Annotated in this window: 107 protein-coding genes, 3 tRNA genes, 3 rRNA genes and 1 riboswitch (2 of these 114 running past the window's edge); of the genes, 48 read left to right on the forward strand and 65 right to left on the reverse strand. The window is 69.7% G+C overall.

Going from position 1 to position 112,596, the window contains the following annotated elements:
- The 3 genes in view from AB3M82_RS13150 to AB3M82_RS13160 are tightly spaced (each overlapping or abutting the next) and all read right to left on the reverse strand, a layout consistent with a single transcriptional unit that may run on beyond the window.
- Positions 1–82, reverse strand: the beginning of a protein-coding gene (locus AB3M82_RS13150; protein WP_412958388.1) for a DUF4166 domain-containing protein. The gene continues 548 nt to the left of window position 1, outside the view; the window shows 82 of its 630 coding nt (coding positions 1–82); it begins with the start codon at positions 80–82; its stop codon lies off the left edge, out of view.
- The gene (locus AB3M82_RS13155; RefSeq protein ID WP_412958390.1) at positions 79–759 is read right to left on the reverse strand and encodes a DUF4166 domain-containing protein; all 681 of its coding nucleotides are present in this window, start codon (positions 757–759) and stop codon (positions 79–81) included. The genes AB3M82_RS13150 and AB3M82_RS13155 overlap by 4 nt, the downstream gene beginning before the upstream one ends.
- Positions 756–1,415, reverse strand: coding sequence for an SRPBCC family protein (locus AB3M82_RS13160; RefSeq protein WP_412958392.1), 660 nt, complete (start codon positions 1,413–1,415; stop codon positions 756–758). The genes AB3M82_RS13155 and AB3M82_RS13160 overlap by 4 nt, the downstream gene beginning before the upstream one ends.
- Before the next feature lie 62 nt (positions 1,416–1,477).
- Here AB3M82_RS13160 and trpS point away from each other — a divergent pair, with 62 nt between their 5' ends.
- Together trpS and AB3M82_RS13170 are read left to right on the forward strand one after the other, a co-directional pair.
- On the forward strand, positions 1,478–2,482 hold the full coding sequence (gene trpS / locus AB3M82_RS13165) for a tryptophan--tRNA ligase (protein ID WP_412958393.1): 1,005 nt from the start codon (positions 1,478–1,480) through the stop codon (positions 2,480–2,482).
- Between the two features lie 24 nt (positions 2,483–2,506).
- Complete coding sequence (locus AB3M82_RS13170) at positions 2,507–3,124, forward strand: hypothetical protein (protein ID WP_412958394.1); 618 nt, start codon at positions 2,507–2,509, stop codon at positions 3,122–3,124.
- Positions 3,125–3,142: 18 nt separating this feature from the next.
- Here the strand turns inward: AB3M82_RS13170 and pth are convergent, their stop codons facing one another.
- Positions 3,143–3,724 carry an aminoacyl-tRNA hydrolase gene (pth, locus tag AB3M82_RS13175; protein WP_412958395.1) on the reverse strand — a complete coding sequence of 194 codons (582 nt, stop codon included), beginning with the start codon at positions 3,722–3,724 and terminating at the stop codon, positions 3,143–3,145.
- Between the two features lie 89 nt (positions 3,725–3,813).
- Complete coding sequence (locus tag AB3M82_RS13180; protein WP_412958396.1) at positions 3,814–4,419, reverse strand: 50S ribosomal protein L25/general stress protein Ctc; 606 nt, start codon at positions 4,417–4,419, stop codon at positions 3,814–3,816.
- 226 nt (positions 4,420–4,645) lie between these two features.
- Here AB3M82_RS13180 and AB3M82_RS13185 point away from each other — a divergent pair, with 226 nt between their 5' ends.
- A complete protein-coding gene (locus tag AB3M82_RS13185; RefSeq protein WP_412958397.1) occupies positions 4,646–4,771 on the forward strand; it encodes a hypothetical protein in 126 nt (41 codons plus the stop codon).
- On the opposite strand, the gene AB3M82_RS13190 is transcribed toward AB3M82_RS13185, so the two are convergent.
- A complete protein-coding gene (locus tag AB3M82_RS13190; RefSeq protein WP_412958398.1) occupies positions 4,756–5,268 on the reverse strand; it encodes a gluconokinase in 513 nt (170 codons plus the stop codon). The genes AB3M82_RS13185 and AB3M82_RS13190 overlap by 16 nt on opposite strands.
- An 11-nt stretch (positions 5,269–5,279) precedes the next feature.
- Positions 5,280–6,338 (reverse strand): D-2-hydroxyacid dehydrogenase, encoded by a 1,059-nt coding sequence (locus AB3M82_RS13195; protein ID WP_412958399.1) that lies wholly within the window; start codon positions 6,336–6,338, stop codon positions 5,280–5,282.
- Positions 6,339–6,501: 163 nt separating this feature from the next.
- Between AB3M82_RS13195 and gndA the strand changes: the two genes are divergently transcribed.
- The 3 genes from gndA (at position 6,502) to AB3M82_RS13210 (ending at position 10,499) form a co-directional block, all read left to right on the forward strand.
- Positions 6,502–7,956, forward strand: coding sequence for an NADP-dependent phosphogluconate dehydrogenase (gene gndA, locus AB3M82_RS13200; RefSeq protein WP_412958400.1), 1,455 nt, complete (start codon positions 6,502–6,504; stop codon positions 7,954–7,956).
- A gap of 294 nt (positions 7,957–8,250) precedes the next feature.
- A complete protein-coding gene (locus AB3M82_RS13205) occupies positions 8,251–8,979 on the forward strand; it encodes a response regulator transcription factor (protein ID WP_412958401.1) in 729 nt (242 codons plus the stop codon).
- Positions 8,980–9,005: 26 nt separating this feature from the next.
- Entirely contained in the window at positions 9,006–10,499 is a 1,494-nt protein-coding gene (locus AB3M82_RS13210) for a sensor histidine kinase (protein ID WP_412958600.1), read from the forward strand.
- A gap of 4 nt (positions 10,500–10,503) precedes the next feature.
- Here AB3M82_RS13210 and AB3M82_RS13215 read toward each other — a convergent pair whose 3' ends face one another.
- From AB3M82_RS13215 to AB3M82_RS13240, 6 genes are all read right to left on the reverse strand, one after another.
- Positions 10,504–12,078, reverse strand: a complete 1,575-nt coding sequence (locus AB3M82_RS13215) for an FAD-dependent oxidoreductase (RefSeq protein WP_412958402.1) — start codon at positions 12,076–12,078, stop codon at positions 10,504–10,506.
- 15 nt (positions 12,079–12,093) lie between these two features.
- On the reverse strand, positions 12,094–12,960 hold the full coding sequence (locus AB3M82_RS13220; protein ID WP_412958403.1) for an FAD:protein FMN transferase: 867 nt from the start codon (positions 12,958–12,960) through the stop codon (positions 12,094–12,096).
- Between the two features lie 9 nt (positions 12,961–12,969).
- Positions 12,970–13,434, reverse strand: a complete 465-nt coding sequence (locus tag AB3M82_RS13225) for an FMN-binding protein (RefSeq protein ID WP_412958404.1) — start codon at positions 13,432–13,434, stop codon at positions 12,970–12,972.
- A 94-nt stretch (positions 13,435–13,528) separates the two neighbouring features.
- The gene (locus AB3M82_RS13230) at positions 13,529–14,563 is read right to left on the reverse strand and encodes a ribose-phosphate diphosphokinase (RefSeq protein ID WP_412958405.1); all 1,035 of its coding nucleotides are present in this window, start codon (positions 14,561–14,563) and stop codon (positions 13,529–13,531) included.
- 6 nt (positions 14,564–14,569) lie between these two features.
- Positions 14,570–16,000, reverse strand: coding sequence for a bifunctional UDP-N-acetylglucosamine diphosphorylase/glucosamine-1-phosphate N-acetyltransferase GlmU (gene glmU, locus AB3M82_RS13235; protein WP_412958406.1), 1,431 nt, complete (start codon positions 15,998–16,000; stop codon positions 14,570–14,572).
- Position 16,001: 1 nt separating this feature from the next.
- Positions 16,002–16,073 (reverse strand) — tRNA-Gln (locus AB3M82_RS13240).
- Positions 16,074–16,154: 81 nt separating this feature from the next.
- Here AB3M82_RS13240 and AB3M82_RS13245 point away from each other — a divergent pair.
- From AB3M82_RS13245 to AB3M82_RS13255, 3 genes are read left to right on the forward strand one after another with little or no spacing between them, the layout of a single operon-like run.
- Positions 16,155–16,625, forward strand: coding sequence for a GNAT family N-acetyltransferase (locus AB3M82_RS13245; RefSeq protein ID WP_412958408.1), 471 nt, complete (start codon positions 16,155–16,157; stop codon positions 16,623–16,625).
- Positions 16,626–16,649: 24 nt separating this feature from the next.
- Positions 16,650–17,144, forward strand: coding sequence for a MarR family winged helix-turn-helix transcriptional regulator (locus AB3M82_RS13250; RefSeq protein WP_412958409.1), 495 nt, complete (start codon positions 16,650–16,652; stop codon positions 17,142–17,144).
- Positions 17,145–17,160: 16 nt separating this feature from the next.
- Complete coding sequence (locus tag AB3M82_RS13255; protein WP_412958601.1) at positions 17,161–18,102, forward strand: pseudouridine synthase; 942 nt, start codon at positions 17,161–17,163, stop codon at positions 18,100–18,102.
- Between the two features lie 3 nt (positions 18,103–18,105).
- Here AB3M82_RS13255 and AB3M82_RS13260 read toward each other — a convergent pair whose 3' ends face one another.
- The 15 genes from AB3M82_RS13260 to rsmI form a co-directional block, all read right to left on the reverse strand.
- Positions 18,106–18,765: a methionine ABC transporter permease gene (locus AB3M82_RS13260; RefSeq protein ID WP_412958410.1), complete on the reverse strand. Its 660-nt coding sequence runs from the start codon at positions 18,763–18,765 to the stop codon at positions 18,106–18,108.
- Positions 18,765–19,808, reverse strand: coding sequence for a methionine ABC transporter ATP-binding protein (locus AB3M82_RS13265; RefSeq protein WP_412958411.1), 1,044 nt, complete (start codon positions 19,806–19,808; stop codon positions 18,765–18,767). Before AB3M82_RS13265 ends, AB3M82_RS13260 begins: the two co-directional genes overlap by 1 nt.
- 103 nt (positions 19,809–19,911) lie before the next feature.
- Positions 19,912–20,814 carry a MetQ/NlpA family ABC transporter substrate-binding protein gene (locus AB3M82_RS13270; protein WP_412958412.1) on the reverse strand — a complete coding sequence of 301 codons (903 nt, stop codon included), beginning with the start codon at positions 20,812–20,814 and terminating at the stop codon, positions 19,912–19,914.
- 113 nt (positions 20,815–20,927) lie between these two features.
- Positions 20,928–22,688, reverse strand: coding sequence for a Na+/H+ antiporter (locus tag AB3M82_RS13275; RefSeq protein WP_412958413.1), 1,761 nt, complete (start codon positions 22,686–22,688; stop codon positions 20,928–20,930).
- A gap of 144 nt (positions 22,689–22,832) precedes the next feature.
- A complete protein-coding gene (locus AB3M82_RS13280; protein WP_412958415.1) occupies positions 22,833–24,662 on the reverse strand; it encodes an ABC-F family ATP-binding cassette domain-containing protein in 1,830 nt (609 codons plus the stop codon).
- Positions 24,663–24,979: 317 nt separating this feature from the next.
- Positions 24,980–26,098: a substrate-binding domain-containing protein gene (locus AB3M82_RS13285; RefSeq protein WP_412958417.1), complete on the reverse strand. Its 1,119-nt coding sequence runs from the start codon at positions 26,096–26,098 to the stop codon at positions 24,980–24,982.
- Between the two features lie 59 nt (positions 26,099–26,157).
- A complete protein-coding gene (gene mmsB / locus AB3M82_RS13290) occupies positions 26,158–27,513 on the reverse strand; it encodes a multiple monosaccharide ABC transporter permease (RefSeq protein ID WP_412958419.1) in 1,356 nt (451 codons plus the stop codon).
- Positions 27,510–29,252 (reverse strand): multiple monosaccharide ABC transporter ATP-binding protein, encoded by a 1,743-nt coding sequence (mmsA, locus tag AB3M82_RS13295; protein ID WP_412958420.1) that lies wholly within the window; start codon positions 29,250–29,252, stop codon positions 27,510–27,512. The genes mmsB and mmsA overlap by 4 nt, the downstream gene beginning before the upstream one ends.
- Positions 29,185–30,216, reverse strand: coding sequence for a LacI family DNA-binding transcriptional regulator (locus AB3M82_RS13300; protein WP_412958421.1), 1,032 nt, complete (start codon positions 30,214–30,216; stop codon positions 29,185–29,187). Before AB3M82_RS13300 ends, mmsA begins: the two co-directional genes overlap by 68 nt.
- A 143-nt stretch (positions 30,217–30,359) precedes the next feature.
- Positions 30,360–31,292 carry a 4-(cytidine 5'-diphospho)-2-C-methyl-D-erythritol kinase gene (locus AB3M82_RS13305; protein WP_412958422.1) on the reverse strand — a complete coding sequence of 311 codons (933 nt, stop codon included), beginning with the start codon at positions 31,290–31,292 and terminating at the stop codon, positions 30,360–30,362.
- A gap of 13 nt (positions 31,293–31,305) precedes the next feature.
- The gene (locus AB3M82_RS13310) at positions 31,306–32,373 is read right to left on the reverse strand and encodes an aldo/keto reductase (RefSeq protein ID WP_412958423.1); all 1,068 of its coding nucleotides are present in this window, start codon (positions 32,371–32,373) and stop codon (positions 31,306–31,308) included.
- Between the two features lie 9 nt (positions 32,374–32,382).
- On the reverse strand, positions 32,383–33,252 hold the full coding sequence (gene rsmA, locus AB3M82_RS13315) for a 16S rRNA (adenine(1518)-N(6)/adenine(1519)-N(6))-dimethyltransferase RsmA (RefSeq protein WP_412958425.1): 870 nt from the start codon (positions 33,250–33,252) through the stop codon (positions 32,383–32,385).
- Positions 33,249–34,145 carry a TatD family hydrolase gene (locus AB3M82_RS13320; RefSeq protein ID WP_412958427.1) on the reverse strand — a complete coding sequence of 299 codons (897 nt, stop codon included), beginning with the start codon at positions 34,143–34,145 and terminating at the stop codon, positions 33,249–33,251. Before AB3M82_RS13320 ends, rsmA begins: the two co-directional genes overlap by 4 nt.
- A gap of 16 nt (positions 34,146–34,161) precedes the next feature.
- Positions 34,162–35,739: a methionine--tRNA ligase gene (gene metG, locus AB3M82_RS13325; RefSeq protein ID WP_412958428.1), complete on the reverse strand. Its 1,578-nt coding sequence runs from the start codon at positions 35,737–35,739 to the stop codon at positions 34,162–34,164.
- A 31-nt stretch (positions 35,740–35,770) separates the two neighbouring features.
- A complete protein-coding gene (gene rsmI / locus AB3M82_RS13330; protein ID WP_412958429.1) occupies positions 35,771–36,592 on the reverse strand; it encodes a 16S rRNA (cytidine(1402)-2'-O)-methyltransferase in 822 nt (273 codons plus the stop codon).
- A gap of 22 nt (positions 36,593–36,614) precedes the next feature.
- On the opposite strand from rsmI, the gene AB3M82_RS13335 reads away from it, so the two are divergent.
- On the forward strand, positions 36,615–38,168 hold the full coding sequence (locus AB3M82_RS13335) for a dolichyl-phosphate-mannose--protein mannosyltransferase (RefSeq protein ID WP_412958430.1): 1,554 nt from the start codon (positions 36,615–36,617) through the stop codon (positions 38,166–38,168).
- Positions 38,169–38,192: 24 nt separating this feature from the next.
- On the opposite strand, the gene AB3M82_RS13340 is transcribed toward AB3M82_RS13335, so the two are convergent.
- The 4 genes from AB3M82_RS13340 to AB3M82_RS13355 all read right to left on the reverse strand — a co-directional run bounded on the left by AB3M82_RS13340 (position 38,193) and on the right by AB3M82_RS13355 (position 42,707).
- Positions 38,193–39,998 (reverse strand): thioredoxin domain-containing protein, encoded by a 1,806-nt coding sequence (locus AB3M82_RS13340; RefSeq protein WP_412958432.1) that lies wholly within the window; start codon positions 39,996–39,998, stop codon positions 38,193–38,195.
- Positions 39,999–40,051: 53 nt separating this feature from the next.
- Positions 40,052–40,621, reverse strand: a complete 570-nt coding sequence (gene msuE / locus AB3M82_RS13345) for an FMN reductase (protein ID WP_412958433.1) — start codon at positions 40,619–40,621, stop codon at positions 40,052–40,054.
- A gap of 77 nt (positions 40,622–40,698) precedes the next feature.
- A complete protein-coding gene (locus AB3M82_RS13350) occupies positions 40,699–41,535 on the reverse strand; it encodes an aldo/keto reductase (protein ID WP_412958434.1) in 837 nt (278 codons plus the stop codon).
- Complete coding sequence (locus AB3M82_RS13355) at positions 41,532–42,707, reverse strand: heparan-alpha-glucosaminide N-acetyltransferase domain-containing protein (protein ID WP_412958435.1); 1,176 nt, start codon at positions 42,705–42,707, stop codon at positions 41,532–41,534. Before AB3M82_RS13355 ends, AB3M82_RS13350 begins: the two co-directional genes overlap by 4 nt.
- Before the next feature lie 44 nt (positions 42,708–42,751).
- Here AB3M82_RS13355 and hrpA point away from each other — a divergent pair, with 44 nt between their 5' ends.
- Entirely contained in the window at positions 42,752–46,687 is a 3,936-nt protein-coding gene (gene hrpA / locus AB3M82_RS13360) for an ATP-dependent RNA helicase HrpA (RefSeq protein ID WP_412958436.1), read from the forward strand.
- Between the two features lie 31 nt (positions 46,688–46,718).
- On the opposite strand, the gene AB3M82_RS13365 is transcribed toward hrpA, so the two are convergent.
- The 4 genes from AB3M82_RS13365 to AB3M82_RS13380 form a co-directional block, all read right to left on the reverse strand.
- Positions 46,719–47,081, reverse strand: a complete 363-nt coding sequence (locus AB3M82_RS13365; RefSeq protein WP_412958438.1) for a hypothetical protein — start codon at positions 47,079–47,081, stop codon at positions 46,719–46,721.
- A 407-nt stretch (positions 47,082–47,488) separates the two neighbouring features.
- Entirely contained in the window at positions 47,489–47,851 is a 363-nt protein-coding gene (locus tag AB3M82_RS13370) for a hypothetical protein (protein ID WP_412958439.1), read from the reverse strand.
- An 89-nt stretch (positions 47,852–47,940) separates the two neighbouring features.
- Positions 47,941–49,899 carry an alpha/beta hydrolase gene (locus AB3M82_RS13375; RefSeq protein WP_412958602.1) on the reverse strand — a complete coding sequence of 653 codons (1,959 nt, stop codon included), beginning with the start codon at positions 49,897–49,899 and terminating at the stop codon, positions 47,941–47,943.
- Positions 49,899–50,267 (reverse strand): DUF6507 family protein, encoded by a 369-nt coding sequence (locus tag AB3M82_RS13380; RefSeq protein ID WP_412958440.1) that lies wholly within the window; start codon positions 50,265–50,267, stop codon positions 49,899–49,901. Before AB3M82_RS13380 ends, AB3M82_RS13375 begins: the two co-directional genes overlap by 1 nt.
- A 240-nt stretch (positions 50,268–50,507) precedes the next feature.
- Between AB3M82_RS13380 and AB3M82_RS13385 the strand changes: the two genes are divergently transcribed.
- The 3 genes from AB3M82_RS13385 to AB3M82_RS13395 are packed head-to-tail and all read left to right on the forward strand — an operon-like array spanning position 50,508 to position 53,449.
- Entirely contained in the window at positions 50,508–51,452 is a 945-nt protein-coding gene (locus AB3M82_RS13385) for a quinone oxidoreductase family protein (protein WP_412958441.1), read from the forward strand.
- A 48-nt stretch (positions 51,453–51,500) separates the two neighbouring features.
- Positions 51,501–52,499, forward strand: a complete 999-nt coding sequence (locus AB3M82_RS13390) for a Gfo/Idh/MocA family protein (RefSeq protein WP_412958442.1) — start codon at positions 51,501–51,503, stop codon at positions 52,497–52,499.
- 2 nt (positions 52,500–52,501) lie between these two features.
- Positions 52,502–53,449, forward strand: coding sequence for an NYN domain-containing protein (locus tag AB3M82_RS13395; RefSeq protein ID WP_412958443.1), 948 nt, complete (start codon positions 52,502–52,504; stop codon positions 53,447–53,449).
- 12 nt (positions 53,450–53,461) lie between these two features.
- On the opposite strand, the gene AB3M82_RS13400 is transcribed toward AB3M82_RS13395, so the two are convergent.
- The 4 genes from AB3M82_RS13400 to AB3M82_RS13415 all read right to left on the reverse strand — a co-directional run bounded on the left by AB3M82_RS13400 (position 53,462) and on the right by AB3M82_RS13415 (position 56,121).
- Entirely contained in the window at positions 53,462–54,436 is a 975-nt protein-coding gene (locus AB3M82_RS13400; protein ID WP_412958444.1) for an epimerase, read from the reverse strand.
- A gap of 2 nt (positions 54,437–54,438) precedes the next feature.
- Positions 54,439–54,837: a PLD nuclease N-terminal domain-containing protein gene (locus AB3M82_RS13405; protein WP_412958445.1), complete on the reverse strand. Its 399-nt coding sequence runs from the start codon at positions 54,835–54,837 to the stop codon at positions 54,439–54,441.
- Positions 54,838–54,871: 34 nt separating this feature from the next.
- Positions 54,872–55,801, reverse strand: a complete 930-nt coding sequence (locus AB3M82_RS13410) for an aldo/keto reductase (protein ID WP_412958446.1) — start codon at positions 55,799–55,801, stop codon at positions 54,872–54,874.
- 71 nt (positions 55,802–55,872) lie between these two features.
- Entirely contained in the window at positions 55,873–56,121 is a 249-nt protein-coding gene (locus AB3M82_RS13415; protein ID WP_412958447.1) for a helix-turn-helix domain-containing protein, read from the reverse strand.
- Between the two features lie 94 nt (positions 56,122–56,215).
- On the opposite strand from AB3M82_RS13415, the gene AB3M82_RS13420 reads away from it, so the two are divergent.
- Genes AB3M82_RS13420 through AB3M82_RS13430 form a run of 3 tightly spaced genes read left to right on the forward strand, consistent with a single transcriptional unit; the run spans position 56,216 to position 57,583 of the window.
- Positions 56,216–56,590 carry a helix-turn-helix domain-containing protein gene (locus tag AB3M82_RS13420; RefSeq protein ID WP_412958448.1) on the forward strand — a complete coding sequence of 125 codons (375 nt, stop codon included), beginning with the start codon at positions 56,216–56,218 and terminating at the stop codon, positions 56,588–56,590.
- Between the two features lie 7 nt (positions 56,591–56,597).
- On the forward strand, positions 56,598–56,975 hold the full coding sequence (locus AB3M82_RS13425) for an ImmA/IrrE family metallo-endopeptidase (RefSeq protein ID WP_489672255.1): 378 nt from the start codon (positions 56,598–56,600) through the stop codon (positions 56,973–56,975).
- An 8-nt stretch (positions 56,976–56,983) separates the two neighbouring features.
- Positions 56,984–57,583 carry a GNAT family N-acetyltransferase gene (locus AB3M82_RS13430; RefSeq protein ID WP_412958449.1) on the forward strand — a complete coding sequence of 200 codons (600 nt, stop codon included), beginning with the start codon at positions 56,984–56,986 and terminating at the stop codon, positions 57,581–57,583.
- Positions 57,584–57,599: 16 nt separating this feature from the next.
- On the opposite strand, the gene AB3M82_RS13435 is transcribed toward AB3M82_RS13430, so the two are convergent.
- On the reverse strand, positions 57,600–57,803 hold the full coding sequence (locus AB3M82_RS13435; protein WP_412958450.1) for a hypothetical protein: 204 nt from the start codon (positions 57,801–57,803) through the stop codon (positions 57,600–57,602).
- 120 nt (positions 57,804–57,923) lie between these two features.
- On the opposite strand from AB3M82_RS13435, the gene AB3M82_RS13440 reads away from it, so the two are divergent.
- Positions 57,924–58,535 carry a flavodoxin family protein gene (locus tag AB3M82_RS13440; protein WP_412958451.1) on the forward strand — a complete coding sequence of 204 codons (612 nt, stop codon included), beginning with the start codon at positions 57,924–57,926 and terminating at the stop codon, positions 58,533–58,535.
- A 43-nt stretch (positions 58,536–58,578) separates the two neighbouring features.
- Positions 58,579–59,121 (forward strand): pyridoxamine 5'-phosphate oxidase family protein, encoded by a 543-nt coding sequence (locus AB3M82_RS13445; RefSeq protein WP_412958452.1) that lies wholly within the window; start codon positions 58,579–58,581, stop codon positions 59,119–59,121.
- A gap of 68 nt (positions 59,122–59,189) precedes the next feature.
- Here AB3M82_RS13445 and nrdF read toward each other — a convergent pair whose 3' ends face one another.
- From nrdF to nrdH, 4 genes are all read right to left on the reverse strand, one after another.
- Positions 59,190–60,167, reverse strand: a complete 978-nt coding sequence (gene nrdF, locus AB3M82_RS13450) for a class 1b ribonucleoside-diphosphate reductase subunit beta (protein ID WP_412958453.1) — start codon at positions 60,165–60,167, stop codon at positions 59,190–59,192.
- A 30-nt stretch (positions 60,168–60,197) separates the two neighbouring features.
- Entirely contained in the window at positions 60,198–62,318 is a 2,121-nt protein-coding gene (gene nrdE / locus AB3M82_RS13455; protein WP_412958604.1) for a class 1b ribonucleoside-diphosphate reductase subunit alpha, read from the reverse strand.
- Positions 62,319–62,338: 20 nt separating this feature from the next.
- On the reverse strand, positions 62,339–62,776 hold the full coding sequence (gene nrdI / locus AB3M82_RS13460) for a class Ib ribonucleoside-diphosphate reductase assembly flavoprotein NrdI (RefSeq protein ID WP_412958605.1): 438 nt from the start codon (positions 62,774–62,776) through the stop codon (positions 62,339–62,341).
- 75 nt (positions 62,777–62,851) lie between these two features.
- Positions 62,852–63,085, reverse strand: a complete 234-nt coding sequence (gene nrdH, locus AB3M82_RS13465) for a glutaredoxin-like protein NrdH (protein ID WP_017202656.1) — start codon at positions 63,083–63,085, stop codon at positions 62,852–62,854.
- A gap of 378 nt (positions 63,086–63,463) precedes the next feature.
- Between nrdH and AB3M82_RS13470 the strand changes: the two genes are divergently transcribed.
- The 8 genes from AB3M82_RS13470 (at position 63,464) to AB3M82_RS13505 (ending at position 72,455) form a co-directional block, all read left to right on the forward strand.
- Positions 63,464–64,672, forward strand: coding sequence for an MFS transporter (locus tag AB3M82_RS13470; protein ID WP_412958454.1), 1,209 nt, complete (start codon positions 63,464–63,466; stop codon positions 64,670–64,672).
- On the forward strand, positions 64,669–65,583 hold the full coding sequence (locus AB3M82_RS13475; protein WP_412958456.1) for a sugar kinase: 915 nt from the start codon (positions 64,669–64,671) through the stop codon (positions 65,581–65,583). The genes AB3M82_RS13470 and AB3M82_RS13475 overlap by 4 nt, the downstream gene beginning before the upstream one ends.
- Positions 65,584–65,617: 34 nt before the next feature.
- Positions 65,618–66,376, forward strand: coding sequence for an alpha/beta fold hydrolase (locus tag AB3M82_RS13480; RefSeq protein WP_412958458.1), 759 nt, complete (start codon positions 65,618–65,620; stop codon positions 66,374–66,376).
- The gene (locus AB3M82_RS13485; protein ID WP_412958459.1) at positions 66,373–67,539 is read left to right on the forward strand and encodes an acyl-CoA dehydrogenase family protein; all 1,167 of its coding nucleotides are present in this window, start codon (positions 66,373–66,375) and stop codon (positions 67,537–67,539) included. Before AB3M82_RS13480 ends, AB3M82_RS13485 begins: the two co-directional genes overlap by 4 nt.
- An 84-nt stretch (positions 67,540–67,623) precedes the next feature.
- Positions 67,624–68,091 carry an Lrp/AsnC family transcriptional regulator gene (locus AB3M82_RS13490; protein ID WP_412958460.1) on the forward strand — a complete coding sequence of 156 codons (468 nt, stop codon included), beginning with the start codon at positions 67,624–67,626 and terminating at the stop codon, positions 68,089–68,091.
- Positions 68,088–69,491, forward strand: a complete 1,404-nt coding sequence (locus tag AB3M82_RS13495) for an aspartate aminotransferase family protein (RefSeq protein WP_412958461.1) — start codon at positions 68,088–68,090, stop codon at positions 69,489–69,491. Before AB3M82_RS13490 ends, AB3M82_RS13495 begins: the two co-directional genes overlap by 4 nt.
- A 46-nt stretch (positions 69,492–69,537) precedes the next feature.
- Positions 69,538–71,022, forward strand: coding sequence for a CoA-acylating methylmalonate-semialdehyde dehydrogenase (locus AB3M82_RS13500; RefSeq protein ID WP_412958462.1), 1,485 nt, complete (start codon positions 69,538–69,540; stop codon positions 71,020–71,022).
- A gap of 44 nt (positions 71,023–71,066) precedes the next feature.
- Positions 71,067–72,455, forward strand: coding sequence for an aspartate aminotransferase family protein (locus AB3M82_RS13505; RefSeq protein WP_412958463.1), 1,389 nt, complete (start codon positions 71,067–71,069; stop codon positions 72,453–72,455).
- Positions 72,456–72,461: 6 nt separating this feature from the next.
- Here AB3M82_RS13505 and AB3M82_RS13510 read toward each other — a convergent pair whose 3' ends face one another.
- Complete coding sequence (locus AB3M82_RS13510; protein ID WP_412958464.1) at positions 72,462–72,734, reverse strand: metal-sensitive transcriptional regulator; 273 nt, start codon at positions 72,732–72,734, stop codon at positions 72,462–72,464.
- Positions 72,735–72,817: 83 nt separating this feature from the next.
- Here AB3M82_RS13510 and AB3M82_RS13515 point away from each other — a divergent pair, with 83 nt between their 5' ends.
- Both AB3M82_RS13515 and AB3M82_RS13520 read left to right on the forward strand, forming a co-directional pair.
- A complete protein-coding gene (locus AB3M82_RS13515; RefSeq protein WP_412958465.1) occupies positions 72,818–74,095 on the forward strand; it encodes a DUF445 domain-containing protein in 1,278 nt (425 codons plus the stop codon).
- Position 74,096: 1 nt separating this feature from the next.
- Positions 74,097–75,005: an agmatinase family protein gene (locus tag AB3M82_RS13520; RefSeq protein WP_412958467.1), complete on the forward strand. Its 909-nt coding sequence runs from the start codon at positions 74,097–74,099 to the stop codon at positions 75,003–75,005.
- 28 nt (positions 75,006–75,033) lie between these two features.
- Here AB3M82_RS13520 and hutI read toward each other — a convergent pair whose 3' ends face one another.
- The 3 genes from hutI to hutH are packed head-to-tail and all read right to left on the reverse strand — an operon-like array spanning position 75,034 to position 79,423.
- On the reverse strand, positions 75,034–76,197 hold the full coding sequence (gene hutI / locus AB3M82_RS13525) for an imidazolonepropionase (RefSeq protein WP_412958469.1): 1,164 nt from the start codon (positions 76,195–76,197) through the stop codon (positions 75,034–75,036).
- 9 nt (positions 76,198–76,206) lie between these two features.
- The gene (gene hutU, locus AB3M82_RS13530; RefSeq protein ID WP_412958470.1) at positions 76,207–77,874 is read right to left on the reverse strand and encodes a urocanate hydratase; all 1,668 of its coding nucleotides are present in this window, start codon (positions 77,872–77,874) and stop codon (positions 76,207–76,209) included.
- The gene (gene hutH, locus AB3M82_RS13535) at positions 77,867–79,423 is read right to left on the reverse strand and encodes a histidine ammonia-lyase (RefSeq protein WP_412958471.1); all 1,557 of its coding nucleotides are present in this window, start codon (positions 79,421–79,423) and stop codon (positions 77,867–77,869) included. Before hutH ends, hutU begins: the two co-directional genes overlap by 8 nt.
- Positions 79,424–79,550: 127 nt before the next feature.
- Between hutH and AB3M82_RS13540 the strand changes: the two genes are divergently transcribed.
- Entirely contained in the window at positions 79,551–80,288 is a 738-nt protein-coding gene (locus AB3M82_RS13540; protein WP_412958606.1) for an IclR family transcriptional regulator, read from the forward strand.
- Between the two features lie 78 nt (positions 80,289–80,366).
- On the opposite strand, the gene rrf is transcribed toward AB3M82_RS13540, so the two are convergent.
- The 7 genes from rrf to galU all read right to left on the reverse strand — a co-directional run bounded on the left by rrf (position 80,367) and on the right by galU (position 88,902).
- Positions 80,367–80,483, reverse strand: a 5S ribosomal RNA gene (gene rrf / locus AB3M82_RS13545).
- 107 nt (positions 80,484–80,590) lie between these two features.
- Positions 80,591–83,692, reverse strand: a 23S ribosomal RNA gene (locus AB3M82_RS13550).
- Positions 83,693–84,110: 418 nt separating this feature from the next.
- Positions 84,111–85,633, reverse strand: a 16S ribosomal RNA gene (locus tag AB3M82_RS13555).
- The 16S, 23S and 5S rRNA genes sit together here, the layout of an rRNA operon.
- Before the next feature lie 681 nt (positions 85,634–86,314).
- Positions 86,315–86,387 (reverse strand) — tRNA-Ala (locus AB3M82_RS13560).
- A 53-nt stretch (positions 86,388–86,440) separates the two neighbouring features.
- Positions 86,441–87,292 carry a hypothetical protein gene (locus tag AB3M82_RS13565; RefSeq protein WP_412958472.1) on the reverse strand — a complete coding sequence of 284 codons (852 nt, stop codon included), beginning with the start codon at positions 87,290–87,292 and terminating at the stop codon, positions 86,441–86,443.
- Positions 87,293–87,358: 66 nt separating this feature from the next.
- Positions 87,359–87,970: a GNAT family N-acetyltransferase gene (locus AB3M82_RS13570; RefSeq protein ID WP_412958473.1), complete on the reverse strand. Its 612-nt coding sequence runs from the start codon at positions 87,968–87,970 to the stop codon at positions 87,359–87,361.
- 44 nt (positions 87,971–88,014) lie between these two features.
- On the reverse strand, positions 88,015–88,902 hold the full coding sequence (galU, locus tag AB3M82_RS13575) for a UTP--glucose-1-phosphate uridylyltransferase GalU (protein WP_412958474.1): 888 nt from the start codon (positions 88,900–88,902) through the stop codon (positions 88,015–88,017).
- 41 nt (positions 88,903–88,943) lie between these two features.
- Here galU and AB3M82_RS13580 point away from each other — a divergent pair, with 41 nt between their 5' ends.
- Genes AB3M82_RS13580 through mscL form a run of 3 tightly spaced genes read left to right on the forward strand, consistent with a single transcriptional unit; the run spans position 88,944 to position 90,277 of the window.
- Positions 88,944–89,540 carry a 5-formyltetrahydrofolate cyclo-ligase gene (locus AB3M82_RS13580; protein ID WP_412958476.1) on the forward strand — a complete coding sequence of 199 codons (597 nt, stop codon included), beginning with the start codon at positions 88,944–88,946 and terminating at the stop codon, positions 89,538–89,540.
- Positions 89,541–89,556: 16 nt separating this feature from the next.
- Complete coding sequence (locus tag AB3M82_RS13585) at positions 89,557–89,829, forward strand: FmdB family zinc ribbon protein (RefSeq protein WP_412958477.1); 273 nt, start codon at positions 89,557–89,559, stop codon at positions 89,827–89,829.
- A 25-nt stretch (positions 89,830–89,854) separates the two neighbouring features.
- Positions 89,855–90,277 (forward strand): large conductance mechanosensitive channel protein MscL, encoded by a 423-nt coding sequence (mscL, locus tag AB3M82_RS13590; protein ID WP_412958608.1) that lies wholly within the window; start codon positions 89,855–89,857, stop codon positions 90,275–90,277.
- A 79-nt stretch (positions 90,278–90,356) separates the two neighbouring features.
- On the opposite strand, the gene AB3M82_RS13595 is transcribed toward mscL, so the two are convergent.
- Together AB3M82_RS13595 and AB3M82_RS13600 are read right to left on the reverse strand one after the other, a co-directional pair.
- Complete coding sequence (locus AB3M82_RS13595; RefSeq protein WP_412958478.1) at positions 90,357–90,569, reverse strand: hypothetical protein; 213 nt, start codon at positions 90,567–90,569, stop codon at positions 90,357–90,359.
- An 8-nt stretch (positions 90,570–90,577) separates the two neighbouring features.
- The gene (locus AB3M82_RS13600; protein ID WP_412958480.1) at positions 90,578–94,246 is read right to left on the reverse strand and encodes an AAA family ATPase; all 3,669 of its coding nucleotides are present in this window, start codon (positions 94,244–94,246) and stop codon (positions 90,578–90,580) included.
- A 239-nt stretch (positions 94,247–94,485) separates the two neighbouring features.
- Between AB3M82_RS13600 and AB3M82_RS13605 the strand changes: the two genes are divergently transcribed.
- From AB3M82_RS13605 to AB3M82_RS13620, 4 genes are all read left to right on the forward strand, one after another.
- Positions 94,486–95,001, forward strand: coding sequence for a methylated-DNA--[protein]-cysteine S-methyltransferase (locus AB3M82_RS13605; protein ID WP_412958482.1), 516 nt, complete (start codon positions 94,486–94,488; stop codon positions 94,999–95,001).
- A 191-nt stretch (positions 95,002–95,192) separates the two neighbouring features.
- Positions 95,193–96,050 (forward strand): LuxR C-terminal-related transcriptional regulator, encoded by an 858-nt coding sequence (locus AB3M82_RS13610; protein WP_412958484.1) that lies wholly within the window; start codon positions 95,193–95,195, stop codon positions 96,048–96,050.
- A gap of 49 nt (positions 96,051–96,099) precedes the next feature.
- Positions 96,100–96,167, forward strand: a riboswitch (guanidine-III (ykkC-III) riboswitch).
- Positions 96,168–96,177: 10 nt separating this feature from the next.
- Positions 96,178–96,504 (forward strand): DMT family transporter, encoded by a 327-nt coding sequence (locus AB3M82_RS13615; RefSeq protein WP_412958485.1) that lies wholly within the window; start codon positions 96,178–96,180, stop codon positions 96,502–96,504.
- A gap of 62 nt (positions 96,505–96,566) precedes the next feature.
- Positions 96,567–96,947, forward strand: a complete 381-nt coding sequence (locus AB3M82_RS13620; RefSeq protein WP_412958486.1) for a histone-like nucleoid-structuring protein Lsr2 — start codon at positions 96,567–96,569, stop codon at positions 96,945–96,947.
- A gap of 51 nt (positions 96,948–96,998) precedes the next feature.
- Here AB3M82_RS13620 and AB3M82_RS13625 read toward each other — a convergent pair whose 3' ends face one another.
- The gene (locus tag AB3M82_RS13625; protein WP_412958487.1) at positions 96,999–97,637 is read right to left on the reverse strand and encodes a MarR family winged helix-turn-helix transcriptional regulator; all 639 of its coding nucleotides are present in this window, start codon (positions 97,635–97,637) and stop codon (positions 96,999–97,001) included.
- A gap of 60 nt (positions 97,638–97,697) precedes the next feature.
- On the opposite strand from AB3M82_RS13625, the gene idi reads away from it, so the two are divergent.
- The 8 genes from idi to AB3M82_RS13665 are packed head-to-tail and all read left to right on the forward strand — an operon-like array spanning position 97,698 to position 105,589.
- Complete coding sequence (idi, locus tag AB3M82_RS13630; protein WP_412958488.1) at positions 97,698–98,237, forward strand: isopentenyl-diphosphate Delta-isomerase; 540 nt, start codon at positions 97,698–97,700, stop codon at positions 98,235–98,237.
- Positions 98,238–98,248: 11 nt separating this feature from the next.
- Entirely contained in the window at positions 98,249–99,325 is a 1,077-nt protein-coding gene (locus AB3M82_RS13635; protein ID WP_412958489.1) for a polyprenyl synthetase family protein, read from the forward strand.
- Entirely contained in the window at positions 99,322–100,221 is a 900-nt protein-coding gene (locus tag AB3M82_RS13640; protein WP_412958490.1) for a phytoene/squalene synthase family protein, read from the forward strand. The genes AB3M82_RS13635 and AB3M82_RS13640 overlap by 4 nt, the downstream gene beginning before the upstream one ends.
- The gene (gene crtI / locus AB3M82_RS13645; RefSeq protein WP_412958491.1) at positions 100,218–101,816 is read left to right on the forward strand and encodes a phytoene desaturase family protein; all 1,599 of its coding nucleotides are present in this window, start codon (positions 100,218–100,220) and stop codon (positions 101,814–101,816) included. Before AB3M82_RS13640 ends, crtI begins: the two co-directional genes overlap by 4 nt.
- Entirely contained in the window at positions 101,816–102,157 is a 342-nt protein-coding gene (locus tag AB3M82_RS13650; protein ID WP_412958492.1) for a lycopene cyclase domain-containing protein, read from the forward strand. The genes crtI and AB3M82_RS13650 overlap by 1 nt, the downstream gene beginning before the upstream one ends.
- Positions 102,154–102,483: a lycopene cyclase domain-containing protein gene (locus AB3M82_RS13655; RefSeq protein WP_412958493.1), complete on the forward strand. Its 330-nt coding sequence runs from the start codon at positions 102,154–102,156 to the stop codon at positions 102,481–102,483. Before AB3M82_RS13650 ends, AB3M82_RS13655 begins: the two co-directional genes overlap by 4 nt.
- On the forward strand, positions 102,480–103,373 hold the full coding sequence (locus AB3M82_RS13660; RefSeq protein ID WP_412958494.1) for a prenyltransferase: 894 nt from the start codon (positions 102,480–102,482) through the stop codon (positions 103,371–103,373). The genes AB3M82_RS13655 and AB3M82_RS13660 overlap by 4 nt, the downstream gene beginning before the upstream one ends.
- Before the next feature lie 32 nt (positions 103,374–103,405).
- Complete coding sequence (locus AB3M82_RS13665; protein WP_412958495.1) at positions 103,406–105,589, forward strand: MMPL family transporter; 2,184 nt, start codon at positions 103,406–103,408, stop codon at positions 105,587–105,589.
- A 16-nt stretch (positions 105,590–105,605) separates the two neighbouring features.
- Here the strand turns inward: AB3M82_RS13665 and AB3M82_RS13670 are convergent.
- From AB3M82_RS13670 to AB3M82_RS13685, 4 genes are all read right to left on the reverse strand, one after another.
- A tRNA-Arg gene (locus AB3M82_RS13670) sits at positions 105,606–105,682 on the reverse strand.
- A gap of 51 nt (positions 105,683–105,733) precedes the next feature.
- A complete protein-coding gene (locus AB3M82_RS13675; RefSeq protein WP_412958496.1) occupies positions 105,734–106,231 on the reverse strand; it encodes an HNH endonuclease in 498 nt (165 codons plus the stop codon).
- 310 nt (positions 106,232–106,541) lie between these two features.
- Positions 106,542–107,270 (reverse strand): M23 family metallopeptidase, encoded by a 729-nt coding sequence (locus AB3M82_RS13680; protein WP_412958497.1) that lies wholly within the window; start codon positions 107,268–107,270, stop codon positions 106,542–106,544.
- A 330-nt stretch (positions 107,271–107,600) separates the two neighbouring features.
- Positions 107,601–108,302: an iron-dependent transcriptional repressor DtxR gene (locus tag AB3M82_RS13685; protein ID WP_412958498.1), complete on the reverse strand. Its 702-nt coding sequence runs from the start codon at positions 108,300–108,302 to the stop codon at positions 107,601–107,603.
- A gap of 101 nt (positions 108,303–108,403) precedes the next feature.
- Between AB3M82_RS13685 and serC the strand changes: the two genes are divergently transcribed.
- Complete coding sequence (serC, locus tag AB3M82_RS13690; protein ID WP_412958499.1) at positions 108,404–109,516, forward strand: phosphoserine transaminase; 1,113 nt, start codon at positions 108,404–108,406, stop codon at positions 109,514–109,516.
- A 51-nt stretch (positions 109,517–109,567) separates the two neighbouring features.
- Here serC and AB3M82_RS13695 read toward each other — a convergent pair whose 3' ends face one another.
- A complete protein-coding gene (locus AB3M82_RS13695) occupies positions 109,568–110,266 on the reverse strand; it encodes a DUF3027 domain-containing protein (protein WP_412958500.1) in 699 nt (232 codons plus the stop codon).
- Entirely contained in the window at positions 110,250–110,630 is a 381-nt protein-coding gene (locus AB3M82_RS13700) for a cold-shock protein (protein ID WP_412958501.1), read from the reverse strand. The genes AB3M82_RS13695 and AB3M82_RS13700 overlap by 17 nt, the downstream gene beginning before the upstream one ends.
- 119 nt (positions 110,631–110,749) lie before the next feature.
- Here AB3M82_RS13700 and AB3M82_RS13705 point away from each other — a divergent pair, with 119 nt between their 5' ends.
- A complete protein-coding gene (locus AB3M82_RS13705; protein ID WP_412958502.1) occupies positions 110,750–111,022 on the forward strand; it encodes a multidrug ABC transporter ATPase in 273 nt (90 codons plus the stop codon).
- 10 nt (positions 111,023–111,032) lie between these two features.
- A protein-coding gene (locus AB3M82_RS13710) for a helicase-associated domain-containing protein (RefSeq protein WP_412958503.1) crosses the window boundary here: on the forward strand, positions 111,033–112,596 show its 5' portion. The gene runs 143 nt beyond the window's last position; only the first 1,564 of its 1,707 coding nucleotides appear in the window; it begins with the start codon at positions 111,033–111,035; its stop codon lies off the right edge, out of view.

A 112,596-nucleotide genomic window follows, 5' to 3' on the forward strand; every position in this document is an offset into this window, starting at 1 on the left:
TCATCTGCGCCAGGATCTCCGGATGCAGCCGCTGCGCGTCGTCGCCGAGCGCCTGCAGGAAGGCTTCGCCGCGCCGCGTCACTCGCGCACCTCCTCGCGATACGGCTTCACCGTTTCGGGCACGGATCCCTGCTCGGGGTACTCGCACGAGAACGTCCCGCGATAGCCGAACAGGAAGCCCAGGAGGTCGTTGCGCACCTCGAGTTCGATCACGAAGCAGCCCTCCGCATCGTCGAAGCGCTCGACCAGATGCGCTCGCCCGCTGAACAGCAGGGGGAAGCGGAAGGCGATGGGGCCTTCGTAGAAGCGCTGCGCCCCCGACGTGAGCCGCAGTGCGCCGTCGTCGGTGACGGCGAGGTCGAGATCGACGGCCAGGTGCTGATGCGTTCCGAGGTAGTCCACGACGCGTCCCCGCGCCGGGCTGTAGATCATCGTCGCGTCGAAGCGTCGTCGCCGGCCCGGCCCGACGGTCATCGTCCGCACGAACGTGACCGTCTCCCGCCCGAGGCTGTCGATGTAGGCGTAGTTGTCGATCTGGAAGGGGATGTCGCGGCCTTTCTCGGGGAAGAGGATGTTCCGCAACGCGCCCAGGGCGAGGAACGGACGCGTCCACCACGGACCCCGCCGCACCTCGGTCATGACGCCCCGGCCGACGCAGTCGTATCCGGCCTCGACGCCCACGCCGAAGCGGCGGCGCATCTGCGGATGCAGCCGCTCGAAGTCGGCGCCCAGAGCCCGCTCGAACACGCCCTCGGTCATGCGGCGAGTCCCGACAGGGCGTCCGGCGCGTTCTGCATGATCGCCCGGCCGCTGCGATGCGGCGGACGGGAGAGGCATCGGCTCGCGCGCGCCCGCGGTCGCCGCCCGGGCAGGAGCGCCCGCCACCAGACGGTCCGCTCGGGAGGGACGCCCTCCTCAGCCCAGAGCCGCAGTCGGTCGAAGCTCCGGGCGGTGAGCCACCACACGAACCGACGGGTCACCAGCGGATCGAGGAGGCTCCCGAGCCGTCCCCACCCCGGGGCGTAGTCGTACCCCGTGAGGAAGCGCACTCCGTGCGCGGTCGGGATGTAGCGCCAGTACCCGCGCCCTGCGCCCAGGGGCGACCACCGATCGGCGGTGTCGAACGCGAGGGCCGAGGTCCGCTCCCCCGACCGGGACGAGCGCTCCCCCAGCGACACCCCGGTGCCGCGGATGGTGTGGAAACCCAGGTCGAGCTCGTAGCGGAACTCCTGCGACCCGTCCGCACGAACCCGCGTCGGCCGGATCGCGCTGAACCGGGCATCCCAGCGCACGTGGTGCTCCGGTGTCTGGGTCAGGCTCCAGATCGTCTCCAGCGGCGCGTCGATCACGATCTCGACGTACAGCGCGCGATCCCGCGCGACGCGGCGATCCGCGCCCGCTCTCGTCTCCCCCATGCCGACAGCGTAGAGGATGCCGTCGGGCCGACCGGCCACCGCCGTCCGCATAGGATTGACGGGTGAACAAGCCTCGTCTCTACTCCGGAATGCAGCCTTCCGCCGACTCCCTCCAGATCGGCAACTACATCGGGGCTCTTCTGCAGTGGCGCGACCTCCAGGGCTCGTACGACGCGTTCTTCTCCGTGGTCGACCTGCACGCCCTCACCGTGGCGCAGGATCCGGCCGAGCTGCGCGAGAAGACCCGCCGCACCGCTGCGCAGTACGTCGCCGCGGGCATCGAGCCCTCCAGGTCCACGCTGTACGTGCAGTCGCACGTGCGCGCCCACGCCGAGCTGGCCTGGATCCTCAGCACCATCACCGGCTTCGGCGAGGCGGGTCGCATGACCCAGTTCAAGGACAAGTCGTCCCGCTACGGTCAGGACGCGACGAGCGTCGGACTCTTCACCTATCCGGTGCTGATGGCGGCCGACATCCTCCTGTACCAGACCGATGTCGTCCCCGTGGGCGACGACCAGAAGCAGCACGTCGAGCTGACGCGCGACCTCGCCGAGCGCTTCAACTCGCGGTTCGGCACGACGTTCACCGTCCCGATGCCGGTGATCCAGAAGGACACCGCCCGCATCTACGACCTCCAGAATCCCACGGCCAAGATGTCGAAGTCCGCCGAGAGCGACGCCGGCGTGCTGTGGATGCTCGACGACCCTGCGAAGTCCGCGAAGAAGATCATGCGAGCCGTCACCGACAACGAGGGCTCCGTGCGGTTCGACCGCGAGAACAAACCCGGCGTCTCGAACCTGCTCACCATCTACGCGGCCCTCACCGGCCGGCAGGTGGCGTCGATCGAGGACGAGTACGCCGGTCGCGGCTACGGGGACTTCAAGAAGGGTCTCGCCGAGGTCGTCGTGGCGGAGTTCGAGCCGGTCCGCGCCCGCGCGCTGGAGCTGCTCGACGATCCGGCCGAGCTGGATCGCATCCTCGCCGAGAACGCAGGACGAGCGGATGCCGTCGCCGACGCCACACTGTCGGACGTGTACGACCGGGTCGGCCTGCTCCGTCGGGTCTGATCGGCGCAGCCCTAGGATGGGCTGGTGACCGATCCGCAGCTGCCGCCGCCCGTTCCGCCCGCCCCGGGGTTCGCGCCTCCGCCCGCACCGCCGACGGCACCCGCGTATCCGGCGACCTCGACCGCGCCCGCGTTCCCGAGCCCGGCACAGCCGGTTCCGCCGGTGACCCCGAGCTATCCTGCTCCTCCCGGCGCTTACGCGGTCCCCGTCGGCGGATACTCGTCCCCGAACGGTACGTATGCGGCGCCCGAACCCGCCCCTCGCCGCTCGAAGGTCCTGGGCACTCTCGCGCTCGTGCTCTCGCTCGTCGCCGCGGTCGTCACCCCGACGGTCCTCGCGGTGGTGGGCTACGAGATCGGCCGACGCATCCCCGAGGCCGTGGCGCGACTCGGACGGATCGACTCGCTCGCCTTCCTCTCGCCCGCACGCGACCAGGTGCTGTGGGCGGAGATCTCGTTCTGGAGCGGCACCGTCCTCGGCATCGTGGCGATCGTGCTCGGCATCCTGGCGATCACCCGCAAGCAGGGACGCGGACAGGGCATCGGCGCGCTCATCGTCGCGGTGATCGCACCGGCCGTCGTCCTCGTGGTGCTGCTCGTCGCGCTGACGCTCGGCGATGCCGCCGGCGCCGTCGGCCTGTAGCCTTCGCCCGGCCCCGCGTCAGCGCGGGGCGTGGTGCTTCTGCTGCGCGGCCAGCAGGCCCTCGGCGACCAGCAGCTCCACGGCATCCGCTCCATCGCCGACGAGCAGGGGCAGGTTGACCTTCTCATTCTTGCCGAACGGCGCCAGCACCCAGTCCGCGGGATCCTGGCGTCCGACCGGACGGCCGATCCCGACACGGACGCGCGGGAAGTCGGCGGTCCCGATCGCCCGCGCGACGTCGCGCACCCCGTTGTGACCGCCGTGGCCTCCCCCGGTCTTGAGCTTGACGGTGTCGAACGGGATGTCGAGCTCGTCGTGCACGACCACGATCCGCTCGGCGGGCACGGAGTAGAAGCGGGCGAGGGCGGCGACGGGCGTGCCCGACACGTTCATGAAGGTGTTGGGCTTCGCGAGGACGATCTTGTCGCCGCCGGGCCGCAGCCACGTCTCGACGACGCGGGCCCCGCCCTTGTGCTCGCGGAACGTCTCCCCGCGTCGGGCGGCGAGCTCGTCGACGACCATCTGGCCGACGTTATGCCGGGTCGCTTCGTAGCGAGGGCCGGGATTGCCGAGCCCGACCACGAGCCAGGTGGATGTCATGCCTCGTCCTCTCGCCGGGCGCCCCGGTCAGGATACGACGGAGGGGACGCGATCGGATCGCGTCCCCTCCGTCATGAAACGGGCGGAGATCACTCCGCGGCGGGCTCCTCCGCGGTGGCCTCGCCCTCGGCGGGAGCCTCGTCCTCGGTGGCCTCGACGGCCGGGACCGAGATCGCGACGACGAGGACCTCGGCGTCGGTCAGGAGCGTCGCGCCCTGGGGCAGCTTCACGTCGGCCGCGGTGATGTGCGTGCCGTCCTCGAGTCCCTCGACCGAGACCTCGACGTTCTCGGGGATGTGCGTGGCCTCGGCCTCGACGGAGATCGTGGTGGCGTCGAGGTTCGCGATCGTGCCGGGGGCGGACTCGCCGACGACGACGACGGGGACGTCGATCGCGACCTTCTCGCCCTTCTTCACGACGAGCAGGTCGATGTGCTCGATGATCTGGTGCACCGGGTCCTTCTGCACGTCCTTGACCAGCGCGAGCTGCTCGGTGCCCTCGATGTCGAGCTCGAGGAGGGCGTTGGCGCGACGGATGATCAGCGAGACCTGGTGGCCCGGGAGGGCGACGTGGACGGGCTCGGTGCCGTGACCGTAGATGACGGCGGGGATCTTGCCGGCGGCGCGCAGGCGACGGGCGAAGCCCTTGCCGAAGCTGCTGCGCAGCTCGGCCTGGACCTTGGTGTCTTCAGACATGAGGTTCTCCTTCGGGACACGCAGCGAAGGCGCCGCGCGGTGGTCTGGGTTGTCGTGTTCTCGAACCGGACACGTGAAAGAAGCCACCGGGGCTTGCTCCGCCGCGTCGATAACGGATGCCCGCGCACGCGCGTCAGCGTCCCTCGCCGAGGTACTCGAACCATCGTACCGGATGACCCGTTAGGCTGGGGACACCGTTCCCTCACACCAGATCACGGAGACTCCCATGCTCGATGGCGCCTTCCTCTCGCACGTCATTCTCTGGCTCATCGGAGCGATGACCGTGGGCGCCGCGATCGCGACCGCCGGCGCCCTGTTCTCCATGGGCCGCTCCTCTTACCGCAAGGACTGATCCGCCGCCGCGTCGCCCGTGACGGCCTCGCGGATGACCTCCACGCACCGGTCGACCGCCGCCGGGTCGACGCGGATGCCGCGCTCCCCCGGCTCGAGGGGTTCGAGCGTCTGCAGCTGCGAGTCCAGCAGCGCGATCGGCATGAAATGGTCCGTGCGACCGCCCAGGCGGTGCGCCAGCTCCGCCCGTCCGACCCGGAGCTCGGCGAAGAACGCATCCGGCGCGCTCTCGCGGATCGCGTCACGGTAGACGCGCCGGAGCGCGGAGCACGCGATCACCACGCGGTCGTCGGCAGCGAGGGCGTCGCCGACCTCGCGCAGCCACGGCATCCGATCCACGTCGTCCAGAGGGATTCCGGCGGCCATCTTGTCGACGTTGGTGAGCGGATGCAGGTCGTCGCCGTCGATGAAGCGGGCCCCGAGGGCTTCGGCGAGCGCGGCGCCGACGGTGGACTTGCCCGACCCGCTCGGTCCCATGACGACGACCCGCACCGGCATCCCGCGGCCTCTCAGTAGAACTCGACCGTGTCGACGACCGCGCGCAGCGGCTCGCCGTCGAGCAGGCGGGTCGCGTTCTCGGCGAAGCGTCGGGCGATGCGCTCCTCCTCCTTCGCATTCAGCGCGGCCGTGTGCGGGCTGACGAGCACGCGCGGGTGGCCCCACAGCGGCGAGTCGTCGGGCAGGGGCTCCTGCTCGAACACGTCCAGTCCGGCGAACGAGACGCGCTCGTCGTCGAGGGCCTCCCGCAGAGCCTCCTCGTCGATGACGGTGCCGCGGCCGACGTTCGTGACGATCACGCCCGGCTTCACGGCGGCGAAGACGTCGGCGCCGATCAGGTGATGCGTCTGCTCGGTGCCGGGCAGGGTCACCACGATGGCATCCACCTCGCGCACGGCGTCGGTCAGCTCGTCCAGGGGCACGAGCCGGTCCACGCCGTCCACGGGATCGCCGGAGCGCGTGGTGCCCCACACCGTCGCCCCGAGCGCGTGGAACCGTCGTGCGCACGCCGCCCCGATCCCGCCGAGGCCGACGACCAGCACCGTCATCTCGTCGATCTGGCGCATCTCCCAGCGGTCCGGCCAGGTGCGGGTGCGCTGATCCGCGAGCAGCCGGGGCAGTCCTTTGGCCCCGGCCATCACGGCGAAGACCGCGAACTCGGCCAGCGTGCCGCCGTGCACGCCGGCGCTGGTGGTGAACACCACGCGATCCAGGGCCGCGCGATCGAGGCCCGCCGCCTTGATCTGGCTGCCCCCGCCGGCGGCGGTGGTCATGACCCAGCGCAGCCGGGGGTTCGCCTCGACGGTGCGGGCGAGAGCCGCGGCATCCACGTCGGGGATCCCGAAGAGCACGTCGGCGGAATCGACCATCCGGTCGAAGGCCTCCTGCTCCTCCGCCGTGCGGACGTGGTCGGGGTCCCCCGGCCAGTCCGCGGGCCAGCGGGCGGGATGCTCGAGCGAGTGATCCCGGACGACCTCGAGCCGCGGCTCGAGCTCCTCGATCAGCCGGCACAGCTCCTCGGGCAGCGGCACCGCCACGACCGCTCGCAGCGTGTCAGGGTTCTCGGTCACGGGCTCCTCCTCGAAGACGTCGTCCTGCGACCAGCGTAGAGGGCTGTCGCCGCCCCTCGGCTCCCCGGGGCGGACGCCGAGGCAATCGCGGTCACACGCGCGCACCCCGTCGACGACAGCGATACGCTGAGGGCATTCCTTCTTCACGATCGAGGAGCGTTCTGTGCCCGAAGCATCAGCGAACATCGGAGTCGTCGGACTCGCCGTCATGGGGTCGAATCTGGCCCGCAACCTCGCCAGTCGTGAGGGGAACACGGTGGCGATCTTCAACCGGAGCTACGAGAAGACCCGGACGCTGCTGGACGACCACCCGGAGGCGGGTTTCGTGCCGGCGCAGTCCTACCAGGAGTTCGCCGACAGCCTGCAGAAGCCGCGCACCGCGATCATCATGGTCAAGGCCGGCGGACCGACGGATGCCGTGATCGACGCGCTCGTGGAGGTGTTCGAGCCGGGCGACATCATCGTCGACGGCGGCAACGCGTACTTCCCCGACACGATCCGCCGCGAGAAGGCCGTCCGCGAGACGGGCATCAACTTCGTCGGCGCGGGAATCTCCGGCGGCGAGGAGGGCGCTCTCACCGGTCCCTCCATCATGCCCGGAGGCTCGGACGAGTCATGGGTCACGCTCGGCCCGATCCTGAAGTCCATCGCCGCGGTCGCGGAGGGCGAGCCGTGCGTCACGCACGTCGGACACGACGGCGCCGGTCACTTCGTGAAGATGGTGCACAACGGCATCGAGTACGCCGACATGCAGCTGATCGCCGAGGCGTACGACCTGATCCGCCGCGGCACCGGCAAGGCCCCGGCCGAGATCGCCGAGATCTTCGCCGAGTGGAACCGCGGCGAGCTCGAGTCGTACCTGATCGAGATCACCGCCGAGGTGCTGCGCCAGGTCGACGCCGAGACCGGCAAGCCGCTCGTGGACGTCATCCTCGACCAGGCCGGAGCCAAGGGCACCGGCGCATGGACCGTGCAGACCGCGCTCTCGCTTGGCGTGCCCGTCTCCGGCATCGCCGAAGCGACCTTCGCCCGCTCCCTGTCCTCCCACCCCGAGCAGCGCGCCGTCGCCGGCTCCCTGCCCGGCCCGGACGAGGAGTTCACCGTCCCCGACGGCGATGTCGACGCGTTCATCGAGGACGTGCGCCTGGCGCTGTACGCCTCGAAGATCGTCGCCTACTCGCAGGGCTTCGACGAGATCCGCGCCGGTGCGGCCGAGTACGGCTGGAACATCGACCTCGGCGCGATCAGCAAGATCTGGCGCGGCGGATGCATCATCCGCGCCCAGTTCCTCAACCGCATCGCCGAGGCGTACGCCGAGACCCCGGATCTGCCCGTGCTCATGACGGCGCCGTACTTCGCCGAGGCCCTCACGCGCGGTCAGGCCGCGTGGCGCCGCGTCGTCGTCACCGCCGCGCAGGCCGGCATCCCGGCCCCGGCGTTCAGCTCGTCGCTGTCGTACTACGACGGCATCCGCGCCGATCGCCTCCCCGCCGCCCTCGTGCAGGGCCAGCGCGACTTCTTCGGCGCGCACACGTACAAGCGCATCGACAAGGAAGGCACCTTCCACACCCTCTGGTCGGGCGACCGCACCGAGATCGAGGCGGAGGACACCCACTGACCTCGCGCTGATGCAGAAGGGCCCCGGTATCCGCCGGGGCCCTTCTGGCTTCTCCCAGATCGTGATCTCCTGCACGGAGCCCTTCGAGAACCGCAGCCGACGGGTGGCGCGGCGGGCGACGGCGGAGTCGTGCGTCACGACGACCATCGTGTGAGGAACGGGCTCCATGCGGATCCCCGGTCGCGTCGATGAAGAACCTATGACGTCGGGTGCCGGCGCCGTCGGACCGCACCTCACAGAGCACGCATAGTGTTCTCCATAGAAACCCCATAGGTGATTCCGCAGAATGGGGTCATGACCAGTGATCTCCCCGACCTCCGCCGCCCGGACGGTTCCCCGCTGCGCATCCTCGCCGTCGATGACGAGCAGATGCTCACCGACCTCCTCGCGATGGCGCTCCGCATGGAGGGCTGGGAGGTGCGCACGGCGTCCTCCGGCACGGAGGCGCTCCAGGTCGCCCGCGAGTTCGAGCCCGACGCGCTGGTGCTCGACATCATGATGCCCGACCTCGACGGCATGGCCGTGCTGCGGCGGCTGCGGGAGTCCGGCAGCCTCGTCCCCGTGCTCTTCCTCACCGCCAAGGATGCCGTCGACGACCGCGTCGCGGGCCTGACCGCCGGCGGTGACGACTACGTCACCAAGCCCTTCAGCCTCGAAGAGGTGATCGCCCGGCTGCGCGCCATCATCCGGCGCACCGGGCACGCCACGGCGGACGACGGCCAGTCCATCCTCCGCGTCGCCGACCTCACGCTCAACGAGGACAGCCATGAGGTCGTGCGCGACGGGGTCGAGATCGAGCTGACCGCGACCGAGTTCGAGCTGCTGCGCTACCTCATGCGCAACGAGCGCCGGGTGCTCTCGAAGGCGCAGATCCTCGACCGGGTCTGGAGCTACGACTTCGGCGGCAAGTCATCGGTCGTCGAGCTCTACATCTCGTATCTCCGCAAGAAGATCGACGCGGGGCGCACCCCGCTGCTGCACACCGTCCGCGGGGTGGGATACATGATCAAGGCGCCCCAGTGAGCCTGACCGGGTGGCGGCACCACCCGATGAGCCTGCAGACCCGGCTCATGACCGCCGTCATCGGGTTCGTGTCGCTGATCCTGGTGATCGTCGCGGTCATCACGAGCGCCACGCTCGGGCGCACGCTCGAGCAGCAGCTCGACGACCGGGTCTACGGCTACGCCGTGTCGCTCACGAACATCGTGAAGCAGGTGTCGCCCAACCTGGCCACGGCCGAGAAGATCATGGCCGGGCGCAACCCCGGCGAGCCGGGGCTGATCGTCGCGGTGTCGAATCCCGTGACGGGCATCAGCGGCGTCGTCGCGTCGAAGGCCGCGGGCGAACTCAGCGGCGAGACCGAGAGTCTGACCACCTCCCAGCTCACCCAGATCGCCGAGGCGCTGAGCGAGGGGCACGTCGCGAACGTGTCGATCGACGATCTGGGCTCGTACCGCGTGACCGCATCCACCACCAACTCCGGCGTCGTCGTGGTGGCCGGCCTGCCGAGGGATGCCATCCAGCGCCAGCTCGCGACGCTGTTGACGGTCATCGCCCTCGCGACGATCGGCGGGCTCATCCTCCTCGCCCTGACCACGGCGATCACGATCCGAGTCGGCCTGCGGCCGCTCCGCGCCGTCGCGGCGACCGCGACCCGGGTCGCGAATCAGCCCCTCGACCGCGGCGAGGTCGAGATCACCGAACGGGTCCCGGCATCCGAGGCCGATCCGCGCACCGAGACCGGGCTCGTCGGCGCCTCCCTGAACAAGCTGCTCGACCATGTGAACACCTCGCTCGCGTCCCGACAGAAGAACGAGGAGCGCATGCGCCGCTTCGTCGCCGACGCGAGCCACGAACTGCGCACCCCGCTCGCCTCGATCCGGGGCTATTCGGAGCTCTCGCTCCGCGCGCTCGGCCAGACGCCCGGCGCCGAGGCGATCGAGGGCACCACCACCTCCCTGGAGCGGATCCAGGCGCAGTCCCTGCGCATGACGCGGCTCGTCGAGGACCTGCTGCTGCTCGCCCGTCTCGACGAGGGACGCGAGCTCGTGCACGGCAGCGTGGACCTCACCCAGCTCGCCCTCGAGAGCCTGGCCGACGCCCGACCGACCGCGGTCGATCATCACTGGAACATCGAGGTGCCCGACGAGCCGGTGGTGATCGTCGGCGACGCGGGACGCCTGCACCAGGTGGTCGGCAACCTCCTCGCCAACGCCCGCACGCACACGCCCGCCGGCACGACCATCACGCTCCGCGTCGACCGCGAGGGCGAGGAGGCGGTGCTGCGCGTGCACGACGACGGACCGGGCATCGACCCTGCGGTGCGCGACGAGCTCTTCGCCCGCTTCGTCCGCGGAGACAGCTCCCGTGCGCGGCAGACCGGCGGCACGGGACTCGGGCTGGCGATCGCCACGGCGATCGTCGAGGGCCACGGCGGCGTGCTCTCGGTGACCAGCGAGCCCGGCGACACGACCTTCACCGTCCGGCTCCCGATCGGGCCGCGACAGGCATCCGCCGACGCCGCCGAGGAGTCGGCGGACTGATCCCTCAGTAGCCGGCGAAGGCGTCGGTGGTGAGCGTGCGCGCCTTCTGGAGCGCGGGCGCGAGATCGGCGATCAGACGCGGCGGCCCCGAGATGAAGGCATGCCGGCTGCCGATGTCGGGCACGGCCGCCTGCAGTCCGTCGGCGTCGAGGCGGATGCCGCGAGCCCAGGTCCAGTGCGCCGGGAGGTCGGCCGGCTCGTCGCGGGTGAACACCACGACCCGTGCGCCGGTCGCGGCGAGCTCCTCGCGGAACGCCAGCTCGGACGAGTCGGCGGCCACGTACACCAGCACGATGTCGCGCTGCGCACCGGTCGCCTGAAGCTGGCGCAGCTGCGAGACGAACGGCGTGACGCCGATCCCGGCGGCCACCATGAGCACCGGCGTCTCGCCGCGCGGCAGGAGGAAGTCGCCCCAGGTGCCCGTGACCGCGAGGGTCGCCCCCGGCTCGGCCGCCGCGAGCGCGCGCTTGAAGCTGGACGGATGCTGCGGGTCGCCGTTCTTGTAGGCGATGCGGAGCTCGGGCAGGTCGGCCGGCGCGGAGACGATGCTGAACTCGCGGCGCGTTCCACGGGCGTCGGCGCGGCGGTGCGGGACGTCGAGTTCGAGGTACTGACCGGGCAGGAAGGAGAGCTTGCCCTGCGCGCGGAAGATCAGCTCCTGCGCCGTCGGGGTCACGGCGGTACGACGCTCGAGCACGAGCCGCACCGCCCCGCGCAGCGCGAAGGCGAAGGCCAGCAGGTTACCGATCAGCAGCGCGCGCTCCTGTCCGAGCGTGAACAGTCCGCCCACCGACAGCGGCCAGCCCGCGAGGATGCCGACCACGGCGGCGACGGCGAACTGCTGCCAGCGGCGCGGCGGCAGGGTCAAGGGCTCCGACAGCATGAACGCCCCGAGGAAGAGGAACGGCGACTGCAGGAGCGCGAACGACAGCGCCGTCCCGAGGTCCGCGGCGATGCCGAACTCCTGGGCCTGGACGAACTGCCGCAGCACCGAGGTCGCGACGGCGAGCACGAGGAAGAGCAGCACGACGCGCACCTTCTCGGTACGCCAGAGCACGGCGAGCCCGAGCAGTGCCACGGGGATCGCGAGCGAGGGAGCGCCCACCCACCACGACGCCGAGGTCCCCAGCCACGAGAACGCCCCGAACGAGCCCACGATCGAGACGACCGCCGCGCCGAACGCCGCCGGGTTGAGGATGTGCCGTCCACGCCACGCGAGGAGGTACTTCGACAGGCTGGCCAGCGCCGCCGCGATCGCCAGACCGCCCAGGGCTGCCGGCTCGACGCCGGGCCGCAGCACGAACAGCAGGATCAGCGCGGTGACCAGCGACGACTCGACGCGCCACGGCAGCCCCAGGAGGCGCTGCGCCACGGCATCCACCCCTGCGACCACGACCGTGAGCACGACCGCCGACACCGCGATCTCGAGCGGGGTCGGCGAGACGATGATGCCGGCGGCAGAGAGCACGAGCGCGACGAGCAGCAGCCCGACGAGCGCGAACAGGACGAGGCGGTACATCGAGAGCGCGCCGAGCCGGGCGAGCACGCGCTGGCGGGCGGCGGTGAAGGAGCGGTTCACGGGGTCAACTCTTCCCTATGCGTCGGGGCGGGTGGGGGTGAAGATCTCGATCGGGCATCCGGGCGACCGCTGGGCGCGTCCGTCGCTGCTCAGACGCACCCAGTGCACGCCCCAGCGGGCGGCGAGCTCGGGTCCGCCGTCGAAGAAGAGCGCCGTCGCGACGGCATCCGCGGTCATCGCCTCGTCGGCGAGCGCCCAGGCGGCCGTCCAGGCGACGACGGGAGTGCCGGTGCGGGCGTCCAGCACGTGATGGAACCCCGCGCCCCAGGCCCGGCGATTGGTGGCCGAGGCGCAGAGGGCCTGATCGCCGACCGTCGCGACGCCGATCGCGCGGGAGGCGTCGAACGGATGCTCGAGGCCGACCCGGATCGCCCCGTCGCGCACCGAGAGGTCACCCCCGGCGTCGACCACGACGGTTCCCGGAACGTCGGCGAGAGCGCGCTGCACGAGATCGACGAGTCGCCCCTTCCCGAGCGCCCCCACGTCGATCGTCGCCGGCCCCCGCATGGTGAGGGCGTCGGCGGACCACTCGAGGCGCGTCGTCCAGTCGTCCGGCGCGGGGCGGGGTTCTCCCGCCACGAGCGAATACGCCGCGTCGTAGCCGAGCGCCTCCAGGCTCTCGCCCACGAGAGGGTTCACGGCGCCGCCCGTCGCCGCCGAGAGCTCGCGATACGCGTCGAGCATCGGCGCGGCGTCATCCGACGCGAAGCCCCCGCCCGCAGCGCGCAGCCGCGACACGTCGGAGTCGGGGCGGAAGCGCGACCATCGACGGTCGAAGTGCTCCGTCACGGCCTGGACCGCCGCGCGCCCGTCCGGCGGGAGCGGATCGGCGGTCTCGATCTCCCAGCGCGTGCCGATCGCCTCGAAACGCCAGACGACCATGACCGGCGATCAGGCCGCGGCCTGCTCCTTGATGGACTCGACGGCCGCGTTGAAGCCGCCGCTGGTGAGCGACGAACCGGCGACGCGGCTGACGTTCAGCTCGTCGATCGGCTTGCCCTCGACCTCGTCGGCGATGCCCTCGATGAACGCTCCCTGGTACTGCTCGGTCTCCCGGGCCTGCGGGTCGCCGGTCACCTCGACGCTCTCCACGACGCCGTCGGCGAGGGTGAGGGTGACCGAGATCGTCTCGACCGTCTCGGGCGTCTGGTACGAGCCGTCGGCCGTGTACGTGCCGTCCTCGTACGTCCCCGACGCGTCGGATCCGCCGGTCGAACCGGTGTCGGAGCCGGAGTCGGCACCCGTGGACCCGGCGCCGTCGGTGCCGCCCGCGCAGCCGGCCAGGACGAGGAGTCCTGCCATGCCCACGAGGGCGGACCCCTTGCGGACAGAGGTCGGTACGGTGGTGCGGATCATGATGTCCTCCCGGCTCGGTGTCGCTCGACGGGCGTCGATCCTCCGAGAGTAGGAAGCACGGCTATGGACGGGCTGTGCCTCGGCGAGGAGGTGCCTACGCGTCGCCGCCGAACATGCTCGTCACGGAGCCGTCCTCGAACACCTCGTGGATCGCCCGCGCCAGCAGCGGGGCGATCGGCAGGATGGTGAGGCCGTCCCAGCGGCGCGACTCGGTCAGCGGGATCGTGTCGGTGATGACGACCTCGTCGATCGACGCGTCCTGCAGGCGCTCGGATGCCGGGTCGCTGAAGATCGCGTGCGTCGCCGCCACGATCACGCGGTGCGCGCCGTTCGCCTTGAGCGCCTGCGCCGCCTTCACGATCGTGCCGCCGGTGTCGATCATGTCGTCGACCAGGAGGCAGGTGCGCCCCTCGACCGCGCCCACGATCTCGTGCACGGAGACCTGGTTGGCGACCTTCGGGTCGCGGCGCTTGTGGATGATCGCGAGCGGGGCGCCCAGGCTGTCGGACCAGGTGTCGGCGACGCGGACGCGGCCCATGTCGGGCGACACGACGGTGAGGATCTCACGGTCCTCGGGCGACAGCGTCCGTTCGAAGTGATCCAGCAGCACCGGCTTCGCGAACAGGTGGTCGACCGGGCCGTCGAAGAAGCCCTGGATCTGCGCGGCGTGCAGGTCGACGCTCATCACGCGGTCGGCGCCGGCCGTCTTGAGCAGATCTGCGACGAGACGGGCGCTGATCGGCTCGCGGCCGCGGCCCTTCTTGTCCTGACGCGAATACGGATAGTAGGGGGCGACGACGGTGATCCGCTTGGCCGAGGCGCGCTTGGCGGCGTCGATCATGATCAGCGTCTCCATGAGCCACTCGTTGACCGGCTCGCCGAACGTCTGCACGAGGAAGAGGTCGACACCGCGGATCGACACCTCGAAGCGGGCGTAGATCTCACCCGAGGCGAAGGTACGGTGCTCGACCGGCGCGATCTCCGTGCCGAGGGCCTCGGCGACGGCGGCGGTCAGCTCGGGGTGCGAACGCCCGCCGGCCACGACCAGCCGCTTCTTGGTCTTCGCGATGATCCCGGGGGCCACCCCGTTGTCGCGATCCAGATCGACCGTCTTCTTCTTGCGCGCCATCCGTGGTTACTCCGCCGCTCGTTCCCGGGACGCGGCGTCCGCCGCTCCCGTTCCTGCTCTGTTCTTCTCGACCCAACCCTCGATGTTGCGCTGGGGCGCGACGGTCATGGCCAGGGCTCCGGCCGGGACGTCCTTGCGGACGACCGCGCCGGCGCCGGTCTTCGCGCCAGCACCCAGCCTAACCGGCGCGACGAGCACGGTGTGCGAGCCCGTGTGCACCTCGTCGCCGATCTCGGTGCGGTGCTTGTTGACGTCGTCGTAGTTCGCCGTGATCGTGCTGGCGCCGAGGTTCACCCCGCGCCCGATCGTCGCGTCGCCGACGTACGACAGATGAGGGACCTTGCTGCCCTCGCCGATCTCGGCGTTCTTGGTCTCGACGTAGGCGCCGATCTTGCCCTTCGCGCCGAGGACGGTGCCGGGGCGCAGGTAGGAGAACGGACCGACCGTGGCGCCGGCCCCGATGACGGCGAGCGTGGCGTCGGTGCGGCGGACGACCGCGTCTTCCCCGACCTCGCAGTCCACGAGCGAGGTGTCGGGGCCGACGGTCGCTCCGGCGGCGATCGTGGTCGCCCGGAGGATGTGGGTGTTCGGGAGCACCGTCACGTCGGGCGCGAGCGTCGCGTCGTCGTCGATCCACGTCGTCGAGGGGTCGACGATCGTGACGCCCTCGAGCTGCCAGCGCCGCACGATGCGCGCGTTCAGGAGGCGGCCGACCTCGGCCAGCTGTGCACGGTCGTTGACGCCGAAGGTCACGGTCACGTCGGACACGACGGAGGCCGCGACCCGGTCGCCGTCGCGGCGGACGAGGCCCGGCACGTCGGTGAGGTACATCTCGCCCTGCGCGTTCTCGACGCCGATCTCGGGCAGATAGGTGCGCAGGGTGGTCGCGCGGAACGCGTACATGCCGGCGTTGATCTCGTGCACCGCGGCTTCCTCGTCGCTCGCGTCCTTCTGCTCCACGATGCGATCGACGCCGCCCTCCGCGTCGCGGATGACGCGGCCGTACCCGGTCGGGTCGTCGACGACCGCGGTCATGAGGGTGGCCGGGGCACCGGACGAGCGGTGCTCGGCCAGGAACGCCGAGAGGGTGTCGGCGTCGGCCAGCGGGCAGTCGCCCGAGAGCACGAGCACGTCGCCGTCGAAGTCCTCCGGCAGGGCGTCGACCGCGACCTGCACCGCGCGGCCGGTGCCGGGCACGTCGTCCTGGTCGACGAACACGGCGTCGGGGTGGTCTGCGGCGAGCGCTGCGACGACCTGGTCGCGCTCGTGGCGGACCACCACCTCGATGTGGGCGGCGCCGAGCGCGGCGGCGGTCGTCAGGACGTGCCCGACGAGGGGCCTGCCGGCGATCGGATGCAGCACCTTGGGGAGGCGGGACTTCATCCGCGTGCCCTGTCCTGCGGCGAGGATCACGATCGCGAGGTTGTTCTCTGTCATGCTCCGCCGCCAGGACTCGAACCTAGACCTCACAGCTCCAAAGGCTGTCGTGCTGCCATTACACCACGGCGGACCGCGACCTCCGGAAGGGTGCCGCCCGACAATTCTGCCACGCCGTCATCCGGCCGAAACACGGGCGTGGGATGCTCCCCCGATGAGCATCGTGATCGACCGCGTCGCGGGCCCGACGCCGGGCCTCGCCGCCTTCCTCCTCGCGCACCACGCCGACATGGAGGGCACGGCGCCGCCCGAGAGCCGGCACGCCCTGCCCCTGGATGCGCTCCTCGCCCCCGGCATCCGCCTGTTCGCGGCCCGCGACGGCGACCTGCTGGTCGCGACCGGCGCCCTGGCCCCGATCGAGGAGCAGCACGAGGAGCTCAAGTCGATGCGCACCGACCCGGCCCGTCGCGGGGAGGGACTGGGACGCAGGGTCCTGCACGTCCTCCTCGACGACGCCCGGCGCCGCGGCATCCGTCGGGTCTCGCTCGAGACGGGCAGCGCGGAGTTCTTCCACCCCGCCCGCAGCCTCTACAGCCGAGCCGGTTTCCGCGCGTGCCCGCCGTTCGCCGACTACGCGCCCGACCCGCACAGCGTCTTCCTGACGATCGACCTCTCCGCGCCCTGACGCTCGGCACGGGATAATGGAGGGATGAGCGCAACGGACGAGGTCGATCGGATCGTCGGCGCGTGGAACGCGCAGCGACCCGACCTGGACTTCTCGCCCCTCGAGGTGCTCTCCCGCATGGATCGTCTCTCGCGTCATCTCGATCGCGCCCGTCGCGACGTGTTCCGGCGCAGCGACCTGGAGCCGTGGGAGTGGGACGTGCTCTCGGCGCTGCGGCGGGCCGGCACGCCGTTCCAGCTCTCCCCCAAGCAGCTGCTGCAGCAGACCCTGGTCTCCAGCGGCACCATGACGAACCGGATCGATCGGCTGGTCGGCCGCCGCTTCGTGCGGCGCGAGTCCGATCCCGACGACGGCCGCAGCATCCTCGTCACCCTCACGGACGACGGCCGGATGCGGGTGGATGCCGCGATCACCCGCCTCGTGGACGTCGAGGCCGATCTGCTCCAGGCGCTGTCGCGCGCCGACCGCGACCGGCTCGCCGGGCTGCTCCGCAAGCTCAGCCTCAGCTTCGACGCGTGAGGGCGCGCTGATGGGCATGCCCTCCCCTCTCCCCGTGCGCGACGGCGTGGGCGCGACGCGCCTGCACGTGCCGCTGCGGGGCCCCTGGCCGACCATCGCGGACTACATGGCGGAGCGCTTCTTCCACCTGGACCCGGAGCGGCTGCGGGTGCGCTTCGACCGCGGTGAGATCGTCGCGCGCGACGGACGACCGCTCCCCCGCGACACGCCGCTCGGCGCGGAGGAGTTCGTCTGGTACTACCGCGAGCCGCCGGTGGAGAAGGACATCCCGTTCGAGATCGAGATCCTGCACCAGGACGCCGACCTGGTCGTGGTCGACAAGCCGCACTTCCTGCCGACGACCCCGGGCGGCAAGTACCTGCAGAACTCGGCGCTCGTGCGGCTGCGCAACCTGCTCGGTGTTCCCGAGCTGACCCCCATCCACCGCCTCGACCGGGCGACCGCCGGGCTGCTGATGTTCTCGGTGCGGCCGCAGACGCGCGGCGCGTACCAGCTGCTGTTCGAGAACCGCGAGGTGCAGAAGGTCTACGAGGCCGTGTCGACGCGCCCCGCGGACTGGGACGATGCACGACCGGCGCTGGCGGGGCATCCGCTCCCCCTCGTCTACCGCAACCACATCGTGAAGCACCGCTCGCAGGTCTGCGTCCAGGTCGACGAGACCCGCGAGCCGAACGCCGAGACGCTCATCGAGCTGCTCGGCAGCGATGAGCGCGTGATCCACACCCTGCTGCGCCCGCACAGCGGCCGGATGCATCAGCTGCGCGTCCACCTGGCCGCCCTCGGCGCCGGCATCCTCCACGACGGGTTCTACCCCGTGCTGCTGCCGGAGGCGCCCGACGACTTCGCCCGTCCGCTCCAGCTGCTGGCGAGGGAGCTCCGCTTCACCGACCCGCTCTCGGGCGCGGAGCGCGTGTTCACCACACGGCGTCGCCTGCAGGAGGCTCCCGCCGCGGACTGACGCTCAGCGACGCATGATGCGCCGTGCGAGGCGCGTGCCGAGCATCTGCACGAGATGCACGAACACCACGATCAGGGCGATCGCCGCCCACATCACGATCGGCTCGAACTGGCGGAAGCCGTAGACCTGCGCGAAGGCGCCGAGACCGCCGCCGCCGATGAGTCCCGCCATGGCCGTCATGTCGATGAGGGCGACGACGATGAAGGTGTATCCGAGGATCAGCGGGCCGAGCGACTCGGGGATCGCGACGGTGAAGAGGATGCGCAGGGGCCCGGCACCCATCGCGCGCGCCGCCTCGATGACGCCCGGCGACACCGAGACCAGGTGCTGCTCGACGATGCGGCCGATCGCGAAGGCCGCAGCGATGCCGATGAGGAACGCTCCGGCGGTGGTGCCGATGCCCGTCCCCACCACGGCGCGCGCGAACGGCTGGGCGACGGCGACGAAGAGCACGAACGGGATCGGACGGAAGAAGTTCACGGCGAGGTTGGCCACGGCAGACACCGCGGCGTTCTGCATGAGGCCGCCGGGGCGCGAGACGTAGAGCACGACGCCGATGACGAGACCGAGGACGCCGCCCAGCACGAGGGCGAACGTGGTCATGTACAGCGTCTCGAGCGCCGCCGACCAGAATTCCGGTCCGAGTTCGATCAGACGGTCCATCAGAGGGCTTCCTCTCGGGCGATCTCGGTGACCTCGACGCGGTCCGCGATGGCGGCCAGGGCCCGATCGATCGCGGCGCTCTCGCCGCGGATCGCGAGCGTGAGATGGCCGAACGCCCGGCCGCGGATGTCGTTGATGCCGCCGTACACGAGCTCGAAGTCGAGCCCGGCGGCCGCGAGATCGAGGAACACCTGCGCCTGGGACGAGTCGCCGTCGCGGAACGAGAACGTCACGAGACGGCCGCGGTGGCGCTCGCGCAGCACCGACAGCTCCGACGGCGAGGGGATGCCCTTGACCACGGTGCCGACGAAGCGCTGGGACGCGGGGTTCTGCGGCGCGGAGAAGACGTCGAACACGTCGCCCTGCTCGATGACGCGCCCGTTCTCCATCACGGCGACCTTCGTCGCGAGCGTCTGGATCACATCCATCTCGTGCGTGATGACGACGATCGTGACGCCCTGCTCCTCGTTGACGCGCTTGAGCAGGTCGAGGACCTCGTGCGTCGTCTGCGGGTCGAGGGCGCTGGTCGCCTCGTCGGCGAGCAGGATCGCCGGCTTCGTGGCGAGCGCACGGGCGATGCCCACCCGCTGCTTCTGCCCGCCCGACAGCTGCTCGGGATAGGCCCGCGCTTTGTCGGCGAGGCCGACGAAGGAGAGCAGCTCGGCGACCCGCGCCTCGATGTCGGCCTTCGACCAGCCGGCGAGCTTCAGGGGGTAGGCGACGTTCGCCCGCACGGTGCGCGAGGAGAACAGGTTGAACTGCTGGAAGATCATGCCGATCCCGCCGCGCACGGTGCGCAGCGCGCTCTCCGGCAGCGAGGTGATGTCGACGCCGTCGACGTGGATCGACCCCGACGTGGCCGGCTCCAGGGCATTGATGAGGCGGACGAGCGTCGACTTGCCGGCCCCGGAGTATCCGATGATGCCGAAGACGTCGCCCTTCTCGATCGACAGGGTGACGTTGTCGACGGCGATGATCTCGCCGTCCCCCGCGGTGCGGGACGGATAGGCCTTGGACACGTCGGTCAGGCTCACGATCGGCATGGGGTCTCCGGTGGGGGTAATCGGCAGACGACGAATCGGGTGACGCACGAGGCGCCACCCGATTCTCTCGCATCAGGCGGGGCGGACAGCACCCCGCCTCGGCTCACTTGTTCGCTGCGGTGTCCTCCTGCACCTTCTTCAGCGACGCGACGAGGTCCTCGACCGGGGTCTGCAGAGCCACGGCGGTGTCGCCGGACGACTCGAGGAGTCCGGCCTGCACGTCTTCGTTCGTCTGGAAGATCTCGACGAGCTTGAGGTACGTCTCGTTGTCGGCATCCTCCGCGCGGGCCGCGAAGATGTTGACGTACGGCAGCGCGTTCGGGTCCTCGGGGTCGTCCTGGGCGATGGCGTCGTCGAACGTCAGGCCCGCGTCCTCGACGAAGTCGTTGTTGATGATCGCCGCCGCCACGTCCGGCAGCGAGGTGGGGATGAGCGCGGCCTCGAGCGCGGTGACCTCGACCTTGGACTTCTCGGTGTCGACGTCGGCGAGGTCGGAGAAGATCGTGCCGCCGCTCTTGAGCTCGACGAGGCCGGCCGACTGCAGCACGAGCAGGGCGCGCGCCTGGTTCGACGCGTCGTCCGGGACGGCCACGGTCTCGCCCTCGGGGATGTCGTCGACATCGTCGTACTTCTTCGAGTAGAGGCCGAGCGGGTAGATCGCGGTCGAGCCGACGGGCGTGAGGTCGGAGCCCGAGTCCTCGTTGTAGCCCGCGAGGTACACGATGTGCTGGAACTGGTTGAGGTCGATCTCGCCCTCGCTCAGCGCCGGGTTCGGCTGCTCGTAGGAGCCGAAGTCGACGAGCTCGACCGTGATGCCCTCCTCGGCGGCGGCGTCGACGAACGCCGGCCACTGCGGGTCGCCCTTGCCGATGACGCCGATCTTGACGACCTCGTTCCCGGAGTCGCCGGAGCCGGCGTCGGAGGATGCCGAGGCGCAGCCTGCGAGCGCGACGAAGAGCGGGACCGCGGCGAGCGCGGCGATGACGGAAGTAGTGCGACGAGACATGATTGTTCGGGTTCCTCTCTCAGGGACTCGAATACGTTAGGCAGGTGCGGAGCCGCACGCGGAATCGGCCCGTCACACAGCGTCACGCGCCGCGCCGGCCGCGCGTGTCGGACTCAGTCGAACTCCTCGATGCCCTGCAGGCGCACCTGCTCGAGATCGAGACGGGCGGCGATGCGTCGCACGACGATGTCGTCCACGGTCCCCGAGCGGCGCAGCCCGAGGAGCACCTCCCGCTTGCGCTCGAGGAGGGCGAGCTTCAGCCGCGTGTGCTCCTCGTGGCGCACCAGGGGCGAGCGCTGAAGCATGTCGACGTCGGTCGAGGTGGCGATCATCTGCAGGGTCGTGCCGGTCGCGGCATCCGGTGCTTCCCCGACGCCTCCGGTCGCGTCCCCGTCGTCCTCGCTCGTCCCGCCCGCGGTGCCCGCGGCCAGCGGATCGGGCTCGCCCAGGAGGTCGTCGAGCTCCCTGGCCTGCTCGTCGACGAGCGCCTGCTCGCGGGCCAGCGCCTTCGCGTTCGCGAGCTCCAGCATCTGGTAGCCCTCGGCCCGCACCCGGTCGCGGATCTCCTGACCCACGCCGTGCTCGACCGCGAGATCGTCGAGGGCCGCGAGCGCGGCGCCCGAGATCGCGCGCTCCGCGAGCTCGTACTCCTCCTGCTCGGCGTGGTCGACGGGCAGGCGCGCCCAGCGGGCGACCAGCGGCAGCAGCGGCCCCTGCACGAGCAGGCTGAGCAGGATGACGCCCGCGGTGACGAACACGATCTCATCACGTCCGGCCGGGCCCTCGGCCAACGAGGTGGGCACCGACAGGGCGATCGCCAGCGACACGGCCCCGCGCATGCCGGCCACGGTCGACACGACGCGTCCGCGGGCTCGGGTCCCGCGCGGTGGCCGCGGCCCGGGCTGCCGCTGGAACGGCACGGTCAGCAGCTGGAAGAGATACCGCACCACCACCAGCGTCGCCCACACCGCGACGGCGGTCAGGGCGAGCCAGCCGAACATCGCCGCCGAGATCTCGTGGGCGACGTACTGCACCTCCAGCCCGATGAGGATGAACAGCGCCCCGTTGAGCAGGAAGACGCCGAACGGCCACACGGCATCCGTCTGCCGGCGCGAGGATGCCGTGGTCAGACGAGGCGAGACGAACGAGATCACCAGACCGGCGACGACCACCGCCAGCACCCCGGAGGCGTGGATGATCTCGGCCAGCAGGAACGCGGTGAACGGGATCAGGAGCAGCGTGACGTTGAGGACGGAGGTGCGGTTCGACCCGCGCAGCAGCAGGGCGCCGAGGATCGCGACCACGGCCCCGGCGGCGATCCCGCCGAGGTAGGAGACGAGCACGGTCCAGGTCACCGACAGCGGCGTGATCTGGCCGCCCACGGCCAGCGACACCGCGATCGCGTACAGCACCAGCGCGGTGCCGTCGTTGGTCAGGCTCTCCGCCTTGAGCTTCATGAACATGCGCCGCGGCAGGAGGCGGCCGAGGGCGGCGACCGCGGTCGCGTCCGGCGGTGCCACGGCCGCACCGAGGATGAGCGCGATCTCCCACGGCATCCCGAAGAGCACCCCGATCCCGGCCACCGCGAACGCCGAGGCCACCACGAGCAGGGTGCTCATGGGCAGGATGTACCGGAAGTCCCGACGGATCGAGCGCAGCGACGTCGTCAGGCTCTCCCAGAACAGCATCACGGGCAGGAAGAGCAGCAGCACGGTCTCCGGCGGCAGCTGCACCTCGCGGAGCGCGGGGACGAAGCCCAGCAGCAGGCCGAACAGCACCAGCACCAGCGGCAGCGCCAGCCGCAGGCGCGGCGCGATCAGCGTTCCGACGAGGATCGTGAGTCCGAGCAGGACGGTGACCTCGAGTCCTTCCATATGCACCTCCGGATGCCGCGCGATCAGGGCGTGCGCGAGCGGCGGGCGTCAGGCCCCGCTCCGTTCACAGCGCGTCGCAAGGCCACGGTATTCCCGCGACGCGCGCTTCACCAGAGGACCGTCGGTCCCCCGCTTCCGCCGGGGTCAGCCGATCTCCTCGGTGAGCTCGAACCACCGGGTCTCGAGCTCCTCGACCTCGGCCTCCTGCGCGCTGATCCTCGTCATCTTCTCCCCGAGTCCGGCGTAGTCCGACTGGTCGTGCTCGGCGAGGGCCTGCTTGGCGGCATCCACCTGCTGCGTGAGCTTCTGGATGCGTCGCTCCAGCGCCGAGACCTCCTTCTGCGCGGCACGCAGAGCGGCGCCGTCCAGGTTCGACGGGGTCGCGGAGGAGGACGCGGATGCCGTCGGCGCGGCGCTGCCCGCGGACTGATCGCGCGCGGCATCCTGCTTCTCCCGCAGACGCAGGTACTCGTCGACCCCGCCCGGCAGGTGGCGCAGGCGACCGTCGAGGATCGCGAACTGCTGATCGGTCACGCGCTCGAGGAAGTACCGGTCGTGACTGACCACCAGGAGCGTCCCCGACCAGGAGTCCAGCAGGTCCTCGATCGCCGCGAGCATGTCGGTGTCCATGTCGTTGGTCGGCTCGTCGAGGATCAGCACGTTCGGCTGGTCCAGCAGCACGAGCAGCAGCTGCAGGCGCCGCTGCTGGCCGCCCGAGAGGTCCTTGACCGGGGTGGAGAGCTGCGCCGACGCGAACCCCAGGCGCTCGAGCAGCTGCCCGGGCGTGAGGTCCTGCGCCTTGGAGCCGCTGCCGAGCGTGTACGAGGTGCGCAGGCCCGAGACGACGACGCGCACGGGATCGTTCCAGTGCTGCTCGAGCTCGTCGAGGCGCTGCGTGAGCGTCTTCACCCGCACCGTCTTGCCGCGCTTCACGCGGCCGGCCGTGGGCTCGACGGTGCCGGAGATGAGCCCGAGGAGCGTCGACTTTCCCGCGCCGTTCACGCCGAGGATGCCGGTGCGCTCGCCCGGAGCGATCCGCCACTCGACGTCACGGAGCACCGTCTTCTCCCCGCCGTCCTCGGTCGGGTACGTGACGCCGACGTCGAGCAGGTCGACCACGTCCTTGCCGAGGCGCGAGACGGCGAGCGACTGGAGCGACACCTTGTCGCGGATCTCGGGGACGTCGGCGATGAGCTCGTTGGCCGCGTCGATGCGGAACTTCGGCTTCGCCGTGCGTGCGGGGGCGCCGCGGCGCAGCCACGCCAGCTCCTTGCGGGCGAGGTTCTGCCGCTTCGCCTCGGTCGCCGCCGCCATCCGGTCGCGCTCGACGCGCTGCAGGATGTACGCCGCGTACCCGCCCTCGAAGGGCTCGACGATGCGGTCGTGCACCTCCCACGTCTCGGTGCAGATCTCGTCGAGGAACCAGCGGTCGTGGGTCACGACCAGGAGGGCTCCGGCGTTCGCCGTCCACCGCTTCTTGAGGTGGCCGGCCAACCACGTGACCGCTTCGACGTCGAGATGGTTGGTGGGCTCGTCGAGCGCGATCACGTCCCACTCCCCCGCGAGGAGGCGGGCGAGCGAGACCCGGCGGCGCTGCCCGCCGCTGAGCGATCCGATGCGCGCCTCCCACGGCAGGTCGCGCAGCAGCCCCTCGATCACGTCGCGCGTGCGGGGGTCACCGGCCCACTCGTACTCGGGGGTGTCGCCGACCACGGCCTCGGCGATCGTGACGTCGTCGCCGAGTGTGTCGGCCTGCGAGAGCACGCCGATCGTCGTGCCGCCGCGCACCGTGACGCGGCCGGAGTTCGGCTCCTTGATGCCCGCCAGCATCCCGAGCAGGCTCGACTTGCCGTCGCCGTTGCGGCCGACGATGCCGATCCGATCGCCCTCCTCGATGCCGAGGGTCACGGAGTCGAAGACGACCCTGGTCGGATATTCGAGGTGCAGGGCCTCGGCCCCCAGAAGATGTGCCATGTCCCTTCCAGGGTAGTCGCGCTCGCTCCCCCGTCGCGTCGACCCCGCTGCGCGGCTTCCCGTCGCACGAGGGGCCGCTCTCCGCGCCGGTGACGACCGTTCGCGTGACCGGAACGCCGGACCCCGGAGCGCACAGCCCCGCCCTGGTTCCGGTCGCACGAGGGGTCGGTCTGCGGGCTGAGAGCGACCGTTCGCGCGACGGGAACAGTCGGATGCCGGGACGGATGCCGGGGCGGAGGCGCGCGGACGCGGAAGAGCCGCCCGGGTCGGGTGACCTGGGCGGCTCTCGTCAGCGTGCGGTGCGGACCGCAGATGACTTACTGGTAGGACTGGACGATCTCGAGCAGGCTCGGGACGTTCTTGTACGCCTCGGCGGCGTTCTCCTTGGTGACGATCAGCGGCTCGAGCAGGTACGAGTCGACGACCTTGGCGCCGTTGTCGTAGGACTCGGTGTCGTTGACGTCGACCTCCTCGCCCTTCTGGAGCTGGTCGACCATCTTGATGGCCTGCTCCACGAGGAGCGTGGTGTCCTTGTTGATCGTGGAGTACTGGATGCCCTCCATGATCGACTTGACGGACTCGACCTCGGAGTCCTGACCCGTGACGACCGGGACCGGCTTGCCGGCCTGCTGCACCGAGGTGATGATGGCGCGGGCGAGGGTGTCGTTCGGGGAGAGGACGCCGTCGAGGACGGTGTCGCCGCTGTACGAACCGGTCAGGAGGGTGTCCATGCGGTTCTGCGCGTTCTCGGCCAGCCAGCCCTCGGTCGCGGTCTGGGCGATCTCGGTCTGACCCGACACGACGTTCAGCGTGCCGTCGTCGATCGCCGGCTGGAGCACGTCCATGGCGCCGTCGAAGAAGACGGCGGAGTTCGCGTCGTCCGGGGAGCCGGAGAACAGCTCGATGTTGTACGGAGCCTCGTGTCCCGCACGCTCGGCGAGGCCGTCGAGCAGGGCCTGGCCCTGCAGCTGGCCGACCTTGAAGTTGTCGAACGCGACGTAGTAGTCGACGGCCTCGGTGTTCTCGATGAGACGGTCGTAGGCGATCACGTAGGCGCCGGCATCCTTCGCGGCCTGCACCTGCGTGGCCAGCTGCTTGCCGTCCTTCGCACCGATGATGATGACCTTGGCACCGTTGGTGACCATGGCCTGGATCTGGTTCTGCTGCTCGGCGACCGTGTTGCTGGCCGGCGCGTACTGCACGTCGGCCTTGTAGCCGGCCGACTCGAGGCCGTCGGTGAACAGCTTGCCGGCGAGGACCCAGTTCTCCGACGTCTTGTCGGGAAGGGCGACACCGATCGTGGAACCGGCCTCGAAACCGGACGAAGCCTCTTCGCCGGATCCGGTGCTCTCACCGCCGCGCTCCGATGAGCAGCCGGTGAGGGCGAAGGCGCCTGCGACGACAAGCGCTGTCGCCGAAACAAGGATCTTCTTCATGTGATCTCTTTCTCTGGTGTGTGAAGGTCTCATCGCGCGTGGGCCACGCGGTCAGACCCCTACTTTCCGCTCGTCTTGTCGACGGGTGGGGCTTGGTAGGTCTTGTTGGGCTCGAAGGTCTCGGTGCCGGGCTCGACCTGACGGCCGAAGCGGCGGGTCATGAACCCGATGATCGAGGGACGACCCTGCTGCTTGTTCCAGACGTCGATGCCGACCGCGAGCAGGAGCACGAGGCCCTTGATCATCGAGACGACGTCGGCGCCCTGGCCGAGCAGCGCGAGGCCGTTGTTGAGGAACGCCATCACGAGACCACCGATGATCGATCCGATCACGGTGCCGATGCCGCCGGCGACGGCCGCGCCGCCGATGAAGACGGAGGCGATCGCGTCGAGCTCCCAGCCGGTGCCGTCGTTCGGGCCGGAGGCCTGCGACCGGGCGACGAAGATCATGCCGGCGAGGGCGGCGAGCACGGACATGTTCATCATGACGAAGAAGTCGACCCAGCGGTCCTTGACTCCCGAGAGGCGCGCGGCCTGACGGTTGCCGCCGACGGCGTAGATGTGACGACCGAACACCGTCTTGCTCGTGACGAACGTGTAGATGATGACGAGGGCGAGCAGGATGAGGCCCGGGACCGGGAAGCTCGTGCCGGGGCGACCGGTCGCGAACATCCAGGCGGCGGCGAGCACGACGATCGACAGGAGCACCACCTTGGTGACGCTGACCCAGAGGGGGGCGCTGTCGGAGCCCATCTTGTGCTGGACGCGGCGGGTGCGGATCTCCCAGAAGACCAGCCACGCGACGGCGATGAGCGCGAGGATCATCGTGGGCACGTTGAACGGCAGCGGCAGACCGACTTCGGGGAGGTAGCCGGTGCCGATGATCTGAAAGCCCTTCGGGACCGGGATGGTCTGGGCGTCGCCGATGAACTGCTGGGCGCCGCGGAAGAACAGCATGCCCGCGAGGGTCACGATGAATGCCGGAACACCCACGTACGCCACCCAGAAGCCCTGCCACGCACCGACCGCGGCGCCGACGCCGAGGCCGAGCAGGATCGCGAGCGGCCAGGGGAGGTTCCACTCCGTCATCGACTTGGCGACGATGATGCCCGTGAACGCCGCCACCGAACCCACCGACAGGTCGATGTGACCCATGATGATGACCATCACCATGCCGATCGCGAGGATCAGGATGAAGGAGTACTGGTTGATGACGTTGATCAGGTTGCCGGAGGTCAGCGTCGCGCCGTTCGGGCCGTTGCGCAGCAGCGTCAGGATCTCGAAGAGGACGATGATGACGATGAGGCTGCCGAGGATTCCGAACTGACGCAGCGACGAGGTGCCGCCGCCGCCGAACATCTTGGTGATGTCCCGGAAGTGGAACCCGCTCTTCGCGGGTGTGGTGTCGGTGGTCATGCGGATGCTTTCTGGTTCGCGGAGGTCATGCTGCGCATGAGGGCTTCGGGGGTCGCCTGGTCGGTCGGGATGCAGTCGGTGACCCGACCTTCGAAGACGGTGTAGATGCGGTCGGAGATGCCCAGCAGCTCGGGGAGCTCGCTGGAGATGACGATGACGCCCTTGCCCTGCGCGGCGAGCTCGTTGATGATCGCGTAGATCTCGTACTTGGCGCCGACGTCGATGCCGCGGGTGGGCTCGTCGAGGATCAGCAGGTCGGGGTCGGTGAACATCCACTTGGCGAGGACGACCTTCTGCTGGTTGCCGCCCGAGAGCTTGCCGACGCCCTCCTCGACCGAGGGGGTCTTGATGCGCAGGGCCTTGCGGTACTGCTCGGCGACGGCGTACTCGGAGCGGTCGTCGACGACCCCGCGCTTCGCGATCTTCGACAGCTTCGCGGCGACGATGGAGCGCTTGATGGTGTCGAGCAGGTTGAGTCCGAGCACCTTGCGGTCCTCGCTGACGTACGCGAGCCCGTGCTTGATGGCGGCGGCGACGTCGGGGAGGGCGATCTCCTGGCCGTCCTTGACCATCGTGCCCGACAGGAACGTGCCGTAGGAGCGGCCGAACATGCTCATCGCGAACTCGGTGCGCCCGGCGCCCATGAGGCCCGCGATGCCGACGACCTCGCCGCGGCGGACGTTGAGGCTGGATCCCTTGACGACCATGCGCTCGGAGACGGTCGGATGCTGCACCCACCAGTCCTTGACCTCGAAGAAGACCTCTCCGATCTCGGGCGTGCGGTCGGGGTAGCGGCTCTCGAGCGAGCGGCCGACCATGCCGCGGATGATGCGGTCCTCGTTGATCTCGCCGCGCGAGATGTCGAGCGTCTCGACCGTGCGGCCGTCGCGGATGATCGTGATCTCGTCGGCGATCTGCTCGATCTCGTTGAGCTTGTGGCTGATCATGATCGACGCGATGCCCTTGGCCTTCAGGCCCAGGATCAGGTCGAGCAGGTGCTGTGAGTCGTTCTCGTTGAGGGCGGCGGTCGGCTCGTCCAGGATGAGGAGCTTGACCTCCTTGTTGAGCGCCTTGGCGATCTCGACGAGCTGCTGCTTGCCGACGCCGAGCGTCTTGACGGCCACGTCCGGGTCCTCGTTGAGGCCGACGCGCGCGAGCAGCTCGGTCGCACGGGCGGTCTGGGCCTGCCAGTCGATCGCGCCGAAGCGGCTGATCTCGTTGCCGAGGAAGATGTTCTCGGTGATCGACAGCTCGGGGATGAGCGCCAGCTCCTGGTGGATGATCGCGATGCCGGCCGCCTCGCTCGCGGCGATGTCGCGGTAGCGCTGCTCCTCGCCGTAGAGGAGGATCTCCCCCTCGTAGGTCCCGTGGGGGTACACCCCCGAGAGGACCTTCATGAGCGTCGACTTCCCGGCACCGTTCTCGCCGCAGATCGCGTGGATCTCTCCGGCCCGGACGGTGATCGAGACGTCGGCGAGAGCCTTGACACCCGGGAACTCCTTGGTGATGTTGCGCATCTCCAGGATGGGGCCAGACACGGTCGGCAACGTTGCTGTAGTGCTCACGGATCTTCCTCGCGACGTGCGGTCACCTTCGATGTGACCGTTCACATTGGTACATGTAACTCCCGAATGCCGAGGACTGTCAAGTCCGCCCCGGGTTTTCGTGTCGTTACCGTGATCTGTCCGCGACGTGGGCCCGGCTCGACTCGCGTTCGCGCACCGCGGTCTGCAGCGCACCGAAGTCGGGCGCCACCTCCCCGCGGATCTGCGCGAGCAGGATGCGCACCGCCCGTCGGCCGAGCTCCGGGAAGTCCTGGTGCACGGTCGTGAGCGTCGGCGCGACGTGCGCCGCCACCGGGACGTCGTCGAACCCGACCACGCTGATGTCGTCGGGCACGCGCACCCCGGCGTCGCGGAAGCCGTGCATGAGGCCGATCGCCATGAGGTCGTTCGCCGCGAAGACCGCCGTGAAGTCGCGTCGACGCGACAGCTCCTGCCCGGCGAAGTAGCCGAAGTCGGCCGTCCAGTCGCCGCGGATCGGCGGGAAGGTAGGCAGGTCCGCCTCGCGCAGCGCGTCCAGGTAGCCGCGCATGCGCGATTCCGCCTCGATCCAGTCCTGCGGCCCCGCCAGGTGCAGGATGTCGCTGTGCCCGAGCCGGATGAGGTGCTCGGTGGCCGCCCGCGCCCCGGCGACCTGGTCGGCCGACAGGCTCACGCCGTCCGAGCCGGAGGCGGTCTGCAGGGTCACGAACGGCAGATCGACCGACATGCCGCGCAGGACATGGAAGACCCGCACCTGCGGCGCCAGCACCACGATGCCGTCCACCTGCTCGCGCGCGAGCTGCCGAACGGCCGTGCCGATCGCCTCCGGAGTGGTGTCCGCGAGGTTCAGCGTCGTGACGGAGTAGCCCTCCTCGCGGGCGGCCTCCTCGATGCTCGCGATGGACGACGTCGGGCCGAACTCGCCGATGGTCGCCGACAGCACGCCGAGCACGTTCGACCGGCTCGTGACGAGGGCGCGCGCCGCGAGGTTCGGCCGGTAGTCCAGCACCGAGATCGCGTCGAGGACCTTCGCCTTCGTCTCGGGGCGGATGCTGGGGTGATCGTTGAGCACGCGTGACACCGTCTGGTGCGACACCCCGGCGAGGCGGGCGACGTCGCGGATGCTGGGCATACGGGCACGGTCGGAGGCGCTGGACATCACAGCCTCCTCGCATGTGCACGGTCACATCGTCACTTCATTATGACGCGCGGACACCCCGAGCGCACACTTCCTGCGCCGCCACGGCGACGGCGGGACGGCTCGGCGGACCTCGCCCTCGGGGGCGGGGAGCCGGCGTCGGCTCAGCCGACGATGCGCGCGCCGGGCACCGGCCCGTGCACGTGGAGCGCCTCGCGGCCCGCCTCGGAGAGCGTGCTCCGCACCGCCTCGGCGACGTCGGGATCGGCGCAGAGGAGCGCGACCGTCGGGCCGGACCCCGACACGACCCCGGCCAGAGCGCCGGCGCGGATGCCGTGACGCAGCGTCTCCTGCAGATCCGGCCGCCGGGACAGGGCGGCCGACTCCAGGTCGTTGTGGAGGCTCGCGGCGAGCTGGGTGGCGTCGCCGGAGCGGAGCGCCTGCAGCACCGGGATGGGCACGTCCAGCGAGAGGGCGGGATCGTCGGCGAGCGCTCCCTCCTCGTCGCGCAGACGGTCGAGTTCGGCGTACACGACGGGCGTCGAGAGGCCCTCGTCGCTCGTCACGAGCACCCAGTCGAACCGGCCGCGCGCCAGCGCCGGGTTCAGCTGGTCGCCGCGTCCCGTGCCGACCGCGGTGCCGCCGTGCAGGGCGAACGGCACATCGGCGCCGAGTCGCGCGGCGAGGTCGTGCAGTCGTGCCGGTGAGAACCCGGTGCCCCAGAGGGCGTCGCACGCGACGAGCGCCGCCGCGGCGTCGGCCGAGCCGCCTCCCATGCCGCCCGCCACGGGCACGCTCTTGCGGATCTCGAGCGCCACTCCCCCGTCGTATTCGGCCGCCGTGGCGAGGAGTTTCGCCGCCCGCATTGCGAGGTTGCGGTCGTCGAGCGGCACGGCATCCGCCTCCGCCGCCCCGCGGACGGTGACCGAGAAGTCGTCGGCCTGCCGGGCGACGACGTCCTCGTAGAGCGACACCGCCTGGAACACGGTCGCGAGGGCGTGGTAGCCGTCGTCGTGCCGCCCGCCGACCCCGAGGTAGACGTTGATCTTGCCCGGGGCGCGGACGTGCACCGACTCGTTCGATGCGGCGAAGCTCATCGGCGGTGGTCCGTCACAGGTCCGACGACTTCGCCCACAGGTTGACGTCGATCGAGCCGGCGAGGGCGTCGATCCGCGAGAGCTCGTCCGACGTGAACTCCGGCCCGTTGACGGCGGCGATGTTCTCGTCGAGCTGCGCGGTGCGCGAGGCGCCGATGAGCGCCGAGGCGACGACGGGGTTACGCAGGGTCCACTGGATCGCCAGCTGTGCCAGCGACTGGCCGCGATCCCGGGCGATCGCGTCGAGGTCGCGCAGGGTCTGCACGGCCGGGTCGGGCAGGCGCCCCTCGGGGAGCGAGCCGCGTTGCTGTGCGCGCTCGGCCGTGCCGTCGCCCAGGTACTTGTCCGTGAGGAGCCCCTGGGCCAGCGGGGTGAAGGCGATCGCTCCGAGCCCGTTCGCCTGGAGGGTGTCGGTCAAGCCGTCCTCGATCCAGCGATTGAGGATCGAGTAGGCCGGCTGGTGGATCACGAGGGGCGTGCCGAGGTCCTTCGCGACGGCGAGGGCCTCCTCGGTGCGCTCCGCGCTGTACGAGGAGATGCCGACGTAGAGGGCCTTGCCCTGACGCACGAGGGTGTCGAGCGCGCTGACGGTCTCGGCGATCGGGGTCACGGGGTCGACGCGGTGCGAGTAGAAGATGTCGACGTAGTCGAGGCCCATGCGCGTGAGCGACTGCTCGGCGCTCGCGAGGATGTACTTGCGGCTCGCGAAGTCGCCGTAGGGCCCCGGCCACATGTCCCAGCCTGCCTTCGACGAGATGATCAGCTCGTCGCGGTACGGGCGGAAGTCCTCGGCGAAGATGCGGCCGAAGTTCTTCTCGGCCGAGCCGTAAGGCGGGCCGTAGTTGTTCGCGAGGTCGAAGTGCGTGATGCCGCGGTCGAACGCGTGGCGCAGGAGGGCGCGCTGGTTGTCGAGCGGGATGTTGTCGCCGAAGTTCCACCACAGTCCGAGCGAGATCGGCGGCAGGTAGAGGCCGGACGAGCCGACCTGACGGTAGGCGAACTCCCCGTAGCGGCCCTCGGCGGCGGCGTACGGTCGGTGCAGTTCGGGAACGTTGGGGCTGAAGCGCGGGGAGTCGGTCACGGTGCCAGGTTACTGGGTGGACGCGTCGGCCGCGGCGACGGGCACCTGCTGCCCGATGCGCTGGTAATCGTCGACCGTGAGGTCCTCCCCGCGCGCGGTCGGGGCGACGCCCGCCGCGACCAGGGCCTCTGAGGCGGCCGAGGAGCTGCCGAACACGCCGGACAGCGCCTGCCGCAGCATCTTGCGACGCTGGTTGAACGCGGCGTCCACGACCTGGAACGTGCGCCGGCGCTCCTCCTCGGTGCCGCGCTCCCCCTCGGACCGGTCGAACCCGACCAGCAGGCTGTCGACGTTGGGAACCGGCCAGAACACCTGTCGCGACACGTTCCCGGCGAGCTTCCACTCGCCGTACCAGGCCGCCTTGACGCTCGGCGAGCCGTAGATCTTCGACCCGGGCTTGGCGGCGAGCCGCTCGGCCACCTCGGCCTGCACCATCACCACCCCGCGGGAGAGGTAGGGGAACGTCTCGAGGAAGTGCAGCAGCACGGGAACGGAGACGTTGTACGGCAGGTTCGCGACCAGCACCGTGGGCTCTCCGGGCAGCTCGGTCACGCGCAGCGCATCGGCGTCGACCACGGTCAGCATGCCGTCCGGCACCCCGCGCTCGGCGGCGGTCTGCGGCAGGCGGGCCGCGAGGCGGTGGTCGATCTCGACGGCCGTCACGGCGGCGCCGGCCTCGAGGATCGCGAGCGTCAGCGAGCCGAGGCCCGGTCCGACCTCGACCACGCGCTCCCCCGGCTGCACGCGGGCCGCCTGGACGATCTTGCGCACGGTGTTGGCGTCGACGACGAAGTTCTGACCGAGCTTCTTGGTCGGCGTGACGTCGAGCTCGGCGGCGAGGCGGCGGATCTCGGTAGCGCCGAGCAGGGAGACGGTCATCGCTCTATTGTGTCGTGATCTGCGAAGGCGCCGTACACGCGAAGGGTGTTCGCGGCGAGGCGCGTGCACAGATCATCGACCTCGATGCCCAGCTCTGCGGCCATGAACCGCACCGTGATCGGCACGAGGTACGGCGCGTTGGGCCGCCCGCGCAGTGGCACGGGGGTGAGGAACGGCGCGTCTGTCTCGACGAGGATGCGGTCCAGCGGCGTCACGTGGAGGGCGTCGCGCAGGTTCTGCGCGTTCTTGAAGGTGACGTTGCCGGCGAACGACAGGTAGTACCCGGCATCCGCGCACCGGCGGGCCATCGCGTCGTCACCGGAGAAGCAGTGGAACACGGTCGTCTCGGGGGCGCCTACCCGAGTGAGCGTCTCGAGGACGGCGTCGTGGGCGTCGCGATCGTGGATCTGCATCGCGAGGGCGTGCTTCTTCGCGATCGCGATGTGCGCCTCGAAGGAGGCGTGCTGGGGGGCCTGGCGCTCGGGCTCAGTGCGGAAGAAGTCGAGCCCCGTCTCGCCGATCGCCCGGGTGCGCGGGTGCGCGGCCAGCTCGTCGATGACGGCGATCGCCTCGTCGAGCCGTCCCGCCTCGGCATAGGCCGGGGCGTCGTTGGGATGGATGGCGACCGCGGCGAGCACCCGGGGGTCGGATGTCGCGGCCTCCACCGCCCAGCGCGACGAGGCGATGTCGCCTGAGGACTGCACCACCCCGGCGATGCCGACGGCCTGCGCCCGATCGAGCTGCTCGCCCAGCGTCAGCGGCTCATCGCCGTCGACGATGTCGAGGTGCGCGTGGTTGTCGTAGACGGGGATCGCGAGCGGCTCGGGAGCCGCCGGATAGCGCAGGTCCTTGCGCCCGTCACCCGAGCGCGCCTGGACGTAGGTCTCGACCATGTCGGCGACGCCCGGCTCAGGCCGTGGATTCCACGCGGGGGAACAGCGGGGCCAGGCCGTTGACGCTCGTCCCGGGGGCCAGCAGGCCCCAGGCGCCGGCCTCCCGGATCGGCTGGTCCTGCAGGCGCCCCAGCGTCTCGCCGGCGCCGAGCGCCTCCCACAGCTTCCGGGTGGCCTGCGGCATCACCGGCGAGAGCAGCACGGAGAGCGCACGCAGGCCCTCCGCGCACGTATACAGCACGGTGCCCAGGCGACCGCGCTGCTCCTCGTCGCGGGCCAGCGCCCACGGCTCGTTCTCGGTGATGTACCCGTTGAGCGCGTCGACGATCGTCCAGATCGCCGAGATGGCCTCGTCGATACGGAACTGCTCGATCGCGGCATCCGCGTGCGTCGCGGCATCCGCCACGGTCTTCTGGATCGCGAGATCCTTCTCGGTGTACTCGCCCGCCGGCGGCACGACGCCCTCGAAGTACTTCTCGATCATGGCGGTCGTGCGCGAGGCGAGGTTGCCGAAGCCGTTCGCGAGCTCGGCCTGGTACCGCGCCGAGAGATCCTCCCAGGAGAAGGAGCCGTCCTGACCGAAGGCGATCGCCGAGAGGAAGTAGAAGCGGTACGCGTCGGAGCCGAAGACATCGGTGATCTCGGTCGGCGCGATGCCGGTGAGCTTGGACTTCGACATCTTCTCGCCGCCGACCAGCAGCCAGCCGTGCGCGAACACGCCGCGCGGCACGTCGACGCCCGCGGCCATCAGCATGGCGGGCCAGATCACCGCGTGGAAGCGGAGGATGTCCTTGCCGACCACGTGGTACGCCGGCCACCGCCGCGCGAAGGTCTCCTCGTCGTCGCCGTAGCCGACCGCCGTGGCGTAGTTGAGCAGCGCGTCGACCCACACGTAGATCACGTGCGACGGGTCCCAGGGCACCTCGATGCCCCAGTCGAACGCCGAGCGCGAGATCGAGAGATCCTTGAGGCCCTGGCGCACGAACGAGACGACCTCGTTGCGCGCCGACTCGGGGCGGATGAAGTCGGGCTGCGTCTTGTACAGCTCGAGCAGGCGGTCCTGGAACTCGCTGAGCTTGAAGAAGTAGTTCTTCTCCTGCAGCAGCTCGAGCGGCTTCGAGTGGATCGCGCAGACCTTCAGCCCCTCGAAGGGTCCCGTGCCGTCGAGGATCTCGGACTCGGGCTTGAACTCCTCGCAGCCCACGCAGTACAGCGCTTCGTACTCGCCGGCGTAGATGTAGCCGCGGTCGTAGATCGCCTGCACGAACTTCTTCACCCGCTCCTCGTGACGCTCCTGCGTCGTGCGGATGAAGTCGTCGTTCGCGACGTCGAGCGTCTTCAGCAGCGGGAACCACGCCTCGGTGACGAGCTTGTCGACCCACTCCTGCGGGGTGACGTTGTTCGCCGCCGCCGCGCGCAGCATCTTCTGCCCGTGCTCGTCGGTGCCGGTGAGCATCCAGGTGTCGTCGCCCGCCTGACGGTGCCAGCGCGCGAGCGTGTCGACCGCCACCGAGGTGTACCCGTGACCGATGTGGGGCACGTCGGAGGGGTAATAGATGGGCGTGGTGATGTAGAACGATTCGCCAGCGGGCATGGAGCAATTCTAGGCGGGACGCCGGGGCTGGTTACGCCCCGCGCGCGGCGAGCGCCGCCTGGTACAGATCGCGCGACGACAGCCCGGTGAGACCGGCGACCTCGGAGGCGGCGTCCTTCAGGCGGATGCCGTCGGCGACGAGCTTCTGCACCTGGGCGAGCGCGTCCTCCGGCGAGGCCTCGCGGCGCGGGGCGCCCTCGACCACCACGACGATCTCGCCCTTGACCCCGCGCTCCGCCCAGGCATGCAGCTCGGCGGCCGTGCCCCGGCGGACCTCTTCGTAGAGCTTCGTCAGCTCGCGGCACACGGCGATCCGCCGATCGGGCCCGAAGGCTCCGCCCAGATCCTCGAGCGCCGACGCGAGGCGCGCGGGCGATTCGAAGAAGACCATGGTGCGGGGTTCGGCGGCGAGCGCCCGCAGCGCGGAGCGGCGGTCCCCCGGCTTGCGCGGCAGGAACCCCTCGAACGTGAAGCGGTCGGTGGGAAGCCCGGAGATCGCCAGCGCCATGAGCACCGCGCTGGGGCCGGGGAGCGCGGTCACCGTGACGCCCTGCGCCACCGCCTCCGCGACGAGGCCGTAGCCGGGATCGCTCACCGTCGGCATCCCCGCATCGCTCAGGACGACGACGTCGGTGTCGGCGGCGAGCTCGGCGAGCTCCGCGGCCTTCTGCTTCTCGTTGTGGTCGTGCAGCGCGATGAGCCGCGGCCGGTTCGCGATCTGCAGGGCCTGGAGGAGCCGCTGCGTGGTGCGGGTGTCCTCGGCGACGACGATCTCGGCGTTCTCGAGCACCTCGATCAGGCGGCGCGAGGCGTCGCCCAGGTTCCCGATCGGGGTCGCAGCGAGGATGATCACCCGCCCAGCCTAGGCTGTACCCGTGACCGCGCCCGTGCCCCTGCTCCCCGCACCCGAGGAGCGGGCGACGCGCTGGGGACGCCTGCGCGACGGCATCCTGCTCGACCCGCGGCGGAGCCGCATCGCCCGCTGGGCCGCTCCCCTGTCGGTGACGCTGCTGGCGGCCGCGCTGCGGCTGGTCGGCGTCGGGCACCCGCACGAGCTCGCGTTCGACGAGACGTACTACGTCAAGGACGCCTGGTCGCTCTGGACGCTCGGCTACGAGGGCACCTGGGGCGACGGTGCAGACGACGCCTTCGTCACCCTGCCCGAGCTGCCGCTGTCGGAGAAGGGCTCCTTCGTCGTCCACCCGCCGCTGGGCAAGTGGCTGATCGCGCTCGGGATGGCGCTCGGCGGCCCCGACGACAGCTCCGGCTGGCGACTCGCGACGGCGGTCCTCGGCACGGCGTCCGTGCTGCTGGTCTACGCGATCGCCCGCGTCCTCACCGGGTCGACCGTGGCGGCGACCGTCGCGGGGCTGCTGCTCGCGATCGACGGGCTGAGCATCGTGATGAGCAGGATCGCCCTCCTCGACGGCATCCTGACGTTCTTCGTGCTGCTCGGCGTGCTCTGCGTGCTCCTCGATCGACGGCGGACGATCCCCTTGCTGGAACGGCGCGACCCCGAACGGCCCGACCCGTTCTGGGGTCCGATCCTCTGGCGGCGCCCGTGGCTGATCGCCGCGGGCCTCGCGCTCGGCGCGGCCTGCGCCGTGAAGTGGTCGGGCGCCTACGTGCTCGCGGGCTTCGGGCTCTACATCGTGGTGACGGATGCGCTGGCTCGCCGCCGCGCGGGCGTCGTGCTGTGGCCCTCGGATGCCGTGCTACGCCAGGGCCCGGTGTCGTTCGTGCTCCTCGTGGTGCCCGCGGCAGCCGCGTACCTCACCAGCTGGACGGGCTGGTTCGTGACGTCCGGTGGCTACGACCGGCAGAGCGACGCCAACCCGTTCGTGGCGCTCTGGAACTATCACCAGTCGATGCTCGGGTTCCACGTCGGCCTCAACCGGGGTCACCCCTACGCGAGCGCCGCGTGGGAGTGGCCGCTGCTGCTGCGTCCGACCGCCGTCTGGGTGGGGTCCGACCCCGGCCCGTGCGGCACGGACCACTGCATCGCCCTGATCTCCGCCGTGCCGAATCCGCTGATCTGGTACGGCGGGGTCGCGGCGTCCGTCTTCCTGCTGTTCCTGCTCGTGCGCGGGTGGGCGGGGCGCCGCGCGGTGAGCCCGGCCGTGAGCGTGCCGCTGGTCGGTCTCGCGGTCACGTACCTGCCCTGGCTGATGTTCCCGGAGCGGACGATCTTCCAGTTCTACACGGTCGTGATGATGCCGTTCCTCGTGCTCGCCCTGGTGCAGGCGCTGGCCGTGCTCGCCGGGCGACGTGACGATCCGCTCTACCGGCGGCAGTCCGGCGAGCGCACCGTGATGGTGTTCCTCGGCGTCGTCGTGCTGGTCTCGGCGTTCTTCCTGCCGGTGTGGACGGGCATGAGCGTGCCGTACCAGTTCTGGCTGATCCACAACTGGCTGCCCGGCTGGGTCTGAGCGACGCCCGGCGCGGCCGGCGGATCAGCGCGCAGCGGCGAATCCCGCGGGGTCGGAGACCGGCAGGCGGCAGACGAACGAGCGGCAGTCGTAGATGCGCTTGCCGGCCGGGTCTCCCTTGCCCTCGAACAGCTCGAACCCGGCATCCGCGAACGCCAGCGCCTGAGCGGGGGTGACGACCGCGACGACCTCGGCGTCCGCGCGCCGCGCCGCGTCGGCGAGGGGGCCGTCGCGCTCTTCGCCCACGACGACCACCTGGCGCGGCGGCGTGACGAGCCCGGCCGCGACGCGGAGGAGGCTGCCGTGCGCGAACGGCTGGGAGAGGGCGGATGCCGCGTGGCGGCGCACGATGTCGGCAGCCGCCTCGCGGTACCGGTCACCGGCCCCCAGGTACCACGCCGTGAGGGCGGCCGCGGCCTGCGCCGCCGCGTCCGAGGGCAGGTCGCCGTCGGTCTGGTCGGGCGAACCGGCGATCCCCTGCGCGCTCAGCAGCGGGTCGCCCTCGGTGCCGGCGAGGGAGCGATCGAGGATGCCGCGCGCCCGCGTCGCCCAGGAGACGTCGCCCGTCGCGAGCGCCAGGGCGAACAGGCCGTCGGCGAGCAGGGCGAGATCGGCCGGGGTCGCGGCGGCGCGGGACGCCACGCCGTCGAGCGAGGCGCGCACCGGATGGCCGGACGCATCGACGTTGACGCGCAGGACCGCCTCGGCCGCCTCCGCCGCCGCCTCCCGCCATGCGGGCTCGTCGAGGGCGGACCCGGCGCGCGACAGCGCTCCGATAGCGAGGCCGTTCCAGCCCGTGATCACCTTGCCGTCGACCGCGGGCGGCTCGAGCCCCTGACGCTCCTCCGCGGACCGGAGGTAATAGCCGCCCTCGCTGCGCTCCCCGTCGATCCACGATTCGGAGTCCTGGGCGGCGCCGAAGCCGCCGCCGTCCCGACGCAGCACCGAGAGGAGGAACCGGGCGACGCCCCGAGCGGTCTCGTCGTCACCGGCGTCGACCGCGACGTCGAGCAGCTGGGCGTTGTCCGTCAGCATCCGCTCGTAGTGCGGCACGCTCCAGTCGCGACGTGTCGCGTAGCGGAAGAATCCTCCCTCGACGTCGTCGCGCAGGTCGGAGGCCGCCATCGCGGCGAGCGCGCGGGTGGCCGACGCCGCCTCCGTGGGCCCGAGCCGCCGCACGAGCGGGCTCTGCAGGAAGCGCAGGGTCGTCGCCACCGGGAACTTCGGCGCGGTGCCGAAGCCGCCGTGCTGGCGGTCCTCGCGGGCGGCGATCGACGCCGCGGCGGCCGCGATCGCCGGAGCGTCCGGCACGTCGGACGGAGCACTCTCGGCGGCGCGGGCGAGCGCCTCCGTCACGGCATCCGCCGATTCCTCGGCCTGCGCGCGGCGCTCCGTCCAGGCCTCCGTCACCGCGGCGAGCACGTCGCGGAACGACGGCATCGCGGCCCGCGGCTCGGGCGGCCAGTAGGTGCCCGCGTAGAACGCGCGCCCGCGCGGCGTCGTGAAGACCGTGAGCGGCCATCCCAGGTTCTGGGTGAACGCGGATGCCGCAGCCATGTACGCGCCGTCCACCTCCGGGTGCTCCTCCCGGTCGACCTTCACCGCCACGAAGCCCCGGTCGATGATCGCCGCCGTCACGGGATCGGCGAACGACTCGCGCGCCATCACGTGGCACCAGTGGCAGGTCGAGTATCCGATCGAGATCAGCATCGGCACATCGCGGCGCTGCGCCTCGGCGAACGCCTCGTCACCCCACGGGTACCAGTCGACGGGGTTGTCGGCGTGCGCCCGCAGGTAGGGGCTGAGCGTGTCGGCGAGCCGGTTCGTCATGCCCTCACGCTACGCGCCTCCGCGGGCTCCGGGGCCGCCGACGCGGGGCGGGGTCAGATGGCCAGCGCCTCCAGCGGCTGGGAGGCCGCGTACGTCATGAGGGGCAGCGCCCTGTCGGCCGCGAGCTCTATGCGCGAGGTCAGCACCTCGGACGAGATCGTGTAGCCGTCGAAGTCGGTGTCGCTCGCGTACACGCCGAGGGGCAGCGTCAGCGCCTGGAAGAACGCGAACAGCGGGCGCAGCTGGTGCTCGATGATCAGGGCGTGGCGCTCGCCGCCGCCGGTCGCCGCCAGGAGCACCGGCTTGCCGACGAGCTCGTACTGGCCCACGAAGTCGAAGAGGTGCTTGAACAGTCCGGTGAACGAGGCACGGTACACCGGGCTGCCCACGATGAGGAGGTCGGCGTGCTCGATCGCCGCGAGCTTCTCCTCGACCCGCGGCGGCAGCTGGTCGCGGCGCAACGCTCCGGCGAGGTCGGGGCCGATGTCGGTGAGCTCGATGACCTCCACCTCGATCGCGGCGCGAGCCGCGACCGCCTCCGCGATGGCCCGCACGAGCGCGGTGGTCTTGCTCGGCTCGTGCAGGGAACCCGATACGGCCACGACGCGGAAGGGAGCAGTCATGCCTCGACGCTACCCACGACGACGCCCCGTGTCGCGAGAAGCGACACGGGGCGTCATGTGCGATCCGGGCGGTCCGCTCAGTTGAACTCGTTGGGGTGCGTCCCCACACGGCCCGAGCCGTCGAGCGGGTCGAGGGCGTCGATGGCCGCGATCTCGGCATCCGTCAGCTCGAAGCCGAACACGTCGATGTTCTCGCGCAGCCGCTCGGCGCGCACCGACTTCGGGAAGACGATGATGCCCTTCTGCAGGTGCCAGCGCAGCACGGCCTGCGCGGGCGTCACGCCGTGCGCGGCGGCGGCGTCGGCGACGGCGGGCGTGCCGAACAGGTCGTACTTGCCCTGGCCGAGCGGACCCCAGGCCTCGGTGCGGATGCCGTGCTCGGCCGCCCAGGCGACGACCTCGCGCTGCTGGTACGCGGGGTGGAGCTCGATCTGGTTCACGGCGGGCGTGACGCCGGTCTCGGTCACGACGCGGTCGAGGTGCTCGACGAGGAAGTTCGAGACGCCGATGCTGCGGGTGAGACCGGCCTCGCGCAGCTCGACGAGCTTCGCGAACGCGTGGACGTAGTTGTCCTTGGCGGGAGTGGGCCAGTGCACGAGGTACAGATCGACCTGCTCGAGGCCCAGCTTCTCGAGGCTCTCGCCGATCGCGGCCCGCGGCTCCTCGCCGTCGTGGCGGTCGTTCCAGAGCTTGGTCGTGATGAAGAGCTCGTCGCGCGCGATGCCGGAGGCCGCGATCGCCGCGCCGACGCCCTCTTCGTTGCCGTAGATGGCGGCCGTGTCGATGTGGCGGTAGCCGATCTCGAGCGCCTCGCTCACGGCGCGCTCGGTCTCGGCCGGCGGCACCTGGAAGACGCCGTAGCCGAGCTGCGGGATCGTGGTGCCGTCGTTCAGTTCGAGTGCAGGAATGGTCATGGATTCAGCCTAGGACCTGTGATGACAGGTGGCGCGGACACGCCCGACATCTTCCGAGCGACGGCGCTGACGACCTGCTCCAGCGGTCCCTGCCCGACGACGATCGACCACGCGGTCGAGATGACGAGCAGTCCCGCCGACAGCGCGGCCCAGAAGGCGTTGCTGCTGTAGAAGCCACCCGGGCCGACCAGCAGGGCGATGAAGAGGATGTGCCCGCTGTACGCTGACAGCGGCATGGAGCCGAGGGCGCCGAACGGCAGCATCGGCCACCGCAGGGGCGTGCTCAGCAGCAGGCACAGGGCGATCAGCGCCAGCGCGAAGCCTCCCGATCCCAGGATCTCGGCGACACCCCCGCTGTGGGGCTCCACGGCGAAGACGGCGGAGATCACCGCGCGGAGCGGATCCGCCTCGGCGAGCGCCTGAGGGTAGTCGTCCCAGCCGCCGCGCATCCCTCCGACGCCGCGATCGTCCGGCGAGGGAACGTTCTGCGCCGCGCCCACCGCGCCGAGTCCGTAGCCGACGACCGCCAGGGCGACGCCGGTCCCGAGCGCAACCCAGGCGGTGCGGATGCCGTCGACATGCAGTCGCCCCAGGGCCATGCCGCCCAGCACGAGCGCGAGCCACACCGTGATCGGGTACGACCCGTAGAGCACGAAGCCGATGCCCGCGCCGGAGGGGTGCAGCGTCAGCGCGCTGATCAGCGCCAGGAGCGGCGGCCCGGCGAGGGCCAGCACCGCCGCCCCCGTGAGCAGCTGCCAGGGCCGCCAGCGGAGCACCGGGATCACGGCCGCGTACAGCAGTCCGTACAGGATGAGGATCACCGCGATCGGGGTGTGCAGGAACTCGAGCGCGAGTCCGATGACGAAGATGACGCCCCCGCGCCCGACCAGCGCGAGCCGCAGCGCCGGGAGCCGCTCGGGCGCGGGAAGCGTGCTGCGTCCGGTCATGAGGGCGATCGAGACGCCCGCGAGCACCGCGAACAGGATCGAGGAGCGCCCGTGCACGAGGTCGGTCCAGGTCGCGGGATCGCTCCAGTCGAAGACGGGCGTGTCGCCGATGTGCGCGCCGGCCATGCCCAGGATCGCCAGACCGCGGGCGACGTCGAGACCCAGGATGCGGGGCGGCCGGCCGAACTCGTGGAACCACCGCGCGGGCGCAGAAGCGTTGCTCACGCGATGAATCGTACGCACTCCATCCCGGCATACGATGGAGGGCTATGTCCTCCCCCGTGATCTCCTATCCCCCGGAGCTGCCCGTCAGCGCCGCGCGGCACGAGATCGCCGACGCCATCCGCGACCATCAGGTGGTCATCGTCGCCGGGGCGACCGGTTCCGGGAAGACCACGCAGCTGCCCAAGATCGCGCTCGAGCTGGGGCGGGAGCGCATCGCGCACACGCAGCCTCGACGTCTCGCCGCCCGCACGATCGCCGAGCGCGTGGCGGAAGAGCTGCAGGTCGAGCTCGGCTCGCTCGTGGGCTACAAGGTGCGGTTCACCGACAAGGTCTCCGACGACACCCGCATCGCGCTCATGACCGACGGCATCCTGCTGAACGAGATCCACCGCGACCGGCTCCTCACCCGCTACGACACCATCATCATCGACGAGGCGCACGAGCGCTCCCTCAACGTCGACTTCCTGCTGGGCTACCTGGCGCGGATCCTGCCCCGCCGCCCGGACCTCAAGGTCATCATCACCTCGGCGACGATCGACCCGGAGAGCTTCGCGAAGCACTTCGCCGCCGCCGATGGCGCCGAGCGCGGCACCCCCGCGCCGATCATCGAGGTGTCCGGGCGCACGTACCCGGTGGAGATCCGCTACCGCCCCCTGGTGTCCGACGCCGGCAGCGACGAGGCCGCGGAGCCCGAGGACGAGGTCTCCGCGATCGTCGCCGCGCTCCGCGAGCTCGATCGCGAGGCGCCGGGCGACGTCCTCGTCTTCCTGCCGGGCGAGGCCGAGATCCGCGACGCGGCGGATGCCGTGCGCGGCGCCTACGCGAAGGACCGCTTCCCCACCGAGGTGCTGCCGCTCTTCGGCCGCCTCTCCGCCGCCGACCAGCATCGGGTGTTCGAGCGGAGCCGCGTGCCGGGCGTGCGGCGCCGCGTGATCCTCGCCACGAACGTCGCCGAGACGAGCCTCACCGTCCCCGGCATCCGCTACGTGATCGACACCGGCACGGCGCGCATCTCCCGCTACAGCAACCGCTCCAAGGTGCAGCGCCTGCCGATCGAGGCGATCTCCCAGGCGTCGGCCAACCAGCGTTCCGGTCGCGCCGGGCGCACCAGCGACGGCATCGCGATCCGCCTCTACTCCGAAGAGGACTACTCCCGCCGGCCTGAGTTCACCGAACCCGAGATCCTGCGCACCTCGCTCGCCGCCGTCATCCTGCAGATGCTGTCCCTGGGTTTCGGCGACATCTCCGGGTTCCCGTTCCTCACCCCGCCCGACTCGCGCGGCGTGAAGGCGGCCTTCGACCTGCTCACCGAGCTCGGCGCCGTCGAGCCCGGTCGCGGCGACGACGCGCCACGACTCACCCGCATCGGCCGCGACATCTCCCGCATGCCGATCGACCCGCGGTTCGCCCGCATGCTCATCGAGGCCGGACGCACCGCGGCCGGTTCGGCCCGGGTCACGCGCGACGTCCTGGCGATCGTGTCGGGCATGACGATCCAGGACGTCCGGGAGCGTCCCGAGGAGCGCCGCGAGGAGGCCGACCGGCTGCACGCGCGCTTCGTCGACCCGACGAGCGACTTCCTGACGCTGCTCAACCTCTGGAACCATCTGCGCGAGAAGCAGCGCGAGCTGGGCTCCAGCGCGTTCCGACGACTCTGCCGGTCCGAGCACCTCAACTACGTGCGCGTGCGCGAGTGGTTCGACGTGCACCGGCAGCTGCGCACACTGGTGCGGACGCCGGAGCGCGGATCGGACGACGGTGCGAGCGATCCCGACGCGATCCACCGAGCCCTGCTCGCGGGACTCCTCTCGCAGATCGGCATCCTCGACGAGCGCACTGCCCCGGCGGGACGCGGCTCGACCGCATCGGCGAACGCGCCGAAGGGCCGGCGCACGGCCGAGTACCGGGGAGCCCGCGGCATCCGCTTCTCGATCTTCCCCGGTTCCGGCCTGCGCAAGCGGAGCCCCCGGGCCGTGATCGCCGCCGAGATCGTCGAGACCTCGCGCACGTTCGCCCGCACGGTCGCCGAGATCGATCCCGCCTGGGCGGAATCGCTCGCCGGCGACCTCGCCAAGCGGCAGGTCACCGAGCCGCACTGGTCGAAGGATGCCGGCGCCGCGGTCGCCTACGAGAAGGTCACACTGTTCGGACTCGAGATCATCCCCCGGCGCCGCGTGCAGTTCGCCCGCATCGACCGCGCCGCCTCGCGCGAGCTGTTCCTGAGGCATGCGCTGGTCGAGGGCGAGTGGGATCCGTCGCGGCTCGACAAGCGCGTCAGCGCATTCTGGCGGAGCAACGGTGACCTGCGCCGACGGCTGGAGAAGCTCGAGGAGCGCGAGCGGCGCCGCGACATCCTGGCCGGCGACGAGGCGGTCTACCGCTTCTACGACGAGCGCATCCCCGCCGAGGTGTTCGACGTGCGCTCGTTCGAGAAGTGGTGGCGCGACGCGCTCGCCGCCACCCCGAAGCTCCTCGTGATGCGCGAGGCCGATCTGCTCGACGACGACGGGAGGGCCGCGCAGAGCGAGTTCCCGACCCGCTGGACGCAGGGAGACCAGGTTCTCGGCCTCGCGTACCGGTTCGAGCCCGGTGCGGATGACGACGGGGTGAGCGTGGTCATCCCGCTGGCGCTGCTCGCGCAGATCGACGACACCGGCTTCGACTGGCAGGTGCCGGGGCTGCGGGCCGAGCTCGTCACCGGCCTGCTGCGCGCGCTGCCGAAGGCGATCCGCCGCCATGTGGTGCCCGCCGCCGACTGGGCCGACAGATTCGGTGAAGCGCTCGCGGGGCAAGGCCCCGAGGACCACGACGGCCGCCCCGCGCGGACGCTCAAGGAGGCGCTCGCCCGCCTGATTCAACCCCTCGCGAACCAGCTGGTCTCGGCCGGGGACTTCGATGACGAGCGCGTGCCGGCCCACCTGCGCATGAACTTCCGCGCCGTCGACGAACGCGGGCGGATCGTCGGCTCGAGCCGCGACCTCGCCGCGCTGCAGAGCGGGCTCGCCGACCGCGCGCGCAGCAGCGTCGTGCGGTCGATCGCGCGACCGCCGCGGCCCGCCGGTCCCGCCGACGCCTCCGCATCCGTCGCCGCCGCCTCCGTGCGCGGCCCCATCGAGCAGAGCGGGCTGACGGCCTGGACATTCGGCGACCTGCCCGAGGTGCTCGACACCCGAGTCGCCGGCGGAGTGGTCCGGGGCTACCCCGCGATCGTCGACGAGGGCAAGAGCGTCGCGGTGCGTGTCGAGGCGTCGGCCGATGCCGCGGCGGCAGCCACCCGCGACGGCGTGCTCCGGCTCGTGCTCCTGACCGTGCCGTCGCCCTCGTCGTACGTGCAGCAGCACCTCACGAGCGCCGAGAAGCTGGCGCTCGCAACCTCCCCGTACTCCTCGGCCGCCGCCCTCATCGAAGACGCGCGCGCGGCCGTGGCGCGCAAGGTCATCGAGAGCCTGGTCCCCGGCGGCGTCGTGCGGACCGAGGGCGAGTTCACGCGCATCCGCGATGCGGTCTCCGCCACTCTCGTCGACGACCTGTTCGCCTGCGTCTCCCTGGTGGCGCGCATCCTCACCCGGTCCCGCGAGGTCGAGCGGGGCATCAAGGGCCAGAACTCGCTCGCGCTGCTCGGTCCGCTGAACGACATCCGCACGCAGCTCTCCGGCCTCCTGCACCCCGGCTTCATCTCGGCCGCCGGCGTCGACCGCCTCGCGCACTTCCCCCGCTACCTGGAGGGGATGCTGGACCGGCTCAAGACCCTCTCATCCGAGCCGGGCAAGGACCGCACGCGCATGAGCGAGTTCGAGCGCATGGCGAAGGCGTTCGAGGATGCCGGGGGCACGATCCCGCTCCCCCGCACGGCCCCGCCCGCCCTGATCGAGACGCGCTGGCTGCTCGAGGAGTACCGGGTGAGCGTCTTCGCCCAGCGGCTCGGCACGGCGCAGCCCGTATCTCCTCAGCGGATCATGAAGGCCCTCTCGGGCAAGTAGCACGCCCCGAGAATGGGAAGATCGCCAGTCCCTATTCTTCGTCTTCGGGAAAGCAGTCGCTGCTGACATTGAAACCGATCGGCCCACCCTCGACCGGGATGGAGAAGACCAAACCGCCCCCGCCCTCGGTCTGCGAGCCCACGGACGGAGTCGTCGATCGCGGGCCGAGAATGTAGGTGGTGAACCCGGCGTCCTCCAGAGCGTCCCGCACAGCCGCGTAAGAGGATTCGCGGTCGGCCGTCGGCGACCCCTTCCAGGACGTGTGCCACTGACTATGCGTCCTGGAACAGCCAAGAAGCCCCGGCTCGGCGTCCACTTCCCAATTCTCTCCGGTCGCGGATTTGATCGCTTCCATCGCCCTATACAGCTGCTTGCGGGCCTCATCACTCGTCATTTCAGGCTCTCCCCCTCCACATCCCGATAGCGCCAATGCAACGAGACCACCTATCGCGACCCACACCGACCACTTCCGCGCCCTCGCGCCGCCCTCATTCAATCTCGTCGCCCCTTCCCGCCATGATCAACGCCCCATCCCGAAGCGGATCAGCTCCACTGCTCCAATAGCCATCCGATCTCTCCGACTTGTCGATCGAGTGACCCGCAACACCTTCCGATGTGAAGACATTGCGGTCTCGTTCCGCCCAGAAATCTGCGTCATTGGGTCGACGTTGTCGAGGCCGGTCGCATCCGACTCCAGCTCCCCCATCTCCGCGACTCCCACCCAGCCTTCATCTTCCGTAGCTATCGACGTCGACGTCGTGGCGAACGAATCCGGATCTCGCCTCCGGATCCAACCCACGCTCACTCGTCGTCATGAGGAAAACAGTCGCTGCTCACGTTGAATCCGAGCGGACCACCCTCGACAGGCATGGAGAAAGCCAGACCAAACCCGTTCCCCGTCTGCGCGAAAACAACAGGCGTGCTGGAGTTGGGGCCGTTGACATAGGTGGTGAATCCCGCCGCCTCCAGTGCCTCACGCACAGCCTCATACGACTCATCACGGTCAGCAGTCGGCAACCCATTCCACGACGTGTGCCACTGGCTATGAATCCGGGAACAGCCAAGAAGGCCAGGCTCGGCGTCAACCCCCCAGTCGTCGCCCGTGGCGGACTTGATCGCTTCAACAGCCATGTCCAACTGCGCGCGCGCCTGATCGCTGTTCATTTCCTGCTCTCCCGCAGCGCACCCCGTCAAAGCGAACAACGATACGACCGCGCCGAATAGCACAAACCATCCCGCCGCAAAGATCCTCCTCATTCGATTTCGTCACCCCGCCCGGCCATGATTCGCGCCCCGTCAATAATGGGGTCGGATCCAGCACTCCAATAGCCATCCGATTTCTTCGATTTGTCGACCGAGTGACCCGCAACACCGTCCGACGTGAAGACATTGCGATCCCCGTAAGCCCAGAAATCTGCGTCATTGGGGTCGACGTTATCGAGGCCGGTCGCATCCGACTCCAGCTCCCCCATCTCTGCGACACCCACCCAACCTTCATCCTCCGTCGATATCGACTTGGCCATGTTTCCCGCCGTGATCAACGGCGATACATATTGATCGCCCGCCGACTTGGTCGAGTACACCTCATCGGAAGGAACCCCCGGCAGGTCATCCACCGTACGCACCGACTCCGCGATACCGGGCGACCCGTACATCACGAAATGATCGACCTTCGCACCCCCGAACTCATCCCCCGCCAGGGCATATGACGCCACCCGAGTCGCATACGAATGCGCATGGATCGTGGTCTCCGCCGGAGCATTGGAGAAATCCACACCGTTCATGAAACGACCGAGCGACAACGCACCCGCCTGCGCCAACGCTTCCTCGGCAACATAAGAAGATCCGTCCCACGGCAACTCTGTCGGAGACTCATAGCCCATCCACACCACGGTCGCGGTCGTGTTGGGGTTGCCGACGCGCTGTCTGGCGTCCTGCATGTTCACCGCATTGCCGGCGAGGCCGAAGATGGATTCGCTGACGCTGCTGTTCATACCGGGAATCATGACCCCCACGTCCTGAGCAGTGTCGAGGTCGCCGACCGAGATCGCCGCTCGCATGTCGCGTTCCCCACCGTTGGCGGGAAGCTCCAGAGCTATCAACTGCACGATCGTGCCGCCGGGCGATTGCTGGGCCGCCCGTTCCAGTGCCTTCTGCGTCTGCTCGGCTGCGTCGCGCTGTTCCTCCGTCGCGTTCGGGTCGGCGATCACCTGACGAAGGCTCTCGCGATTGAACTCGTCGCGATCTCTGGCCTGCAACCCATTCATGTTGCCGATCGCGAAGGGCGCGACCGAGAACAGTTGCGCGAGTGGCCCCGTCACCCACGGCTCCCCGCCACCATCTCCCGAGCCACGGGTCGATTCCGACACGAGCCCGACCCAGAGCCTCGCTGCGACCTCGGGGTCGATGAAGCTGATCGACGCGCTGAATTCGGGGTGCTCGTCGACCCAGTCCGCCGCCTTCGCAGCATCGACCATGCTCAACCAATTGAGGCGCGACACCGCGGCCTCCGACATCGTGTCCTCGAAGTTGCCGGTGAGGTCAGTGTCAGTTCGAGGACCGCCTGGGTACGCCTGGTCCGAGAAACCCCAGGACGTCTGCGACACCCGCACCTCTTGATCCCAAGCCCCCAACACCTGATCGCCGCCGCTGATGCCCTTCAACCTGCCGGCCAGCGAGTTCTCTTCCTCATCGACGTCCCGACGAAACCTCTCGATGTCGGCCTGCAACGCAGCGACAGCCTCGTTGGCGGCGTCTTGATCGTGCAACGCATCCATCCGGCGCGTCTGCGCTGCCGTTGTCGTGCTCGACTCCGAGTCTCGTTCGTACGTCGACCAATAGGCGCTGTTCGCGCTCGCCACGGCGCTGGCCGCGTCTGCCCACAACCGATTGACCTCGGCGATTCGAACCAAGAGTGCCTCGCGCCGAGTGACCAAGTCGGGCAAAGAGAACATTGCGGCGTCCATCAGCGCCCGACTCGCCGACGCAAGCGCCACGCCCCACTCCTGAACCGACCGCGCCGCGGGGTCGAGCATGTAAGACAGACCCTCAGTGCCGGACACCTCGAACACCTCGGACAGTCGCATCCAGTGCGTCTGGGAGGCGCTGATCGCCGCGTCCAACCTCGACGCCGCCGTAGAGAGCAACTCCGCCAACGATTCGGCGCTGTCCGGCGAGACGACGTGCACCACCGAGTCCTCCGAGATCGTCATCACCACGCTCCCACTATCGATCCGTATGCCTCGGGCGAGCCGATGCCCCACTCCTCTGCAGCGCGTCGGGCGGCATCGGAATCGGCCGCCATCTGGTCATCGCCCGCGACCACGGCTGCGGACGCCTCGCCCAGCGACGCCGCCGCCGATGCAGCGACGTGCATGACCTTGCCCGGTACCAGCGAACGCAGCTCGAGAAAGGCCGCCCAGGCGTCCGACAGTGTCCGACGTCCATCGACCGACAGCGCTGCGCCCGATTCAGCCGCCTCGACGATCTTCTCGTGCGCTGACTCGAAATCGGCGCCCGCCGAGTCCACACCCGCCAAGACGCCCAAGACGCCTGCGGTGTCCACGCTCCACTCATCCATGGATTCTCCTCACGCTCCACTCGACGGAGCATCCCGGATCACGACGGCCGAAGTCGTCGGCGGACATCGGCCGACAAGCATGCTCACACGAGTAGCCGAGATGCCTCGCCTTTCGACCGAGATCTCACCCTCAACTGCCCGAAAATTCACCCTGACGCCGGCGACACCTGGGCTGTCTCGGGTCGCCAGGACCTCGGATGATCGGCCCTTCCCTGGCGCTCGAATCGGTAGCCTGAACCCATGGCTCGCGCGATCGTCTACACCGAAATCGGCTCCCCCGACGTCCTGCATCTCATGGAGGTGCCCGATCCCATCGCCGCCGCCGGCGAGGTCGTGGTGCGCATCGAGGCGGCGGGAGTGAACCCGATCGACGCGAAACTCCGCAAGGGCGAGCGGCCTTCCCCGCCCATCACCGAGCCGCGGCCGGTGGGGTTCGACGGCGCCGGCGTGATCGAGTCGCTGGGCGACGGCGTCGAGGGGTTCGCTCTCGGCGACCGCGTCGCGATCCGCGACACCGTCGGCACCTACGCCTCCGCGCTGACCGTCCCGGTCGAGCACCTGGCCGCGCTGCCCGACGCGGTCACGGCCGCGGAGGGCGCCGCGATCGGCATCCCCGTCGGCACCGCCTATCAGGCGCTGCGCTCGCTGGGCGTGCAGGCGGGCGATGTGCTCCTCGTGCACGCCGGCTCGGGCGCCGTCGGGCAGGCCGCCGTGCAGTTCGCGCTCGCCTGGGGCGCGACGGTCATCGCGACGGCCAGCCCGGCCCGCCACGAGCAGCTCGCCGAGTTCGGGGCCATCCCCGTGGCGTACGGCGACGGTCTCCTCGAACGCGTGCGCGAGGCGGCTCCCTCGGACGTGACCGTCGTGCTCGACGCCGCGGGAACGGACGAGGCCATCGAGACCTCCCTCGCCCTGGTCGCCGACCGCGACCGGATCGCGACGCTGGTCCGCGGACCGGAGGCCGCCGACTTCGGCATCCGCGCCTTCTCCGGCGGCTCCCCCGTGCCGCTCACCGAGCAGGAGCTCGCCTGGCGCGCCGAAGCGCTGCCGAAGGCGATCGAGCTCCTCGCCAGCGGGGACTTCGTGATCGAGCTCGGCCCCGAGCTGCCGCTCGCCGAGGCGGCGCAGGCCCACGAGCTCGTGGAGTCCCGCTCGACCCCTGGCAAGATCGTGCTCGTGCCCTGACCCTCGCCGCGCCGCCGGGAGGCGGGGTGCACCCTCTACGCTGGGGACATGACTGGTCTTCGATGGGGAATCCTCGCGACCGGCGGCATCGCCGCCGCGTTCGCATCCGATCTGCGCACCGCGGGTCTCGACCTGGTGGCGGTGGGATCGCGCTCGCAAAAGTCCGCCGACGCCTTCGCCGCGCGCTTCGACATCCCGCACGCGCACCCGACGTACGAGGCGCTGGTCGCCGATCCGGACGTCGACATCATCTACGTCTCGACGCCGCATCCGATGCACCACGCCAACGCCCGGCTCGCCCTGGAGAACGGCAAGCACGTGCTGGTCGAGAAGGCGTTCACGGTGAACCAGGCCGAGGCCGCCGATCTGCAGCGACTCGCCGCAGAGCGCGGCCTGCTCGTCACCGAGGCGATGTGGACCCGCTACCTCCCGCACATGGTGCGCATCCGCGAGATCATCGCCGACGGCACCCTCGGCGAGATCCGCGCGGTGTCCGCCGACCACACGCAGCTGCTGCCGTCCGACCCGGCGCACCGCCTCAACGCGCTCGAGCTCGGCGGCGGTGCGCTGCTCGACCTCGGCATCTACCCGATCTCGTTCGTCTGGGACGTGCTCGGCGCTCCGACCAGCGTCCAGGCCGTCGCGCGTCTCGTCGAGACCGGGGCCGACGCCGAGGTCGCCACGATCATGACGCACGCGCGCGGCGCGGTCTCCACCACCCTGTCCTCGTCGCGGGCTGCCGGACCCAACGCCGCGGCCGTGATCGGCACCGAGGCCCGCATCGAGATCGACCGCGTCTGGTACTCGCCCACCGTGTTCCGGGTCGTCCGCCCGGACGGCACGGTCATCGAGGAGTTCGACGGCCGGCTCGACGAGAACTCGGGCGGCCGGGGCATGCAGTTCGAGGCGCTGGCCGCCGAACGGCTCGTGCGCGACGGCATCCTCGGGGGAGACCTGCTGCCGATCGCGGAGTCGGTCGCGATCATGGGCACCCTCGACGAGATCCGCCGCCAGATCGGGGTGCAGTACCCCGGCGAGCAGGGCTGATCATGGCCGAGACGACCGACGCGCGCGTCGCGGTCTACCTCGACTTCGACAACATCGTCATCTCCTGGTACGACCGTGTGCACGGGCGCAACGCCTACGGCAAGGATCGCCAGCGGATCATCGACAACCCGCACGACCCCGAGGTCGCCGAGCGCCTGTCGCGCGCCATGATCGAGGTGGGGGCGATCATCGACTACGCCGCCTCGTTCGGCACCCTGGTGCTCACGCGCGCCTACGCCGACTGGTCGTCGCCGGTGAACGCGGAGTACCGGTCGCAGCTCGTCGCCCGCGCGGTCGACCTGGTGCAGCTGTTCCCCGCGGCGGCGTACGCCAAGAACGGCGCCGACATCCGTCTGGCCGTGGATGCCGTGGAAGACATGTTCCGCCTTCCCGACCTCACCCACGTGGTCATCGTGGCCGGAGACAGCGACTACGTGCCGCTCGCCCAGCGCTGCAAGCGCCTCGGACGCTACGTCATCGGCGTCGGCGTCGCCGGGTCGACCGCCAAGTCGCTGGCCGCGGCGTGCGACGAGTTCGAGGCCTACGACTCGCTGCCGGGCGTCGAGCGTCCGGTGAAGGCCCCGCCCGCGCCCGTCGCGGCTGACACCGTCGCGGAACCGGCGGCCGAGACCGGCGGGAAGGGCAAGTCCGCGCCGCGCACGCGCAAGGCGAAGGCGGCCAGCGCACCCGCCGCCGAGCCGCAGACCGATCCGCAGCACGAGGCCACCCGGCTGCTCGCGCGCGCCCTGCGTCTGGGGCAGGACAAGGCCGATGCCGACGAGTGGCTGCACAGCTCGGCCGTCAAGACGCACATGCGACGCATGGACCCGTCGTTCAGCGAGAAGGCGCTCGGGTACCGCTCCTTCTCCGACTTCCTCAAGTCGCGCGACGACATCGCCGAGCTCGAGGAGACGGGGCACGAGCGCCTGATCCGCCTGCGCGAGGCGTAGGCGCGCAGCGGGTCAGCGGCGGGCGCGGATGTCGCTCAGGGCGGGCTCGATCGCCGGGAAGCGGAACACGTAGCCCGCGCGTTCGAGCACGGCCGGCGCGATCCAGCGGCTCTTGAGCACGAGCTCCGGTTCGGTGCGCAGGACCCACATGGCCGGTTCGAGCATGAAGCGCCAGGCGGGAAGGCCGAACGGCATCCCCACCACACGGCGCAGCGCCTTCATCAGGCCCCGGTTGGTGACGACCCCGGGGGCAGCCAGATTCACCGGTCCCTCGATCGCGTCGTCGTCGCGGATGGTCCGCACGGCGCCGATGAAGTCGTCGATGTGTATCCAGCTGAAGCGCTGATACCCGCGCGAGCGGCGGCCCAGCGGCTGCTCGGGCTCGGTGGGCTCGGGGCCGATGCCGCGGTAGCGCCGGTGCGGGAACCACCATCCGTCGAACTGCGGCCCGCCCACGCCGAAGCGCGCCAGCCGGAACAGCAGCGCGGTCGCATCGCCGTCTCCCAGGACGATCGTGATGCGCAGCGCCACCCTGCGCGTGCGCGGGAGCTCGCCGCGGAACAGCTCCGCCTCCCAGGTGCGGGCGACGTCGGGTGAGAACCCGGTGTCGAACTCGGTGTCCGACTCGGTCTGCGCGCGATCGAGGGCGTAGCGGTAGATCGTCGCGCTGCTCGCGTTCATCCAGACGGCGGGAGGATGCTCCGCCTGCGCGACCGCGTCGTGCAGGACGCGCGTGGTGTCGACCCGCGACTGCAGGATCTCGTCACGGTTGCGGTCCGTGAAGCGGCAGTTGATGCTGCGCCCGGCGAGCCCGATGAGCAGCTCCGCGCCGTCCACGAGGCGCCGCACCGCCGCCGGGTCGTCCCAGCGGGCGTCCGGGCCCTCGCGTCCGATGACGGCGACCTCGTATCCGTCCGCCTCCAGGGCCTCCCGCAGCGCCGTGCCGAGGAACCCCGACCCGCCGCCGATCACCGCACGTCTGCTCATGGTCAGCTTCTCCGCTCGTCCTGGTCGCCCTGCGGGCCCTGCTCGTCGCGGGGTCCGTGCTCGTGCTTGCGCTTCTCGATCTCCTCGCGCAGGCGCCACTCCTCGATCTCTCGATCGAGATCCGCGATCTGCTGCTCAGTGGTGCGGACGTCCGCGGGCGGTGCCGCGGGCGCCGGTGCGGGCGCGGTCCGTTGCGGGCGTCGCAGGCGCGGCACCGCGATCCCGGAGTCGCCGTACTCCCGCCCGATCCCGAACCACAGCAGGCTGCCGACGAGGGGCAGGAGGATCACCACGGCGATCCACGCGATCCGGGGTAGGAACCGCACCTGGGAGTCCTCGCGCCGGACGATGTCGACGACCGCGCCGACCATCAGCGCGACGATGAGAAGCCACAACAGCATGTGTTCAGAGTAGATCAGCCGGCGGCGCCGGGGATCAGGGCAGGAGGTGCCCCGCGGCGCGGTACAGCTCGTACCACTCGGGGCGGGTGAGCTCGACGTCTGCTCCGGCCGCGGCATCCGTCACGCGCTGCGGAGTCGTCGTGCCCAGCACGACCTGCATGTGCGCGGGATGGCGGGTGATCCACGCGGTGGCGATGGCGATGGGCGTCACCCGGTGCGCCGCCGCCAGCCGGTCGATCACGGCGTTCAGCTCGGCGTACTCGGGGTTGCCGAGGAAGACGCCCGTGAAGAACCCGCTCTGGAACGGGGACCAGGCCTGGATCGTGATGCCGTGGAGACGGCAGTACTCCACGATCCCCCCGCCGTCGCGCACGATGCTCTGGTCTGCGCCCTCCATGTTGGCCGCCATCGGCTGCGCGATGATCGGTGCGTGAGTGATCGACAGCTGCAGCTGGTTCGCGACCAGCGGCTGTCGGACGGCGGTGCGCAGGAGGTCGATCTGACGCGGCGTGTGGTTGGAGACGCCGAACGCGCGGACCTTGCCGCTGGCCTCGAGCTCGTCGAAGGCGCGGGCCACGTCCTCGGGCTCGACGAGGGCGTCCGGCCGGTGCAGCAGGAGCACGTCGAGCCGGTCGGTGCGCAGGGCGCGCAGGGAGCCTTCGACCTGCCGCACGATGTGCTCGTAGGAGAAGTCGAACATGCCCTCCGCGGGCACGATGCCGCACTTCGTCTGGAGGACGATCTCGTCGCGCTCGGCATCGCTGAGCTGCAGGGCATCGGCGAAGCGGGACTCGCAGTGGTGCATCTGCCCGCCGTAGATGTCGGCGTGGTCGAAGAAGTCGATGCCGGCGGCACGCGCGGCGTCGTACAGATCGCGGATCTGCTTCTCGTCCTTGTCGTTGATGCGCATCATGCCGGCGATGACGGCGGGGGCGGTGGTGGATCCGAACGGCACGCTCTTCATTGCGCCACGATATCGCGCCTCAGAGACACCGAGGCGCCGCGCGGGTGGAGAATCGCCGGCCGGGGCGGCGGTCAGCGCCCCGGCCCGGCCACCTCCCCGGTGGATCTGAGCGGCGGGAGCAAGGACGCAGGCGACACCTCGAGCGCCTCGGCGATGCGCGCGATCTCGGTGACGGTGAAATCGGCCTTGCCCTGCATCTTGCGCCGTAGGGTGGAGAGCGGGATCTCCGACCGACGCGCGAGCCAGCGCTTCGAGCGTTTCTCACCCTGCAGTGCATCGGCAACCGCCTCTGCCACCAGGTGTCGCTCAAATGCCGTCACACGTAGACAGTAGCGGCACATGCGACGACGTGCAAGGTGGATCCGTGTGGGCATGACGGCATACTGCTTCCGTTCTCCTGCTATCGTGACACGCGTGAAGTCATCTGCGGAGCTGTACAACGCGGCCGTCGGCCGTCAACTGCGTGCGGAGATCGCCGCAGCCGGGAGCAGCATCGCCGCGATGGCCCGCGACGCCGGCATCGCCCGGAGCGCGCTCGACAACTATGTCACCGGCAAGCGGGCCATCCCCGTGCCGGTCGTCTACACGGTGTGCGCCATCGTGAACGTGCCGCCCCATCTCGTCCTCGCCCGCGCCGAGGAGCGCCTCAGCGCCGACACCGCCGGCGCCGCCGGCACCCTGACCGCCCTGCGCCGCCCGAATGTCACAGCCCTCGGCGATGATGTCCGGGAAGTCGCCTTCGAATCGCGCCTCCCGCACGACGGCGACACCGACGACCTCTACCAGTAAGGAAGCCATGGACCAGCTCCTCCGCCTCGTGGAGGAACACGGGCTGCGGCTGGTCGAGCGAGCAGGAGACACCCGCGGCGGCTACGACCCCGCGCGCCGCACCATCCGTCTCGCGCCCGGAATGAGCGCCCGCACCACGCGCAGCGTCCTGGCCCACGAACTGGGTCACGCCGTGCTCGACCACTCCCCCTCGACGCATCCGCTCACACGCCGCCGGCAGGAGCGGCAAGCCGACGCCTGGGCGGCTCGACAGCTCATCACCCCGCAGGCCTACGCCGCCGCCGAGGCGATCCGCGGTCCGCACCGGCCGAGCCTCGCATTCGAACTCGATGTGACCGTCGAACTCGTCACCGCGTATCAGGCCCTGCTTCGTCCGGCTGGTTGAATGGTCCGATGACGTTCCGCCTCCCTCCCGCGCCGCTGACCCTGACCGGCCGACTGGTCGAGCTCCGCCCGCTGGAGCGCTCGCACCACGACGCCCTGGTCGAGGCCGTCGAGGAGGACGATCTCTGGCAGACCGCCTGGTACACGTCCGTGCCGTCGCCCGAGGGCATGGCCGCCGAGATCGACCGTCGTCTCGCGCTCGGCGAGAAGGGCGAAATGGTGCCCTTCGTCGCCGTCGACGCCCGCGAGCGGATGCTGGGGATGACGACGTACTACGACCTCGTCGCCGACGTGCCCCGACTGCACATCGGGTACACATGGAATCGGCCCTCGGCGCACGGCACCGGAACCAACGTCGAGTCGAAGTTGCTGCTCTTGCGCCACGCCTTCGACACGCTCGGCGTCTTCCGCGTGGGGCTCACCACGCAGTGGGTGAACTTCCGCTCGCGGGCGGCGATCGAACGCCTGGGGGCGAAGCAGGACGGCGTGATGCGCGCCATGTCGCGCTACCGCAACGGCGCGCTGCGCGACAGCGTCGAGTACTCGATCATCGAACCCGAGTGGCCCGCGGTGCGCGCCACCCTGGAGGCGCGGCTCGCGACGCGGTGAGTCGCGAGCCCCGGGATCACTCGGTGGCCTTGTTGGTCCAGTTGTCGCGGCGACGGGTGGCGGAGTCGCGCTGACGCATCACGAAGGCCAGCGCCAGCGACGACAGCAGGATGCCGGCGATGAAGACGAGCCCCTGGAACTCCTCGAGCGACTGCGCGAGCCCCATGACGTAGATGCCCCCGAGGAAGAGGATCAGGAAGAAGATGAAGCTGATGATCACGGGGGTCTCCTGTCGTTGCGGCCACGGACCAGCCTACCGTCCGCTCCCTCCGTCCTAGCGCAGACCCTCGTGAGGCGAAAGCCCCTGTGCCTCGCGAACCCGGCGTGATTGCCTGGGGTCATGGATGCACAGCTCACCGCCCTCGCCATCACCTGCACGCTCAAGCCGTCGCCGGAGGAATCGAGCACCGATCTGCTCGCGACCCAGCTGCTCGACGCCTTCGCCGAGCACGGCGTCACCGGCGAGACCATCCGAGCCGTCGACCACGCGATCAGCCCCGGCGTGCTGACCGACATGGGCGAGGGCGACGAGTGGCCGCAGCTGCGCGAGAAGGTCCTCGCCGCCGACATCCTGGTCTTCGTGACGCCCACCTGGCTGGGTCAGCATTCGAGTGTCGCGCAGCGCGTGCTCGAGCGGCTCGACGCCGAGCTCGGCGAGACGGATGACCAGGGCCGCCCCATCCTCTTCGACAAGGTGGCGATCGCGGGCGTGCTCGGCAACGAGGACGGCGCCCACCACATCGCCGCGATCCTGTTCCAAGCGCTCAACGACGTCGGGTTCACGATCCCCGCGCAGGCATCCGTCTACTGGAACGGCGAGGCCATGCAGGGCGTCGACTACAAGGATCTCGACGAGACCCCGGAGAAGACGGCACAGACCATCACCACCGCCACCCGCAACGCCGTGCACCTGGCACGCGCACTGAAGATCAGCCAGTATCCCGCCGGCTGATCCTGCGGGATACTGGTCGTCTGACGTCCCGAAAGGATCGACGATGGCCTCTGGAGAGTCCCTGGGCGCGGGCGACGGACGATCGACCGCGCTCTCCGAGTCGGAATGCTGGACCCTGCTCGCGATCCCGGGTCTGGCCCGGCTCGCCTTCCTGCAGGCGGACGGGATGCCGGACATCCGCCCGGTGAACCATCTGGCGTACGACCGATCCCTCTACCTCCGCACGGCGCCCGATGCGAAGCTCCTCGCGCTGGCGGACGCGCCCGACGTCGCTCTGGAAATCGACGGGGAGGACGGCACCGGCTATTGGAGCGTGATCGTCCGCGGGACGGCCGCGCAGGTGACGAGCGAAGCCGAACTGCAGCGCGCCGCGGTGGCCGCGCTCGAGTCGTGGACGCCCGGCCTGAAGCAGTTCGTGGTGCGGATCAGCCCGCGGACCGTGACGGGCCGCCGCTTCCTCAAGATGCCCCCGCGCACGCCTCCGGTCTACGCGGTGCCGCTCACCGATGCCGCGCAGGCCGACCACGAGACGCACCGGGGCGATCGACCCCAGCCGATCCCGCACTTCAGCCCGCCGGAGGACTGACGCGCCCCTTCATGCACGAGACCCCCGGCCGCGCCTCTCGGTACGGTCGGGGGGCTTCGTGGACGGGGTCAGAAGTCCCAGTCGTCGTCTTCGGTGGCCTCGGCCTTGCCGATGACGTAGGAGGATCCCGACCCGGAGAAGAAGTCGTGGTTCTCGTCGGCGTTCGGCGAGAGCGCGGACAGGATCGCCGGGTTCACATTGGTGACCGAAGACGGGAACATAGCCTCGTAGCCGAGGTTCATGAGCGCCTTGTTGGCGTTGTAGTGCAGGAACTTCTTGACGTCCTCGGTCAGGCCGACGCCGTCGTAGAGGTCCTGCGTGTACTGCACCTCGTTGTCGTACAGCTCGTACAGCAGGTTGAACGTGTAGTCCTTGAGCTCGTCGCGACGCGCTTGGGTCTCGTTCTCGAGCCCCTTCTGGAACTTGTAGCCGATGTAGTACCCGTGCACGGCCTCGTCGCGGATGATGAGGCGGATGAGGTCGGCCGTGTTCGTCAGCTTGGCCTTGGACGACCAGTAGATCGGCAGGTAGAAGCCCGAGTAGAACAGGAAGGACTCCAGCAGGGTCGAGGCGACCTTGCGCTTGAGCGGGTCGTCGCCCTGGTAGTAGTCCATGATGATCTGAGCCTTCTTCTGAAGGTTCGGGTTCTCGGTCGACCAGCGGAACGCCTCGTCGATCTCCTTCGTAGACGCGAGCGTCGAGAAGATCGACGAGTAGCTCTTCGCGTGCACCGACTCCATGAATGCGATGTTCGTGTAGACGGCCTCCTCGTGCGGAGTGATGGCGTCGGGGATCAGCGACACCGCACCCACGGTGCCCTGGATCGTGTCGAGCAGCGTGAGGCCGGTGAACACCCGCATCGTCAGCAGCTGCTCATCGGGCGTCAGCGTGTTCCACGACTGGACGTCGTTCGACAGCGGCACCTTCTCGGGCAGCCAGAAGTTGTTCACGAGACGGTTCCAGACCTCGAGGTCCTTCTCGTCCTGGATGCGGTTCCAGTTGATCGCCTGCACGTGGTCGACCAGCTTGAGTCGTTCGGGGGTCATGATTCTTCGTTTCTCGGGTTCAGGGTCGGCTCAGAGCATGCAGGAGACGCACTCGGTCATGTCGGTGCCCTCGAGCGCCAGCTGACGCAGACGGATGTAGTAGATCGTCTTGATGCCCTTGCGCCATGCGTAGATCTGCGCCTTGTTGATGTCACGGGTCGTGGCGGTGTCCTTGAAGAACAGCGTCAGCGACAGACCCTGGTCGACATGCTGCGTCGCCGCGGCATACGTGTCGATGACCTTCTCGTAGCCGATCTCGTACGCGTCCTGGTAGTACTCCAGGTTGTCGTTCGTCATGAACGCCGCCGGGTAGTAGACGCGACCGAGCTTGCCTTCCTTGCGGATCTCGATCTTCGACGCGATCGGGTGGATCGACGACGTCGAGTTGTTGATGTACGAGATCGATCCGGTCGGCGGGACGGCCTGGAGGTTCTGGTTGTAGATGCCGTGCTCCTGGATCGACGCCTTCAGCGCCGCCCAGTCCTCCTGCGTCGGGATGTGCTTGCCGGCGAAGAGCTCCTTCACCTTCTCGGTCTCGGGCACCCAGGGGCGGTCGATGTACTTGTCGAAGAACTCGCCCGAGGCGTACGTCGAGTCCTCGAAGCCGTCGAACGTCTGCTTGCGCTCGATCGCGATGCGGTTCGAGGCGCGGAGCGCGTGGTACAGCACGGTGTAGAAGTAGATGTTCGTGAAGTCGACACCCTCCTCCGAGCCGTAGAAGACGCGCTCGCGGGCGAGGTAGCCGTGCAGGTTCATCTGTCCGAGGCCGATCGCGTGCGACCGGTCGTTGCCGTCCTCGATCGAGCGCACCGAGCCGATGTGGCTCTGGTCGCTGACCGCGGTGAGGGCGCGGATCGCCGTCTCGACCGTCTGGCCGAGGTCGGCGGCATCCATCGACAAAGCGATGTTCATCGAGCCGAGGTTGCAGGAGATGTCCTTGCCGATCTCCTTGTACGACAGGTCGTCGTTGTAGGTCGTCGGGGTGTTCACCTGCAGGATCTCGCTGCAGAGGTTCGACATGTTGATGCGGCCCTTGATCGGGTTGGCCTTGTTCACCGTGTCTTCGAACATCACGTACGGGTAGCCCGACTCGAACTGGATCTCGGCGACGGTCTGGAAGAACTCGCGCGCGTTGATCTTCGTCTTCTTGATGCGGGCGTCGTCGACCATCTCGCGGTACTTCTCGGTGACCGAGATGTCGCCGAACGGTACGCCGTACACCTTCTCGACGTCGTACGGCGAGAACAGGTACATGTCCTCGTCGTTCTTCGCCAGCTCGAAGGTGATGTCCGGCACAACGACGCCGAGCGACAGCGTCTTGATGCGGATCTTCTCGTCGGCGTTCTCGCGCTTGGTGTCGAGGAACCGCATGATGTCGGGGTGGTGGGCGTTGAGGTAGACCGCACCCGCGCCCTGACGTGCGCCGAGCTGGTTGGCGTAGCTGAAGCTGTCTTCGAGGAGCTTCATGACGGGGATGATGCCCGAGGACTGGTTCTCGATCTGCTTGATCGGGGCGCCCGACTCGCGGATGTTCGACAGCAGCAGCGCCACGCCGCCTCCGCGCTTGGAGAGCTGGAGGGCGGAGTTGATGCCGCGGGCGATCGACTCCATGTTGTCTTCGATGCGCAGGAGGAAGCAGCTGACGAGCTCGCCGCGCTGGGCCTTGCCCGCGTTGAGGAAGGTGGGGGTCGCCGGCTGGAAGCGGCCGGAGATGATCTCCTCGACCAGGTTGACGGCGAGCGCCTGGTCGCCGTCGGCGAGGGCGAGGGCGGTCATGACGACGCGGTCCTCGAAGCGCTCGAGGTAGCGCTTGCCGTCGAAGGTCTTGAGCGTGTAGCTCGTGTAGTACTTGAAGGCGCCGAGGAAGGTCTCGAAGCGGAACTTCTTCGAGTAGGCCAGGTCGTTCAGCTTCTGCACGAATTCGAACGGGTACTTCTCGATGACGGCGCCCTCGTAGTACTCCTTCTCGACGAGGTAGTCGAGACGCTCCTTCAGCGAGTGGAAGAACACCGTGTTCTGGTTCACGTGCTGCAGGAAGTACTCCCGGGCGGCCCGCTTGTCGGCGTCGAACTGGATCTTCCCGTTCGCGTCGTAGAGATTCAGCATCGCGTTGAGAGCGTGGTAGTCGAGCCCCTCGTAGGCGGGGTTCATCTTGAATGCCACTGTCTCGGTCACTGCAGCTTCCACCGTCGTTCCAATCCGTCGCTCACGCGATCCACGTCGTCCTGTGTGCCGAAGATCTCGAGCCGATACAAGTGAGGCACGTGGCACTTGCGGCTGATGATGTCGCCGGCGAGGCAGAACGCCTCGCCGAAGTTGGTGTTGCCCGCGGAGATGACCCCGCGGATGTGGCGCCGGTTTCGCTCGTCGTTGAGGAACCGGATCACCTGCTTGGGCACGGCGCCCCGTTCGACACCGCGCCCTTCACCCCCTCCGTAGGTGGGGGTGACGAGGACGAAGGGCTCGTCGATGACGAGATCCCCGTCCTGCCGATGGAGCGGGATGCGTCGGGCCGGGAGGCCGAGCTTCTCGATGAAACGCGCGGTGTTGCCCGACACGCTCGAGAAGTAGACGAGGAGAGGCGCGCGGCCCGTGTCGGCGGAGTCGATCGCGACGCCGCCGATGCCGACAGCGTCGGTCGCGATGTGCTTCACGGTCGACCCCGCTTCCCCGAGGGTCGCGCGTCAGGCGAGACGCGAGGCGAGTTCGTCGATCTTGTCGGGACGGAAGCCCGACCAGTGGTCCTCGTCGGTGACGACGACCGGCGCCTGCATGTAGCCCAGCGCCTTGACCTGCTCCAGCGCCGTCGGGTCTTCCGACAGGTCGTGGATCTCGTACTCGATGCCCTTGGCATCCAGCGCGCGATAGGTGGCGTTGCACTGGACGCACGAAGGCTTTGTGTAGACCGTGATCGACATCTCGTTCCCCTCAGAATCGTTGTGTGGCCGGCAGGACCCCCGCCGGGAGTTCAATACTACATATAGGGACGGACACTCGGAGCAACCACAAGGGGTAGTAGTTACATCCGTGTAGTTTTCCACCGCTCTCCCCATGTACAACACAGGTTCTCCACCGTTTCTTCCACAGGCGGAGCCCTCGCATACGAGGTCTTCTCCCGCGGGAAATCGCGGCTTCGAACCTCCGGCTGGAGATCCATCCACAGGAGCCACGCTAGGCCGGGCCTCCGACATTCGGATTCCTGTGGAAAGCGCCCCTCGGCGTGTCGTCGGCGTGTCGTGTCGAGCTCGCCCTCCGCCCGGTCCCGCGACGTCGCCGGCGGCCGGTACCGTGGTGTGGTGGCGGGATACCGGGACCTTCTTCGCACGCCGGGAGTGGCGCGCATGATCGCAGCGCAGCTGACGGCGCGCTTCCCCAACGGCATGGCCTCGCTGGCCATCCTCCTGCACGTCGAGCAGCAGACCGGCTCGTACGGCGCCGCCGGCCTGGTGCTCGCGGCCACCAGCGTCGGACAGGCCGTCGCCGGCCCCGTCACCAGCCGGTGGATGGGTGCCTGGGGTATGCGGCGGGTGCTGACGCTGACGCTCTCGGTCTGCGTCGTCGCCATGCTGTGCCTGGCCCTGCTTCCCCTGAGCCTTCCCGGCTACATGGTGCTCGGCATGATCGCGGGCCTCTCGACACCGCCCGTCCAGGCCGCGGTCCGCACCATCTACCCCAAGCTCGTCAACTCGTCGCAGCTCACGCCGCTGTTCTCCCTCGACGCGTCGCTGCAGGAGATCATCTGGATCCTCGCCCCGGTCGTCATCACCCTCGTCTCGACGCAGGTCGGCACCACCGAGGGGCTCCTCCTCGTGGCGATCATCCTCGTGGCGGGCGGCGCATGGTTCATCCTCTCCCCCGAGGTCGGCCGGGTGCGCATCCCCCGCAGCCGCAGCGCGCTCGGCAAGGTCGTGCTCAAGCCGCCGGTGCTGATGGCGACCGCGATCGGCTTCCTCCTCATCGGCGCCTGCTCCGCGGTGGAGGTCGGCGTGGTCGCCACGTTCGAGCACGGCAGCCTGGCCGCGGGCCTCGTGCTGGCGGTGTTCTCGGTCGGCAGCCTCGCGGGCGGCCTGGCGTTCGGCCACATCCCGATCGGCCCGTGGGCCATGGCGCGGAGGCTCCTGATCGTCACGGTCGGCCTCGTGCTGACGATGTTCTCCCTCAACGTGTTCTGGCTCGGCGGCACGCTCGTGCTCGCCGGCATCGGCATCGCCCCCGCGCTCGCGGTGCTGTTCGCGATCACGACCGCGAGCGTCAAGTTCAGCGAGACCGCCGAGGCCTTCGGCTGGGCCGGCACCGGGCAGCTGATCGGCGCCGCCGCCGGCTCCGCGGTGGCCGGGTTTCTCGTCGACGTCTCCGACGCCCGAGGCGCCTACCTCGCGGCGGCGCTGTTCGCCGCCGTCGGCCTGGTGGTGTCGATCGTGTTCGTCCGCGCGCTCCCCGACCTGCGTCATCGCGACGCGAGCCCCTATCCCGACACCGAACCCCTGGCGGTAACCCCCTCATGAGCATCCCGCAGTCCCCGGCATCCTCCGCTCCCGCGATCGTGTGCGTGGGCGAGTCTATGGTCCTCATCACGCCCACCGACGGCGGGCTCGCGAGCGCGTCCGAGGCCGCGCTGACCCCGGCCGGAGCGGAGGGCAACGTGGCGGTGGGTCTCGCCGCGTTCGGGCACCGGGCCGTCTGGGCCTCGCGGCTCGGCGACGACCCGCTCGCCGCCCGCATCACCTCCGAGCTCGCAGGCCGCGGCGTGGAGCTGTGGGTGGAGCACGACGCGGACGCGCCGACCGGCATCATGTTCAAGGATCCGGGCGTGGAGTCCTCGTCGGTCTACTACTACCGCCGGGGCTCGGCGGCGTCGCGCATGGAGGCCGGCTTCCTCTCCCCCGAGCGGCTCGCCGGCGTGCGCATCGTGCACACCACCGGGATCACGCCGGCGCTCTCCCAGTCGTGCCTCGACATGGTCGACCGGCTGTTCGCGGACGCGCGCACGGCCGGGGCGACGGTGTCGTTCGACGTGAACGACCGGCGGGCGCTGTGGTCGCAGGAGGAGGCGGCGACGACGCTCGCGCGGCTCGCCGATGCGGCCGACATCGCGTTCGTCGGGCGCGACGAGGCCGAGCGCCTCTGGGGCACGGCGACGGCCGACGAGGTCCGGGCCCACCTGCCGAACTGCGCCCTCCTCGTCGTGAAGGACGGCGACGTCGGGGCGACCGCGTTCCGGGGCGACGAGGCGCCGGTCTTCGTGCCAGCACCTCGCGTGGAGGTCGTCGAACCGGTCGGAGCGGGCGACGCCTTCGCGTCGGGCTTCCTCGCCGCGACACTCGACGGCGCCGAACTGTCGGACAGCCTGTCCGCCGGTCACGCGGCCGCGGCCCGGGTGCTCATGACCCGGGGCGATCTGCCTCCGCTCGACTGAGCCGCGGCCTCGCGGTCCGTTCTAGGCTGAGGGCATGCCGGCTCCCCTCGACCTGCCCCGCCTCGGCTGGGGCGACCCCTCCTCTGCTCGACGCGCCCTGCTCGTGCACGGCCTCGGCTCCTCCGCGGCGCTGATGTGGCGCCTGGGCGACGCCCTCGCGGCGCACGGATGGCACGCGACGGCGGTCGATCTGCGCGGACACGGCGATGCACCCCGCGCGCTCGACTACTCCGTCGCCGCCTACGGCGCCGACCTCGGCGCGACCCGTCCGGCGGGCGGCGGTGCCTGGGATGCCGTCATCGGCCACTCGCTCGGAGCGGCGGCGAGCGCCGTGGCCGCGGCATCCGTCCCCGGGTGGACGCGGCGGCTGGTGCTGCTCGACCCCGCGCTCTTCGTCGGCGCGCACGACGCGCAGGTGGTGCGCCGCAGCCAGGAGCGCGCCTTCGCCGACAACCGGCTCGAGCGGATCCGCGAGGAGCATCCGCACTGGCATCCGCAGGACTGGGAGCTGAAGGCGGATGCCGTGCACCGCGCGAGCGCCTGGGCCGTCGAGCAGACCAGCGTTCAAAACGACCCGTGGGACGTGCGGTCCGACGTCGCGCGGCTGACCGTCCCGACGCACGTGATCGCCTCGGATCCGCAGGTCTACAGCATCTTCACCGGCGAGACCGCCGAGCAGGTGCTGGCATCGAACCCGCTCGTGACGATGTCGGTCGTGGCGGATGCCGGGCACTCGCTCCACCGGGACCAGCCCGAGGCGTCGGTGCGCGAGCTGATGGAGGCCCTCACATGAACGCCCCCGCCTTCGACCCGGCCGATCACCTCCCCGACGACCTCCTCGAGCGCATCCGCGAGCGAGCGCCGATCCACGACCGGGACAACACGTTCCCGCAGGACGATCTCGACGAGCTCCGCGCCGCCGGATACCTCTCGATCCTCGTGCCGGCCGAGCGCGGCGGCGGGGGCCTGGGTCTGGCCGAGGCCGCCGTGCTGCAGCAGCGCCTCGCGGCGGCCGCTCCCGCGACGGCGTTGGCGATCAACATGCACCTCGTGTGGACGGGTGTCGCGAAGACCTTCTCCGACCGCGGGGTGCCCGGTCTGGAGTTCGTGCAGGACGGTGCCGTCGCCGGCGAGGTCTTCGCCTTCGGCATCAGCGAGGCGGGCAACGACCTGGTGCTGTTCGGCAGCGGGACGGATGCCGCGCCGCAGGCCGACGGCGGCTATGCGTTCACCGGCACGAAGATCTTCACCTCGTTGGCGCCGGTGTGGACGCGCCTCGGCCTGCACGGCCTGGACACGACCAGCTCCGATGCGCCGAAGCTCGTGTTCGCCTTCGTCGAGCGCACGGACGCGGTCGAGACGGGCGACGACTGGGACACCCTCGGCATGCGGGCGACGCAGAGCCGCACCACGCGTCTGAACGGCGCGGTCGCCGCGCCCGAGCACGTGGTGCGCCGGATCGATCCCGGCCCCAGCCCCGACCCGATCGTGTTCGGCATCTTCAGCGTCTTCGAGATCCTGCTCGCGTCGGTGTACACCGGGATCGCCCGTCGCGCGCTCGAGCTCGCGGTCCAGACGGCGCATCGCCGCCGCTCGAAGAGCACGGGGGCCGCGTACAGCCAGGACCCCGACATCCGCTGGCGCATCGCCGACATGGCGCTGGCATACGACGCCCTCCCTCCCCAGATCGCCGCGCTCGCCCGCGACGTCGACGAGCGGGTCGATCACGGCCCGCGATGGTTCACCCTGCTCTCGGGGCTCAAGCACCGGGCGATCACCACCGCCAAGCAGGTCGTGGACGAGGCGATGCTCGTCGCGGGAGGCGGCTCGTACTTCTCGAGCAACGAGCTCTCGCGCCTGTACCGCGACGTGCTCGCGGGCGCGTTCCATCCGTCCGATCCGGAATCCGCGCACGCCACCGCGGCGTCAGCCTGGCTGGGGCCGCGCGAAAACTGAGATCACCCGCCGATTCCGCAGGCATCGCGCACTCAAACTGCGGAATCGGTTGAAGTGCTGCGACCGAAGTGCGAAGATCGCACCATGGTCTCGACGAAGAAGCAGTCCCCCCTCGACGCCGTCTCCAAGACGATCATCGAGCTGTTGCAGGAGGACGGCCGCCGCTCCTATTCGGACATCGGTCGGGTCGTGGGGCTGAGCGAGGCCGCCGTGCGCCAGCGCGTCCAGCGGCTCACCGAGTCCGGCGTGATGCAGATCGTCGCGGTCACCGACCCGATGCAGCTGGGCTTCCACCGGCAGGCCATGATCGGCATCCGCGTCTCCGGAGACGCCCGACGCGTCGCGGAGGCCGTCGCCGCGATTGAGGCGATCGACTACGTCGTCATCACCGTGGGCGCGTTCGACGTGCTCGCCGAGGTCGTGTGCGAGGACGACGAGGACCTCCTCGCCCTCATCAACGACGTCATCCGACCGATCGACGGCGTGCTGTCTACCGAGACCTTCATCTACGCCAAGCTGCAGAAGCAGCTCTACAACTGGGGAACCCGATGAGCACCGCATTCTCGACCGCCCGCACGCTGTCCGAAGCCGAACTGCAGGCGAAGGCCAAGGACCACCTGTGGATGCACTTCACCCGTCAGTCGACCATGGCCGACGCGGGGGTGCCGATCATCGTGAAGGGCGAGGGGCACCGGATCTGGGATGCGAAGGGCAAGGAGTATATCGACGGCCTCGCGGGGCTCTTCGTGGTGAACGCCGGGCACGGACGCCGCCGCCTCGCCGAGACGGCGGCGCGCCAGGCGTCGGAGCTGGCCTTCTTCCCGCTGTGGTCGTACGCGCACCCGGCGGCGATCGAGCTCGCCGACCGGCTCGCCGACGAGGCCCCCGGCGACCTGAACCGCGTCTTCTTCTCCACCGGCGGCGGGGAGGCGGTCGAGACGGCGCTGAAGCTCGCGAAGCACTACTGGAAGCTCCAGGGCAAGCCCACCAAGCACAAGGTGATCTCGCGCGCCGTCGCCTATCACGGCACCCCGCACGGCGCCCTCGCGATCACCGGCATCCCGGCCATGAAGGCGATGTTCGAGCCCGTAGCGCCCGGCGGCTTCCGCGTGCCGAACACCAATTTCTACCGCGCGGCCGAGATGGGCGCCCCGGCCGACGACCTCGAGGCCTTCGGTCGCTGGGCGGCGGACCGCATCGAGGAGATGATCCTGTTCGAGGGCGCCGACACCGTCGCCGCCGTGTTCCTCGAACCGGTGCAGAACTCCGGCGGATGCTTCCCTCCCCCTCCCGGTTACTTCCAGCGGGTCCGCGAGATCTGCGACCGGCACGACGTGCTCCTCGTGTCGGACGAGGTGATCTGCGCCTTCGGACGCCTGGGTCACACCTTCGCCTGCACCGGCCTCGGCTACGAGCCCGACATGATCACGTGCGCCAAGGGCATGACCAGCGGCTACTCGCCGATCGGCGCGACGATCGTCAGCGACCGCATCTACGAGCCGTTCTCGAAGGGCGACCTGTCGTTCCCGCACGGATACACGTTCGGCGGGCATCCCGTCTCGGCGGCGGTGGCCCTCGAGAACCTCGCGATCTTCGACGAGGAGGGGCTCAACGCCCACGTGCGCGAGAACTCGCCCCTGTTCCGGGCCGAGCTCGAGAAGCTCACGGACCTGCCTCTCGTCGGCGACGTGCGCGGCGACGGCTACTTCTTCGGCATCGAGCTCGTGAAGGACAAGGCGACCCGCGAGACCTTCGACGACGACGAGTCCGAGCGGCTGCTCCGGGGCTTCCTGTCGGGCGCCCTGTTCGAGGCCGGTCTCTACTGCCGCGCCGACGACCGGGGCGACCCCGTGATCCAGCTGGCGCCGCCGCTCACCGTCGGGCCCGCCGAGTTCCGCGAGATCGAGCAGATCCTCCGCGACGTGCTGACCCGCGCGCAGTCGGTCCTCTGACTCCGACGCCCCCCCCGACACCCACCCCATCCCCCTCAGGAGCACTGTGGACACCGTCCGTCATGTCATCAATGGAGCCGAGACCGCCGAGGCGGCACACACCGGCCAGGTCTTCGACCCCGCCACCGGCGAGGTGACGAAGCACGTCGCCTTCGCCTCCGCCGCCGAGGTCGAGAGCGCGATCGCCGCGGCCGCCGCGGCGGCGCCGGCGTGGCGCGAGACGAGCCTCATCCGGCGCGCCGACGTGTTCTTCCGTCTGCGCCAGCTGCTGAAGGAGCGCACGCCCGAGCTCGCGGCGATCGTCACGTCGGAGCACGGCAAGGTGCTCTCGGACGCCGCGGGCGAGGTGTCCCGCGGCATCGAGAACGTGGAGTTCGCGGCGGGCCTGGTGCACCTGTTGAAGGGCGAGCGCAGCGAGCAGGTCTCCCGCGGGGTGGACGTGCACTCGGTGAAGCAGCCGGTGGGCGTCGTGGCCGCCATCACGCCCTTCAACTTCCCCGTCATGGTGCCGCTGTGGATGGTCGCCTCGGCGATCGCGTGCGGCAACACGGTCGTGCTCAAGCCCAGCGAGAAGGACCCCTCGGCGGCGGTCTGGCTCGCGAGGGCGTTCCGGGAGGCCGGTCTCCCCGACGGCGTGCTGAACGTCGTGCACGGCGACAAGCAGGCCGTCGACGCCCTGCTCGACTCTCCCGCGGTGTCGGCGGTCAGCTTCGTCGGCTCGACCCCCATCGCCCGCTCGATCTACCAGCGCGCCTCGGCCGCGGGCAAGCGCGTGCAGGCGCTCGGCGGTGCGAAGAACCACATGGTCGTGATGCCGGACGCCGACATCGACGCGGCGGCCGACGCGGCGGTCTCGGCGGCGTACGGATCGGCCGGCGAGCGCTGCATGGCCGTGTCGGTGCTCGTGGCCGTGGGCGACGTGGCCGACGAGCTGGTGCCGGCGATCGCCTCCCGCATCGCGGGTCTCCGGATCGGCCCCGGAACGGATGCCGCGAGCGAGATGGGTCCGCTCATCACGCGCGAGCACCGCGACAAGGTCGCCTCCTACGTCTCCGGTGCCTCGGACGAGGGCGCCGAGGTGGTCGTCGACGGCACCGCGCAGCGGTTCGAGGGCGACGGCTTCTTCCTCGGGGTGAGCCTGATCGACCGGGTCGTGCCCGGAATGAAGGTGTACGACGACGAGATCTTCGGACCGGTCCTCTCCGTCGTCCGCGTGGACAGCTATGCCGAGGCCGTGGCGCTCGTGAACGCGAACGCCTACGGCAACGGCACCGCGATCTTCACGCGCGACGGCGGCACCGCCCGGCAGTACGAGTTCGACATCGAGGTCGGAATGGTCGGCGTGAACGTGCCGATCCCCGTGCCCATCGGCGCCTACTCCTTCGGCGGATGGAAGGACTCCCTGTTCGGCGACTCCCACATCTACGGTCCCGAGTCGATCCACTTCTACACCCGCTCCAAGGTCGTCACGACGCGCTGGCCCGACCACACCCCCTCGCAGATCGACCTGGGCTTCCCCAGCAACCACTGAACACGATCCCCCACTGCAGACGATCCCCCACCGAGCAGGCTCCCATGACGACTCTCACCGACCGCCACGGCGGCACCCACCCGCTGCCCGCTCCCGAGGCCGAGGCGCAGGTGCGCGCCGATGACCGCGCCCACGTCTTCCACTCCTGGAGCGCGCAGACGCAGATCGACCCCATGCCGGTCGCCGCCGGCGAGGGGTCCACCTTCTGGGACTACGCCGGCAACGCCTACCTCGACTTCTCCAGCCAGCTGGTGAACCTCAACCTCGGGCACCAGCATCCCGACCTCGTCTGCGCCATCCAGCAGCAGGCCGGACGCCTGGCGACGATCCAGCCGTCGATGGCGAACGACGTGCGCGGCGAGCTCGCGCGCCTCATCGCCGAGGTCGCGCCGGACGGGCTGGAGAAGGTGTTCTTCACCAACGGCGGCGCCGAGGCGAACGAGTACGCGGTGCGCCTCGCCCGGCAGTTCACGGGTCGCCGCAAGGTGCTCTCGATGTACCGCAGCTATCACGGCTCCACGGCGACGGCGATCTCGCTGACGGGCGACCCGCGCCGCTGGGCCAACGACGGCGTCGACACCGGCACCGTGCGGTTCTTCGGTCCGTACCTCTACCGCTCGCCGTTCCACGCCGAGACGCCCGAGCAGGAGTCCGAGCGCGCATTGGCGCACCTCGAGCAGACCATCCAGCTCGAGGGTCCGGGCACGATCGCCGCGATCATCATCGAGACCGTGGTCGGCACGAACGGAGTGCTGGTGCCGCCGCCGGGATACCTGACCGGGGTGCGAGAGCTGTGCGACCGCTACGGCATCGTGTACATCGCCGACGAGGTCATGGTCGGGTTCGGCCGGCTGGGGGAATGGTTCGGCGTCGATGCGTTCGACGCGCGCCCCGACCTGATCAGCTTCGCGAAGGGCGTCAACTCCGGCTACGTGCCGCTCGGCGGCGTGGTGATCTCGGACCGGATCGCCCGGGCGTTCGACACGGTGCCGTTCGCCGGCGGGCTGACCTACTCCGGCCACCCCCTGGCGTGCGCGGCGGGAGTGGCGACCTTCGAGGTGTTCCGCCGCGACGGCATCCTGGAGCGCGTGCGCGACCTCGGCGAGCGCGTCGTCGAGCCGGCGCTGCGCCGCTGGGTCGAGACGCATCCCAGCGTCGGAGAGGTGCGCGGCCGCGGGCTCTTCTGGGCGATCGAGCTGGTGAAGGATGCCGAGACGCGCGAGCCGCTCGTGCCCTTCAACGCCGCCGGGGCGGATGCCGCGCCGATGGGCGCCTTCGCCGCCGCCGCGAAGAAGGCGGGCGTCTGGTCGTTCGTGCACTTCAACCGTGTGCACGTCGCGCCGCCGCTCGTCATCTCGGAGGACGACCTCGTCCGGGGGCTCGACGTGATCGATCGCGCCCTCGAGGTCACCGACGAGATCGCGGCGTCCTGACCGGGGTCATCTCGAGTCGAAATCGAAGGCCTTGAGCAGCTCGTCGACCGCCTGCTCGCGCTCGGCGCCGCCGTTCTCGAACATGTCGGTGACGTGGGTGCGCAGGTGGTTCTCGAGCAGCAGCCGGTTGAGGGACTCGAGCGACTTCTGAATTGCACGGGACTGCGTGATGATGTCCATGCAGTAGTCCTCGCCCTCGATCATCCGGGCCACGCCGCGCAGCTGGCCCTCGAGGATCGCAGTGCGGTGCAGGGCGCGCTTCTTGATGTCTTCGATCACGCATCGAGGGTACTCCGCGATGCCGGTCGATCGCTGATGCCGCCGACGGGTCCGGCCCGCGCCGCGCATGAAAGGATGACTGCATGCCGCGAACACCGATGACGCAGCTCTCCCCCGCCGACCAGGAGCGGCTGCGCGGTCTGCGCCGTATGAAGGCGGTCGCCCTGGGCGCCCTCGTCTTCATGGCGATCGTGTTCGTGCTGGCGTTCGCCTTCCAGGAGCGGGTCGGCTGGCTCGGCTACGTGCGCGCCGCCGCCGAGGGCGGCATGGTCGGCGCCCTCGCGGACTGGTTCGCCGTGACGGCGCTGTTCCGACGGCCGCTCGGGCTTCCCATCCCGCACACCGCGATCATCCCGACCCGCAAGGACGAGATCGGCCGCACGCTCGGGGAGTTCATCGAGACGAACTTCCTCGCCTCCGACGTCGTCCGCGCCAAGCTCGCGACCACCGCCATCGCGCAGCGCGCCGGGGAGTGGCTCCGCGAGCCCGCCCACGCCGAGCGCGTGAGCGCCGAAGGTGCGACGATCGCGACCGCGGTGCTCAACGCCCTGAGCGACGACGACGTGCGGGATCTTCTCGCCGACCTCGCCCGGGAGCACCTCGTCGAGCCCGAGTGGGGGCCGCCCGCCGGCGAATGGCTGGCGAAGATCGTCGAGGCGGAGGCGCACCACGGCGCGGTCGACCTCGCCGTCGAGACCGTCGGGCGCTGGCTCGAGGCGAACGAGGCGTCGTTCACGGGACTCGTCTCCCGCCGCCTGCCGTCGTGGGTGCCGCGGCTCGCGCACCGCTTCGTCGACGACACCGTTTACAACGAGGCGGTCAAGTTCGTGCGCGCGGTCCAGGCCGATCCGCGGCATCCTGCCCGGCTCGCGATCGACAGGTACCTCGACCGTCTGGCCGTGAACCTCCAGCACGACCCCGCCACCCGCGCCAAGCTCGAGAGCGCGAAGGCGTCGCTGTTCGACAGCCCGCGCGTGGGAGCGCTGGCCGCCGAGGCCTGGAACACGGCGAAGAACGGGCTGCTCAAGGCCCTGGCCGACCCGGAGAGCGGGTTGCGCCGCCGCGCCGCGCAGGCGCTGGAGGAGGTCGGCGAGCGCCTGACGACGGATGCCGCGCTCCAGCACCGCGTCGACGCCTGGGTCTCCGAGGCCGCTGTCTTCCTGGTCGACCGGTACCGGCACGACATCGCGTCGATCATCACCGACACGGTCGAGCGCTGGGACCCCGCCGAGACCACCGAGAAGATCGAGCTCATGGTCGGGCGGGACCTGCAGTACATCCGACTGAACGGCACGATCGTCGGCGCCCTCGCCGGTCTCGCCATCTTCTCGATCGCGCACGCCCTGATCCCGGGAGTCTGACATGGCCCTGTCCCACGATCCGCTCTGGCCGCGCGCCGGAGGATGGCCCGCCTTCGACGGGCAGGCGGATGCCGTGCTGATCGGCGTTCCGACCTGGCGCACCTCGCTGTCCCCGACCGGTGCAGGGTCGACGCCGGCTGCGATCCGCGAGGCGCTCCCGCGGTACGGCACGGCGTTGATGGGGTCTCCGGCGACCGATCTGAACGACCTGCTGCGGATCGCGGATGCCGGTGACGTGCACGAGCCGGACGGCGACCAGGGCGAAGCATCCACCATCGAGCGCGTGCGTGAGCTCTCGGACGCCTTCGTCATCGCCCTCGGCGGAGACAACTCCCTCACCTATCCGGTCGCGCTGGGCGCACAGGCGACCGGGCTGATCACCTTCGACGCGCACTTCGACCTGCGCGACGGCGTCTCCAACGGCACGCCCGTGCGTCGTCTGGTGGAGGACGTGCCGGCCGGGTCCGCCCTCGACACCACCCGGATCGATTCGACGCGCATCGTGCAGATCGGCATCGCGGACTTCGCGAACTCGGTCGCCTACGCCCGGCGCGCGGCGGAGTGGGGCATCCGCGTCATCACGCTCGACGAGGTACGTCGCCGCGGTGTCGACGACGTCGTGGCCGAGGCGGTGGAGATCGCCGGGGCCGGAGACGACCCCCGCGTGCATCTCGATATCGACGTCGACGTCTGCGATCGTTCCGTCGCCCCGGGATGCCCGGCCAGCGTGCCCGGCGGCCTGCAGGCGTGGGAGCTCCGTGCCCTCACCCGCGCGGTCGCGTCGGATGCCCGCGTGGTCAGCGCCGACATCGCCGAGGTCGACGCGACGGCGGATGCCGAAGACGCCCGCACCGTGCGCCTCGCCGCGCTCTGCGTGCTGGAGCTGCTGGCGGGACTCGCGTCGCGGTAGGTCGACCCTTCGCTTCGCGCGGTGCCGCTCAGGCGGCGCGCACCCCGTCCTTCCACACGGCGCCCACGAGCGGCACGCCCGGGCGATAGGCGAGGTGCACACGCGTCGGGGCGTCGAGGAGCACGAGATCCGCCCGCGCACCGGGTGCCACCCGTCCGATGTCCTCGCGACGCAGCGCCGCGGCCCCGCCGGCCGTCGCGGCCCAGACGGCCTCCGCGGGCGTCATCCCCATGTCGCGCACGGCCACGGCGATGCAGAACGGCATCGACGAGGTGAAGCTCGACCCCGGGTTCGTGTCGCAGGCCAGCGCCACCGTGACTCCCGCATCGATCAGGCGGCGGGCGTCGGGGTACGGCTGGCGGGTCGAGAACTCCACGCCGGGCAGCAGCGTGAGCACGGTATCGGAGGCGGCGAGCGCCTGCACGTCGTCGTCGGTCAGATAGGTGCCGTGATCCACCGACGCCGCGCCCAGCTCGACCGCGAGGCGCACCCCTTCGCCCGGTCCGAGTTGGCTCGCGTGCACACGCGGCGCGAGCCCTCGCGCGATCCCCGCCTCGAGCACGCGCCGCGACTGCTCCACCGTGAACGCCCCGGTCTCGCAGAACACGTCGATCCACCGGGAATGCGGGGCGCACGCGTCGAGCATCAGCCCCACGACGAGGTCGACGTACGCGTCGGGGCGATCGGCGTACTCTGCCGGCACCACATGCGCACCGAGGAAGGTGACCTCGGGCGTGACCTCCGCGGCCAGCCGCACCAGCCTCTCCTCGTCGGCCACGCTCAGGCCGTAGCCGCTCTTGATCTCGACGGTGGTCGTGCCCTGCGCCCGCATCTCGGCGAGGAATCGGCGCAGGCGGGAGCGCAGCTCGTCGTCCGATGCCGCCCTCGTGGCAGCGACGGTGGACCGGATGCCGCCGGCGGCATACCTCTGTCCGGCCATCCGCGCCTCGAACTCGGCAGCGCGATCTCCGGCGAAGACGAGGTGGCTGTGGCTGTCGACGAACCCCGGGATCACCGCCCGTGCGTCCGCATCGACGACCTCGTCCGCGATCGGTGCATCCGTCGCCGCTCCGACCCAGGCGATCCGTTCGCCGTCGATCAGCACGGCGGCATCCCGGAGCACCCCCGTCGGATCGTCGCCCGACGGCACGTTGGTGGTCAGCTCCGCGATGTTCGTGATCAGCGTGGACATGCGGTCTCCTCAGAGCATCGGGATGTTCAGGCCACGCTCGCGCGCCACCTCGCGGGCGTGCTCGTACCCGGCGTCGACGTGGCGCATGACGCCGGTGCCCGGATCGTTCGTGAGCACCCGCTCGAGCTTCTGCGCCGCGAGCGCGCTCCCGTCGGCGACCGTGACCTGACCGGCGTGGATCGAGCGCCCGATGCCGACGCCGCCGCCATGGTGCAGCGACACCCACGATGCGCCGGATGCGGTGTTCAGGAGCGCGTTCAGCAGCGGCCAGTCGGCGATGGCGTCGGAGCCGTCCTTCATGGCCTCGGTCTCGCGGTACGGCGAGGCGACAGAGCCCGAGTCGAGGTGGTCGCGGCCGATCACGATCGGCGCCGACAGCTCTCCCGAGGCGACCATCTCGTTGAACTTCAGGCCGGCGAGGTGCCGCTCCTTGTACCCGAGCCAGCAGATGCGGGCGGGCAGCCCCTCGAAATGCACCTTCTCGCCGGCTTTCTCGAGCCAGCGGTGCAGCGCGGTGTCCTCGGGGAAGAGCTCGGCGATCGCCCGGTCGGTCTTCGCGATGTCCTCCGGGTCGCCCGAGAGCGCCGCCCAGCGGAAGGGTCCGCGCCCCTCCTCGAACTGCGGGCGGATGTAGGCGGGCACGAATCCGGGGAAGGCGAAGGCGCGATCGAAGCCCCCGAGCTCGGCCTCCCGACGGATCGAGTTGCCGTAGTCGAACACCGCCGCCCCGGCATCCTGGAACCCGACCATCGCGGCGACGTGCGTCGCCATCGATGCGCGGGCGCGTCGCGTGAACTCCTCGGGATCCCGCTCGGCCTCGGCCTTCCACTCCGCGACGGGGACGCCCATCGGGAGGTAGGCGAGAGGATCGTGCGCGCTCGTCTGATCGGTGACGATGTCGATCGGGATGCCGCGGCGCAGCAGCTCGGGGAAGACCTCGGCGGCGTTGCCGACGACGCCCACCGAGAGCGCCTCCCCCGATTCTTTGGCGGCGACGGCTCGCGAGACGGCGGTCTCGAGATCGGTCGTGTACTCATCGAGGTAGCCGTGCTCGACCCGTCGAGCGAGACGCGTCTCGTCGACGTCGACGATCAGCACCGCGCCGTCGTTCATGGTCACCGCCAGCGGCTGCGCCCCGCCCATGCCGCCGGCTCCGCCCGTGAGGGTGAGGGTGCCGCGGAGAGAGTCGCGTCCGAGCGACCGCGCCACGGCCGCGAAGGTCTCGTAGGTCCCCTGCAGGATGCCCTGCGTGCCGATGTAGATCCACGAACCGGCGGTCATCTGCCCGTACATCATCAGCCCCAGCTCCTCGAGCCGGCGGAACTCGGGCCAGGTCGCCCAGTCCCCCACGAGGTTCGAGTTGGCGATGAGGACCCGGGGCGCCCACTCGTGCGTGCGGAAGACGCCGACCGGCTTGCCCGACTGCACGAGCAGGGTCTCGTCCGGCTCCAGCTCGTCGAGCGTACGGACGATCGCGTCGTACGCCTCCCAGCTGCGCGCCGCTCGACCCGTGCCCCCGTACACGACGAGGTCCTCGGGGTGCTCGGCGACCTCCGGGTCGAGGTTGTTCATCAGCATCCGCTTGGCCGCCTCGGCGCCCCAGCTCTTCGCCGTCCGCACGCTGCCGCGCGGCGCCCGGATGTGCGATCGATCCGGGTGGGAAGTGGTGTCAGACATGCGCATGCTCCTGTGCGATGGCGGCGATGGCGCCGGACTGCACGAGCGCGGTCACGGCCTCCATGTCGGGTGAGAGGAAACGGTCGGGTCCCGGTCCAGCGGCCACTGTGCGAATGAGATCTCGCACGGCGCCGGTGGCGGGACCGGGCTGCAGGGGCGCGCGAAGGTCGAGGGCCCGCGCGCCGGTGAGGATCTCGATCGCGAGCACGCGTCCGAGTCCGTCGATCGCGCGGCGCAGCTTCCGCGCGGCGGCCCACCCCATCGATACGTGGTCCTCCTGCATGGCGGACGACGGGATGGAGTCGACGGATGCCGGCACGGCCAGGCGCTTCAACTCCGACACGATGCCCGCTGCGGCGTACTGCGCGATCATGAGGCCGGAGTCCACCCCGACCTCGTCGGCCAGGAAGGGCGGGAGCCCGCGATTCCGAGCAGGGTCGAGGGCCCGGTCGGTGCGACGCTCCGAGACCGACGCGACATCGGCGACGGAGATCGCGAGGAAGTCGAGGACGGCGGCGACGGGAGCGCCGTGGAAATTGCCGTTCGACTCGATGCGGCCGTCGGGCGTGATGATCGGGTTGTCGATCAGGCTCGCCAGCTCTCGTGCGGCGATCGTCGACGCATGGTCGGCGGTGTCCCGCGCCGCACCGTGCACCTGCGGCGAGCAGCGCAGCGAATAGGCGTCTTGCACCCGTCCGTCCTCGGGGCCCTTGTGGCTCAGCACGATGGGCGAGTCGCCGAGGAATGCGCGCAGGTGCGCCGCCGAGACGCCCTGGCCCGTCTGCGGGCGCATCGCCATGAGGTCGGCGGCGAAGACGGCATCCGTTCCCAGCTGCGATTCGATCGACATGGCCGCGGCGACGTCCGCCGTCAGCAGCAGACGATCGAGGTCGTGCAGGGCGAGCACCAGCATCCCCAGCATGCCGTCGGTGCCGTTGATGAGGGCGAGTCCCTCCTTCTCGACGAGCACGAGAGGACGGATGCCGGCGGCCTCGAGCGCCGCGGAGGCCGGAACGATCTCCGAGGCGGCATCCTCCGACGTCCCGACGCGGACATCGCCCTCCCCCATCGCGGCGAGGGCGATGTGGGCCAGCGGCGCCAGATCACCGGAGCAGCCGAGCGAGCCGTACTCGCGGACGATCGGGGTGATCCCCGCGTTCAGCATCGCCGCGTACGCCTCGACCACTTCGGGGCGGACGCCTGTGCGGCCCGAGGCGAGCGTCTGCAGCCGCAGCAGCTGCAGCCCGCGCACGACCTCGCGCTCCACGTCCGGTCCGGTGCCGGCGGCGTGCGAGCGGATCAGGCTCGCCTGCAGCTGACGACGACGTTCGGGCGCGATGAACGTGGTGGCCAGCGCGCCGAAGCCGGTCGAGACGCCGTAGTGCGGGTGCGGGTCGGCGGCGAGCCGGTCAACCACCTGCCGGGTGTCGGCCACGCGGACCGACGCCTCGGGGGCCAGCTCGACGGGAGCGTCGTGGCGCGCGACGGCGACGACATCGGATGCCGTCAGCGGAGCGGAGCCGACGACGACGGGGGCGAGTTCACTCATGCCCCGATTCCACACCCGGGAGGTCGCCGGGACGTGGCGATCATGCGATGCTGTGTCTGTGATCCCAGACATTACGGAGACGGCGGACGTCGAGAGTGCGGGGACGGCGGACGGCCGGAGGGCGCAGGTGCCCGCCGCCGAGAACACCCTGCGCATCCTGCGTCACCTGGCGGGGCGACCCGCCCCCGTCGCCGCGTCGGCGATCGCCCGCGACCTCGGGCTGCCACGGTCCACCGTCTACCATCTGCTCCGGACCCTCGCGGCGCACGGGTTCGTCGTTCACCTCGCAGAGGAGCGCCGGTGGGGTCTCGGCACCTCCGCGTTCGAGCTCGCCGGCGGATATGCGCGGCAGCAGCCGCTCGCCCGTCTCGGCCGCCCCCTCGTCGCCGCTCTCTCCGACCGCCTCGGTGAGAGCGCGCACCTGGCCGTGATGAGCGGCGGAGACGTGTTGTACATCGTCGAGGAGCGCGCGCCGCGGCGCCCGGCTCTGGTCACCGACGTGGGCGTTCGCCTGCCGGCACACCTCACGGCGAGCGGCCGGGCGATGCTCGCGGCACTGCCCCGCGAGCAGGTGCGTGCGCTGTATCCGGACGCATCAGCGTTCCCGGACCGCACGGGCCGGGGTCCGCAAACCCCGTCGGCGCTGAGGGAACTGCTGCGGCAGGTGCGCGCCCGAGGATATGCGACCGAGGACAGCGAGATCGCCGACGGGCTGCGGTCGGTCGGCGCGCCTGTGCGCGACCATACGGGCTGGCCGGTGGCCGCCGTGGCGGTCACGTGGGCGGATGCCGATTCCCCCGAGCAGATGCTGGCGGATGCCGTGCGCGACACGGCGCAGGCGCTCGAGTCGCGCCTGATGCGCTGACGTACGCGCCTGCACGGAAACAGGCCCGTTAACGAAAAAGAGCCACCCAGCGTTGGGTGGCTCTTTTTCTTAAAAGGAGTCCGGCGGTGTCCTACTCTCCCACAGGGTCCCCCCTGCAGTACCATCGGCGCTGTGAGGCTTAGCTTCCGGGTTCGGAATGTAACCGGGCGTTTCCCTCACGCTATGGCCGCCGAAACACTATTGATGTTTCAATCAAACACATAACAAAGTCATTGTTGTTATGCGGTTCTCGACCGTACATCGAGAACCACTCAGTGGACGCAAGCACCAACGAACGGTGTGTTATCAAGTCATCGGCTTATTAGTACCAGTCAGCTGCACACGTTACCGTGCTTCCACATCTGGCCTATCAACCCAGTAGTCTGGCTGGGAGCCTCTCACCCGAAGGTATGGAAGTCTCATCTTGAGGCCGGCTTCCCGCTTAGATGCTTTCAGCGGTTATCCATCCCGAACGTAGCTAATCAGCGGTGCTCCTGGCGGAACAACTGACACACCAGAGGTTCGTCCAACCCGGTCCTCTCGTACTAGGGTCAGATCCTCTCAAACTTCCTACGCGCGCAGCGGATAGGGACCGAACTGTCTCACGACGTTCTAAACCCAGCTCGCGTACCGCTTTAATGGGCGAACAGCCCAACCCTTGGGACCTACTCCAGCCCCAGGATGCGACGAGCCGACATCGAGGTGCCAAACCATGCCGTCGATATGGACTCTTGGGCAAGATCAGCCTGTTATCCCCGAGGTACCTTTTATCCGTTGAGCGACAGCGCTTCCACAAGCCACTGCCGGATCACTAGTCCCGACTTTCGTCCCTGCTCGACCTGTCAGTCTCACAGTCAAGCTCCCTTGTGCACTTACACTCGACACCTGATTGCCAACCAGGTTGAGGGAACCTTTGGGCGCCTCCGTTACTTTTTGGGAGGCAACCGCCCCAGTTAAACTACCCACCAGGCACTGTCCCTGAACCGGATTACGGTTCGAAGTTAGATATCCAGAGTGACCAGAGTGGTATTTCAACAATGACTCCACATGAACTGGCGTCCATGCTTCACAGTCTCCCACCTATCCTACACAAGCCACACCGAACACCAATACCAAGCTGTAGTAAAGGTCACGGGGTCTTTCCGTCCTGCTGCGCGTAACGAGCATCTTTACTCGTAATGCAATTTCGCCGAGTTCGCGGTTGAGACAGTTGGGAAGTCGTTACGCCATTCGTGCAGGTCGGAACTTACCCGACAAGGAATTTCGCTACCTTAGGATGGTTATAGTTACCACCGCCGTTTACTGGGGCTTAAATTCTCAGCTTCGCCTTGCGGCTAACCGGTCCTCTTAACCTTCCAGCACCGGGCAGGCGTCAGTCCGTATACATCGTCTTGCGACTTGGCACGGACCTGTGTTTTTAGTAAACAGTCGCTACCCACTAGTCTCTGCGGCCTCCAAACGCTTTCGGAGCAAGTCCTAATACGTCGAAGGCCCCCCTTCTCCCGAAGTTACGGGGGCATTTTGCCGAGTTCCTTAACCACGATTCTCTCGATCTCCTTGGTATTCTCTACCTGACCACCTGAGTCGGTTTGGGGTACGGGCGGCTAGAACCTCGCGTCGATGCTTTTCTCGGCAGCATAGGATCATCCACTTTTTATCCGCATCGTGTCTCAGCCTCATGAGAGACGGATTTGCCTATCTCTCGGCCTACGCACTTGCACCAGGACAACCATCGCCTGGCTTGGACTACCTTCCTGCGTCACACCTGTTAATACGCTAACCGCACCAGAACGGGGTCACGTGCTCCACCACCCGGTGGATCCCGAAGGATCCGGTGAGTGACTTCGGACGTTTAGCACTACTGGATTAGTTTGGGCGGTTCTTCGCCGGTACGGGAATATCAACCCGTTGTCCATCGACTACGCCTGTCGGCCTCGCCTTAGGTCCCGACTTACCCAGGGAAGATTAGCTTGACCCTGGAACCCTTGGTCTTTCGGAGGACGTGTTTCTCACACGTCTTTCGCTACTCATGCCTGCATTCTCACTCGTGTAGCCTCCACGGCTGGGTTACCCCGCCGCTTCGCTGGCCACACGACGCTCTCCTACCCATCAACACGGCTGGACCACGAAGGCCTACCAATAATGTCAATGCCACAACTTCGGTGGCGTGCTTGAGCCCCGTTACATTGTCGGCGCGGAATCACTTGACCAGTGAGCTATTACGCACTCTTTCAAGGGTGGCTGCTTCTAAGCCAACCTCCTGGTTGTCAGAGCAACTCCACATCCTTTCCCACTTAGCACGCGCTTTGGGACCTTAGTTGGTGGTCTGGGTTGTTTCCCTCTCGACTATGAAGCTTATCCCCCACAGTCTCACTGCTGCGCTCTCACTTACCGGCATTCGGAGTTTGGCTGACGTCAGTAACCTTGTAGGGCCCATCGGCCATCCAGTAGCTCTACCTCCGGCAAGAAACACGCAACGCTGCACCTAAATGCATTTCGGAGAGAACCAGCTATCACGAAGTTTGATTGGCCTTTCACCCCTATCCACAGCTCATCCCCTCAGTTTTCAACCTAAGTGGGTTCGGCCCTCCACGACGTCTTACCGTCGCTTCAGCCTGGCCATGGATAGATCACTTCGCTTCGGGTCTAGGACATGCGACTGAATCGCCCTATTCAGACTCGCTTTCGCTACGGCTACCCCACACGGGTTAACCTCGCCACATATCGCTAACTCGCAGGCTCATTCTTCAAAAGGCACGCTGTCACACCTACCAGGGGTGCTCCAACGGTTTGTAAGCAAACGGTTTCAGGTACTATTTCACTCCCCTCCCGGGGTACTTTTCACCTTTCCCTCACGGTACTTGTCCGCTATCGGTCATCTGGGAGTATTTAGGCTTATCAGGTGGTCCTGACAGATTCACACGGGATTTCACGGGCCCCGTGCTACTTGGGATACTCTTCGCGCCAAGAGAAGCATTTCGACTACGGGGTTGGCACCCTCTATGACCGGCCTTTCAAGACCGTTCGTCTATACCTTCTTGTAACGCCGCCATCTCGGCAGAAATGACTGAAAAGTCCCACAACCCCCAACGTGCAACGCCTGCCGGCTATCACACACGCTAGGTTTAGCCTGATCCGGTTTCGCTCGCCACTACTAACGGAATCGCGGTTGCTTTCTCTTCCTGTGGGTACTGAGATGTTTCACTTCCCCACGTTCCCTCTACCCGCCCTATATATTCAGGCGGGAGTCACTAGGTCGGCACGCCGCCCAGCGGGGTTTCCCCATTCGGACACCCTCGGATCAAAACTTGCTTATCAGTTCCCCGAGGCTTATCGCAGATTGCTACGTCCTTCTTCGGCTCCAGATGCCAAGGCATCCACCGTTTGCTCTTAAAGACTTGAAATCACATGAGTTCGAATCAAAAACCCGACCAGTCCGAAGACTGAATCAGAAATTGACTAATGATCTTTAAGATCATCTAACGCAACCAGCAAAAGCCGGTTGCAAGATGCTCGCGTCCACTGTGTAGTTCTCAAAGTACGGGCGGTACCCCTCCTCGCCTGCCCACCGGACAAACAACAAGAGGCCCAGAGTAACCGACTGCTCCCAACCCCCAACGGGGCTGAAGCGCATCCGGTCCCTCAGGACCCAACAGCGTGCAGGTGCGACCTCCGCCACCCTCCCCGTTCCCACCGCAAGCGGCGTACTAGAGAAAGACAACATCCTTCACACCATGTCAAATGTTCCACCCATGAGCTCCCAGCGAAGAACGTACGCCTTCGATCTGGGTTCTGGACCCCGAAGGGTCAGATGCTCCTTAGAAAGGAGGTGATCCAGCCGCACCTTCCGGTACGGCTACCTTGTTACGACTTAGTCCTAATTACCGATCCCACCTTCGACGGCTCCCTCCACAAGGGTTAGGCCACCGGCTTCAGGTGTTACCGACTTTCATGACTTGACGGGCGGTGTGTACAAGACCCGGGAACGTATTCACCGCAGCGTTGCTGATCTGCGATTACTAGCGACTCCGACTTCATGAGGTCGAGTTGCAGACCTCAATCCGAACTGGGACCGGCTTTTTGGGATTCGCTCCACCTCACGGTATTGCAGCCCTTTGTACCGGCCATTGTAGCATGCGTGAAGCCCAAGACATAAGGGGCATGATGATTTGACGTCATCCCCACCTTCCTCCGAGTTGACCCCGGCAGTATCCCATGAGTTCCCACCATTACGTGCTGGCAACATAGAACGAGGGTTGCGCTCGTTGCGGGACTTAACCCAACATCTCACGACACGAGCTGACGACAACCATGCACCACCTGTTTACGAGTGTCCAAAGAGTTGACCATTTCTGGCCCGTTCTCGTATATGTCAAGCCTTGGTAAGGTTCTTCGCGTTGCATCGAATTAATCCGCATGCTCCGCCGCTTGTGCGGGTCCCCGTCAATTCCTTTGAGTTTTAGCCTTGCGGCCGTACTCCCCAGGCGGGGAACTTAATGCGTTAGCTGCGTCACGGAATCCGTGGAATGGACCCCACAACTAGTTCCCAACGTTTACGGGGTGGACTACCAGGGTATCTAAGCCTGTTTGCTCCCCACCCTTTCGCTCCTCAGCGTCAGTTACGGCCCAGAGATCTGCCTTCGCCATCGGTGTTCCTCCTGATATCTGCGCATTCCACCGCTACACCAGGAATTCCAATCTCCCCTACCGCACTCTAGTCTGCCCGTACCCACTGCAGGCCCGAGGTTGAGCCTCGGGATTTCACAGCAGACGCGACAAACCGCCTACGAGCTCTTTACGCCCAATAATTCCGGATAACGCTTGCGCCCTACGTATTACCGCGGCTGCTGGCACGTAGTTAGCCGGCGCTTTTTCTGCAGGTACCGTCACTTTCGCTTCTTCCCTGCTAAAAGAGGTTTACAACCCGAAGGCCGTCATCCCTCACGCGGCGTTGCTGCATCAGGCTTTCGCCCATTGTGCAATATTCCCCACTGCTGCCTCCCGTAGGAGTCTGGGCCGTGTCTCAGTCCCAGTGTGGCCGGTCACCCTCTCAGGCCGGCTACCCGTCGACGCCTTGGTGAGCCATTACCTCACCAACAAGCTGATAGGCCGCGAGCCCATCCCCAACCGAAAAATCTTTCCAAACGCAGACCATGCGGTCACGTCACATATCCAGTATTAGACGCCGTTTCCAGCGCTTATCCCAGAGTCAGGGGCAGGTTGCTCACGTGTTACTCACCCGTTCGCCACTGATCCACCCAGCAAGCTGGGCTTCACCGTTCGACTTGCATGTGTTAAGCACGCCGCCAGCGTTCATCCTGAGCCAGGATCAAACTCTCCGTAAAAAAGAAATGCATACACCCCGGGGAAAAACCGGACTGCAGCGAGTTTGATGCTGACCAAAGAGATATTCATTGCTGACTATCCGTTGCCAACCCCACAAAGGAGGTCGGTCTTTGATCCAAAGGAATCTCATCCAGCCGAAGCTGAATCGAGGTTATTTGGCATTTGACAAGTGCACGCTGTTGAGTTCTCAAGGATCGGATGCTCCCACGACCCAGCCATCACAACCAGGCCCGCAGGGCAACTTCTCTATCTTACCGATCTCGTTCCCGTTGTCAAATCACCTCTCGGTGACCTGCTCGAGGGATCGAGGCAGTTCCTTCATCTGGAAGACTCTGACGAGTTCTTCTGGAATCGGGATTCGTTCGTACTTGACGGGAGCCGGCCCGTGGGCCTCCGCTCAACCGTTTGGCCGAACAGGTAATAACTTACGTGGGTTCCGGGGTTCGGGCAAATCCCCGCCGCTTCCCGGGCGTGTCGCACCTCTTCCCCGCGGAATCGCGCGGAACGGAGCCGGACAGACCGACCGGGCCCGCCACGACACGTCGAATCACCTCGCACCTCGACATCCTGCGAGTGCGCGACGCGGCGCGGGCGTCGGACGCTGCCGGGAGACGCAGCCGTCGAGGACGCGGGAGAACGAAGAAGGCCCCGAGCGATGCTCGGAGCCTTCTTCCGGGTTGTGGACCTAAGGGGATTCGAACCCCTGACCTCCTCGATGCGAACGAGGCGCGCTACCAACTGCGCCATAGGCCCGTGAACCGTCATCTACGTTAGCACGACGCGAGCGGGGTCTCCGCCCATGCGAGTCAGCCCGCCGCGCGCCGGGCGAGGAGGTCGCGCACGTGGGCCTCGATCTCCGCGTCGTCGACGAATCCCATGCGGGCGTACGGGGATGCGGCGGCGGCAGCAGGCAGCTGCACCGGAGCCTCGGGGGCCATCCGCTCCGCCCGCTCGCGCAGTTCCGCGAGTCGTGCGGCCTTGCGGCGCTCCTCCTGCGCATCGATCTCCGCACGGGCGACCTGCGCACGGGAGCCGGAGACCGACACCAGCGGCTCCGGCAGCGTCCGGGGCGTCCAGGTCGCGCGTCCCTGATCGTGCAGGGGCGGCGACACCCGTTCGCGCGACTCCTCCACCACCTGCTGGGGCACGCGAGCCGCGCGTGCCGCGACCTTCGCCATCCGCTGCAGCGCGACGGCACCCACGACGACCATCGTCCCGCCGGCCCAGACCAGGATCGAGGTTCCGGCGGCGACGAGCTGCCAGATCCCCAGACCGGTCGCGACGAGGCCGACGAGCGCCACGGCGGTCGCGACCGCGCGCACCCGGCGTCGTGCCCGGGCGCGTCGGATGACCGGATCGGCCCGCGTCGCGGCGAGCTCCTGGCGCAGCGCCTCGAGCTCCGCCGCCTCGCGCTCCGACTGCAGGCGTTTGGCGAGCTTCTGCTGGGCGAGTGCGGTGCGTGCCGTGAGCTCGACGCGCACCTCCGCCGGGGTCTCACTGGTCTCCGCGAGGATGCGCAGCGCCTGGTTCAGCCGGACGGCGTTGCGCTCGGCCGCGTTGTACTGGAATCGACCGCGCCACGAGGGCAGCAGATAGAGCATCCACAGGAGCACGGCGACGAGAACGATCACTCCCCCGCTCAGCACCGGCCCGTCCATACGCCTAACGGTAGGGGAACTGACCCGACGCGGACGAGTCCCCGGCCGCGTGTCGCGCTCAGATCCTCACAGGGCGATGCGATCCGCGGGAGGGATGGTCGCGGCATCCGGCGGGACCTGCCCGTTGAGCCACCGGGCCAGCACTCCCTGCGGGACCTCCTCGCGCGTGAGCGCGAACGCGTAGTGGTCGCGCCAGTCGCCGTCGATGTGGATGTAGCGTCGGCGCAGCCCCTCGTACCGGAAGCCCAGCTTCTGCACGACGCGGAGGCTCGCCGCGTTCTCGGGGCGGATGCAGATCTCCATGCGGTGCAGCCCGTACTCGACGAAGCACGCGTCGGTCGCGAGCGCCACCGCGGTCGGGGTGATCCCCTTGCCCGCGAAGCGCTCGCTCACCCAGTACCCGATGGTCGCCGAGCACAGGGAGCCCCGCGAGACGCCCCACACGTTCAGCTGTCCGGCGATCTCGCCGTCGTACTCCATGACGAAGGGGTAGCCGGCTCCGTCGCGGTACTGCTGGAGGAGCCGGCGGATGCTCAGACGCATGTCGAACGAGACGGAGCCGTGCGGCACCGTCGCCTCCCAGCGCTGCAGCCACGAGCGGTTGGCCAGCAGCTCGTGCTGCAGGATCCTCGCGTCCTTCGCGCGCACCAGGCGCAGCTCGACCGATCCGTGTCGCATGTCCGCCGCCGTCACATCCACACTGCGTCCCGACGCAGAATCGCCTAGAGGCGCTCTGCGAACTCCTTGAGCCACGGACGCAGCTCGGTTCCCAGATCGTCCCGGTCGGCGGCGAGCTGCACGATGGCCTTGATGTAGTCGACGCGGTCGCCGGTGTCGTAGCGGCGCCCGCGGAAGATCACGCCGACGACGCCCGGCCCCTCGGTGTCGGCCGCCATCTCCTGGAGGGCGTCCGTGAGCTGGATCTCGCCGCCCTTGCCGGGCTCCGTGCGGTCCAGGATGTCGAAGACGGAGGCCGGAAGCACGTAGCGGCCGATGATGGCGAGGTTCGACGGGGCGTCCTCGCGGGCGGGCTTCTCGACGAGGCCGGTCACGCGCACGGCATCCGTGCCCTCGAGCTCCTCCACCGCGGCGGCGCCGTAGAGGTGGATGCTGGAGGGGTCGACCTCCATGAGGGCGACCACGGCCGCGCCGGTCCGCTCGTGCTCGGCGATCATCTCGGTCAGGAGCACATCGCGCTCATCGATCAGGTCGTCGCCGAGAAGGACGGCGAACGAGCTGTCGCCCACGTGGGTGCGCGCCCGCAGCACCGCGTGTCCGAGTCCCTTGGGCTCGCCCTGGCGGACGAAGTGGATGTCGGCGAGATCGCTCGAGCGCATCACGCGCTCCAGACGACCCGTGTCGCCCTTCTCCATGAGCTTCACCTCGAGCTCGGGCACCGAGTCGAAGTGGTTGGAGATCGCGTTCTTGTTGCGGCCGATGATCACCAGGATGTCCTCGATGCCGGCGTTCGCGGCCTCCTCGACGACGTACTGGATCGCCGGCTTGTCGACGACGGGCAGCATCTCCTTCGGCATCGCCTTGGTCGCCGGGAGGAATCGTGTACCGAGCCCGGCCGCGGGAATGACTGCCTTGATCTTCTGACTACCCATTCCCTCAGCCTAGCGGTGGGCCGCCCCGTAGACTCGGAGCCATGTCCAGCGACATCGAGCACGCCAAACGGGCGCTCCGCGCCGAGCTGCGCGAGCGCCGCGGCCTCCTCTCCGACGCGCAGCGCGAGACCGCCGCCGCCGCGATCGGCGAGCGCCTCGACGAGCTGGTCGACCGGCTCGGCGCGCGGTCCATCTCGTGCTTCCTGTCGACGACCACGGAACCCGGCACCCGCGAGTTCGTGGCCCGGGCGGTGCGCCGCGGCATCCGCGTGCTCCTGCCCGTCACACGCTCCGACGGACTGCTCGACTGGGCGGTCGCGACCGACGACGGCGAGGTGGGCGAAGGCCTGCACGGGCTGCCGGAGCCGACCGGCGAGGTCCTCGGGCCGATCGCGGTCAACGACGTCGACCTGATGATCGTCCCGGCCGCGGCCGTCGACCTGACGGGCATGCGCATGGGCTGGGGCCGCGGGTACTTCGACAAGACCATCGGCTCGATGGAGAAATGCCCGCCGGTCTACGCCGTCATCTATGATTCCGAGATAGTCGACTCCCTGCCGCGGGAGGTGCACGATCAGCCGGTGGACGGCATCGTCACCCCGTCGCAGACCCTCACCCTGTCGCCCGAGCGACGCTGACCCCCTGAGGATCGCCATGCCCACCTACGCCTATGCCTGCACGTCGTGCGGCCACCAGTTCGACGCCGTGCAGAGCTTCTCCGACGACGCCCTGACCGTCTGCCCCGAGTGCGGCGGAGCGCTGCGCAAGCAGTACGGGTCGATCGGCGTGACCTTCAACGGCTCCGGCTTCTATCGCACGGACTCGCGCGCCAGATCCGGCGGCGCGAAGGACGCGTCGGCACCATCGAAGTCGGAGTCGACGACGAGCACCCAGCCGGCGGCTGCGTCGACCCCGGCCTCTTCCTGAGGCTCCGAACGTGCGAGGGATCACCATGCTCAAAGGATTCAAGGACTTCATCCTCCGCGGCAACGTCATCGATCTGGCGGTCGCCGTCGTCATCGGCTCGGCGTTCACCGCGATCGTCAACGCGGTCGTCGCCAGCATCATCAACCCGCTCGTGTCGCTCTTCTTCGAGGCGGATGCCGCCGGCGAGTTCGGGCCGCAGGTCACGAACATCTACGGCAACACCGTCACCTTCCCGCTCGGCGACCTCATCTCGGCGATCATCAGCTTCCTCGCGGTCGCCGTGGTGGTGTATTTCGTCTTCGTGCTGCCGATGAACACCTTCAAGGCGCACGTCGAGGCCCGCAAGGGCACTCCGGCGGAGGAGCCCCAGGAGGAGCCGGCCGCGGCCACCGAGGCGGAGCTGCTCGTCGAGATCCGCGACCTGCTCGCCCGCAACGCGCGGAACTGACACCGGCGAACGCGCCCCACGGAGCGCACGGATCCCCCGGGGTCCGTGCGCTCCGTCGTTCCCCCGCGGGACCGGGCCGTCAGTAGTGCGGCGGCACGTCCTGGAACAGCCGGTCGTCGTTCGGCCCCTTGCCCGTGCGCGGCGCCGGGCGCGAGGGCTCGTCGTCGGCGCCGGGAACGGCGGCCCCGGCATGCGGGTCCGTTCCCTCGACCGGCGTCAGACGCGCGCGCCGCGATCCGGCCACGCGCTCGACCCGCTGCCGGGGAGCATCCCGTCGCTGCTCGTCGGGCATCGCGCGTCTCAGTCGTCGGAGCCGTCGACGACGTCGAGCGGCTGCGTGTCGTTGTCGGCCCGCGGGGTCGAGGCCGAGATGCCGAGCACCTCCGCGATCCGTCGCGCAACGGTGGCGGGGTCGCTGTACAGGTCGAAGGCGTGCACCCGCACGTAGTGCCAGCCGAGCCGGCGCAGCACCTGCGGACGCAGACGCAGCGTCTCGCGGAGGGACTCACCCCGCGACTCGGGGTCGGACTCGATCACCACGGCCTTGCCCGCATGCTGCGCGACGAGCGGCAGCAGGCCGCGGTAGTCGACGTCGACCGAGGCGCCCAGCCGACGCAGCTCGCGCGCGAGGGCGAGCGTGAGGGGGTCGGCCAGATCCTCGAGGCGGGCATCGCGGCCGCGGCCGGCCAGGCCGCCGAGGATCGACATCAGGGTCGCGGCGCCGTGCTCGAGCCGGCCGTCCTCGAAGGACGAGGGACGGATGGACGACACGATGACCATCGACCGCCGGGCGCGGGTCATCCCCACCGTGAGCAGCCGCTCCCCGTCGGGCGTCGACAGGTCGCCGAAGTCGCTCAGCACACGACCGTGCTTGGTCAGGCCGAACCCGAGGGAGAAGATGACGCGATCCCGGCTCTCCGCGACCGACTCCTCGAGCGTGAGCACGGCGAAGGGCTCGGCCGTGTCGCGTCCGACGAAGTCGGCGACGTCGGAGCGTCCGGCGAAGGCGGCCGTGACCGCGGCGCGCACGCGCTCGGCGTGGCGTGCACTGGCGGTGACCACCATGAGCGACTCGGACGGCCGGTGCACCGCGTGCTCCACGACGAGGGTGACGACGCGGGCGACCTCCGCCTCGGGGCTCTCGACGGCGCCCGAAACCGGATCCGGCGTGCCGGTGCCGCCCTCGACGTAGTCGACCGTGAGGCTCCCCCGACCGAGATAGGAGCCGGCCCACGGCAGCGACACGATCTCGCCGCCGTAGAAGGCGTCGTTGATGAGCTCCGCCAGGTCCTCGCCGCCGGCGCGATAGCTGCGCGTGAGGGTGAGGACGGGGAGCAGCTCCGACAGGCGCTCGAACGCCGAGACCTCGTCAAACGCGACCTCCGGTTCCCAGAGGTCGTCGGGGTCGACGGCGATGTGGAACGGGGTGGGACGCTGGGTGACCGGATCGCCGAAGGCGACGATCTGCCGCGCCCGGCGGATGGCCGGCGCGGCCTCGGCGAGGTTGATCGCCGCGGCATCCACCAGCAGGACGGTGTCGAACTCGACCGACTCGGGGATCTCGGGCACCAGATACGGAGACGAGATCCACACCGGGGCGAGCACGCCGGTGAGGGTGGGGGCCGCGCTCACGACCTCGGCGGTCGTCGTGGCCGGCTGCGTCAGCGCCCGGCGCAGGTTCGCCGACTCCCGGGGCTCGTCGACGATCGCGATCTTCCACTGGTTCGCCAGCTGCCAGGCCAGGAGCGGCCCGGCCATGGCGGCGTGGGCCTCGTCGACGAGGCGGAAGTCCCGCTCCAGACGGTCGACCACCGCGGTGTTCGCGCCGAGCAGCGCCCGGTCGTCCTGCAGGGCGCGCTCGAGCAGCGACTGCCACCAGGCGAACTCGAGCTCGTCTCCCACGCGACTCTCGGACACGTGGCGGACGGACAGCTCGGCGAGCAGGGGCTCGAGCCCGAGCAGCGCCAGCTCGTCGCGCAGCTGCGTGCGCTCGACCAGGTTCTCGAAGACGTCGGACTGGGCGGCGAGTCCCGCGAGGGTCCGCACGAGTCGTGCGACCGGCAGGGTGGCCAGCGGCTCGCGGCGTCCCAGGGCCGCATCGAGCTCGGCGAGCTCGGCGTCGACCCGCTGCCAGGATGCCGCGACCTCGGCGAGACCGAGCGGGACCTCGGGCGCGATGCCCGCCTCGACGCAGCGCTGCCACTGCGTGCGCTGCGCCTGGATCCGCAGGAGCGCCTCGTGCATCTCGGTGACGTGGACGCCGGGGCGCACGTACTCCTTCGCCAGACGGCGCAGACGGCGGCGGTTCGCCGACGACATCCCCGGCGCGTCGCGACGCGATCCGTGCGCCTGGATCAGCTCGCCGAGCGGTCGCTCGAAGACCGTCGGGCTGAAGCGGTCGAGAGTGCCGCGGATGCCCTCGAGGAGGCGGAGGTACTCCCCCAGCTCGTCGATCGTCGAGAAGGGCCGCATGCGGGTCTGGGCGATCAGCTCGTAGCCGCGCTCGAGCAGGGCCGGCACGCTCTCGGCGTGCAGACGACCGGCGAGACCGTGCGCGGCACGCGCCTCCTCGGTCGTGGAGAACGAGACGCCGTACCAGGGGGAGTCGTCGGGACCGAACCGGAACTCCCCGAGCCGCGCCGCCTGCGCGAGGGCCTCGGCGGCGTCGGAGCGGTCGCCCGCCAGCCGGCGCAGCGCGTCGGCGCCCAGCCGCGCCGTCGTGGACGGGGGTACGGGGAGCGAGGCGAGACGGGTGAGGTGCCGCGTGGCGTCCAGCACCGAGGCGCCCATCCCGGGGATCGGCGCGGTCAGGGCCTGACGGTAGTCGCGCAGCACGGTGCGCAGCCTCACCAGGGCGTCGTCGACGTCGCTCACCTTCGGCGCCGTGGCTTTCTCGTTGCGGCCGATCGCCCGCACGAGGTCCCGGCGGACGCTCCCGGGCGAGATCGCGAGACTGTCGAGCCCGATGCCGGCGAGGCGGTGGCGCACACCGTCGAGCGTCGAGCGCCGGGCGGAGACGACGAGCACCCGGCGTCCCGCGCGCACGAGCTCGCCGAGCGCGTTGATGACCGTCTGGGTGCCGCCGGTGCCCGGCAGGGTCGCGACCGTCAGCGAGTGCCCGGCGGTGATCCGCGCCAGCACGGCCTCCTGCTCGGCATCCGCGTCGAGCAGGAGGGTGTCGGATGCCGGGGCGCGGTCGTCCGGACCGGTGAAGTGCGGGACGGCGCGGGGAGCCGTGACGCGCTCGCGGTCCGCGACGTGACCGGCGAGCGCGTTGAGCACCTGGTGGTCGAGGTCGTGGCCGTCGCGCGCCATCGCCCCGCCGACGTCGGCGAAGGTCGACACGACGAGCCGCGGCTCGACCGAGAACGTGTCGATCGAGCGCGTCACGGCCCGGAGGCTGTCGATCACCGGCTGCGGCTTGAAGATGCCGCCGTCGTAGGCGAGCGCGGCGAGCGCCGCGGAGTCGATGGTGAGTCCGAAGTGCTCCCGCGCGATGCGCACGAGCTCCGGGTTCACCTCGAAAGCGCCGTGCAGTTTGAGCTCGAAGTCCGAGTGGTGCCGGCGGATCGCGAGCGGACGCAGCAGCACGGGGGCCGCGAACCCGGCGCCGCCGATGCGCCAACGGGCCACGCCGACCGCGAGATGAACGGCCTCGATGCCGCGGACGGTGCGCAGCTCGGTGTTCTTCGCCGTGATGCGCTCGGCGGCGAGCCGCGCGGTGCGCAGGCCCACCTCGTCGCGGAAGAGGTTCGACAGCAGCGTCGACTTGCCGGTGATGAACTGCGGGAGGCTGCCGGGGTGGGCCTTGGAGATGTCGATGCCGGACTCGGGACTGTCGCGGAAGCCGGTCAGCGGGGAGGCACCGCCCAGATCGGCGGCCTCGGCCCGGAGGCGTGCGCGTTCCGCATCCGCGGCATGCGCGACGCCGACGCCGGTCGTCGACTCCTGCAGCCCGCCGAGCGTCACGGCGGGCTGTGCTCCTGCATCACCCGCAGATCGGTCTTCACGTCGCCACACATCTCACAGACTAGGCGCGCGATCACGTGCGCACCGGTATCCCGGGCGGGTTTCACGGTATTTCCGGCTGCGGCGAGCAGGCGCACTCCTCCTCCACCGGCGGAGACCTCCTACGCAGTGTCCCCCGACCCTGCAGTCCCGCGCCCGGGAGACGGTCGGAGCGGCGAGCGGGGCAGCAGGATGGAGCCATGACGTTCCGCTACGACTTCGCTCCCACTCCTTTTGGAGACGCGCTCGCGGTGTTCTCCGACGACGGGCTCGTGCGCTTCGATCTCTCGGAGGCCGACGATCCCTCGGTCCCCTGGCTGCTGGAGGGCGTGGCCCGGCAGCTGCGCGAGGTGCCCGAATCGGCTCCCGGCGCCGCCGACGAACTCGTGCCCCTGTTGTCCGACTACTTCGACGGCCGGCCGGTGCGCTTCGACGAGGAGGTGCGTCTCGACTGGCGCCTCGTCGACGGATTCCCGCGGGCGGCTCTGCAGGTGATCTGCACGATCCCCTGGGGACAGACCCTGAGCTATGGCGAGGTGGCCGTGCTGGCGGGGCACCCCGGCGCAGCGCGAGCCGTCGGATCGGCCTGCCGGCTGACGCCCTTCTCGATCATCGTGCCGGTGCACCGGGTGGTGCGCTCGGACGGCTCTCCCGGGCATTACGGCGCGCATCCCGAGCGCAAGCGCTTCCTGCTCGACCTGGAGAGCGGGTCGTGAGTCCCGCACGGGCGGATCGCCGCGTGTAGGCCGCCGCGATCCGCCCGTCGCGCGGCCCCCGGAGCGGCGGGCCGTCGGGCGGGATCACGGTCCCGTCGAGCGCGGATACCCGGTGGTAGGGTCGAGCCGAGCCGGAGCCGGGGACGACACCCGGATCCGTGGCCCCACCGTCGCCGAGAACGGGAAGAGTCGTGAACTTACCGACAGGTATCGAGTCCGACGCGGACCTCGTCGCCCGGGCCGTGCGCGAACTCGCTCGGCGCACCCGCTTCCCCGTCGCCTTCGGGGGGCTTCTCGACGACGGCGTCGTGCACGTCACCACGATCGTGGGCAACCGCACCCGCAGCCTCGACGGCCTGCGGGTGCGACCCGAGCGCGGACTCGGCGGCCGGGCGATGATGGAGCTCCGCCCGCGCATGACGAGCGACTACGGCTCGTCCCAGCAGATCACCCACGACTACGACGTATTCGTGCTGGGCGAGGGATTGCGCACCCTCCTGGCCGTGCCGATCGTCGTGAGCGGCCGATCGCGAGGCGTGCTGTACGCCGGGGCGTGGGACGAGGCGCAGTTCGGTGGGGTCACGACCGCTCCGGCGATGCAGGTCGCGCAGTCCGTCGCCGACGAGCTCCGCATCCGCGACGAGGTGGAGCGACGCCTCCGAGACCAGGGAGATCCGCCCGGAGCCGTGAGCGCGCCGCAGCGCGAGCATCTCCGGGAGAGCTTCGCCGAGCTCCGCCGCATCGCCGCGTCCGTCGACGACCCCGCGCTGCGGGAGCGCATCGCGCGCGTGGAACGCCGTCTGGTCGCACTGTCCGGCGATGCCGTGGCGACCGTCACGTCGCCCGTACCCGCCGTCCGGCTCTCCCCCCGCGAGACCGACGTGCTCGCCTGCGCGGCCCTCGGCCAGACCAACTCCGAGATCGCGGCGCATCTCGGCCTGCGCGAGGGCACGGTCAAGGCCTATATGGGCACGGCGATGTCGAAATTGGACGCGTCCAGCCGCCATTCCGCCGTCGCGCGTGCCCGGCGCGCGGGCCTTCTGCCCTGACCCGCGTCGTGCACAGGCGCTGCCCAGCGCCTGGGACTACAGTGAATGGTGGTTCGGCGGATTCCGCCGCCCCGGACGAGGCAGGCCAGTACCCGGAACGCGCAAAGACTGGTCCGAAAGGACCATCATGTCGTGGATCGTGCTGATCGCCTCCGGGATTCTCGAAGCCGTCTGGGCCACCGCTCTCGGAAAATCCGACGGCTTGACGAAATTGTGGCCGAGCGTCGTCTTCTTCGGCGGCCTGACGCTGTCGATGTTCGGTCTCGCGTACGCGATGCGCGATATTTCCACCGGCACGGCGTATGCGGTCTGGGTCGGGATCGGAGCCACGCTCACGGTCGTCTGGGCCATGGTGACCGGGGACTCGGATATCTCCTGGCTGCGTATTCTGCTGCTCACCGGACTCGTCGGGTGCATTGTCGGATTGAAGCTGATCGACCCCGGTCACGAATAAGCGTCCGACGCAATTCGACACCCCGCTTGCCGCTATTCGTCCGCGCGGCTACTGTCATTCGCATGGCGAGACGAATTGTGCATCAACTGGTCGACGATATCGATGGCAGTGTTCTGGAGGTCGGCGAGGGCGAGACGGTGCATTTCTCGCTCAACGGCACCGCATGGGAGATCGATCTGAACTCCGAGCACGTGGAGGAATTGCGCGCCGCTCTCGAGCCGTACATCGCCGCAGGACGGCGCTCCGGTTCGTCGAGCAGCACCCGCGCGTCGGGCGGTACGCGCTCGACGAGCGGCTCACGCGGCTCCACGGCGCGCAAGCGCCCGGCCCGCAACCCCGAGGTCGCGGCGATCCGCGCCTGGGCGAACGACAACGGATACTCGCTCTCCGAGCGCGGACGCATCCCCGCGCCGGTCATCGAGGCCTACAACGCGGCGCACTGAACGCACGCCGCACGAACGGACGATGGTGAAGGCTCCCCGATCGGGGGGCCTTCACTCGTTCTCGGGGGCCGAACCCCCGACGTCGGCCCACGGTTCGTTCGTGATGGCGATCTCCCGGGTCATGTCCTCGAGGAAGCGGATGACGACGTCGCGCTCCTCGCGCGTGAGCCGGGCCGCCGCATAGAACCGCTTGGCCTGCTGCCGCCCGACCGTCTGCATCGCCGCCTCGCGCGTCTCATCGGTGATGGTGATCGCGAGAGCCCGGCGGTCGGTCGGGTGCGGGGCCCGGTGGATGTGGCCGCCCTTCTCCAGACGATCCAGGAGCTTGGTGGTGGAGGCCGTCGAGATGTCGAGGTGCTGCGCGATGCCGCCGGGTGTGGCGATGGCATGGCGATTGGCGCACACGATCAGGTAGTGCAGCGCGCGCATGTCGGTGTCGTTCAACTGCATGTAGCGGCGGGAAGCGTGGGACAGCCGCTGCTCCGCCTCGCGGAGTTCGCCGAGCGCGCCCATGAGCAGAGCGATCTGCTGCAGGTCCTCCGCGGGGACGCCCGTGCGATCGATCAGGGTGCTGCGCGGGTCGCTCGCCTCGACGTCGTAGATGGCGGCGTGGGTCAGCCCGTCGACGCCCGGGGTCGCCGGGGCGGCGCCCGTGCCCAGATCCGGGCTGGTGCCCCGCCTCGCGTCCATGCGATCATGTTACACAAGGTTGTACTTCATGCTAAGTTAATTACTCGCCAGGCTAGTGAAATGAAGGCAGAGGACGCCATGGATCACGTAACCCTTCTCGCAGAGGACGGGACCGCGATCGGCGTCCTGCCGAAGAGCGAGGTCCACACGCTCGACACCCCCCTGCACCTGGCGTTCTCCTGCTACCTGCTCGACGCCCAGGGCCGATTGCTCCTGACGCGGCGAGCGCTGAGCAAGCGCACGTGGCCGGGCGTCTGGACCAACAGCTTCTGCGGCCACCCCCGTCCGGGCGAGACGATCGAGGATGCCGTCCACCGCCGTGCCGCGGAAGAGCTCGGCGCGACGGTGACGGAACTCCGCCTGGCGCTCCCCGACTACCGCTACCGGGCCGTCGACGCGAGCGGCATCGTCGAGAACGAGGTGTGCCCGGTCTACGTCGGCATCCTCGAGGGGCGGCTCGCCCCGGATCCGACCGAGGTCGGGGAATGGGCGTGGACCGAGGTGCCCGACGCCGCAGCATCCGCCGCCGGCACGCCGTTCGCGTTCAGCCCCTGGCTGGTCGAGCAGCTCCCCCAACTCCGCGCGAAAGGTCAGGTGTGACCGTGACCGTCATGGCGACTCCGCAGGAGGAGCTCGGCATCCGCATCGAGGAGGCGCTGCGTCAGCGCTTCGCCGAACGCACCGCAGTCGCCGAGACCTACGGCGAATCCTTCGCCTCGCTGTGGCGGGCCGCCGCCGAGCATGCCCTGGGGGGCAAGCTCATCCGCCCCCGGCTGCTGCTCGAGGCGCATCGTGCCCTGTCGGCCTCGTATGGCGGGTCGGTGGACTCCGTCGCGGCCGTGAACGTCGCCGCCGACGTCGAGCTGCTGCACTACGCCTTCCTCCTGCACGACGACGTCATCGACGGCGACCTCATCCGGCGTCGGCGCCCGAACCTCATCGGTGTCCTCGCCGCCGGTCGCGGCGACGAGCCGGGCGACGCGGATCTGCACTGGGCCCGGTCGAGCGCGATCCTCATGGGCGACCTTCTGCTCTCGACCTCCCTGCTCGGCTTCGCCCGGGCGCGCGTCTCGACCGGCACGCGCGTGCGGCTGCTCGACCTGATCGAGCACACGATCGTGGAGACGGTCGCCGGGGAGCACACCGACGTGGGACTCAGCGACGGCAGGATCGCGCCCGACCTGCGCACGATCCTCGCGATGAGCACGTACAAGACCGCGACGTACTCCTTCTCCCTCCCCCTGCGCGCGGCGGCGATCCTCGCCGGAGCCTCGCCCGAGGTGGAGGAGCACCTGGCGGCGATCGGCCGGCACCTCGGTCTCGCGTTCCAGCTGCAGGACGACATCCTCTGCGTGTTCGGCGACGCCGCTCTGCACGGCAAGGATCCGTACTCGGATCTGCGCGAGGGCAAGGAGACCGCGATCATCGCCTACGCCCGGATGACGTCGGCCTGGCCGCACATCGAGGGCCGGTTCGGCTCGCTGACCCTCAGCGACGACGAGGCCGCCGCCGTACGCGAACACCTGCGCACCTGCGGCGCCGAGAGCTACGCGCAGAGCCTGGTGACGGACGAGCTCGCCGCGGCATCCGCCGTGCTCCGGACAGCCGAGGAGTCGCGATCGATCTCGGCCGAGGTCGCCGCGACCGTGCGCTCGCTCCTGGCCCGCGTCGAGAGCCGGCGGGCATGAGCGGCGTCGCCGCGGCGGGAGACGACTCGCTCCGTCGCTTCAGCCGGACGGCCGAGATCGCCACGACCAACGTGATCCGCGCCTACTCGACGTCGTTCGGCATGGCGACGCGTCTGCTCGGCCGACGCCACCGCCAGCACATCCGCAACGTGTACGCGATGGTCCGCATCGCCGACGAGATCGTCGACGGCGTCGCGGCCGAGGCGGGTCTCGACGCCGGCGCCCAGGCCGACGCGCTCACCTCGTACATCGCCGAGACGCACCGCGCCATGCGCACCGGATACAGCAGCGACCTGATCCTGCACGCCTTCGCCCGCACCGCACGCGAATGCGCGATCGGCGAGGACCTCACCCAGCCGTTCTTCGACTCGATGCGCGCCGACATCGCCGACGGCGACGACGTCTCGGTCTACGACGGGGAGGCGCATTCCCGCTACGTCTTCGGCTCGGCGGAGGTCGTCGGCCTCATGTGCCTGCGGGTGTTCCTCCGCGGCGCGGAGCGGTCGCCGCAGGACCGCGCCGTGCTCGAGCACGGGGCCCGACAGCTGGGCGCGGCGTTCCAGAACGTCAACTTCCTCCGCGACCTCGCCGACGACACGGACCGCCTGCACCGGAGCTACCTCGGCGAGGCGGCCCGCCTGACGGACGCCGATCGCGACGCCTGGGTGGCGACCGTCGAACAGCAGCTGCGCGACGCGCGGGCCTCGATCCCGCTCCTGCCGAAGGACGCCCGCGCGGCGGTCCGCAGCGCGCTCGCCCTGTTCGCGGCGCTGACCCGCCGCGTCCGGAAGACCCCCGTCGAGGAGCTCTACCGGCGCCGCGTGCGCGTGCCCGACCCCGTCAAGCTCCTGCTCGCGGCCCGCGCCGTGGCCGTCACCGCGGTGGAGCCGCGATGAGCCGCGTCGTCGTCATCGGAGCCGGGGTCGCGGGCCTCGCGACCGCCGGGCTGCTCGCGCGGGACGGGCATGAGGTCGTCGTGCTCGAGAAAAATGCGCGCATCGGCGGGCGCGCGGGGACCATCGAGCGCGACGGGTTCCGCTTCGACTCCGGGCCGTCGTGGTACCTCATGCCCTCGGTGTTCGACCACTTCTTCGCCATGATGGGCACCAGCGCCGAGGAGCAGCTCGATCTGACCCTGCTCGACCCCGGCTACCGGGTGTTCCGCGACCCGGCGAGCGCGGGAGAGGCCGCCCCGGTCACGGTCCCCGCCGGACGCGACGCCGTGGCCCGCGTCTTCGAGTCGCGCGAGCCGGGGGCAGCGAGGGCGCTGTCGGCGTACCTCGACTCGGCGCATCACGCGAGCGCGATGGCCGAGAAGTACTTCCTGTACAACCCGTTCACACGCCTCGGCTCGCTCACCACGGGCGAGGTCCTCCGGGCCGTCCCCCGCCTCTTCTCCCTCCTCGGCACGCGCCTGCAGTCGTTCGCCGCACGACGCTTCCGAGACCCGCTCCTGTGCCAGATCCTGGGCTACCCCGCCGTCTTCCTCGGCACCGATCCGCGCAGCGCCCCGGCGATGTACCACCTCATGAGCGCTCTCGACCTGGACGAAGGCGTGAGCTATCCGCAGGGCGGATTCTGGGGCGTCGTCGAGCGCATCGCGGCCCTCGCCACCGAGGCAGGGGCGACGATCCGCACCGGAGCAGAGGTCCGCAGCATCCGCACCCGCTCCGACGGTTCCGTCACCCGCGTCTCGGGCGTCGAGTGGACCGACGACGACGGCATCCGTCACGTCGAGGATGCCGATCTCGTCGTCTCGGGCGCCGACCTCCACCACACGGAGACCGCACTGCTGCCCCCGCACCTGCGCAGCTACCCGGAGTCGTGGTGGAGCCGTCGGACCAGCGGACCGGGCGCGGTGCTGGTGATGCTCGGGGTACGGGGCACCCTCGACGAGCTCCCCCACCACTCGCTGTTCTTCACCGACGACTGGGATGCGAACTTCGACGCCATCTTCGGCTCCGCGCCGGCGATCCCCGCTCCGGCCTCGACCTACGTGTGCCGCCCCAGCGCCAGCGATCCCGACGTCGCCCCGGACGGGCACGAGAACCTGTTCGTGCTCGTGCCGGTCCCGGCCGATCCCGAGCTCGGTCACGGAGGAGCGGACGGAGCCGGGTCGGCGAGGATCGAGCAGACGGCGGATGCCGCGATCGACATGATCTCGCGCTGGGCCGGCATCCCCGACCTGCGTGAGCGCATCGTGGTGCGCGAGACCAAAGGCCCGGCGGACTTCCTCGACGACTACCACTCCTGGCGCGGCGGGATGCTCGGTCCCGCGCACACCCTGTCGCAGAGCGCGATGTTCCGCGCGCAGAACGCCTCGCGCCGGGTGCAGGGGCTCTACTACGCGGGAGCGACCACGGCGCCCGGCGTCGGCGTGCCGATGTGCCTGATCAGCGCCGAGATCGTGCTCAAGCGGATCCGCGGCGACCACTCCGCGGGGCCGCTGCCCGAACCGGCGCGCCGTGCGATGCGGACGGACGCAGTCTGATGGGCGTCGTCTACCTGACGGCCCTGCTCGTCTTCACGGGGTGCATGCTGCTGCTCGACCACCGGTTCCGGCTGTTCTACTGGCGCGATCCCGTCGCGGCGGCCGTCGTCACGGTGGCGGGGGTGGCGTTCTTCCTGCTCTGGGACGCGTTCGGCATCGCGCAGGGCATCTTCTTCCGGGGCGACGCCGCCATCGCCACGGGGATCGAGCTCGCGCCGGAGATGCCGCTGGAGGAGCCGGTCTTCCTGCTGTTCCTCGTCGTGTGCACCATGGTCGTGTACACGGGTGCCGCACGCATCCTCGCAGTCCGGCGTCGGCGCCGCGCGGAGGTGACGACGTGACCTACCTGCAGCTCTCGGCATGGTTCCTCGCCGCGACCGTGGTCGCCGTGCTCCTCCTGGCGATCGCGAGTCGGCGTCGGGGACCGCAGCCGGCCGCGGTCGGACTGACCGTCCTCGTCATGCTGACCCTGACCGCGGTGTTCGACACCCTGATGATCGCGAGCGGCCTGTTCCACTACGCGGCCCCCCAGCTCGTCGGCATCCGCATCGGTCTGGCTCCGCTCGAGGACTTCGCGTACCCGCTCGCCGGGGCGCTGCTGCTACCCGCGCTCTGGGCCGCTCTCCGCGCGCGGAGAGGCGCGCCGGTCGAGGAGGATGCCTCGTGAGCACCGCATCCGTGGGCCGGCCGTCGTTCGGCCGCGATCTGGGGCAGATCCTGCTCTCCTCGCGTCCGGTCAGCTGGATCAACACCGCCTTCCCATTCGCCGCCGCGTACCTCCTGACCACACGGGAGGTCGACCTCACCCTCGTGGTGGGCGTCGTGTACTTCCTCATCCCGTACAACCTGGCGATGTACGGGATCAACGACGTATTCGACTACGCCTCCGACCTCGCGAACCCGCGCAAGGGCGGGATCGAGGGCGCCCTGCTGGCCCCGCGGATGCACCGGCCCACGCTCTGGGCGGCAGCGCTGTCGAACATCCCCTTCGTCGTCTACCTCGTCGTCGTGGGCGACGCCTGGTCGACCGCCTGGCTCGCGCTCAGCGTCTTCGCCGTGATCGCCTATTCCGCACCCGGCCTGCGGTTCAAGGAGCGTCCGTTCCTCGACTCGACCACCTCCAGCCTCCACTTCGTCACCCCGGCTGTGGTGGGGCTGGCGCTGGCGGGCGCCGAGGTCACGACCGATCTCGTGCTCGTGCTCGTCGCCTTCTTCCTCTGGGGCATGGCCGCGCACGCCTTCGGCGCGGTGCAGGACGTCGGCCCCGACCGCGAGGGCGGCATCTCCTCGATCGCCACGGTCTTCGGAGCCCGGGCGACCGTGCGCCTGTCGCTGGCCCTCTGGCTCGTCGCCGGCATCCTGATGCTCTTCACGTCGTGGCCCGGACCGCTCGCCGCACTGCTCGCCGTGCCGTACCTGGTGAACGCCGCCCGGTGGTGGCGGGTCACCGACGAACGGTCCGGCGAGACGAACCGCGCCTGGCGGCGCTTCATCGCCCTGAACTACTTCGCCGGATTCCTCGCGACGATGATCCTCATCCTCGCGTGGGTCTCCTGACGACGCCCCTGCACCACCCGAAAGGACCCCGCATGCCGCGCCCCGACCGCGCCTCGACGCCGCTCCGCGAGCGCAACCGCCGCCACTCGTGGACGCGCGTGTTCATACCCGTCGCGCTCATCCTGGTGTGGCTGGTCGGAGCCTCGCTGGGCGGACCGCTCTTCGGCAAGGTCGACGAGGTGTCGTCGAACGACCAGACGACGTACCTGCCCGAGTCGGCCGACGCCACGAAAGTGCAGGAGCTCCTGGGCGAGTTCCGCGACAGCGACGAGATCCCCGCAATCGCGGTGTTCACATCCGACCAGGAGCTCACCGACGACGAGCTGGCCGAGATCGCGGATGCCGTCGCCGACGCCGCCTCCCTCGACGGGGTCGGCGAGGACGTCTCCCCCGCCCTGCCCTCCGACGACGGCAAGGCCGTGCAGGCGTTCATCCCGATCCGCGGCGACGCGGAGCTGTCGGACGTGACGGCGGAGCTCGGTGCGGAGCTGCGCGCCGAGGCACCCGCGGGCGTCACCGTCTACATCACCGGTCCTGCGGGCTTCACCGCCGACCTCGCCGCCGGCTTCGCGGGCATCGACGGGCTGCTGCTCGGCGTGGCGCTGCTCGCGGTGCTCGTGATCCTCGTGCTCGTGTACCGGTCGTTCCTCCTCCCCCTCGTCGTGCTCTCGACCAGCCTGTTCGCGCTGTGCGTGGCCCTGCTCGTGGTCTGGTGGCTGGCGAAGGCCGAGGTGCTGCTGCTCAGCGGCCAGACGCAGGGCATCCTGTTCATCCTCGTGATCGGCGCCGCGACCGACTACGCCCTGCTCTTCGTCGCGCGCTTCCGTGAGGAGCTGCGGATCTCCGAAGACAAGGGCGCCGCGGTGGCGGCGGCGTGGAAGGGGTCCTTCGAGCCGATCGTCGCCTCCGGCGGAACGGTGATCGCCGGACTTCTCTGCCTGCTGCTCAGCGACCTCAAGTCGAACAGCACGCTGGGGCCCGTCGCCGCGATCGGCATCGTGTTCGCGATGCTCGCGGCTCTCACCCTGCTCCCCGCGCTGCTGCTGCTGTTCGGGCGCGCGGTGTTCTGGCCCCGGCGTCCGCGATTCGAGCCCGAGGTGGTCGCCGAGGAGCACGGCATGCGCACCACCGGTCTCTGGGCCCGTCTCGCACGGCTCATCACGCGCCGGCCGCGGGCCATCTGGATCGTCACGACGCTGGTGCTGCTCGCGGGTGCGGCGGGGGTCACGCAGCTCGACGCCGTCGGCGTGCCGCAGTCCGACCTGGTGCTCGGCTCCTCCGAGGCGCGCGACGGCCAGACCGCCCTCGGCGAGCACTTCCCCGGTGGATCGGGCAGCCCGGCCTACGTCGTCGTGGCGGAGGACTCGATGCAGGACGCCGCCGACGTGCTGCTCGCGAACGACGGTGTCGACGCGGTGGCGGTCACGGCATCCGACTCCCCCAGCGGCACCGCGAGCGTGACCGATGACGGCATCGCCGCGGTCGGCCCTCCCGGGACGCCGGCACCGGAGCCGACGGTGGTCGACGGAGACGTGCTGCTGCAGGCCACGCTGACCGATGCCGCCGACTCGGATGCCGCGGCCGAGACAGTCCGCGAGCTGCGGGGCGAGCTGGCCGACCTCGACGCCTTCGTGGGAGGCGTGACCGCGACGGCGATCGACACCAACGACGCGTCGATCCACGACCGCAACCTGATCATCCCGGTGATCCTGGTGGTCATCATGCTGATCCTCATGCTGCTGCTGCGGTCGATCCTCGCGCCGGTCCTCCTGATCCTGACCACCGTGCTCTCCTTCGGCACGGCGATGGGCGTCTCGGCGCTGGTGTTCAACGGCATCTTCGCCTTCCCCGGCGCCGACCCGGCCGTGCCGCTGTACGGCTTCGTGTTCCTGGTCGCCCTGGGGATCGACTACAACATCTTCCTGATGACGCGCGTGCGGGAGGAGTCCCTCCAACACGGCACCCGCGAGGGGGTCCTCCGCGGGCTCTCGATCACGGGCGGCGTCATCACCTCCGCCGGGCTCGTGCTCGCGGCGACCTTCGCGGCGCTGTCGGTCATCCCGATCCTGTTCCTCGTGCAGCTCGCGTTCATCGTGGCGTTCGGCGTGCTGCTGGACACCTTCGTGGTGCGGTCGCTGCTGGTCCCCGCGCTCGCGTACGACATCGGCAAGCGGATCTGGTGGCCGTCCGCACTGTGGCGCCGCGGTCTCGACTGAGGCACCTCGGGCCCGGTGGTGCCCTCGACAGGATTCGAACCTGCGACCTGCCCTTTAGGAGAGGGCTGCTCTATCCTGCTGAGCTACGAGGGCGTGCGACCAGTCTAGGCGACCGGCCGCACGCCTCCGGCTCGCCGTGGCCGGTCAGGCCGCGAGGGCGAGGTACGGCTCCCATCGCGGATCGCTGCGCTCCGTGCCCCGGACGGTCCAGGCGGTGCCGTGCGGCGGCCGCGGCGTGATGCGCAGCTGCCAGCGCATCTCCTGCGGAGTCCGGTTGCTCTTGACGTTGTTGCAGCGCAGGCAGCACGCGACGAGGTTCTCCCACGAGTCAGCGCCGCCCCGCGAGCGCGGCAGGACGTGGTCGATGGTGGATGCCGCCTTGCCGCAGTACCCGCATCGATGGTTGTCGCGGCGAAGCACGCCGCGCCGCGTGACGGGGACGCGGCGGCTGTTGGGCACGCGGACGTATCGGGAGAGGATGATGACGGCCGGACGATCATAGGATCCGTGGGTGCCCCAGACGGGGTCGTCCTCCACGCGCTCGATCACGCTGGCCTTCTCGTTCATCACGAGCACCAGGGCCCGCTTGAAGGACACGATCGCGAGCGGCTCGTACCCGGCGTTCAGAACTAGTGTGCGCATCCGTCATCCTCTCGATCCGCCGGGACGGCTTCCCGGCACTCTCGACTCACACCGCGTCGTGAGGAGGAAGAGCGAACGCAGAGACGCAAAAAGGCGCTGTCTACAGACAGCGCCTCGTGTCCGCGGCAGAACCGCGGCGTCCCTGCGGGCGATGCAGGAGGACATGACGACCGAGGGCATCCATGGTGCGGATGCTCGGAATCCTGTCCATCTGCGTCTCCCGCCTGTACGACGACGGGTTCAGGCTAACCCATCCCCCGGGGTGCGGGGCGAAACGGGCGGTGAACGATGATGGCGTGTTCGGCGGCGATCAGCCGGCGTTGGCGCCGAGCCAGGCGATCGGCTCGACGAGCCCGCCGTTGAGCCAGACCTCGAAGTGGAGGTGGTTGGCGGTCGAGCGACCCGTGCTGCCCACGTAGCCGATGAGCTGTCCGGCGGAGACCGTCTGTCCGGCCTGCACCTGGCGCGAGCCGTAGATCATGTGGCCGTAGGTGGTCTGCACGCGCTGACCGCCCACGACGCTGTCGATCATGATGCAGACGCCGTAGCCGCCGATGCTCTCGGCCGAGGCGCGGACGACGCCGGCGGCCGCCGCGTAGATCGGGGTACCCGCGGGGGCGAGCATGTCGGCGCCGTTATGTCCTCCGCCGACGGTGCGGCTCACGGTGTAGGAGCCCTGCGGCACCGGGTAGCGAACCTCGCCCGACCCGGGCGACACGAGTGCGTACCCGGCGGTGTTGAAGCGGCTGGAGGAGGCCGTGGAGGCGGACTTCGCGGCCGCGGCGGCGCGGGCTGCGGCGGCGGCCTCGGCCTTCGACTTCTCGATCTCCTGCGGCGTGGTCGCCGTGAAGGTGCCCCGGCTAAGCGGGGCGGCCGTGGCCTCGGATGCGACGACGAGCGACTGCGCGTCGACCGCGGCGAGCTGCTGCACGGTCGTCGCGGCCTCGGCCGGCTTGGTCGCGGCGTAGGCGGGCAGGGCGACAGCGGCGACGAGGGCGCCCACGGCGCCGAAGATCGCGATCGACCGGAGGGGCTTCACGAACGAGCGTCCCGTCGCACGGGCGGTGGCACGTCGTGCGGGTACTCGGTCTTCAGATGTCTGCGCGGGCGATTCGATGTCTGCGGCCAAAACGTCATCCTCCTGCGCCTGCGCGCTTCGGGTAGCGCTGGCTCGTCGGCACTGCGTCTCGTGGCACGTAGCTCGGGTACTTTGTGCGTGGATGCCGCGAAGACGACGAGCCTGAGAGGCGAACTTCGCGAGCAATCGCCTGCGGGTTCCCGCCGACGACCTGTCCGAGGTTACCGGAAGATAACGATCGTGTCACCCTGTGAACCTGGCAATCCTCGGGGAGCCGGATCAGGGCCCGTTTCAGGCCGGTTCGCCGACCAGGAAGATGTGCGAGGCGAGCTCCACGGGGAGCTCGAGTCCTTCGTCGTTGCCGTCCATCCGGATGAGCACGTAGCCCTCGCTGAAGCGGAAGTCCCCGCGGGCTCCGGGCATCACACCGGCGTCGCGCAGCTGCTCGAGCAGCTCCGGGTCGACCTGCGCGGGCTCCGCCAGGCGGCGCACCGTCCCCTCGATCGGCTCGCCGGCCGCGGTGAGCTTCTGGACCAGCCCGATGACTCCCTCGTCGAAGGTGCGCGCGGGAAGGTCGCCCAGCTGGTCGAGGCCCGGGATCGGGTTGCCGTACGGCGACTCCGTCGGGTGCCCCAGGAGCTCGACCAGGCGACGCTCCACCTGCTCGCTCATGACGTGCTCCCAGCGGCAGGCCTCTTCGTGCACGAATGCCCAGTCGAGACCGATCACGTCGGAGAGCAGACGCTCCGCCAGCCGGTGCTTGCGCATGACGTCGACCGCCTTGCGCCGGCCGGCGTCGGTCAGCTCGAGCGTGCGGTCCTCGGACACGACGACGAGCCCGTCGCGCTCCATTCGGCCCACGGTCTGGGAGACCGTCGGCCCCGAGTGCCCCAGGCGCTCGGAGATGCGCGCGCGCAGCGGCACGATGTTCTCCTCCTCGAGCTCGAGGATGGTGCGGAGGTACATCTCCGTGGTGTCGATCAGGTCAGTCATGGCGTGGCCCTCCGAAGTTCTTAGGCAAGCCTACATTCCTGCGCGGACGTCGTCCCCGCAACAGTGAGGGGGCCGCTCGCGCGCGCCCGTAGAATCAACGCATGGCGATCGAGATTCCCCGTGACCTCCTGCCCGTCGACGGCCGTTTCGGCTGCGGTCCCTCGAAGGTGCGCCCCGCGCAGCTCGAGGCGCTCGTCACCGCGGGGGCGTCGATCCTCGGCACCTCCCACCGTCAGGCCCCGGTGAAGAACCTCGTCGGGAGCGTCCGCGAGCACCTCGCCGAGCTGTTCCGCCTGCCCGAGGGCTACGAGATCCTCGTCGGCAACGGCGGATCCACCGCCTTCTGGGACGCCGCGGCCTTCGGCCTCATCGAGCGCCGCAGTCAGAACCTCGTCTTCGGCGAGTTCGGCGGCAAGTTCGCGGCCGCCGCCGGAGCACCGTGGCTCGAGGCACCCGACGTCCGCAAGGCCGACGCGGGCTCGCTCACGGCCGCCGAGGTCGTCGAGGGCGTCGACGTCTACGCGTGGCCGCACAACGAGACCTCGACCGGCGTCGCCGCTCCCGTGCGGCGCGTCCCGGCCGACGGCGCCCTGACCGTGATCGACGCGACCAGCGCCGCCGGCGGCATCGACTTCGACGCGGCCGAGGCCGACCTCTACTACTTCGCGCCGCAGAAGAACCTCGGCTCCGACGGCGGGCTGTGGTTCGCTGCGGCGTCGCCTGCGGCGATCGAGCGGATCGAGCGGATCGCCGCATCCGATCGCTACATCCCCGAGTTCCTCAGCCTCAAGAACGCGCTCGACAACTCGCGCCTGAACCAGACCCTGAACACGCCGGCCCTGACGACGCTGCACCTGCTGGAAAGCCAGCTCGGGTGGATCCTCGGCAACGGCGGCCTGGGCTGGGCGGCGGCCCGCACCGCGGAGTCGTCGGGCGTGCTCTACGACTGGGCGGCCGCGACCGACGTCGCGACCCCCTTCGTGGCGGACGCCGCGCACCGCTCCCCCGTCGTCGTCACGATCGACTTCGACGAGAGCGTCGACGCGGCGGCGATCGCGAAGACCCTGCGCGCGAACGGGATCGTCGACACCGAGCCGTATCGCAAGCTCGGCCGGAACCAGCTGCGGGTCGCGACGTTCGTCTCGATCGAACCGGACGACGTCCGTCAGCTCACGCGCGCGCTGGACTTCGTCCTCGCCGAGCTCGCCTCCTGAGGGCGGGGCGCGGGTGACGAGCCCGCGCCTCCGCGGCGGGCCCGTCGAGGGTCATTCCTCGTCGTCGAGCTCGTCCGCGTCGTCGGAATCGTCGTCGTCATCCGACTCGTCGTCATCGTCATCGTCGTCATCCGACTCGTCGTCGTCATCCGACTCGTCGTCGTCCTCATCCGACCCGTCGTCGTCGTCGGACTCGTCGTCGTCGTCGGAGTCGTCTCCGGACTCCTCGTCCGGGTCGCCCGACGGGTCGAGTTCGTCGATGTCCACGCCGTCGACGTCGCCCGCATGGAGGATGTCCGAAGCCGTGCCGTCGAGCTCGTCGTCGTCCAGATCGTCCAGGTCGTCGTCCTCGTCATCCGACGCGTCGTCGGCGGAGTCGTCCGTTCCGCCCTCGGCATCCGCATCGGCCGCAGCCTGCTCGGCGAGCTCCGCCTGATGCGCACGGTACTCGGCGAGACGCTCGGCCCACGGCACCCACTCGGGCGCGAGGAGCGCACCGTCGCCGGGGAGCAGCTCGACCTCGAGCACCGTCGGCTCCTCGTCGTCCACGCGGGCGACGGTCACGGTCCAGTACCACCCGGGATACCCCGCCAGCCGGTTCTCGAACCGCAGAGACACCGAGCCGTCGTCCTCCAGCAGGTAGCCGGCCGCGGGCCCGATGGTCGACGCTGGGGTGATCTCGCGCAGCGCCGCCAGTGCGAGATCGTGCGCGTCGAGGAGACGCTGGTCGGCGTCAGGCTTCGAGGTCATCGGCGACCTTGCGGAGGACGGCCGCGATCTTGCGACCGTGGCTCGAGGAGGGGTAGCGACCGCGGCGCAGGTCGCCGCCGATCGTGTCGAGCAGCTTCACGAGATCCTCGACGATGATCGCCATGTCGTCGGCCGGCTTGCGCTTGGCCTTGGCCAGGCTGACGGGAGCCTCGAGCACGCGCACCGACAGCGCCTGGAGTCCGCGCTTGCCGTCGGCGACCCCGAACTCGACGCGCGCTCCCGCCTTCACCGCGGTGCCGGCGGGCATCGCCGAGGCGTGCAGGAAGACGTCCTGGCCGTCATCGCTGGCGATGAAGCCGAAGCCCTTGTCTTCGTCGTAGAACCTGACCTTGCCGGTGGGCATGGGATTGACCTCGCTGAATCGGTGCAGAAGAGATGGCGCGCACGTGCGCGTCCGCCCCCAGCCTACCGGTCGCCGGCCGCGCCATCTCGAAGAGCGTCGTGCGGGGTAGGCTGGGACGGATGAGCACGCAGAACTCCCAGCCGGACGTGCCGATCCGGCGGCTGGATCGGATCCTCGCCTTCACGGCGCTCGGGATCGCCGCGGCATCCGTGATCTGCTTCTTCGCCATCATCATCGGAACCGCGACCGGCATGGACCAGGAGTCCTTCGGCGAGGGGCTGTGGCCGGTGGTCGCCGCGATCCCCTACTGGGGGCTGCCGCTCGCCTTCCTCATGATCCTGGCGCTCCTCATCATGAGCTTCGTCCGCAAGGGTCGCGCATCGCGACGCTGAGGACTCCGTCATGAGCACGCACGCGCGCCCGCTGGCCGATCTGCTGGCTGCTGCGGGCGACGACGAGCTGGGGCGGCTGTTCGCAGCGCGCGGGGTGCGCGCCGACCCGGGCTGGCATGACTTCTTCGACGCCGCCGAGGCGCTTCTCGAACCGGCATCCATCGCCAAGGCGCTCCCACGTCTGACCGCTTCCCAGGCGTCCGCCCTCCTGCGCGCCCGACGAGGGGAGGATGCCGGCGCGGAGCGCCCGGCGCTCGACGCGCTCGCGCTGCTCGATCGCGAGGGCGCGCCGTGGCCTCCCGTGTCCGCGGCACTCGACGGTCGTACGGATCCCGGAGCCGAAGAGGTTCCGGCCCCCGCCGCCGCGTCGCCGGATGCCGCGGCGCATGCCGCAGAGCGGGCGTTCACCAGCGTGACCGTGCTCGCCGACCTGCTCATGCTGACCCGCGAGGCGCCCTTCGCCCTCGTCGCGGGCGGCGATGTCAGCGCTGCCGAGAAGCGCCAGCTCGGCGATGCCGGCCTGCCGATCGAGATCCTCGACCCGCTCATCTCCATCGCGATCGACGGCTCGCTCGCCGTGGCCGCGGACCGTCGACTCCGTGTGACCGACGCCGGCGACGAGTGGTTGCGCTCCCCCGCGGCCGACCGGTGGTCGCGTCTGGCTACCGCCTTCCGTGCGACGCTGCCCGCGGGAGTGCGCTCGGCCGACGGTGGATGGATCCCGCCAGACGGGTGGTCGACCGCGCATCCCTGGGATCCCGCCTGGCCGGAACGGAGTCGCGCGCTCCAGGAGCAGGCGAGGCTGCTCGGGCTGATCGCCGAGGACGGCGCCGAACCCGCCTGGGCCGCGCCGCTGAGGTCCGGAGGTCCGGCCGACCCCTCCGCTCTGACCGCACTGCTCCCGGCCGAGGTCGACCGGATCTTCCTGCAGAACGACCTGACCGCCATCGCGCCGGGGCCGCTGTCCCCCGCCCTCGACGTGCGTCTGCGCACGCTGGCTGCCCGCGAGTCCGCGTCGCAGGCGTCGTCGTACCGCTTCACCGCCGAGTCGGTCGCCCGGGCGTTCGTGCTCGGCGAGACCGAGGAGTCCGCGCTCGAGTTCCTGGGCCGCATCTCGCTCACCGGCATCCCCCAGCCGCTCGCCTACCTGATCGCCCGGACCGCCCAGCGGCACGGCCTCGTGCGGGTGTTCGCGGACGAGACCGGTGGCACGCGCGTCGAGAGCTCCGACCCGCACCTCATCCAGGCCATGTCGGTCGACCAGGGTCTGCGCCCCCTCGGACTGTTCGCGGACGCCGACGGCCTCGTCACCCAGGTGGGCCGCGAGACGGTCTACTGGGCGCTGACCGACGCCCGCTACCCCGCGACCCTCATCGGCCCCGACGGAGCCCCCGTCGTGGGCGATCGCCGACCCACGCCGCATCCGACGCCGGCGTCAGGGACCGACGTCGACTACGGTCCGCTCATCGCGCGACTGCGGGCACGACAGGGTCCGGACGCGGATGCCGCATGGCTCGACCGCGAGCTCGAGGCAGCCGTGCGCTCGCGGGCCGTGCTGCGCGTGATCGTCGGGA

Origin of the sequence: Microbacterium californiense (assembly GCF_047246625.1) — a bacterium.
Lineage (GTDB): Bacteria > Actinomycetota > Actinomycetes > Actinomycetales > Microbacteriaceae > Microbacterium.

Coding starts and splice junctions, on each gene's coding strand:
- AB3M82_RS13155 (WP_412958390.1), bottom strand. CDS start 759: ATGACCGAGGGCGTGTTCGAGCGGGCTCTGGGCGCCGACTTCGAGCGG.
- AB3M82_RS13160 (WP_412958392.1), bottom strand. CDS start 1,415: ATGGGGGAGACGAGAGCGGGCGCGGATCGCCGCGTCGCGCGGGATCGC.
- pth (WP_412958395.1), bottom strand. CDS start 3,724: ATGACATCCACCTGGCTCGTGGTCGGGCTCGGCAATCCCGGCCCTCGC.
- AB3M82_RS13180 (WP_412958396.1), bottom strand. CDS start 4,419: ATGTCTGAAGACACCAAGGTCCAGGCCGAGCTGCGCAGCAGCTTCGGC.
- AB3M82_RS13185 (WP_412958397.1), top strand. CDS start 4,646: ATGCTCGATGGCGCCTTCCTCTCGCACGTCATTCTCTGGCTCATCGGA.
- AB3M82_RS13190 (WP_412958398.1), bottom strand. CDS start 5,268: ATGCCGGTGCGGGTCGTCGTCATGGGACCGAGCGGGTCGGGCAAGTCC.
- AB3M82_RS13205 (WP_412958401.1), top strand. CDS start 8,251: ATGACCAGTGATCTCCCCGACCTCCGCCGCCCGGACGGTTCCCCGCTG.
- AB3M82_RS13210 (WP_412958600.1), top strand. CDS start 9,006: ATGAGCCTGCAGACCCGGCTCATGACCGCCGTCATCGGGTTCGTGTCG.
- AB3M82_RS13220 (WP_412958403.1), bottom strand. CDS start 12,960: ATGGTCGTCTGGCGTTTCGAGGCGATCGGCACGCGCTGGGAGATCGAG.
- AB3M82_RS13225 (WP_412958404.1), bottom strand. CDS start 13,434: ATGATCCGCACCACCGTACCGACCTCTGTCCGCAAGGGGTCCGCCCTC.
- AB3M82_RS13230 (WP_412958405.1), bottom strand. CDS start 14,563: ATGGCGCGCAAGAAGAAGACGGTCGATCTGGATCGCGACAACGGGGTG.
- glmU (WP_412958406.1), bottom strand. CDS start 16,000: ATGACAGAGAACAACCTCGCGATCGTGATCCTCGCCGCAGGACAGGGC.
- AB3M82_RS13245 (WP_412958408.1), top strand. CDS start 16,155: ATGAGCATCGTGATCGACCGCGTCGCGGGCCCGACGCCGGGCCTCGCC.
- AB3M82_RS13250 (WP_412958409.1), top strand. CDS start 16,650: ATGAGCGCAACGGACGAGGTCGATCGGATCGTCGGCGCGTGGAACGCG.
- AB3M82_RS13255 (WP_412958601.1), top strand. CDS start 17,161: ATGCCCTCCCCTCTCCCCGTGCGCGACGGCGTGGGCGCGACGCGCCTG.
- AB3M82_RS13260 (WP_412958410.1), bottom strand. CDS start 18,765: ATGGACCGTCTGATCGAACTCGGACCGGAATTCTGGTCGGCGGCGCTC.
- AB3M82_RS13265 (WP_412958411.1), bottom strand. CDS start 19,808: ATGCCGATCGTGAGCCTGACCGACGTGTCCAAGGCCTATCCGTCCCGC.
- AB3M82_RS13270 (WP_412958412.1), bottom strand. CDS start 20,814: ATGTCTCGTCGCACTACTTCCGTCATCGCCGCGCTCGCCGCGGTCCCG.
- AB3M82_RS13275 (WP_412958413.1), bottom strand. CDS start 22,688: ATGGAAGGACTCGAGGTCACCGTCCTGCTCGGACTCACGATCCTCGTC.
- AB3M82_RS13280 (WP_412958415.1), bottom strand. CDS start 24,662: ATGGCACATCTTCTGGGGGCCGAGGCCCTGCACCTCGAATATCCGACC.
- AB3M82_RS13285 (WP_412958417.1), bottom strand. CDS start 26,098: ATGAAGAAGATCCTTGTTTCGGCGACAGCGCTTGTCGTCGCAGGCGCC.
- mmsB (WP_412958419.1), bottom strand. CDS start 27,513: ATGACCACCGACACCACACCCGCGAAGAGCGGGTTCCACTTCCGGGAC.
- AB3M82_RS13300 (WP_412958421.1), bottom strand. CDS start 30,216: ATGTCCAGCGCCTCCGACCGTGCCCGTATGCCCAGCATCCGCGACGTC.
- AB3M82_RS13305 (WP_412958422.1), bottom strand. CDS start 31,292: ATGAGCTTCGCCGCATCGAACGAGTCGGTGCACGTCCGCGCCCCGGGC.
- rsmA (WP_412958425.1), bottom strand. CDS start 33,252: ATGACCGTCTCCCTGCTCGGCGCTACCGAGATCCGCCGCCTCGCCGCC.
- AB3M82_RS13320 (WP_412958427.1), bottom strand. CDS start 34,145: ATGGTCGAGACCTACGTCCAGGCGCGCTCGGGTGACGGGCGCAAGGAC.
- metG (WP_412958428.1), bottom strand. CDS start 35,739: ATGCCCGCTGGCGAATCGTTCTACATCACCACGCCCATCTATTACCCC.
- AB3M82_RS13340 (WP_412958432.1), bottom strand. CDS start 39,998: ATGACGAACCGGCTCGCCGACACGCTCAGCCCCTACCTGCGGGCGCAC.
- msuE (WP_412958433.1), bottom strand. CDS start 40,621: ATGACTGCTCCCTTCCGCGTCGTGGCCGTATCGGGTTCCCTGCACGAG.
- AB3M82_RS13350 (WP_412958434.1), bottom strand. CDS start 41,535: ATGACCATTCCTGCACTCGAACTGAACGACGGCACCACGATCCCGCAG.
- hrpA (WP_412958436.1), top strand. CDS start 42,752: ATGTCCTCCCCCGTGATCTCCTATCCCCCGGAGCTGCCCGTCAGCGCC.
- AB3M82_RS13365 (WP_412958438.1), bottom strand. CDS start 47,081: ATGACGAGTGATGAGGCCCGCAAGCAGCTGTATAGGGCGATGGAAGCG.
- AB3M82_RS13370 (WP_412958439.1), bottom strand. CDS start 47,851: ATGAACAGCGATCAGGCGCGCGCGCAGTTGGACATGGCTGTTGAAGCG.
- AB3M82_RS13375 (WP_412958602.1), bottom strand. CDS start 49,899: ATGACGATCTCGGAGGACTCGGTGGTGCACGTCGTCTCGCCGGACAGC.
- AB3M82_RS13380 (WP_412958440.1), bottom strand. CDS start 50,267: ATGGATGAGTGGAGCGTGGACACCGCAGGCGTCTTGGGCGTCTTGGCG.
- AB3M82_RS13385 (WP_412958441.1), top strand. CDS start 50,508: ATGGCTCGCGCGATCGTCTACACCGAAATCGGCTCCCCCGACGTCCTG.
- AB3M82_RS13390 (WP_412958442.1), top strand. CDS start 51,501: ATGACTGGTCTTCGATGGGGAATCCTCGCGACCGGCGGCATCGCCGCC.
- AB3M82_RS13395 (WP_412958443.1), top strand. CDS start 52,502: ATGGCCGAGACGACCGACGCGCGCGTCGCGGTCTACCTCGACTTCGAC.
- AB3M82_RS13400 (WP_412958444.1), bottom strand. CDS start 54,436: ATGAGCAGACGTGCGGTGATCGGCGGCGGGTCGGGGTTCCTCGGCACG.
- AB3M82_RS13405 (WP_412958445.1), bottom strand. CDS start 54,837: ATGCTGTTGTGGCTTCTCATCGTCGCGCTGATGGTCGGCGCGGTCGTC.
- AB3M82_RS13410 (WP_412958446.1), bottom strand. CDS start 55,801: ATGAAGAGCGTGCCGTTCGGATCCACCACCGCCCCCGCCGTCATCGCC.
- AB3M82_RS13425 (WP_489672255.1), top strand. CDS start 56,598: ATGGACCAGCTCCTCCGCCTCGTGGAGGAACACGGGCTGCGGCTGGTC.
- AB3M82_RS13430 (WP_412958449.1), top strand. CDS start 56,984: ATGACGTTCCGCCTCCCTCCCGCGCCGCTGACCCTGACCGGCCGACTG.
- AB3M82_RS13440 (WP_412958451.1), top strand. CDS start 57,924: ATGGATGCACAGCTCACCGCCCTCGCCATCACCTGCACGCTCAAGCCG.
- AB3M82_RS13445 (WP_412958452.1), top strand. CDS start 58,579: ATGGCCTCTGGAGAGTCCCTGGGCGCGGGCGACGGACGATCGACCGCG.
- nrdF (WP_412958453.1), bottom strand. CDS start 60,167: ATGACCCCCGAACGACTCAAGCTGGTCGACCACGTGCAGGCGATCAAC.
- nrdE (WP_412958604.1), bottom strand. CDS start 62,318: ATGAACCCCGCCTACGAGGGGCTCGACTACCACGCTCTCAACGCGATG.
- nrdH (WP_017202656.1), bottom strand. CDS start 63,085: ATGTCGATCACGGTCTACACAAAGCCTTCGTGCGTCCAGTGCAACGCC.
- AB3M82_RS13475 (WP_412958456.1), top strand. CDS start 64,669: ATGAGCATCCCGCAGTCCCCGGCATCCTCCGCTCCCGCGATCGTGTGC.
- AB3M82_RS13480 (WP_412958458.1), top strand. CDS start 65,618: ATGCCGGCTCCCCTCGACCTGCCCCGCCTCGGCTGGGGCGACCCCTCC.
- AB3M82_RS13485 (WP_412958459.1), top strand. CDS start 66,373: ATGAACGCCCCCGCCTTCGACCCGGCCGATCACCTCCCCGACGACCTC.
- AB3M82_RS13490 (WP_412958460.1), top strand. CDS start 67,624: ATGGTCTCGACGAAGAAGCAGTCCCCCCTCGACGCCGTCTCCAAGACG.
- AB3M82_RS13495 (WP_412958461.1), top strand. CDS start 68,088: ATGAGCACCGCATTCTCGACCGCCCGCACGCTGTCCGAAGCCGAACTG.
- AB3M82_RS13505 (WP_412958463.1), top strand. CDS start 71,067: ATGACGACTCTCACCGACCGCCACGGCGGCACCCACCCGCTGCCCGCT.
- AB3M82_RS13515 (WP_412958465.1), top strand. CDS start 72,818: ATGCCGCGAACACCGATGACGCAGCTCTCCCCCGCCGACCAGGAGCGG.
- AB3M82_RS13520 (WP_412958467.1), top strand. CDS start 74,097: ATGGCCCTGTCCCACGATCCGCTCTGGCCGCGCGCCGGAGGATGGCCC.
- hutI (WP_412958469.1), bottom strand. CDS start 76,197: ATGTCCACGCTGATCACGAACATCGCGGAGCTGACCACCAACGTGCCG.
- hutU (WP_412958470.1), bottom strand. CDS start 77,874: ATGTCTGACACCACTTCCCACCCGGATCGATCGCACATCCGGGCGCCG.
- hutH (WP_412958471.1), bottom strand. CDS start 79,423: ATGAGTGAACTCGCCCCCGTCGTCGTCGGCTCCGCTCCGCTGACGGCA.
- AB3M82_RS13565 (WP_412958472.1), bottom strand. CDS start 87,292: ATGGACGGGCCGGTGCTGAGCGGGGGAGTGATCGTTCTCGTCGCCGTG.
- AB3M82_RS13570 (WP_412958473.1), bottom strand. CDS start 87,970: ATGCGACACGGATCGGTCGAGCTGCGCCTGGTGCGCGCGAAGGACGCG.
- galU (WP_412958474.1), bottom strand. CDS start 88,902: ATGGGTAGTCAGAAGATCAAGGCAGTCATTCCCGCGGCCGGGCTCGGT.
- AB3M82_RS13580 (WP_412958476.1), top strand. CDS start 88,944: ATGTCCAGCGACATCGAGCACGCCAAACGGGCGCTCCGCGCCGAGCTG.
- AB3M82_RS13585 (WP_412958477.1), top strand. CDS start 89,557: ATGCCCACCTACGCCTATGCCTGCACGTCGTGCGGCCACCAGTTCGAC.
- mscL (WP_412958608.1), top strand. CDS start 89,855: ATGCTCAAAGGATTCAAGGACTTCATCCTCCGCGGCAACGTCATCGAT.
- AB3M82_RS13595 (WP_412958478.1), bottom strand. CDS start 90,569: ATGCCCGACGAGCAGCGACGGGATGCTCCCCGGCAGCGGGTCGAGCGC.
- AB3M82_RS13605 (WP_412958482.1), top strand. CDS start 94,486: ATGACGTTCCGCTACGACTTCGCTCCCACTCCTTTTGGAGACGCGCTC.
- AB3M82_RS13615 (WP_412958485.1), top strand. CDS start 96,178: ATGTCGTGGATCGTGCTGATCGCCTCCGGGATTCTCGAAGCCGTCTGG.
- AB3M82_RS13620 (WP_412958486.1), top strand. CDS start 96,567: ATGGCGAGACGAATTGTGCATCAACTGGTCGACGATATCGATGGCAGT.
- AB3M82_RS13625 (WP_412958487.1), bottom strand. CDS start 97,637: ATGGACGCGAGGCGGGGCACCAGCCCGGATCTGGGCACGGGCGCCGCC.
- idi (WP_412958488.1), top strand. CDS start 97,698: ATGAAGGCAGAGGACGCCATGGATCACGTAACCCTTCTCGCAGAGGAC.
- AB3M82_RS13635 (WP_412958489.1), top strand. CDS start 98,249: ATGGCGACTCCGCAGGAGGAGCTCGGCATCCGCATCGAGGAGGCGCTG.
- AB3M82_RS13640 (WP_412958490.1), top strand. CDS start 99,322: ATGAGCGGCGTCGCCGCGGCGGGAGACGACTCGCTCCGTCGCTTCAGC.
- crtI (WP_412958491.1), top strand. CDS start 100,218: ATGAGCCGCGTCGTCGTCATCGGAGCCGGGGTCGCGGGCCTCGCGACC.
- AB3M82_RS13650 (WP_412958492.1), top strand. CDS start 101,816: ATGGGCGTCGTCTACCTGACGGCCCTGCTCGTCTTCACGGGGTGCATG.
- AB3M82_RS13665 (WP_412958495.1), top strand. CDS start 103,406: ATGCCGCGCCCCGACCGCGCCTCGACGCCGCTCCGCGAGCGCAACCGC.
- AB3M82_RS13675 (WP_412958496.1), bottom strand. CDS start 106,231: ATGCGCACACTAGTTCTGAACGCCGGGTACGAGCCGCTCGCGATCGTG.
- AB3M82_RS13685 (WP_412958498.1), bottom strand. CDS start 108,302: ATGACTGACCTGATCGACACCACGGAGATGTACCTCCGCACCATCCTC.
- serC (WP_412958499.1), top strand. CDS start 108,404: ATGGCGATCGAGATTCCCCGTGACCTCCTGCCCGTCGACGGCCGTTTC.
- AB3M82_RS13695 (WP_412958500.1), bottom strand. CDS start 110,266: ATGACCTCGAAGCCTGACGCCGACCAGCGTCTCCTCGACGCGCACGAT.
- AB3M82_RS13700 (WP_412958501.1), bottom strand. CDS start 110,630: ATGCCCACCGGCAAGGTCAGGTTCTACGACGAAGACAAGGGCTTCGGC.
- AB3M82_RS13705 (WP_412958502.1), top strand. CDS start 110,750: ATGAGCACGCAGAACTCCCAGCCGGACGTGCCGATCCGGCGGCTGGAT.